The 115,343-nt window shown below is 51.3% G+C and carries 97 protein-coding genes (2 of these 97 cut by a window edge); 37 read left to right on the forward strand and 60 right to left on the reverse strand.

All coding sequences use genetic code 11. The annotated features are described in order from the left end of the window. From ACYVH9_RS06270 to ACYVH9_RS06315, 10 genes are all read right to left on the reverse strand, one after another. Positions 1-17: the beginning of a DUF983 domain-containing protein gene (locus ACYVH9_RS06270; protein ID WP_460635442.1), read on the reverse strand. It extends 391 nt beyond the left edge of the window; 17 of the gene's 408 nt are visible here — the first part of the coding sequence; the start codon lies at positions 15-17; its stop codon lies off the left edge, out of view. A 105-nt stretch (positions 18-122) separates the two neighbouring features. Next, complete coding sequence (locus tag ACYVH9_RS06275) at positions 123-992, reverse strand: helix-turn-helix domain-containing protein (protein WP_460635443.1); 870 nt, start codon at positions 990-992, stop codon at positions 123-125. Positions 993-1,083: 91 nt separating this feature from the next. After that, positions 1,084-2,208: a C40 family peptidase gene (locus ACYVH9_RS06280; protein ID WP_460635444.1), complete on the reverse strand. Its 1,125-nt coding sequence runs from the start codon at positions 2,206-2,208 to the stop codon at positions 1,084-1,086. A gap of 126 nt (positions 2,209-2,334) precedes the next feature. After that, positions 2,335-2,799, reverse strand: a complete 465-nt coding sequence (locus tag ACYVH9_RS06285) for a hypothetical protein (protein ID WP_460635445.1) — start codon at positions 2,797-2,799, stop codon at positions 2,335-2,337. 126 nt (positions 2,800-2,925) lie between these two features. Continuing rightward, positions 2,926-4,212 carry a serine hydrolase gene (locus ACYVH9_RS06290; protein WP_460635446.1) on the reverse strand — a complete coding sequence of 429 codons (1,287 nt, stop codon included), beginning with the start codon at positions 4,210-4,212 and terminating at the stop codon, positions 2,926-2,928. Beyond that, entirely contained in the window at positions 4,181-5,281 is a 1,101-nt protein-coding gene (locus ACYVH9_RS06295; RefSeq protein ID WP_460635447.1) for an aminotransferase class I/II-fold pyridoxal phosphate-dependent enzyme, read from the reverse strand. Before ACYVH9_RS06295 ends, ACYVH9_RS06290 begins: the two co-directional genes overlap by 32 nt. A 60-nt stretch (positions 5,282-5,341) precedes the next feature. Further along, positions 5,342-6,355: a dipeptide epimerase gene (locus tag ACYVH9_RS06300; protein WP_460636451.1), complete on the reverse strand. Its 1,014-nt coding sequence runs from the start codon at positions 6,353-6,355 to the stop codon at positions 5,342-5,344. Positions 6,356-6,465: 110 nt separating this feature from the next. Next, the gene (locus ACYVH9_RS06305) at positions 6,466-7,572 is read right to left on the reverse strand and encodes a hypothetical protein (RefSeq protein WP_460635448.1); all 1,107 of its coding nucleotides are present in this window, start codon (positions 7,570-7,572) and stop codon (positions 6,466-6,468) included. A gap of 95 nt (positions 7,573-7,667) precedes the next feature. Next, positions 7,668-8,864, reverse strand: coding sequence for a molybdopterin molybdotransferase MoeA (locus tag ACYVH9_RS06310; RefSeq protein WP_460635449.1), 1,197 nt, complete (start codon positions 8,862-8,864; stop codon positions 7,668-7,670). Between the two features lie 165 nt (positions 8,865-9,029). Then, positions 9,030-9,884 (reverse strand): pirin family protein, encoded by an 855-nt coding sequence (locus ACYVH9_RS06315; RefSeq protein ID WP_460635450.1) that lies wholly within the window; start codon positions 9,882-9,884, stop codon positions 9,030-9,032. A 233-nt stretch (positions 9,885-10,117) separates the two neighbouring features. Here ACYVH9_RS06315 and ACYVH9_RS06320 point away from each other — a divergent pair, with 233 nt between their 5' ends. Together ACYVH9_RS06320 and ACYVH9_RS06325 are read left to right on the forward strand one after the other, a co-directional pair. After that, on the forward strand, positions 10,118-11,671 hold the full coding sequence (locus ACYVH9_RS06320; RefSeq protein WP_460635451.1) for an alpha-amylase family glycosyl hydrolase: 1,554 nt from the start codon (positions 10,118-10,120) through the stop codon (positions 11,669-11,671). A 92-nt stretch (positions 11,672-11,763) separates the two neighbouring features. Further along, a complete protein-coding gene (locus ACYVH9_RS06325) occupies positions 11,764-12,312 on the forward strand; it encodes a hypothetical protein (RefSeq protein WP_460635452.1) in 549 nt (182 codons plus the stop codon). A gap of 304 nt (positions 12,313-12,616) precedes the next feature. On the opposite strand, the gene ACYVH9_RS06330 is transcribed toward ACYVH9_RS06325, so the two are convergent. Continuing rightward, positions 12,617-13,564 carry a hypothetical protein gene (locus ACYVH9_RS06330; protein WP_460635453.1) on the reverse strand — a complete coding sequence of 316 codons (948 nt, stop codon included), beginning with the start codon at positions 13,562-13,564 and terminating at the stop codon, positions 12,617-12,619. A gap of 223 nt (positions 13,565-13,787) precedes the next feature. Between ACYVH9_RS06330 and ACYVH9_RS06335 the strand changes: the two genes are divergently transcribed. Next, positions 13,788-14,717 carry an aspartate carbamoyltransferase catalytic subunit gene (locus ACYVH9_RS06335; protein WP_460635454.1) on the forward strand — a complete coding sequence of 310 codons (930 nt, stop codon included), beginning with the start codon at positions 13,788-13,790 and terminating at the stop codon, positions 14,715-14,717. A 74-nt stretch (positions 14,718-14,791) separates the two neighbouring features. On the opposite strand, the gene ACYVH9_RS06340 is transcribed toward ACYVH9_RS06335, so the two are convergent. Both ACYVH9_RS06340 and ACYVH9_RS06345 read right to left on the reverse strand, forming a co-directional pair. After that, a complete protein-coding gene (locus tag ACYVH9_RS06340; RefSeq protein ID WP_460635455.1) occupies positions 14,792-16,429 on the reverse strand; it encodes a carboxylesterase/lipase family protein in 1,638 nt (545 codons plus the stop codon). A gap of 48 nt (positions 16,430-16,477) precedes the next feature. Continuing rightward, positions 16,478-17,371, reverse strand: a complete 894-nt coding sequence (locus ACYVH9_RS06345) for an alpha/beta hydrolase (protein WP_460635456.1) — start codon at positions 17,369-17,371, stop codon at positions 16,478-16,480. 122 nt (positions 17,372-17,493) lie between these two features. Between ACYVH9_RS06345 and ACYVH9_RS06350 the strand changes: the two genes are divergently transcribed. Together ACYVH9_RS06350 and ACYVH9_RS06355 are read left to right on the forward strand one after the other, a co-directional pair. Further along, the gene (locus ACYVH9_RS06350; protein ID WP_460635457.1) at positions 17,494-18,237 is read left to right on the forward strand and encodes an NUDIX hydrolase; all 744 of its coding nucleotides are present in this window, start codon (positions 17,494-17,496) and stop codon (positions 18,235-18,237) included. Between the two features lie 74 nt (positions 18,238-18,311). Beyond that, entirely contained in the window at positions 18,312-19,580 is a 1,269-nt protein-coding gene (locus ACYVH9_RS06355; protein WP_460635458.1) for a serine hydrolase domain-containing protein, read from the forward strand. 62 nt (positions 19,581-19,642) lie between these two features. On the opposite strand, the gene ACYVH9_RS06360 is transcribed toward ACYVH9_RS06355, so the two are convergent. After that, entirely contained in the window at positions 19,643-20,848 is a 1,206-nt protein-coding gene (locus tag ACYVH9_RS06360) for an FAD-dependent monooxygenase (RefSeq protein WP_460635459.1), read from the reverse strand. A 171-nt stretch (positions 20,849-21,019) separates the two neighbouring features. On the opposite strand from ACYVH9_RS06360, the gene ACYVH9_RS06365 reads away from it, so the two are divergent. The 5 genes from ACYVH9_RS06365 (at position 21,020) to ACYVH9_RS06385 (ending at position 28,794) form a co-directional block, all read left to right on the forward strand. Further along, positions 21,020-21,661: a cysteine hydrolase family protein gene (locus ACYVH9_RS06365; protein ID WP_460635460.1), complete on the forward strand. Its 642-nt coding sequence runs from the start codon at positions 21,020-21,022 to the stop codon at positions 21,659-21,661. Between the two features lie 172 nt (positions 21,662-21,833). Beyond that, complete coding sequence (locus ACYVH9_RS06370) at positions 21,834-22,907, forward strand: alpha/beta hydrolase (RefSeq protein WP_460635461.1); 1,074 nt, start codon at positions 21,834-21,836, stop codon at positions 22,905-22,907. 26 nt (positions 22,908-22,933) lie between these two features. Continuing rightward, the gene (locus ACYVH9_RS06375) at positions 22,934-23,305 is read left to right on the forward strand and encodes a DUF1304 domain-containing protein (protein ID WP_460636452.1); all 372 of its coding nucleotides are present in this window, start codon (positions 22,934-22,936) and stop codon (positions 23,303-23,305) included. Between the two features lie 503 nt (positions 23,306-23,808). Then, on the forward strand, positions 23,809-28,272 hold the full coding sequence (locus ACYVH9_RS06380) for a putative Ig domain-containing protein (RefSeq protein ID WP_460635462.1): 4,464 nt from the start codon (positions 23,809-23,811) through the stop codon (positions 28,270-28,272). Positions 28,273-28,560: 288 nt separating this feature from the next. Then, a complete protein-coding gene (locus ACYVH9_RS06385; protein ID WP_460635463.1) occupies positions 28,561-28,794 on the forward strand; it encodes a hypothetical protein in 234 nt (77 codons plus the stop codon). Between the two features lie 117 nt (positions 28,795-28,911). Here ACYVH9_RS06385 and ACYVH9_RS06390 read toward each other — a convergent pair whose 3' ends face one another. The 3 genes from ACYVH9_RS06390 to ACYVH9_RS06400 all read right to left on the reverse strand — a co-directional run bounded on the left by ACYVH9_RS06390 (position 28,912) and on the right by ACYVH9_RS06400 (position 32,251). Next, positions 28,912-30,870 carry an alginate lyase family protein gene (locus ACYVH9_RS06390; RefSeq protein WP_460635464.1) on the reverse strand — a complete coding sequence of 653 codons (1,959 nt, stop codon included), beginning with the start codon at positions 30,868-30,870 and terminating at the stop codon, positions 28,912-28,914. A 248-nt stretch (positions 30,871-31,118) separates the two neighbouring features. Further along, the gene (locus ACYVH9_RS06395) at positions 31,119-31,475 is read right to left on the reverse strand and encodes a LytR/AlgR family response regulator transcription factor (RefSeq protein WP_460635465.1); all 357 of its coding nucleotides are present in this window, start codon (positions 31,473-31,475) and stop codon (positions 31,119-31,121) included. Between the two features lie 116 nt (positions 31,476-31,591). Then, positions 31,592-32,251 (reverse strand): sugar transferase, encoded by a 660-nt coding sequence (locus tag ACYVH9_RS06400; protein WP_460635466.1) that lies wholly within the window; start codon positions 32,249-32,251, stop codon positions 31,592-31,594. A gap of 445 nt (positions 32,252-32,696) precedes the next feature. Here ACYVH9_RS06400 and ACYVH9_RS06405 point away from each other — a divergent pair, with 445 nt between their 5' ends. After that, entirely contained in the window at positions 32,697-33,020 is a 324-nt protein-coding gene (locus ACYVH9_RS06405) for a hypothetical protein (protein ID WP_460635467.1), read from the forward strand. A 19-nt stretch (positions 33,021-33,039) separates the two neighbouring features. Here ACYVH9_RS06405 and ACYVH9_RS06410 read toward each other — a convergent pair whose 3' ends face one another. The 3 genes from ACYVH9_RS06410 to ACYVH9_RS06420 all read right to left on the reverse strand — a co-directional run bounded on the left by ACYVH9_RS06410 (position 33,040) and on the right by ACYVH9_RS06420 (position 37,264). After that, positions 33,040-34,053: a 3-hydroxyacyl-CoA dehydrogenase family protein gene (locus tag ACYVH9_RS06410; protein WP_460635468.1), complete on the reverse strand. Its 1,014-nt coding sequence runs from the start codon at positions 34,051-34,053 to the stop codon at positions 33,040-33,042. 146 nt (positions 34,054-34,199) lie between these two features. Further along, positions 34,200-36,935 (reverse strand): ABC transporter permease, encoded by a 2,736-nt coding sequence (locus tag ACYVH9_RS06415; protein WP_460635469.1) that lies wholly within the window; start codon positions 36,933-36,935, stop codon positions 34,200-34,202. A 2-nt stretch (positions 36,936-36,937) separates the two neighbouring features. Then, the gene (locus tag ACYVH9_RS06420) at positions 36,938-37,264 is read right to left on the reverse strand and encodes a PadR family transcriptional regulator (RefSeq protein ID WP_460635470.1); all 327 of its coding nucleotides are present in this window, start codon (positions 37,262-37,264) and stop codon (positions 36,938-36,940) included. Between the two features lie 220 nt (positions 37,265-37,484). Between ACYVH9_RS06420 and uvsE the strand changes: the two genes are divergently transcribed. After that, positions 37,485-38,426: a UV DNA damage repair endonuclease UvsE gene (uvsE, locus tag ACYVH9_RS06425; protein WP_460636453.1), complete on the forward strand. Its 942-nt coding sequence runs from the start codon at positions 37,485-37,487 to the stop codon at positions 38,424-38,426. Here uvsE and ACYVH9_RS06430 read toward each other — a convergent pair. The 7 genes from ACYVH9_RS06430 to ACYVH9_RS06460 form a co-directional block, all read right to left on the reverse strand. After that, entirely contained in the window at positions 38,423-39,235 is an 813-nt protein-coding gene (locus ACYVH9_RS06430; protein ID WP_460635471.1) for an HD domain-containing protein, read from the reverse strand. The genes uvsE and ACYVH9_RS06430 overlap by 4 nt on opposite strands. 84 nt (positions 39,236-39,319) lie before the next feature. Continuing rightward, positions 39,320-41,152, reverse strand: a complete 1,833-nt coding sequence (locus ACYVH9_RS06435; protein ID WP_460635472.1) for an alkaline phosphatase — start codon at positions 41,150-41,152, stop codon at positions 39,320-39,322. Between the two features lie 71 nt (positions 41,153-41,223). Continuing rightward, on the reverse strand, positions 41,224-42,741 hold the full coding sequence (locus ACYVH9_RS06440; RefSeq protein ID WP_460635473.1) for a RagB/SusD family nutrient uptake outer membrane protein: 1,518 nt from the start codon (positions 42,739-42,741) through the stop codon (positions 41,224-41,226). Positions 42,742-42,752: 11 nt separating this feature from the next. Further along, positions 42,753-46,121, reverse strand: a complete 3,369-nt coding sequence (locus ACYVH9_RS06445) for a TonB-dependent receptor (RefSeq protein WP_460635474.1) — start codon at positions 46,119-46,121, stop codon at positions 42,753-42,755. A gap of 34 nt (positions 46,122-46,155) precedes the next feature. Next, positions 46,156-47,169 carry a FecR family protein gene (locus ACYVH9_RS06450; protein ID WP_460635475.1) on the reverse strand — a complete coding sequence of 338 codons (1,014 nt, stop codon included), beginning with the start codon at positions 47,167-47,169 and terminating at the stop codon, positions 46,156-46,158. Between the two features lie 38 nt (positions 47,170-47,207). Beyond that, positions 47,208-47,834: an RNA polymerase sigma factor gene (locus tag ACYVH9_RS06455; RefSeq protein WP_460635476.1), complete on the reverse strand. Its 627-nt coding sequence runs from the start codon at positions 47,832-47,834 to the stop codon at positions 47,208-47,210. A 166-nt stretch (positions 47,835-48,000) separates the two neighbouring features. Beyond that, a complete protein-coding gene (locus ACYVH9_RS06460; RefSeq protein ID WP_460635477.1) occupies positions 48,001-48,669 on the reverse strand; it encodes a hypothetical protein in 669 nt (222 codons plus the stop codon). A 240-nt stretch (positions 48,670-48,909) separates the two neighbouring features. Here ACYVH9_RS06460 and ACYVH9_RS06465 point away from each other — a divergent pair, with 240 nt between their 5' ends. Further along, a complete protein-coding gene (locus tag ACYVH9_RS06465; RefSeq protein ID WP_460635478.1) occupies positions 48,910-50,106 on the forward strand; it encodes a fibronectin type III domain-containing protein in 1,197 nt (398 codons plus the stop codon). Between the two features lie 150 nt (positions 50,107-50,256). Here the strand turns inward: ACYVH9_RS06465 and ACYVH9_RS06470 are convergent, their stop codons facing one another. Further along, on the reverse strand, positions 50,257-50,496 hold the full coding sequence (locus ACYVH9_RS06470) for a hypothetical protein (RefSeq protein ID WP_460635479.1): 240 nt from the start codon (positions 50,494-50,496) through the stop codon (positions 50,257-50,259). A gap of 343 nt (positions 50,497-50,839) precedes the next feature. Between ACYVH9_RS06470 and ACYVH9_RS06475 the strand changes: the two genes are divergently transcribed. Beyond that, positions 50,840-51,721 carry an SMP-30/gluconolactonase/LRE family protein gene (locus ACYVH9_RS06475; RefSeq protein WP_460635480.1) on the forward strand — a complete coding sequence of 294 codons (882 nt, stop codon included), beginning with the start codon at positions 50,840-50,842 and terminating at the stop codon, positions 51,719-51,721. Positions 51,722-52,005: 284 nt separating this feature from the next. On the opposite strand, the gene ACYVH9_RS06480 is transcribed toward ACYVH9_RS06475, so the two are convergent. The 6 genes from ACYVH9_RS06480 to ACYVH9_RS06505 form a co-directional block, all read right to left on the reverse strand. Beyond that, a complete protein-coding gene (locus ACYVH9_RS06480) occupies positions 52,006-53,763 on the reverse strand; it encodes a sensor histidine kinase (protein ID WP_460635481.1) in 1,758 nt (585 codons plus the stop codon). Beyond that, positions 53,717-54,727, reverse strand: a complete 1,011-nt coding sequence (locus ACYVH9_RS06485) for an ATP-binding protein (protein WP_460635482.1) — start codon at positions 54,725-54,727, stop codon at positions 53,717-53,719. Before ACYVH9_RS06485 ends, ACYVH9_RS06480 begins: the two co-directional genes overlap by 47 nt. Beyond that, positions 54,720-55,133 carry an anti-sigma regulatory factor gene (locus tag ACYVH9_RS06490; RefSeq protein ID WP_460635483.1) on the reverse strand — a complete coding sequence of 138 codons (414 nt, stop codon included), beginning with the start codon at positions 55,131-55,133 and terminating at the stop codon, positions 54,720-54,722. Before ACYVH9_RS06490 ends, ACYVH9_RS06485 begins: the two co-directional genes overlap by 8 nt. After that, a complete protein-coding gene (locus ACYVH9_RS06495) occupies positions 55,114-55,509 on the reverse strand; it encodes an STAS domain-containing protein (protein ID WP_460635484.1) in 396 nt (131 codons plus the stop codon). Before ACYVH9_RS06495 ends, ACYVH9_RS06490 begins: the two co-directional genes overlap by 20 nt. A gap of 6 nt (positions 55,510-55,515) precedes the next feature. Then, positions 55,516-56,382, reverse strand: coding sequence for an STAS domain-containing protein (locus tag ACYVH9_RS06500; RefSeq protein ID WP_460635485.1), 867 nt, complete (start codon positions 56,380-56,382; stop codon positions 55,516-55,518). A 253-nt stretch (positions 56,383-56,635) separates the two neighbouring features. Beyond that, a complete protein-coding gene (locus ACYVH9_RS06505; protein WP_460635486.1) occupies positions 56,636-57,820 on the reverse strand; it encodes an acyloxyacyl hydrolase in 1,185 nt (394 codons plus the stop codon). A gap of 336 nt (positions 57,821-58,156) precedes the next feature. Here ACYVH9_RS06505 and ACYVH9_RS06510 point away from each other — a divergent pair, with 336 nt between their 5' ends. Continuing rightward, the gene (locus tag ACYVH9_RS06510) at positions 58,157-59,740 is read left to right on the forward strand and encodes an esterase/lipase family protein (protein WP_460635487.1); all 1,584 of its coding nucleotides are present in this window, start codon (positions 58,157-58,159) and stop codon (positions 59,738-59,740) included. 194 nt (positions 59,741-59,934) lie between these two features. On the opposite strand, the gene ACYVH9_RS06515 is transcribed toward ACYVH9_RS06510, so the two are convergent. The 5 genes from ACYVH9_RS06515 to ACYVH9_RS06535 all read right to left on the reverse strand — a co-directional run bounded on the left by ACYVH9_RS06515 (position 59,935) and on the right by ACYVH9_RS06535 (position 64,898). Continuing rightward, positions 59,935-60,279 carry a carboxymuconolactone decarboxylase family protein gene (locus ACYVH9_RS06515; protein ID WP_460635488.1) on the reverse strand — a complete coding sequence of 115 codons (345 nt, stop codon included), beginning with the start codon at positions 60,277-60,279 and terminating at the stop codon, positions 59,935-59,937. Between the two features lie 373 nt (positions 60,280-60,652). Beyond that, complete coding sequence (gene mnmE / locus ACYVH9_RS06520; protein ID WP_460635489.1) at positions 60,653-62,029, reverse strand: tRNA uridine-5-carboxymethylaminomethyl(34) synthesis GTPase MnmE; 1,377 nt, start codon at positions 62,027-62,029, stop codon at positions 60,653-60,655. A 33-nt stretch (positions 62,030-62,062) separates the two neighbouring features. Continuing rightward, on the reverse strand, positions 62,063-63,064 hold the full coding sequence (locus tag ACYVH9_RS06525) for an oxygenase MpaB family protein (RefSeq protein WP_460635490.1): 1,002 nt from the start codon (positions 63,062-63,064) through the stop codon (positions 62,063-62,065). A 49-nt stretch (positions 63,065-63,113) separates the two neighbouring features. Further along, the gene (locus ACYVH9_RS06530) at positions 63,114-63,587 is read right to left on the reverse strand and encodes a hypothetical protein (protein WP_460635491.1); all 474 of its coding nucleotides are present in this window, start codon (positions 63,585-63,587) and stop codon (positions 63,114-63,116) included. 66 nt (positions 63,588-63,653) lie between these two features. Continuing rightward, positions 63,654-64,898, reverse strand: a complete 1,245-nt coding sequence (locus ACYVH9_RS06535; protein WP_460635492.1) for an ABC transporter permease — start codon at positions 64,896-64,898, stop codon at positions 63,654-63,656. A gap of 133 nt (positions 64,899-65,031) precedes the next feature. Between ACYVH9_RS06535 and ggt the strand changes: the two genes are divergently transcribed. Both ggt and ACYVH9_RS06545 read left to right on the forward strand, forming a co-directional pair. After that, on the forward strand, positions 65,032-66,831 hold the full coding sequence (ggt, locus tag ACYVH9_RS06540) for a gamma-glutamyltransferase (protein ID WP_460635493.1): 1,800 nt from the start codon (positions 65,032-65,034) through the stop codon (positions 66,829-66,831). A gap of 142 nt (positions 66,832-66,973) precedes the next feature. Next, positions 66,974-67,585, forward strand: a complete 612-nt coding sequence (locus tag ACYVH9_RS06545) for a DUF6624 domain-containing protein (RefSeq protein WP_460635494.1) — start codon at positions 66,974-66,976, stop codon at positions 67,583-67,585. Between the two features lie 69 nt (positions 67,586-67,654). Here the strand turns inward: ACYVH9_RS06545 and ACYVH9_RS06550 are convergent, their stop codons facing one another. The 6 genes from ACYVH9_RS06550 to ACYVH9_RS06575 all read right to left on the reverse strand — a co-directional run bounded on the left by ACYVH9_RS06550 (position 67,655) and on the right by ACYVH9_RS06575 (position 73,094). Then, a complete protein-coding gene (locus ACYVH9_RS06550) occupies positions 67,655-68,017 on the reverse strand; it encodes a DUF1801 domain-containing protein (RefSeq protein ID WP_460635495.1) in 363 nt (120 codons plus the stop codon). Between the two features lie 162 nt (positions 68,018-68,179). Then, positions 68,180-69,361, reverse strand: coding sequence for a fumarylacetoacetase (fahA, locus tag ACYVH9_RS06555; protein ID WP_460635496.1), 1,182 nt, complete (start codon positions 69,359-69,361; stop codon positions 68,180-68,182). A gap of 77 nt (positions 69,362-69,438) precedes the next feature. After that, positions 69,439-69,876, reverse strand: coding sequence for a MarR family winged helix-turn-helix transcriptional regulator (locus ACYVH9_RS06560; protein ID WP_460635497.1), 438 nt, complete (start codon positions 69,874-69,876; stop codon positions 69,439-69,441). Positions 69,877-69,956: 80 nt separating this feature from the next. Next, positions 69,957-70,682 carry a phenylalanine 4-monooxygenase gene (gene phhA, locus ACYVH9_RS06565; protein WP_460635498.1) on the reverse strand — a complete coding sequence of 242 codons (726 nt, stop codon included), beginning with the start codon at positions 70,680-70,682 and terminating at the stop codon, positions 69,957-69,959. 83 nt (positions 70,683-70,765) lie between these two features. Beyond that, positions 70,766-71,902 carry a 4-hydroxyphenylpyruvate dioxygenase gene (gene hppD / locus ACYVH9_RS06570; RefSeq protein WP_460635499.1) on the reverse strand — a complete coding sequence of 379 codons (1,137 nt, stop codon included), beginning with the start codon at positions 71,900-71,902 and terminating at the stop codon, positions 70,766-70,768. A 13-nt stretch (positions 71,903-71,915) separates the two neighbouring features. Beyond that, a complete protein-coding gene (locus ACYVH9_RS06575) occupies positions 71,916-73,094 on the reverse strand; it encodes a homogentisate 1,2-dioxygenase (RefSeq protein WP_460635500.1) in 1,179 nt (392 codons plus the stop codon). Positions 73,095-73,331: 237 nt separating this feature from the next. Between ACYVH9_RS06575 and ACYVH9_RS06580 the strand changes: the two genes are divergently transcribed. After that, on the forward strand, positions 73,332-74,243 hold the full coding sequence (locus ACYVH9_RS06580; protein WP_460635501.1) for a nucleotidyltransferase family protein: 912 nt from the start codon (positions 73,332-73,334) through the stop codon (positions 74,241-74,243). A 441-nt stretch (positions 74,244-74,684) separates the two neighbouring features. Then, positions 74,685-75,086: a hypothetical protein gene (locus ACYVH9_RS06585; protein ID WP_460635502.1), complete on the forward strand. Its 402-nt coding sequence runs from the start codon at positions 74,685-74,687 to the stop codon at positions 75,084-75,086. Positions 75,087-75,218: 132 nt separating this feature from the next. Here ACYVH9_RS06585 and ACYVH9_RS06590 read toward each other — a convergent pair whose 3' ends face one another. Further along, the gene (locus ACYVH9_RS06590; protein ID WP_460635503.1) at positions 75,219-76,913 is read right to left on the reverse strand and encodes an AMP-binding protein; all 1,695 of its coding nucleotides are present in this window, start codon (positions 76,911-76,913) and stop codon (positions 75,219-75,221) included. A gap of 228 nt (positions 76,914-77,141) precedes the next feature. Here ACYVH9_RS06590 and ACYVH9_RS06595 point away from each other — a divergent pair, with 228 nt between their 5' ends. The 9 genes from ACYVH9_RS06595 to ACYVH9_RS06635 all read left to right on the forward strand — a co-directional run bounded on the left by ACYVH9_RS06595 (position 77,142) and on the right by ACYVH9_RS06635 (position 90,129). Continuing rightward, positions 77,142-78,575 (forward strand): T9SS type A sorting domain-containing protein, encoded by a 1,434-nt coding sequence (locus ACYVH9_RS06595; RefSeq protein ID WP_460635504.1) that lies wholly within the window; start codon positions 77,142-77,144, stop codon positions 78,573-78,575. A 208-nt stretch (positions 78,576-78,783) separates the two neighbouring features. Next, the gene (locus ACYVH9_RS06600; protein WP_460635505.1) at positions 78,784-79,641 is read left to right on the forward strand and encodes a CAP domain-containing protein; all 858 of its coding nucleotides are present in this window, start codon (positions 78,784-78,786) and stop codon (positions 79,639-79,641) included. Between the two features lie 236 nt (positions 79,642-79,877). Beyond that, positions 79,878-80,705: a FecR family protein gene (locus tag ACYVH9_RS06605; protein ID WP_460635506.1), complete on the forward strand. Its 828-nt coding sequence runs from the start codon at positions 79,878-79,880 to the stop codon at positions 80,703-80,705. Positions 80,706-80,777: 72 nt separating this feature from the next. Further along, positions 80,778-83,870, forward strand: a complete 3,093-nt coding sequence (locus ACYVH9_RS06610; protein WP_460635507.1) for a SusC/RagA family TonB-linked outer membrane protein — start codon at positions 80,778-80,780, stop codon at positions 83,868-83,870. A 12-nt stretch (positions 83,871-83,882) separates the two neighbouring features. Next, positions 83,883-85,589, forward strand: a complete 1,707-nt coding sequence (locus ACYVH9_RS06615; RefSeq protein WP_460635508.1) for a RagB/SusD family nutrient uptake outer membrane protein — start codon at positions 83,883-83,885, stop codon at positions 85,587-85,589. 166 nt (positions 85,590-85,755) lie between these two features. Next, on the forward strand, positions 85,756-86,679 hold the full coding sequence (locus ACYVH9_RS06620) for a sugar phosphate isomerase/epimerase family protein (protein WP_460635509.1): 924 nt from the start codon (positions 85,756-85,758) through the stop codon (positions 86,677-86,679). A 49-nt stretch (positions 86,680-86,728) separates the two neighbouring features. Continuing rightward, positions 86,729-87,472, forward strand: coding sequence for a 3-keto-disaccharide hydrolase (locus ACYVH9_RS06625; RefSeq protein ID WP_460635510.1), 744 nt, complete (start codon positions 86,729-86,731; stop codon positions 87,470-87,472). Positions 87,473-87,629: 157 nt separating this feature from the next. Continuing rightward, positions 87,630-88,976 carry a Gfo/Idh/MocA family protein gene (locus ACYVH9_RS06630; protein ID WP_460635511.1) on the forward strand — a complete coding sequence of 449 codons (1,347 nt, stop codon included), beginning with the start codon at positions 87,630-87,632 and terminating at the stop codon, positions 88,974-88,976. A 124-nt stretch (positions 88,977-89,100) separates the two neighbouring features. Continuing rightward, positions 89,101-90,129, forward strand: coding sequence for a DUF6807 domain-containing protein (locus ACYVH9_RS06635; protein WP_460635512.1), 1,029 nt, complete (start codon positions 89,101-89,103; stop codon positions 90,127-90,129). 65 nt (positions 90,130-90,194) lie between these two features. Here ACYVH9_RS06635 and ACYVH9_RS06640 read toward each other — a convergent pair whose 3' ends face one another. The 3 genes from ACYVH9_RS06640 to rfbC form a co-directional block, all read right to left on the reverse strand. Next, positions 90,195-90,596, reverse strand: coding sequence for a hypothetical protein (locus tag ACYVH9_RS06640; RefSeq protein WP_460635513.1), 402 nt, complete (start codon positions 90,594-90,596; stop codon positions 90,195-90,197). Positions 90,597-91,385: 789 nt separating this feature from the next. Continuing rightward, entirely contained in the window at positions 91,386-92,144 is a 759-nt protein-coding gene (locus ACYVH9_RS06645; protein ID WP_460635514.1) for a tyrosine-protein phosphatase, read from the reverse strand. A gap of 181 nt (positions 92,145-92,325) precedes the next feature. Then, positions 92,326-92,871 carry a dTDP-4-dehydrorhamnose 3,5-epimerase gene (rfbC, locus tag ACYVH9_RS06650; RefSeq protein ID WP_460636454.1) on the reverse strand — a complete coding sequence of 182 codons (546 nt, stop codon included), beginning with the start codon at positions 92,869-92,871 and terminating at the stop codon, positions 92,326-92,328. Between the two features lie 129 nt (positions 92,872-93,000). On the opposite strand from rfbC, the gene pyrF reads away from it, so the two are divergent. After that, entirely contained in the window at positions 93,001-93,831 is an 831-nt protein-coding gene (gene pyrF / locus ACYVH9_RS06655; RefSeq protein ID WP_460635515.1) for an orotidine-5'-phosphate decarboxylase, read from the forward strand. 135 nt (positions 93,832-93,966) lie between these two features. Beyond that, the gene (locus ACYVH9_RS06660; RefSeq protein WP_460635516.1) at positions 93,967-95,247 is read left to right on the forward strand and encodes a DUF2851 family protein; all 1,281 of its coding nucleotides are present in this window, start codon (positions 93,967-93,969) and stop codon (positions 95,245-95,247) included. 55 nt (positions 95,248-95,302) lie between these two features. On the opposite strand, the gene ACYVH9_RS06665 is transcribed toward ACYVH9_RS06660, so the two are convergent. The 4 genes from ACYVH9_RS06665 to ACYVH9_RS06680 all read right to left on the reverse strand — a co-directional run bounded on the left by ACYVH9_RS06665 (position 95,303) and on the right by ACYVH9_RS06680 (position 98,646). Continuing rightward, positions 95,303-96,133, reverse strand: coding sequence for a YciE/YciF ferroxidase family protein (locus tag ACYVH9_RS06665; RefSeq protein ID WP_460635517.1), 831 nt, complete (start codon positions 96,131-96,133; stop codon positions 95,303-95,305). Positions 96,134-96,319: 186 nt separating this feature from the next. Continuing rightward, entirely contained in the window at positions 96,320-96,523 is a 204-nt protein-coding gene (locus ACYVH9_RS06670; RefSeq protein ID WP_460635518.1) for a hypothetical protein, read from the reverse strand. A gap of 33 nt (positions 96,524-96,556) precedes the next feature. Beyond that, entirely contained in the window at positions 96,557-98,071 is a 1,515-nt protein-coding gene (locus ACYVH9_RS06675; protein WP_460635519.1) for a CCA tRNA nucleotidyltransferase, read from the reverse strand. Between the two features lie 56 nt (positions 98,072-98,127). Next, a complete protein-coding gene (locus ACYVH9_RS06680; RefSeq protein WP_460635520.1) occupies positions 98,128-98,646 on the reverse strand; it encodes an L-threonylcarbamoyladenylate synthase in 519 nt (172 codons plus the stop codon). Between the two features lie 213 nt (positions 98,647-98,859). On the opposite strand from ACYVH9_RS06680, the gene ACYVH9_RS06685 reads away from it, so the two are divergent. Further along, the gene (locus tag ACYVH9_RS06685; protein WP_460635521.1) at positions 98,860-100,266 is read left to right on the forward strand and encodes a glycoside hydrolase family 140 protein; all 1,407 of its coding nucleotides are present in this window, start codon (positions 98,860-98,862) and stop codon (positions 100,264-100,266) included. A 77-nt stretch (positions 100,267-100,343) separates the two neighbouring features. Then, on the forward strand, positions 100,344-100,571 hold the full coding sequence (locus tag ACYVH9_RS06690; protein ID WP_460635522.1) for a DUF2905 domain-containing protein: 228 nt from the start codon (positions 100,344-100,346) through the stop codon (positions 100,569-100,571). Here the strand turns inward: ACYVH9_RS06690 and ACYVH9_RS06695 are convergent. From ACYVH9_RS06695 to ACYVH9_RS06710, 4 genes are all read right to left on the reverse strand, one after another. Continuing rightward, entirely contained in the window at positions 100,540-102,150 is a 1,611-nt protein-coding gene (locus ACYVH9_RS06695; RefSeq protein WP_460635523.1) for a hypothetical protein, read from the reverse strand. The two genes, ACYVH9_RS06690 and ACYVH9_RS06695, sit on opposite strands and share 32 nt — an antisense overlap. A gap of 83 nt (positions 102,151-102,233) precedes the next feature. Beyond that, positions 102,234-103,430 carry a hypothetical protein gene (locus tag ACYVH9_RS06700; RefSeq protein WP_460635524.1) on the reverse strand — a complete coding sequence of 399 codons (1,197 nt, stop codon included), beginning with the start codon at positions 103,428-103,430 and terminating at the stop codon, positions 102,234-102,236. Next, complete coding sequence (locus ACYVH9_RS06705; protein WP_460635525.1) at positions 103,411-103,962, reverse strand: RNA polymerase sigma factor; 552 nt, start codon at positions 103,960-103,962, stop codon at positions 103,411-103,413. The genes ACYVH9_RS06700 and ACYVH9_RS06705 overlap by 20 nt, the downstream gene beginning before the upstream one ends. A 28-nt stretch (positions 103,963-103,990) precedes the next feature. Then, complete coding sequence (locus ACYVH9_RS06710; RefSeq protein ID WP_460635526.1) at positions 103,991-105,055, reverse strand: hypothetical protein; 1,065 nt, start codon at positions 105,053-105,055, stop codon at positions 103,991-103,993. Positions 105,056-105,285: 230 nt separating this feature from the next. On the opposite strand from ACYVH9_RS06710, the gene argS reads away from it, so the two are divergent. The 3 genes from argS to ACYVH9_RS06725 all read left to right on the forward strand — a co-directional run bounded on the left by argS (position 105,286) and on the right by ACYVH9_RS06725 (position 108,670). Then, a complete protein-coding gene (gene argS, locus ACYVH9_RS06715) occupies positions 105,286-107,064 on the forward strand; it encodes an arginine--tRNA ligase (RefSeq protein WP_460635527.1) in 1,779 nt (592 codons plus the stop codon). 13 nt (positions 107,065-107,077) lie between these two features. Further along, positions 107,078-107,695, forward strand: coding sequence for a glutathione peroxidase (locus ACYVH9_RS06720; RefSeq protein ID WP_460635528.1), 618 nt, complete (start codon positions 107,078-107,080; stop codon positions 107,693-107,695). A 78-nt stretch (positions 107,696-107,773) separates the two neighbouring features. Then, positions 107,774-108,670, forward strand: a complete 897-nt coding sequence (locus tag ACYVH9_RS06725) for a 1,4-dihydroxy-2-naphthoate polyprenyltransferase (RefSeq protein ID WP_460635529.1) — start codon at positions 107,774-107,776, stop codon at positions 108,668-108,670. A 580-nt stretch (positions 108,671-109,250) separates the two neighbouring features. Here the strand turns inward: ACYVH9_RS06725 and ileS are convergent. Then, the gene (gene ileS / locus ACYVH9_RS06730) at positions 109,251-112,679 is read right to left on the reverse strand and encodes an isoleucine--tRNA ligase (RefSeq protein WP_460635530.1); all 3,429 of its coding nucleotides are present in this window, start codon (positions 112,677-112,679) and stop codon (positions 109,251-109,253) included. A 303-nt stretch (positions 112,680-112,982) separates the two neighbouring features. Here ileS and ACYVH9_RS06735 point away from each other — a divergent pair, with 303 nt between their 5' ends. Together ACYVH9_RS06735 and ACYVH9_RS06740 are read left to right on the forward strand one after the other, a co-directional pair. Beyond that, the gene (locus tag ACYVH9_RS06735; protein WP_460635531.1) at positions 112,983-113,435 is read left to right on the forward strand and encodes a hypothetical protein; all 453 of its coding nucleotides are present in this window, start codon (positions 112,983-112,985) and stop codon (positions 113,433-113,435) included. 12 nt (positions 113,436-113,447) lie between these two features. Further along, positions 113,448-113,930, forward strand: a complete 483-nt coding sequence (locus tag ACYVH9_RS06740; RefSeq protein ID WP_460635532.1) for a hypothetical protein — start codon at positions 113,448-113,450, stop codon at positions 113,928-113,930. Between the two features lie 28 nt (positions 113,931-113,958). On the opposite strand, the gene ACYVH9_RS06745 is transcribed toward ACYVH9_RS06740, so the two are convergent. Then, positions 113,959-115,008 carry a sialidase family protein gene (locus tag ACYVH9_RS06745; RefSeq protein WP_460635533.1) on the reverse strand — a complete coding sequence of 350 codons (1,050 nt, stop codon included), beginning with the start codon at positions 115,006-115,008 and terminating at the stop codon, positions 113,959-113,961. 247 nt (positions 115,009-115,255) lie between these two features. After that, positions 115,256-115,343, reverse strand: partial view of a CocE/NonD family hydrolase gene (locus ACYVH9_RS06750; RefSeq protein WP_460635534.1) — the 3' portion only. The gene runs 1,823 nt beyond the window's last position; the window shows 88 of its 1,911 coding nt (coding positions 1,824-1,911); the start codon falls outside the window, past its right edge — the gene reads right to left on this strand; it ends in the stop codon at positions 115,256-115,258.

Genomic DNA, 115,343 nt, shown 5'->3' on the forward strand with positions numbered 1-115,343 from the left:
CGGTTATCTTTTAACATGGCTTTCGGACGGTTTGTACTCAAATGAAATAATTCAGTACCAACACAAAGGTACCGCCCACAGGCCTTTTTTGGAAAGACAAAACCGGATAGGTATGGTACAAATCAACGATTGGGTGACAAAGCCAACCGAAACTCGGCGGGTGTTTGCCGGGTATGTTTTTTGAAAAAGCGGACGAAATAGGAAGGATCTTCAAAACCGAGCTGAAAGCCAATCTCTTTTACGGATCGGGTCGTGTGCGTCAGCAAGCGCTGGGCTTCAATAATCTGTCGTTCATGCAACAACTGGCTGGCGGTTTTGTCCAGCACTTTCTTGCAAATGGAGTTGAGGTAATTCGGAGTGATGTTCATCTGGTCGGCGTAAGCGGCCACTTCCCGAACGGTTAGAAACTGCTGTTCCAGTAATTCCTCGTACTGCCGGATGCGGTCGTACCAATTGGTGTCGGTATTGGGCCTTTTTTCTGTATAAAGCCGGTTGGCGGTTTCCAGAATCAGGTGAACATACGACAGAAATACTTCGGCCCGGTTGAGCTGGCGGGCGCTGTACTCCTGCCAGGCATACCCAAACAAGTCCCGAAACAGCGCCGGATTGTTGCCGACTTCCAGCAGCGGCTGGTGCTGGTGAGAATGGTAAAAAGGGTACTGAAACAGGCGATTGCCAAAACGACTCCGGAAGAAATTGGCTTCAAAAAAGAGATTGAACCCTGTCACATCATCAGAAAGTTGCCAGCTATGTACCTGACCCGGCGTCAGAAAGTAAAGCTGATAGGGGGCAATGGGATGCGTTTTGAAATCGATGGTGTGCGTGCCGCTGCCGCTGGTGATCCACATCACCAGATAAAACGTGTGGGAGTGGGGGTTGTCGATGCCTTTGAATTCCTGTACCAGTTTTTCCAGGCGGGTCATGTAAAAGAGCGTGTCGGGCTCGTGACGGGGAAAGGCCTGAAGTTTGTAAACCGGTACGGATGCAGACATAGAAATACACAAGAGAAGACCGCTGGGAGAGGCTAGAAAAGATCGAATGACAGATTGCCTTTATTCTCTTGGCTAGCCTCGCCCAACCCAGTTATAAATTCGGTTTTACCATTCGTTTGGCGCGCAGAAAACGATTCAGTTCGAATACATCGAAATTGGGTGCTGAAGGGTCCATGCTGGAAATCCGGATTTGGCCCGACGCGTGGATGAATTCGTTGTTACCGATCCACATGGCAACGTGGATGACGCGTTCGGGCTGATCGGCGGTAGCGGGTACGCCGAAAAAGAGCAGGTCGCCGGGCCGGAGCTGGCTAAAGTTTTTACCGGGCGTTTCGACCAGTTCGCCTTCGTTGACCTGCTGGGAAGCATCGCGCGGCAACTGCTGACCGTTGAGCATATAAACGGTTTTGGTAAAACCGCTGCAATCCATGCCTTTGACGGATGTGCCGCCCCACAGGTACGGGATTCCCATCAGGCTTTTGGCCGTACTCACCAGCGCGTCTTCGGTGGGCTTGGCCGCAGCCAGCCAGTGGTTCAATCGCTGCGCATCCCGTTTGAGAATATAGCCGGTTCGGCCATCGGGATACCGCACCTGGAAGTATTTTCTGTTTTCACTGACCAGCACCAGCATGTTACCGGCAACGATATCCGATACGGTTTGAGCGCTTTTACTGGCCTCGCTGTACACAAAACCGAACGGGCTGGTGTAAATAACTTTTTCGGCGGCCTGCCATTGTTCAAAATCGGCTTTGGTCATGAGTTGCAACGCCCCGGCATCCGTCCAGGCAATGTATCGATCGGGCGTTTGTACCTGATACCAACTCCGGTCCTTATCCCAGACGTTCAGCGGCATACCCAGCAACGCCTGGGTCGATAGCTCGGCCGCGTTCCGGGCGTTTGTACGCAGGTTGGCCACTGAAATATTCACGATGGCAAAGGTCTTCTCCCCCAGCACCGGCGTGGGCAGCAGTTGAATCTGGTCGACCACCGTCCGATCGGTGACCCGGAGCTGCCGCAACAATGCCTGCTTGGCCTCGGGCAAATTCGTAAATCCCGTCAGGTTACCCAACGAATCCGCTTCCACATTGAAGATCGCCACGCGTTTGTCGGGTGCGTACTGATGCCGGACAGAATCGATGACCTGTTGGAGGGATTGGGTAAAGCCGTCGGCAGACGCCAGACAAAGCAAGGCAAAACCAAGAAGGATTTTTTTCATGATAGAACGTACAGCGCAGACAAACTACGCAAAAATACAAAAGCCAGAGACGAATACGAATCTGGCGTGAGAGTTATATGATTGAATTCGGTGTGGTTGTCGACCACAAAAACCGCTGGTCTACCGTTATTTCTTCCCGTTAAAAGCGAGTTTTAACTCGTCACCGCTGTCGGGGTCGGTGCCGGAAACGTTGAAAATAATGAAATCGCCGTCGGCATCACCAATCCGATCGCCATCGGCGTACAGCCCAAAATTTGAACCCGATTCTTTTATTTCGATATCAAGCCCTTCAACGAGTGAATGATTTCCTTCTCCTTCCAGGTACAAGCTCACGTTCAGGCTCGCTTTGTCGGCCGACTTTCTGGTGATTTTGACGGTTCCCGACGCAACGGTTTTTCCACTTTCCATCATTGGCAGCGTCGGCAGTTCAATTTCGTTGGCCCCCATGATGAAATGGAACGAACTCAATTTATACGTACCGGCCACGTTCGAAGCAGCATCGGCGGTTTCGTTGGGTCCGGGATTGGTATTATCTTTTTTGCAGGCACCGAAGGTAACCAGGACGAGCAGAAAAAAGACAATCGGGTTCATCAGTAGGAGGGCGTTGTTCGCTGCAAACGTAGCGTCGAACTCACCCATCGCCAACCGATGATGGTATGAAGCGTAATTTTAAGCACCTGAATCGTAGGCAACTGCTGTTGAAATCAACGGCCTCGTTCACGGCATGGAGTCGTAATTAACCCGAAAGCGGCTCAGATCGGGCCGATTAAGGCGTTTTCGTTTGACTTCATAATCGAAAAGGATGCGCCCCAGGTTGGCCATGAAGGGGTGGCCAATGGTTTGGTAATCGTACAGATTGTCGTTAAAAATGCCGTCGTCGTTGCACAGAATCACTGCCGACAGCAGAAATTCCACATTCTTCTCAAAATCAACAATGTACGCATTGTCGATCATGTAACCGTAAGCATCACCTACTTTATTAAAAATGCGTACCGAAGCCGGAATTGGGCTTTTGGCGTCGCCGAACACCAGAAATTTACAGTAGCTATCGTAATAACTGGAGTCGTAGCGGGGGTAGCGCGATTCGCGGGGGTATTGCGAGAGATAGCGGTACAAAAACCGGTAGTCGTCGGCGGTCAGATCGAATGTATGGCGGGCGGGCACATCGTCCGGAAACAGCACCGCCCGCAGCATAGTCTGCTGATCTTCGAGCGAGAAAAAGTTCTTTTCCGTAAAGTCAAACGGCTGGTTTACCCGCGTTCCATTGGTAAAATACCCCGTTCCCCGGAGAATGGGCCGGGTTGGCCGGGCTATTTTGTCGCAAACCTGCGCTGGTTGGTGGTACAAAACCGTGTCTCCCTGGACGAATCGGATGGCGTTGGTCCGGCGGTTTTGCTCCGGCGTCAGCGGAATGGAAAGCCGGTGCGTAATGCGCAGGTTTCGGTAGCCTTTCTCGCGCAGCCGCTCGTTTAGTTCACACTGCCCGACAAACTCATACAACCGGTTGAAAGCATCGTTGTCGCTGACCATCAGGATTTTCCGGGCGTAGTGCGCAACGGAAGGGAATCCGTTTTCGGCGGTCGAGTCCCGGATGACGGCGGTTTGGAAGCTCGTCGAGTCGGTCAGCATGGGGGTGTGAATAGACAGATCGGGATGCTTTTTACGGAGCTGGTTGATTTTTTCCAGCGCCATCAAAACCGTTGGGAGCTTAACCGTGCTGGCCGGGTAAAAATAACGGTCTTTATCGAGCCGGTAACGGTAGGTTTTAAACAAGGGCCGGTTTTTCTCGTCCCGATTGATCTGGGTGTACAGAATCTGAACGTCGTACCGGGCCGGGTCCTTCAGGATACGCCCAAACAGCTCCGGATTCTTCTTGAGCAGCTCTTCCAGAAACTTATCGGTTTGCTGGCCATGAGCAGCCCAACAAATCGTCAGGAATGCCGTCAGTCCGATTAAAAACCGGTCCAATCGTTTATTCCCACGGGAACTCGCTCGTTTTTCCATACAGGCAATTGCCTAGTTGTTCGATATCTTCCGGGCGGTGTAATGCGCTGATTACAATCCGCGTGTTGGGTTTATCGGTGGGGGTCGGGTAGGCAAACGAATAGACCAACATCCGATTTGCCAAGAGGTACGAATATACTTGATCCTGCTCAGTATAAAAGACCGGATAATCGGGAATGTGCTGAAACAGTGTCGATGCGCCCATCCGCTTTTCAAACCGGGCGATATTGTCGAGCAGTTGGGCAAAAGCCGAACGATAAAGAGCCCCGGCCTGGCAGAATGCATGCAGGTAAGCCGGCGGAATGGGGGAGCAGGCACCAAAAAAAGCCGTTCGCCGAATGGAATCCAGCGTGGCCGGGTCGCCGAAAATGACACCCCCCGGCAGCCCCATCGCTTTCGCCAGTGAAGCCGTAACGATCAGTCGAACATTGGGGCGCTGCGGAATCAATGGCCGAATACCGCTGCCTTCGGGACCAATCACCCCCAGGCCGTGGGAGTCGTCAACCAGCAGGGTAATGGCCTGGTTTTCGGGTAGTTCATTCACCCAGTCGAACGGGTAGCTGACCGAGTGCAAGGCGTCCAGCGAGTTGAGGGTCACCACAATGTTTGGGCTCACGGCGGCCGAAACCAGGTCGGGCAACTGCTTCGTCCAGGCATCAAAGGAAAGATTCGGCAAGCGGGTGTTGGCATCCTGCCAGATGGCCGGGTGAGCGTTGGGGCCGTAAATGAAACCGTAATCCTGCGCCTTCAGCCAGTTCACGACGGCCTGACCGGCCAGCATCCCCGACGACAACGTCAGTGCGGCTTCGGCGTGGGCAAAAGCGGCCAGTTGAGCTTCGGCTTCTTCGTAAATACGTAACCGAAGGTTTCCGTTGCGGGAGGAACCGAAAACCGTACCATACCGGGCCATCCCGTCTGCCAGCAGAGCCTGAAACGCCGGATTCTGTGCCAGGCCGAGGTAGGCTGTTCCGCTGAAAAACAAATATTCCTGCCCATCAACAAAAATAGTTCGATCCGGCAGGTGATCGATGGAATAATGAGGTGTCATTTTGGGAAAAGAAGAGGACATGCAGGAGCAGGGAGGGAAGCGTACCATCAACGGTTTAGCTTCCCTTGTGTCTCTCCGGCTCTATTGAATCAATTGGGCACCGGTTCCGTTTTCACTGGCGTAAATGACGCGCCCGAAATCGAAGGTGACACCCGTTGCGGGATCGTTGGTGATCAGGAGCGTACCGTCCATGTCCACATAATCGAGCAGCGGTAACAAGTGACCAATGGCCGAAATGCCGACGCTGGTTTCGTTCATACAACCGACCATCACCTTCAAACCCAGTTGGCGGGCCTGGGCAATCATGCGCCGGGCGGGCGTTAGTCCTCCGCACTTGGTGAGCTTGATGTTAATTCCGTGAAAATAGCCCGCGCAACGCTCTACATCGCTTTCCACAATGCAACTTTCGTCGGCAATTACCGGTAAAACACTTTCCTGTAGCACGCGCTTCATCCCGTCCCAGTCATCGGCTTTAAGGGGTTGTTCGATAAATTCAACACCCAGTTCTTTGAAGGCGCGGGCGTTGGCGATTGCGGTTTCGGCGGTCCAGGCACAATTGGCGTCGACCCGGAACACCGCATCGGTATGCTGGCGGAGCTCTTTCACAATCGCCAGATCGTCGGCGGTGCCGAGTTTGATTTTATACAATGGCCAGGGCAATTCCTGCATTTTCCGAACCATATTCTCCACGGTGTCGATGCCAATGGTGTAGTTCGTCAGCGGGTTATGATCTGGCTTCAGCTGCCAGTAGGCGTAGAGCGGTTTTCCGGCGCGTTTGGCCACAAGGTCGTGCGCAGCTTCGTCCAGGGCACATTGGGCAAATGGGTTATCGGCCAGGTGGGCGTGGGCCAGTTGCCAGAGTTCTTCGGCGGTGCTCCATTCGGCGGCTTCAATCAAACCCCGGATTCCCTCGAGTGCGTCGATCATTCGATCAATGGTAATCCCGTAGTATTTGTTGGAAGTAGCCTCGCCAAAACCGCGCAGTTCTCCATCCTGTAACTCCACCAGCAGCGTCGGCTGCACGTTGCGGGAGTCGTGGGCAATCGTAAAGGTATGTTTCAGTCGCAGATCGAAACGGTGGAAACGTAGTGAAATAGGCATGGTGCAAAGGTAATTTCAGTTTGCGGTTTTCTGGTTATAGTTTTCGGTTTTCAGGAATAGGAATGCGACAGTACCGTAAACCGTAAAGTATAACCAGAAACCCTTCACTGGCGCGTAGACAGCATGATGGAGGTCAGGTCTTCGGCGTTTTTCAGATCGTCGGCAATCTTCTGGTTCCAGCGGGCCTGCTCGGCGCGGTTGAGGCCGTGCTGGGTTTCCTGGTCGTATTGCTCCTGACAGCGGTTCATATCACGGTATGCGTCGAGGTACAGAAACTGCACCCGGCTGTTGTAATCCTCGAAGTCCATATCCGGATCGGCCATGATGCGCTGTTTAAACCGTTCGACGATCAGTTTGACAATATCGAAATGCTTTTGTTCGTGCAGCAGGCCATAGTCATCCTTGTTCCCTGGCCGTACCCATGACATGCTTTTTACCATGAACGTTTTGAACGTCAGCTCTATCTGGATATAACCGTTCACCCAGCGGCTGTGGCCTTCGTAAGAAAACGTAGGGAAGATGGAGGCCGCGTTCCGGCTGCCAATCCGGGGGGCAGCCTGGAAATCATCCCAAGTCAGGGGGCGAAGCTGGCTGTAAAAAACCGTATCGCCGGAAGCCTGCTGAATGGTGTGATCGGTGTAGAGGAATTTAATGCCTTTTACCAGAGCCGGGCTTTTGTCGCGGTTCACTTTAATCCAATCCGACAAATACTGGACCGCACTTTGGAGCGCTTTGCGGCCGACAAATTCCAGCCGATCCGTCTGCCCAAACGACCGTTTGTAAATGGTCCGGGCGGTATAGGTGGTCAACTGGATGGGCTTGCCGTCGCGCAGGACATCGAAGGCCAGTTCCAGCCGGCAAATACCGTCGGCCTGCACGTCGCTTTTGGCTTTTTCGGAAAAAACAAACTCCTTGATGCGGATGATGATGGGCACGCGCGAGGAGTCGGGGCGCAAATCCGGGCGCAGAAGGTCGGTAAAGACGTTGCTGATCTCTTCGTTGCTATGAACGGGAAGACTGCTTTTCGAGCTGGCCAAAATGGTGCCGAGGTGTGATTTGAGCGAACGTTCATCCCGCACCCGCAGAAGCGAGAACGTGGCTGCGCGGGCCGAAATCGGTTCTTTTTTAAACGTAATCCAGACCGGTTCCTGCCACGCCTGCGCAAGGTGTGGAACGACCAAAAAGAAGAAGACCCGAATCAGGTTTGCCATGCGTCCGCGGAATTTCCGTGAAAGATTATTTTTGAGGGTTGGAATACGCTCTAGAATAACGATTTTACGCTAACAAAAGTCTGATGGCTGAATGGTCACCGGAATGTAAAAACCGGAAATGCTTCTCCTGCGCCAAATTCGCTCCGATCCGGTGGCAATTCCATAAAACCGTTGCAGCGCAGCAGGTTGGCATAGTCGGCCGAGCCGCTGCCCGGCAATGGTTCGGCCTGCCAGACGCCCTCACCCGTCAGGGATAAACTCACGGGTACGAAATAAGTTAGCTTGGGGGCAAACGAAAGGCCACGGCTCAACTGCGCAACCGGCGGCTCGCCCACGGGTAAACCCAGCGAAGCCTGGAGCCAGGGCAGCAGATAACGATACGCGCACAAAAAGGTTGAAACCGGATTGCCGGGAAGGCCAAAGGCCACCTTGCCCTGGTCGGATGAGCCGAACCACAACGGTTTTCCCGGTCGCTGGGCAACCTGATGAAACCGTTGGCGAACGCCAAGTTGCTCCATGACGCCGGGCACAAAGTCGGCCTTCCCGGCCGAAACCCCGCCACTCAGCACCAGCGCATCGAAGTTGTCCAGAATGGGTTTCAGCTTGGTCAGCATCGTGTCTGCTTCGTCGGGGAGGTGCAACAGGACGGTTTCGGCTCCGGCGTTTTGCAAAACCGTTTGCAGCAAATAGGTATTGGAGCGACGAATCTGATAGGGTTTGGGCGTTTCGGCCACATCGACCAGCTCATCGCCGGTTGAGATCAAGGCGATGCGGGGCCGTTTGCTGACCAAAACCGTGGCTTTTCCGACGGATGCCGCCACGGCCATTTCTGCCGGTCCCAGACGCGTTCCGGCGGTTACCAACTCTTCGCTCTGCTTCCGGTCCGTTGCCTGGTGGTGCACGTTCTGCCCCTTCTCGACGGTATCAAGCAGAATCTGGGCCATGCCATCCGTGTTGCGCATGTCTTCGTAACGAATCACGGTGTCGGCTCCGGCGGGGAGCATCGCGCCCGTCATCACCTCCACACAGGCGGTTTTGTCCGTCAGCGTTTGCGCGGGTTGTCCGGCAAACTGCGCCCCAGCTACCCGAAATTGGCGTTGCCCACCCAACCAGGCCGCGTAAGCAATCGCGATACCGTCCATCGAAACCCGGTCGAAGGGAGGCAGGTCACGGTCGGCACGCAGTGGCTCGCGGAGCACTCGCCCGGCAGCCGCTGCCAGCGGTATGGCTTCTGTCGGTACCGAAAGTGGATGATTCAGAACAACGGAATATGCTTCAGAAACGGAAATCATGGCCCTGTTTTTTTGCAAAAGAACAAAAAGCGCCTGCGCAAAAAACGCGGATGATCGAGAATTTACTAAAAACTTACAGAAATGAAGCAGGCTGACCTTTTTTAACCCGAACAGGTCTGGAAGACCCGTTCGGGTTGTATAGGCAGGCCGTAACTAGTCACGGTTTCAGTCTTCAATCAGGACTCCCATTTTGCCCATCCGAAAATCGCGGTAGGCTTCCATCACTTCAATCTCGTTGTTCAGTACAAAAGGACCCTGTGCAAGGATTTTCTCCCCAATCGGTTCGCCCGACATCAGCAAAAGCCGGGTGTCTTCGAGGGCTTCAATCGTAATGCCTTCCCCGTCGTTGTCGGGCACAACCATATACCGGGCTTTTACGTCCGTTTGCTCCCCAACGCGCAGTTTGCCGTCCAGCAAATACAGAAATGCGTTGTGGCTGCTGGGCAGCGGCAGGTAAATTTTGCCACCGGTTTTGAACACCAGTGTTGCTGCGTTGATGGGCGTAAAGGTCGGAATGGGACCTTTCAATCCCAGCAAATTGCCGGAAACGACATGGACCGTCACCAAACCATTGTCGCTCACGAAAGAAGGCGTTTCTTCGTTCAGCAGCGGATAATACGAAGGCTGGTCTCTTTTGTGTGCCGTGGGCGTATTGACCCACATCTGAATAATTTCCAGCTCGTCGGTCAGAGGCCGTTCGCTGTGCATGATGCCCAATCCGGCGTTCATCCACTGCGTACCACCTTCGTAGACGCTCCGGTCGTTGCCCCGGCTGTCGCGGTGACGCACCCCGCCTTTGAACACAAACGTTACCGGCGAAAACCCACGGTGTGGATGCGGCCCGACGCCCGCGTGCCGGGGTTCTTCGTTCTCTTTCAGAAAACTGTGTCCATGATGCAGCAACACGAAAGGATCGTGGTAAGGCAACTGAGAAGAGGGCAGTGGTTGCCGAACCCTGCTTTCCCCCATGCTAACCAATGGGGCCGGTATCAATTGCTGGATGGTGCGTTCCGTTTTCATTGTTATTGAATTTATAGTCATTACATTTAATGTATATACATTTAAATTAATAAAGAAGTTCCATCGCTTTTTTGAACCGTATACTAGTAAAATAGGGCGCAGGGCTTGGGGTTCCGATTCCCGGATTTCTTAATTTATTGGGGAATTTCTTGTCGGATTTAGAGAAAAATGCGTCTTTACAAACTCCTGTTAAGGCTCAGTCGTTTAAATATACAGGATCTTTTTTCAATAGTATGGTTGCCGACGTATCCGCTCAATTGCCTGCATCAACACCGACCGAATCCGCTCAACCCGTTACGGGTCATACCGGCGTTCATTATGAAATTTTCGTACGCGCTTTCTGCGATTCCAACGGGGATGGCATCGGGGATTTGAATGGTGTGACCTCGAAACTGGATTATCTGAAAGAGTTGGGCGTTTCGGCTATCTGGCTCATGCCCATCAATCCGTCGCCCAGTTACCACATGTACGACGTGACGGATTATTACGGGATTGCGCCGGAATACGGTACGATGGACGATTTTCGGCGGTTGATCCGGGAAGCCCACGAGCGGGGCATCAAGGTTATTCTGGATTTTGTGATCAATCACACCAGCCGTCGGCATCCGTGGTTTCTGGAAGCCTGCAAGAGCAAGGATAATCCGTACCACGACTGGTATGTCTGGATGAGTCAGAAAGAGATCGATGCACTGAATATTGCTACCCGCGAGATCACGGCCGATTCGCAGGAGAAGAACCCGTGGCATCGCGTGCCGGGCGCGCCGTTTTCCGAAAAATACTACGCGCTGTTCTGGAGCGGTATGCCGGATCTGAATTACGATAATCCGAAGGTTCGGGAAGAGATTTACAAAGCCGGAAAATTCTGGCTGACCGATGTGGGCGTCGACGGTTTTCGGCTGGATGCTGCGCGGCATATTTACCCGGATTGGGAAGAGCCGAAAAACCACCAGTTCTGGGAGGAGTTTGGCCGGGAAATGGAATCCGTCAAACCCGGTGTGTATACCGTGGGGGAGGTCTGGACGCGGGCCGAGCGGATTGCTCCTTATTTTCGGGGACTGAAGGCTAATTTCAATTTTGACCTGAGCCTGGCCCTGCAGGAAATACCGTTCAAGGAACGGGATACGGCCGGAATCGTGTCAATGTTGCTGCATAACCACGCGGTTTTTGGGGAAGTTAATCCGAACTTTATCGATGCCATTATGCTCTCTAATCACGACCAGACGCGGATTGGCAGCTTTTTGAATGGCAACCAGAATCACCTGAAAGTAGCGGCTAATCTGCTGCTGACGTTGCCGGGTAATCCATACATCTATTACGGGGAAGAAATCGGGATGCTGGGAACTAAGCCCGACGAAAACATTCGAGAGCCGTTTCTGTGGAGCACCGACAAAAAAGATCCGCACCGTTCGCGCTGGCGTCGGGCCAAGTACTCGACCACCCAAACCGTAACGCCCCTGGCCCAGCAGCAGGCCAATCCGGCTTCGCTTTTCAATCATTACAAACGGCTGATTCATTTCCGCAACAGCCACCCGGTGCTGAACGATAACCTGAGCAAGCTGGAAGCCAGCGGAATTCAGCACAAAAACGTAATCGTCTTTACCCGTAAATCCGGTGATCGGTCGATCCTGATTATCCACAATCTGACCAAACGCGGGCTGGATGTCGTGATTTACCCATCCGAAGTGGCCGAAGGCAAAGAAATTATTCTGGATACCGTTGGGGACGCCAAGCTGATCGAAGGGGGGAAAGTGCGAGTGCCGGGATACGGGTGTGTCGTGCTGGAATGAACGTTTTTAAAGGCTTTTCTTTTGTAACCTCCTTTTTATCTGTATATTAACAGGTATTTTAGGCGACAAGCAAGGGCCTGAAAAACAGGATAATGGAAAAGATTTACCTGTCAAGACGCTACCTACGAAAGCCTTTCCGGGCTATTCCTATCCTGCTAGTCGTTCTTATCGGTATCGAGGTGGTCAGCTGGTTGGCAAACTATGATCAAAAGTGGGCTGCGATGCGTTCGTATAATGGAATCATTAGTTATGTATTTGTTTTTATACGGACCGGTATTCTCCCTGAAATCGTTACGCTGCTGCTCCTGACGACCCTGCTGAATGTTAGTCATCCGCTGTTTAGAATCAAGGAAATTGATAATTCGTTTTTGGCAATTCTTCGCTACGAGCTTCGTTTTTTGCCGGTTATTCTGGTCTCTTTTCTGTTCTTTTATCCTTTTACCCAAACCCTTCGCTACCTCTTGGTGCATTTTCCCGACTATGCTTTCGAGGTTTATTGGGAAGAATATATGCTTGGTACCTACTCGTGGCGGCTGTATGCACTTTACCTGATTCCTACCTTCCTGATCGGCTACGGCATTCTTACAGTGTCTTTATTCTCTGATCTGCTGAAAAATCGGCGGGAGCTTCATGTACAGTAAAGCAATTGCTCGCGTCGCCGGACAGCTCAGTTCGCTTTTTTCTGTATCCACCAATGGTAAAACCGCTTCATTGATAAAATTAAGCCCATGATCCCGGCTACTAGTGTACCGTTCCAGGCCAGCCGGGGGCTTCCCAAAAAGCAGAGGACTGAAGCAAAGAGACACAATAGGGCGCACCCCAACGCCCACCAATGGGAACGCACTCTCAGGAGATAACAGAGGTACGAAGCGGCCAGGGTGACAAAAAAAGCGATGTTTAAAGGGCTCATAGAGGTGGTAATAGTTGAGAGAAATCTACGTTAGGTCAGCGTTTTCGCTGCGCTTTGTAAATCAAATTCCAGAAGACCGCCAGGAACAGGAGCCAAATCAATACCGGGGCCGCAAACTGACCATAATCAAGTGAATACGTTGCCGACATGAGGTCGTCCAGCGTGGTATGGTACAAAACCCGAAGTTGGTCGTTGGGTTTTAATGTCTCGTAATCCGTTTCGGTAATCGGGAAGACGCGCTCCTGATGCTGATAGCGGCAGGTGGCATTGTACCGGTATTGTTTAAAAAGCGCGCGCCGGGTGCTCTTGCCAACCCGATCCCGGTCGGTCGCCAGGATGGTGACTTCCATCGGCTGACCACTCAATTTGACGCGCTGATAATACCGATAATGCTGGACCATGTCATACGTGAAAAATACCGCTACCAGCGCCAGCACCACCACCAGAACCGTCTGCGCGATGGTTTGCAGGAATGGCCAGCCGGTAAACGATACGAGGATTCCGCTGGCCAAAAAGAATAAAAAGGTGGCAACAACCAGAAACCCGCCCAATAATTTATACGCCCCGCTGAAGTCGTTGACCGAAGACCACTTGATGAGTCGGGATATCCGATGATCCGGTTTTTGCTCGGCATGTGGCTGACGAAACGCATCACGACCGGGGTGATAAAGTAGCCGAACCGCGCTACCGACGCTAATCCAGGCCGAATCCAGTACGTAGCGGGTTTCGTAGGTTTTTTGCTGGTACGAAAAGTGCAGGTAAACCGTGTTGCCAACCATATCGCGCCAGGAGCGCTGGGTATAATCGGCATCGGCCACGGCTACTTCGACGAGCTGTCCCTCTTTCAAAAACAGGTTTTGCAACCGTTCTTCCTCGTAAGCGTGCCATAAAAACCAGGCCGCAATCGTCAAAATAGCAATCAGAGCCAGCGACGCGATCAACTGATAAAGCCGTCCTAAAAAGGTAATCGCAGAACGTATCATGGCGTGGTTGGTCAATAAGGAGTAGTCTAGTAATAAGCGGGTTAAGGCGTGTTTTGCCGGAATCTACGGTTTTGAAACGAAAATGCTGCCACGGTTTTGTGTAAACGGTTTGCGGACTGGTTTCGGAAAAACCGGCCCTTAATCCGAAACTGAGTAGCGTCAGCTTTTGTAATCCGACCCAACGAAAGCTATCTTTGCCAAACTTTTCCTCCTGATTCGCGCCATGCAACAACTCAGCGTCCGACACCTGCTGGGCATTAAGAACCTGACCGAGAACGATATTCAACTCATTTTGGAAACGGCTCGGGAGTTCAAAGACGTTATTAACCGACCGATCAAAAAAGTGCCGTCGCTGCGCGACATCACGATAGCCAACGTTTTTTTCGAAAATTCGACCCGTACGCGCCTGTCCTTCGAACTGGCCGAGAAGCGGCTTTCGGCCGATGTGGTTAATTTTTCGGCGTCGGGTAGTTCGGTAAAAAAAGGGGAGACGCTGCTCGATACCGTCAACAACATTCTGGCCATGAAGGTCGATATGATCGTGATGCGGCACAGCAGCCCCGGCGCTCCGCATTACCTTTCAGACCGCATCGATGCCAATGTTGTGAACGCGGGCGATGGAACCCACGAACACCCCACCCAGGCCTTGCTTGATTCATTTTCCATTCAGGATAAATTAGGGGAGGTGGCCGGAAAACGGGTCGCTATCATTGGCGATATTCTGCACTCGCGCGTGGCCTTGTCGAATATTTTCTGTCTTCAGAAACAGGGCGCGGAAGTGATGGTTTGCGGGCCTACTACGCTTATTCCGAAGTACATCAACCAGCTGGGCGTAAAAGTGAGCCATGATGTGCGGGAAGCGCTCAACTGGTGCGACGTGGCCAACGTGCTCCGGATTCAGCTGGAGCGGCAGCAGATCAAGTATTTCCCGTCGCTGCGGGAATACTCGCTGTATTATGGAATCACCAAAAAGATGCTGGACGAACTGGACCGACCGATTGTGCTGATGCACCCGGGACCCATCAACCGGGGCGTTGAGCTAACCTCCGATGCCGCCGACTCGCATCATTCCATCATTCTTGATCAGGTAGAAAACGGTGTAGCGGTGCGAATGGCGGTTTTATACCTGCTGGCGCAGATGACCAAATTTTAACGAAATCATACACGAACAAACCCGTTGTTGCGGCTTTCTATCCACAACAACGGGTTTGTTATTTTTCGTCTTTTTTACAGCTTAATCTGCGGGCCAATCGCCATGACTTCCTTATCGTGGTGGTGTTTCTGCACGCACTGATTGTCAAACAACATCGTGGCTCCGTTGGCGGGGGTATAGGCTTGCCAGGTTGGTATTCCTTTGTGATTCGGGTTGCCGCTACGGGCAAAATTAATCCACGACTGACTCATTTTATCGGCCAAGGTGTATGCTTCTTTCGTTCCGCCGGTCATTTCCTCGCACCGGGCAATGTTGTTGAACACAAATGGAATTTCCATGCAGTGAACCGCTTTGTACCGACCGTCCAGCACCGGCGACTGCCAGGTAAACAGGTACAGGTAAACCGGCGCTGAAGCGGCTGCCTTCACATCGGCCATGGTAATCGCGCTCCGGCGGAACATGCCGTCGATATCGAGTAAATCCGACGGTCGGGTGTCGGCTGGATACGCTTTTTTCACAGCTGAGATGTACGCATCGGTTTGGTCACCGTACATTTTTTCCAGGGCACTCCTGGCTTCTGCTGGCGTTAGGGCATTGCCATCCGGCATTCGCAGGGACGCCATAAATTCGTTCTTGGTCGATCCAATCAGCAAAGGAATCGTGCTGGAAATCGACTTTGCCGCCGGGTCGGTAGGCTGATAAGGCAGAACGCTGCCGTCTTGCGTGGGGCCCCACATCCAGCCAAAAACCGTCAGCGGTTTGCCTTCTGCCTTGAGTTGTTCCTGCACTTTTCGTACGGCTTGTTTACCGGCAGCTGCCAGCTTCTCGAACGGAACTTTTTGAATGTCATCGATTTGGGCTGGTTGCAGGCCCAGCTCTTCGAGAACGGCGGCACTGATCCGCCTGGTAACCGCCTGTTCGTGGAAGCTAAGGCCCAGACCTCCGCTTTGGATAACGGCTTTGTGAAAAAGACCCTTGGCCGATGGCGTGTTCAGCAGGGTGTTGACTTTGCCTCCTCCGCCGGATTGCCCAAAAATCGTGACGTTGTTTGGGTCACCGCCGAAGCGGGCAATGTTGGCCTTAACCCATTGCAATGCTGCCACCATATCCAGGATACTCGTATTAGGTGACGCTTTATAGTTATCGCCGTAAGCTGATAAATCCAGAAACCCAAGGATATTGAGTCGGTGATTGATCGAAACCAGTACCACATCGCCCTTCCGGCTGATGCTTTCGCCATCGTACGAAGGCAGTTCCTGCGAGGAGCCAGCCACGTGACCACCACCGTGCAGCCAGACCATCACGGGCCGTTTTTTAGAATCGTTGATGCCAGACGACCAGATATTCAGCCGCAGGCAATCTTCGCTGGGATAACCCCAGTCGTGATGGTACACAAACTCCGACTCATCCTGCACCGACGTGGTGGGGTCCATCAGGGGGCAAACCGGGCCGTAGCTCATCGAACTCCGAACACCCGTCCAGGAATCCGGTTTGGTAGGGGCCATAAACCGTTCTGCCTTGGCGTAAGGAATTCCCTTGAAGGTGAACGTATTGTTGTGAATGTACCCGCGAACTTTTCCCGCTTCGGTTTGCACAACTGCCACATCTTTTCCGGTTACCAGCGGGGTGGTGGCTTTTGGGGTCACCTGCCCTACACTCCGAAGAGGTAGGGCCAGGATGGACGCGGCAAAAAGTAAAACACTGATTTTCATACTAGGTTAGTGTAAAGGTTTGTTAAAAAATGATGGATTTAAAGGTCTTTAGGGGATGAGTACGCCATTCGCTTTCAGGATCTTGCTGAAAAATAGGAGCTGGTACGGTAAGGCATTTTCCCAATATTCCCAGGTGTGCGCGCCGGGGCGCTCCGTATAATCGTGGGGGGTCTGGTTTTCAACCAGTTGTCGGTGCAAATCCCGGTTTCCTTCAATCAGAAAATCATCCACGCCGATGTCGAATATCAACGGCAACCCGTTGGCTTTCAGGCGATCGGCCAGGGTGACCAGGGTGTAGCCGGGATACGGCGCATTGCCTTCTTTGGGTGGACCCAGCAAGCGGGCCAGGTTCTCCGCGCGGGATTTGGCAAATTCTGCGGGCACTTTCCAGGTGGCGGTATTGATGTTCATCACTCCGCTCATGCTGCCCGCAGCCGCGTACAGTTCAGGATGGCGGGACGATAGGAACATAGCGCCGTGACCACCCATTGAGAGGCCCGCAATAATCCGGCCTTTGCGGTCGCGGACGGTTCGGTAGGTCTGGTCGATTTTTTCGATCAATTCTTTGGAAATAAATGTCTCAAACTGACTGGTTTCCACCAGCGGGCTGTCAAAATAATAACTGGTAGGATCACCATCGGGCGTTACAATGATCAGGTTATAGTGGTCAGCCAACCGGTGCAGCAGCGTTTTATCGGGCGTTTTGGTCAGCCAGTCGCGGTAGCTACCCGTGCCACCGTGGAGCAGGTACAGCACCGGAAAATCGGGCGCGTTCCGACGGTTTTTGTGCTTGCTATAGCGATCCGGCAAGACCACCGTGGCCCGCAACGTCCGTTTCATGCTGGCACTGGCTACTTCGAGCGTATCGACCCGGGCACCAAAAACCGCGTAGGTAATGGGTAGAAAAGTGAAAATAAGGACTGCTAGAAGAAATTGTTTCATAGAATAGCAAGCGGTAAAGGTGGGAGCAAGGGCAAGTATATCCAGGGCTATACGAGCTTTACGTCAAAAGTACGGAAAGAATCAATGCGTCAAAAATACGGAAAGAAAATTTGTAACATTTTATGAATAAGTATGACCATCCGGCTTTCCGGCACTACCAGGAAATATCGGAGCAGTGCATTCATTACCTGTCCATTGACGGTGTTGTTTTTGGTTTTCACCAGAATCAGCTGAAAGTGTTGCTGTTGCGGTGGAAAGAGACAGATGCCTGGAGTTTACCGGGGGGCTTTATCCGCAAAACCGAGTCGGTGGATGCGGCTGCGCAACGTATCATGCAGGAACGAACTGGTTTGGACGCACTTTTTCTCCAGCAGTTTCACGTTTTTGGGGAAACAAACCGGTACAATCAGGAAGAAACCTGGCGCCGGATCAATCTGCCTATCGAGGGCGTCAATTGGTCGGAGCGAACCATATCGATTGGGTATTACGCCCTGGTTGACTATTCAAAAGTCGTACCGGCCCCGGATTTTCTGACGGAAGAATGCGGCTGGTGGAATCTGGAAGAAATCCCGTCGCTGCTTTTCGATCACAATCAGATTATTGACGTAGCCATTGCGTCCTTGCGAAAACAATTGAACGATCAGCCCATCAGCCATTTATTACCCGAAGCCTTTACAATTCCGGAATTGCAGCGCCTGCACGAAACCATTCTGGGATATCCGCTCGATGCCCGGAATTTTTACAAAAAAATGATGGCATCAGGCCAGTTGGAACGGCTTTCGGAGCGCCGGTTGGGCACGCCCCACAAGTCGCCTTACTTGTACCGCTTTGCGGGGCCGGCCGAAAAAGAAAACGGTGATGGATGAATAGTTTACATGTTTCAGGCTTTTTCCCATTTTTACCGGAAAATCGTTTTCCGTACCCAAATCCGTTTCGTTTCATGAAAGCATTTCTCCGTATCGTTGTTTTCTTTTTTTGCGTTTCCACCTTCTCAGGCTTTGCCCAGCCGGCGGTTTTTACACCCGCCAAAACACCCGCCGAGGTTGGGTTTTCAGCGGATCGCCTGAAACGAATTGATGCGGTGATGCAGGGGTTTGTGGATCAGGGCATGGCACCCAACGCCGTTACGTTTGTGGCCCGAAACGGCAAAATCGTTCATTACAAAGCGTACGGTTTCAGCAATCTAGAAAAGAAAACACCCTTGAAACGCGATGCTATTTACCGAATTGCTTCTCAATCGAAAGCGTTGGTGACGGTGGTGCTGATGACCTTGTTTGAGGAAGGAAAGTTCATGCTCGATGAGCCGATTTCCAAGTACATCCCTGCCTTCAAGAATCCGAAAGTGCTGGTGAGCGTTGACAAGGAGAAAGGAACCTACGAAACCCGACCCGCCAAACGGGAGATTACCATTCGGCAACTGTTGAGCCACAACGCCGGTATTCCGTATGACCATCCGCTGGCCGACCGGCCAGAGTTCAACGTGCCGTTTTTCAATTCATTACAACCTGATAAGCTGGAGGATGTCGTTAACCGGATTGCTGCTCGCCCGCTGACCAAAGAGCCCGGCGAAGCGTTCGTGTACGGATTAAATACCGACATTATTGGCCGCCTGGTGGAAATTCTGGCCCAGAAACCGCTGGATGTTGCCTTGCGGGAGCGGCTGCTGGACCCCCTTGGTATGGTCGATACGTATTTTTATTTACCCGCCAATAAAGCCAACCGGTTGGTAGAACTGTATTCGAAAAGCAGCGCCGACAAACCGTTGACGGTGCACGAAAACACGGCGTATCGTTCGTTTGCGGTAGAAGGGGCCAAAACCTATTTTTCGGGCGGGGCCGGGCTGGTCAGTACCGTCGAAGATTACGCCCGATTCTGCCAGATGATGCTCAACGGCGGAACCTTCAATAACAAGCGCATCCTGGGCCGAAAAACCGTCGAGATGATGCTGCGAAACCAGATTGGCGAAGCCGAAACCAGTGCTTATAAAGATAAATTCGGGTTGGGCTTCCAGTTGGTTACTACGGCGAGTAGCTATGGCAACGAAGCGAGCCCGGGAACGTTTGGCTGGGGGGGCATGTATTGCTCCGAATATACCATTGACCCGAGCGAGAACCTGGTTTTGCTGGTTTTTACCAACGTGCAGCCCTACACGCATTCGGCCGAGTTTCGGCGGAAATTCCGGATCACGGTTTATCAGGCGCTGGAATAAACGACTGCATGAACCTGCTGGCTTTTCGTTTTGCAAATCCTGCCCAGCGTACGTCGAGCACATCAGGCCAATGGTTGGTCCCATGTAACCCGATACGAAAGCACCGGTGCCGACGCTTTAGTTCCCTGTTTAATAAAAAACGGTAACACCAGATCGCGGAACCAGACCGCCACGGGATTCGTCACCATTTTCTGATTGCCCGTGCGCCGGGCTTGCCGCACAATGGCCTCAACCCGCTCTTTGCGAAGCTGCTCAAACCGGGCAAAAGCCTGTTCTGCCGCCGGCGCGTCGCGAAGGCATTGGGCCAGAACGGCGGCATCTTCCAGCGCCAGCGAAGCACCCTGTCCGGAATGGGGGGAGGTCGCGTGGGCCGCGTCGCCGATCAGGCAAGCCGGTCCCTGGTGCCAGGTCGGGAGCGAAGGCAGGTCGTAAACCGGCCATTTGCCAATTTCGCCCGGGGTTGATCGAATGATGGTTGGAATAGGTTCGTGGTCGCTGGCATGATTGCTGAGCAATCGTTGCCGCCAGGCTTCGTCAGAAATGGAGCGTAGCTCGTTACGTTTCGGTTCCTTCGGCCAGGCGACGTTGCTAAACCAGTACACTTCACCATCCGGTTTGGCAATGGAGCCGAAAAACGCTTTTTGGCCGAATGTCATCTGCATGGTGCCAACGGCTGGAAGAAGGGCTGGATCGCAGTGGGCAAAACCGCCACAATCGACCAGGCCGGTATAGGCCGGTTGTGGGGCGTTGGGAAACAAAAGCTGGCGGGTGCGCGAATGAATTCCGTCGCAACCGATCAGAAAGCGCCCGGTGGCTTCGGTTCCGTCTTCAAACTGGGCGGTTATCGGCTGATAAGGGCGGCTCTGTATACCGCTCAGTTTCTTGCCGAAATAGACGGGAATACTCCGCCGTATGGCTTCATCACGCAGGATACGGTGCAACTGCCCCCGTTTGATCATCACGTTATGGCTGCCAAACCGTGCTTTTTCGTCTTGACTATCGATGTGGGCCAGCGGCTTTCCCTTGCCGTTGAAAAACGTCATGCCTGCCGAGTGAAATCCGCGTTCTTCCAGCAACGGATCCAGCGCGAGGAGTTTCAGGATGTTGACGCCGTTGGGAGCCAGGTTCAAAAAGGCCCCGGCATCGTCCAGTCCGGCGGGCTGTGCTTCGTAAATTTCAGCGTCGATCCCGACTTTCTGTAAAAAAATCGCCATGACTGGGCCGGCAATGCCGCACCCGATGAGAATTGCTTTTCGAGAAGTTGTCATGTGGTGTTTGTCCGATTCCGTGTGGCAAAGCTAGAAGGGCCTGGTCCGCGATGCGCGGGCTTTTTCGTGAACCGACGGTTTTGGGCGATAAACATACAATCCGGGCCGACCGACTGGCGTTGTTTTATCGATGCATTCCTTTTAACTTTCTCTCAAACAACGACTCAAGCCATGAATCCACAAAAAACCGCATTGGTGCTGATTGAGTACCAAAATGATTTTACGTCGCCGGGAGGCACCCTGCACGATGCCGTAAAAGGCGTAATGGAATCGACAAACATGCTGGCGAATACGCAGAAGGTTGTTCAGAAAGCCCGCGAAGCCGGTGTTACCATCATTCACTCGCCAATCAGTTTTCACGATGGATACTACGAAATCACGGCTCATCCCTACGGGATTCTGAAGGGGGTGGTTGATAGCCAATCGTTTCGAAAAGGCACCTGGGGAGTCGAAATCATTGAGGAACTGAAACCGCAACCGGGCGACATCGTGCTGGAAGGCAAGCGCGGACTCGATGCGTTCGCTAGTACGAACCTGGACTTTATTCTCCGTAGCAAAGGCATCGAAACCGTGGCGCTGGGCGGTTTTCTGACCAACTGCTGTGTGGAATCAACCATGCGCTCCGGCTACGAAAAAGGCTTCGAAGTCATTACTCTGACCGATTGCACGGCTACGCTGAGCGAGGAAGAACAGAAGTTTGCCTGTGCGAAAAACTTTCCGATGTTTTCCAAGCCTATGACTCACGAGCAACTGGTGGAAGAACTTTCCGGAGAGACGGTTTCAACCGTTGAGGGGCGTGGTTATACGGCTTGAAAAAATGTTCCTTACCCCGGTGCGCCTTTCAACCGCGCTGTGAGCAAACGGCCGATCCGCCCGGATCGGCCGTTTGCCTTGGAGTACGCTACAAATTGTAACCACCCATTTTCAATAACCGTTGATTTGTTTAGCTTTAGTTCAAATTCGTAGCCTTTATGCCAAACCCGTGATGAAACCGCTTTCCGTACTTCTTGCCGTTGCCACGCTTGGTCTTTTTGTTCTTATTCCTAGTTCTTCGGCCACCGCTCAGGCCCGGCGCGGCACCGCCGAGCGCATCAAGGTGCATGGCAAAGGGTTGGAGGGCAACCTTTCCGGCGATTCGCCCGACCGCGATGTGTCGGTTTATTTACCACCCAGTTATAAAACCGACAAAAACCGCCGGTATCCGGTGTTATACCTCTTGCACGGTTTTACTGACAGCGACGACAAATGGTACGGATTTACCAAACACTGGATCAATCTGCCGGACGTGATTGACAAAGCCTTTGCCAACCCCGCCGTGCGCGAAATGATCGTTGTCACGCCCAACGCCTACACCCGGTTTTTTGGTAGTTTCTATTCCAATTCGGTTACAACCGGCAATTGGGAGGATTTTGTGGCTACGGAACTGGTGAGTTACATCGATCGCCATTACCGCACCATTCCGACGGCTGCCAGCCGTGGACTGACCGGACACTCGATGGGTGGGTACGGAACAATGCGCATCGGGCAGAAGCACCCGGAGATTTTTTCGAGCCTCTACCTGCTGAGCCCCTGTTGCATGAACGCGAACCTGACTCCAAACCGGAACGATGCCGCTACGGCCCGAATCGAGGCTGTTCAGACCATCGAGGAGCTGGAAAAAGCCGATTTCGGCACCAAAGCAGCCTTTTCGACAGCGGCTGCCTGGGCTCCCAACCCAACCAAACCGCCTTTTTATCTTGACCTTCCCGTGAAGGACGGCCAGCCGCAGCCAGCCGTTCTGGCCAAAATAGCCGCCAACGCTCCGCTGGCGGTGATTGATCAGTACATTCCGAATTTGAAAAAGTTGCAGGCCATCGCTTTTGACGCCGGTTCGAAAGATGCGGGCATTGCCGCCAGCATTAAGGTGCTGGCCAGCGTATTGAACGATTATCAGATCAAGCATACTTACGAAGAATACGAAGGGGATCATGTCAACCGGGTGGCCGAGCGCATTGAAAAGAACGTGTTGCCTTTTTTCTCGCAACACCTGTCGTTCGAGCAGCCGAAAAAGAAAAAATAGAATTCATTGCTCACATCATATCGGTTATACCCATGCTAATTAACATTCTGGTTGCGCTGGTGGCTTTGCTGCATCTTTATATTCTCTGGTTCGAAATGTTTGCCTGGACAACCCGAGGGCCGCAGATTTTTAAGAACTTTCCCAAACACCTGTTTCCGGAAACCAAAGCGATGGCGGCCAATCAGGGGTTGTACAACGGTTTTCTGGCAGCCGGGCTGATTTGGTCGCTGCTGATCAGCAATTCGGTGTGGCATTACAACGTCGCGTTCTTTTTTCTGGCTTGTGTGGCTGTTGCCGGCATATACGGCGCACTCACCGCCGACCGTAAGGTATTCTTCACGCAGGCACTTCCGGCGCTGGTCGCTATGAGCCTCATCCTGATTGAATGGTATGGGTAATTCTGATAGAACGGTTTATAATGAGCTGGTGCAGACCCGTTTGTCTGGCTGCGTATAGGCAAACCGTTTGAGGAGCTGGCCCGGTGGATGGGTTTTTTGGGTTGATGAATTGGCTGTTTGAAAGCCTGCCAACGGCCGACTTACAGTTCGCCTGGTTACACCCAGGCGAGTGGTCAAAACCGTTCTTCTTTCTTCTTTTCTTCAGGCGGTTGATTCCTCAAAAACCGCTTACTCCTTTTTTGTGCCTTCGTGATCTTGTTTTTAAGCTCCTGATTATTAGATAGTTATACCATAGACTAACAAAAGGTTTTCGTTGGCACCTATTTTGTAGGCTTCAAATTGCAACCAAATGGTATTGTTGTCATAGGATATAGAACGGATTGCAGCAAGAGTTATAATCCGTTTGGGCACAGTGTCCGAAGGTTGTAACGATAGTAAAGTAAACGTAGAGCATCCACTTAGAACTCTACAAGTTAGTAGTATGTAAATCTCTCAACGTTATTATGTTTCGAAAATTACCTATCCACTCGTTGTGGCATGGCATCGCTATGTCCATGCTTCTTGCGCTCACTTTCCACGTTGGACAAGCTCATTCGGTCGACAAGGCATCGGTTATTTCTCCCAAAAAAGTTCGTGGTGCCTCGCCGACGCTCGACTCGAACCGTTACATCGGTCTGACAATTTTTAACTTTGAGACCGATCCGCGCGTCGATGATGAGCGGATTGAGCACTCCGCCCGGATTGGCTGCAATGCCGTTGAAATTACGATCAACTGGGACCAGGTTTATGCAAGCGTCAACAGTCAACCCAAATGGGATGTGGTCGATTCGCACGTTCATACCGCGCAGCGATTGGGGCTGATGATCGCGTTACGGGTTCATATCGGGCGTGAAGCGTACAAGCTCGGCGGTTTCTGGGGTGTTCACGAGACCATGCAGGCCGCCGACAGTTCGCGGAGTATCAGTCACGGAATCGTTCAGTTTTCGTACTCGCACCAGCCTACCATCGAACGCGCCGGGGAGTTTGTGCGGGAGGTCGCCAGCCGGTATCGCTATCTTCAGCAACAGAAGCGGCTGCTGTTTTTCTCGGTGGTTTCTTCTCCCGCCCTGGAATCGGAGTACTCACCGGTGTATGATCCCCCGACGTCAAGGGGGAAATACATCGTGCCGTATGACTACGGGTACTATGAATTGGAGGCTTTTCGGCAATTTCTACAGGGCCGCTTTACGTTATCGCAGCTCAATCAGCGCTGGGGAACCGACTTTAGCCAGTGGAGCCGAGTTAGGCCGCCCGCGAATAATGTCAACGATCCCTATGCCTCGCATACGGGCGTACGGGGCGAAGACTGGTACGTTTTCCGGCACGGTCAGTTGAAGAAGTTTATTGACCGGATCAACGGAATTATCAAGGGCGTGGATAACGATATTGTGGTGGTCAACCAACACGGTTGCACCTGGGATCGGCTATCGGGCCTGCGGGCAACGTACGCTTTTCGAGACCTGGCCCAATCGGCTGATGGGCTTAAATTTAACGACGGCCCCGACTACAATCACCGGTTTTCGATGGATGTGGTGCGGTCCAATCTCAAGCCGGGCGCTTTCATGATCAATGCTGTCGACGGGATGTTTTACAATACCGTTTCGACTGATCGATACTACGAGCAGGTGGTCCAGTGCTACGAACACGGTGCCAAGATGATTACAATGGCTAATTTCTTCGCGCAGGGAGCGCGCTGGAAGCTGGAGGACATCATCGCCAGGGTCAACAGAAATGGTCTGCTCAAGAAAAAGGTGACGAACGTTCAGACGGCCGGGAACCCCACCAGCTATAAATTGTCGGAAATCTTAAAATCGCCTAATGTGGCGTTGGAGCGCTGGAATCAACGGTATTACCAGAATGGAATAAAGCCGGTTTTGATTGAAATTGATGAAGATCTGCTGCGAAATGCACCGCCGGTCCTCAACAAGGTGCCGGAGTTGACGCAGCCCTTAACGGATCAGACAGCGGTGGTTGATCAACCGTTCAGCTATTCGGTTGGGCAGGCTTTTACGGATCCCGACGGTCAGGTGGTCAGTGTCGAAGCCAGCGGTTTGCCGGAAGGTATCCGGTGGAACAGCAGCACGGGCGAGTTTAGCGGGGTTCCGACCCGGGCGGGCGCAACGCTGGTAACGCTGACGGCTCGTGACGATAAGGGAGGTACGGGAACGGGTACGTTCCGGCTGACGATCACGGATCCGGCGGGCACTAACCTGCCGCCGGTGGCTCCGGTGCTGGCCGACCAAGCCGGGCAGGTTGGTAACCTGCTGACGTACACCTTGCCCTTGTTCAGCGATCCGGAAGGGCAACCACTCGTTCATTCATTGCAGGGTGTTCCGGCGGGGCTTAGTTATTCAGCCGAAACCAATATTTTGCGCGGGACACCGACTACGGCGGGTGTTTTTTCGCTGACTTATGCGGCCGCCGATCCGGCGGGATTAACGGCTAGTGTGACGTTTCAGGTGACCGTTAAAGAAGCGACTCCAGAACCGGGACCCGTTCGGACCGGCAGTTTCGAAGGCTATCTGGATACGTACAATTGTGAAGGCGATATCTGGGGCTGGGTCTGGGACCGCAATCTGCCCAATACACCGATACCCATTGAAATTCTTGATGGAACGAACGTTGTTGGAAAAATATCCGCCAATGTGTATCGAACCGATCTGGTGGCAGCTCAAAAGGGAAACGGTTTGCACGGGTATCAGTTCGTTATCCCGGCCAGCCTTAAAGACGGAAAGCCCCATACGATCCGGGTTCGGGTGGAACGCTCGGAGTTTTATCTGCAGGGATCACCCCAAACGTTGAATTGCCCGTCGCATACGGCCCAATCAACCAATCCGGCCAATAAGCCACCGGTTGCGGTTTCCATTCCGGTTCAGAATGCTTATCTGAATACGCCGTTCACCTACACCATTCCAGAATTTGTTCATGAGGATGGTAAAAAACTAATCTATGCCGTGTCGGGTGGCGTTGCCGGGCTGACCTACCACCAGCCGACCCGTACGTTCAGAGGAACACCGAACCAGTTAGGGACATTTACCGCTAGTTTGATCGTATCCAACGGTGAGGGCGGTTACACGCCCGCTACCGTGTCCGTCATCGTATCGGCGACTCCATCCAACCGCCCGCCCGTCGTTAATCGTCCGATTGCGAACCAAACCGCTACGGTGGGTCAGGAGTTTGCCTTCACCATTGCCGATAATACGTTCACCGATCCGGATAATAACCTGGCCAGCGTTCGGGTAAACGGTCTGCCGGAGGGGTTGTCGTATAACCAGACGAATCGGAAAATCAGTGGAAAACCGGTTCAGCCCGGTGTTGCCACCGTGACCGTAACCGCTACGGATGCGCTGGCGGCTTCGGTATCGACTAGCTTTACGTTGACCATTGAAGCGCAGCCGACTCAGGAGCCAAGTACGAACAAACCACCCGTTGTAGCTCAGCCTCCCGTTGATCAGACGGCGCTTGTGGGTCAGACGTTTACATTACAGATTCCGCTCGAAACCTTTTCGGACCCTGATGGAAGTATCGCTAGCATTGCGGTCAGTGGGTTGCCAGCGGGATTGGAATACCAGGCGGACACCCGAACGATTTCCGGCCAGTTGACCCAGCCCGGAACCACTACCATTGTTGTAACGGCAACTGATAATGAAGGAGCAACGGTCACGGCTCGTTTTGAGCTACTGGTGACGACGCCGGGGAATCAGCCTCCGCAGGTCAATAATACGATTCCCGACCAGACGGCCACCGTTGGGCAGGCGTTTATGTACGCAATTGCTGACAATATCTTTACGGATCCCGACGGTTCTATCGTCAAAGTGGAGGTAACAAGTATCCTGCCCGATGGATTGACCTACAGCCAGCCCGTTCGCGTGATCAGCGGTACACCAATTTCGCCGGTAGCCGTAGCCGGTCGGGGCTCGGACGAACCGACAACGACGACCGTTATTGTAAAAGCGACTGATAACCACGGCGACTGGGTCACCACGTCGTTCCGGTTGACCATAACCCCGGGTCAGTCTCCGAATCAGAATCGGCCACCCGTTGCGGCCCGGCCTATTCCCGACCAGACGGCCACGGTGGGCAAGGCGTTTACCTACACCTTTGGGCCGGATTTGTTTAACGACCCGGATGGGTATATCGCAAAAATCGAAGTCGCGGGGTTGCCAACCGGTCTGATTTTTAACAACAGTCCAAAATCTATTTCCGGTATATTGACGTCGGTTACGACGGCGACGATTGCCGTGACGGCTACCGATAATGAAGGAGCAACGGTGACGATTTATTTCCAGCTAACCGTACAACCGTCGGATTCACCCAAACCGGAAGTCGTAACCGGCGAGTTCGAAGGTTTTCTGGACAAAGTCGAGTGTGGGACAATCCGGGGCTGGGTCTGGGATCGAAAAAAGCCCAACACACCGATGACAGTTGAGTTTTATGCCGATGGCAATTCAATCGGCACAACCGAAGCTGGCATTTTCAGAATAGATTTGAAAGATGCCGGTAAGGGCGATGGACGCCATGCCTACAGTTTCGTAACGCCGGCTTTTTTGAAGGATAAAAAGCCCCATGTCATCAGCGCAAAAGTGTTGAACTCAACGTACACGTTGATGTGGGCACCCAAAACCCTGACCTGCTCGTCGCCCTCGGCACGGCTGTCGGCCGAATCGGCTGGTAACGGTTTAAACGTAACGGTTTTGGGCAATCCGGTTAGTGACCAGGTTGTTGTTGAAGTTCGGGGCGCTGAAGACCGGGCGGTTCAGTTCCAGATCACGGATTTGAAAGGGCAATTGGTCGGAGAGCGGCAGATCGAAAAGGCCAGTCTCGTGGAAACGCAATCATTTCAACTGAAAACCGTACCGACCGGAATCCTGATCTTGCGGGTGAGCAGCGAAGGGCAAGCCGCTACGGTGAAGCTGTTAAAACACTAGGCTCAAAAAGTTATTCGATGAAGCGGTACCGGAATTTTTCGGTACCGCTTTTTTTGCAGTTATGGAACCAAAAACGGGGTGAACTTGGTAGGAATTGAATTGGTAAATTAGTCTGGCAAAATGGGAAAATTTATTTGCTGTTTTGGTATTTAAGGTCAATTTGGTTTATTTTGAGCCGTTGTGAAGCGGTTATATGCATACCGTTTAATCATATTTTTGAGTATTAGTACTTAATTTTATTGTAAATAATTACCTTTGAACTGTCTTACCTACCGTAACTGTACTTGAATGAATGCAATCAAGGAAATGCCAAAGCTCATGGTTGATAATCTGACATACGCGAATCTATCTTCCTATTTTTTTACGAGTTTGCCACAGGCAATCAGCTGTGCAAATAAGTTTTTTATGGAAGGGCTCAACGCTCAGATTGTTGCTCAAGGCAACAGCTCGTTCCTGGTTGTTACGCCTGATATTGCCCGTCAGATGCACGAAAAGGGGTTCCGGTTGCTATATGGAAATTGATGCATTTATTGGATAGAATATCAGGTTAGTTAGCAAGAAAAAACCAGTCAATTGACTGGTTTTTTTCTGAAATACTCTATCCATGTTACTACTAATAAATCCGTTATTAACTGAAGTTTACGACTGGACCATTATTTGGTGCTTCAGTTCTACTTTTTGTTGGGGCCCCAGCGTCAGGTAGGCCCTGAAAACGCAGGTTGCTTTCTTTTGGTATAAGCGGGGGGAATACCAACCCAGAATGGTGGGATACGTCTGCCCATTCACAACTTCTACCCGCAAGGAGGTGTCAATTTGGAGGTTGACCAGACGCTTGGTTTGGGGGTGCGATAGCACAAAATGGTGCGGCCCTTTGGCCCGGAACCGAATGTCGGGATGGGCGTGAAAAAGGACTTCAACGGTATGCGTGTCCCGGCGTTTGTTGACCACCCGGTCTTCAATACTCAGCCAGTTTCTCGGCTTGTCAAAGATCATTCTCCGCTGGTGCCAACAGCCGATTCGGCGATACCCATTGTGAGAAGCAACCACCTCATCGGTCTGGTCTCTCGATTCGGCTTTCTGAACAGTGATGGAATACGGTTTTAACCACCGTAAATTAGGATCCAGCAGGGCCTGATCCTGCTGGTCGAGGCAAACCGTGTTGTGGGCGCGGGTGCCGACAAAATACCGTCGCCATTCCGAATTGTCGGCTGGGCAATACGTACCGGAATCCACAAAAAAAGGCTGCCCGTCGATGTGGAGCGTAAACGATAGCGCATCGGCATGACCGTGCAGGGCGGCTGCCGGATGGTGCAGTGACGTCGCGTTGAAATGAACGTAGATTTCGCTGGATTTACTCTCCCGTTTGCGCAGGATAAAGTGACCTTCTTCCGGGTAAAAATGACTGTTCAAACCACTTTCGGTTTCTGGAATAGCCGCGAATCGCTGTTGCCCTTCGATTCCAAAAAGTAAGCTGTTTTTGAGGTCAAATCCGTGCGATTGCTGCTTGAAAACCGGATTGCCGAATAGAATGGCGCCCGACGTGAGCAGCGATTGAGCATTTGTAAAAGGTGTATGGTCATCGACATTCCACAGCCGACCGCTTCCCTCATCGCCGAAATGAGGAGCCAATCCCTGTTCGCTGAGCAGATGAGCCAGGTACTGGAAGAGGTTTTGCAACTCTTGGGTATATACGCTCGAAAATGGATTACGGGTTTGCTGCCCGGTGCGATAAGCAATTAGGAACGCATCGGTGGTCAATTGCAGGTAATCGGCGGTTGTGTGCCGCGTAAGGTTTTTAAAACGCTGTTGGTGCATCATTTCCCGTTCCAGGCCGTTTCGGGCAAATGCCTGCCAGGCAGACGACTCCGGGAAAGGCCAGAACGAGCTGGCAATGAATAGCCCCGCATAACCAGCGATACGCTGATGGATAGCAGCGGTGTAGAAGGAAAGGTGCTGACGGCAATAAAGGCAGTGCTGATAAATGGCCGGAAGCCAGGTCGATTCTACAAACGCCTGAAACACCGGGCTGGTTTTTACCAGGACAGAAGCATCCAGTATATTCCAGCATACAAACCAGTTGATCAGTCGAATCGATACGTCCAGGTTGCTGATCCAGTTGATGCCAAGCAGATACGGGTTAGCCCTGATCCAGGAAGAAAGCGTAGTGATCAGGCGGTTTAGCTCGCCAGGATCATCCGTAATCCGGTAGCGCATGGCCAGGGTCGGCAGGAAAGAGAGCCGGTTGAGTTCCCAGACATACCCGGCGCTTACCAGATCAGCATCACGGAGGGTGATTTCTGGTGCGTAAGTTAATGGGAAACGCTTGTTGGCACTGATATCGAGGTGCCAGTCAATGGGGTAATTGTAATGGATGACATGCTCGAATAGCTTCTGTTGGAGTGGGAAGAATATAGTCGGAAAGGTGTCGATTGGTGGATAGAACAGGGTGGCTGGCCACGAGGCAAGGGTGATAGAGGGCGTCCAGCCGATCTGTTTTTTATGGATTCTTTTCCAGAAATACCGCTGAAGACGAGAAACGAGGTCTGTCGTCGTTGAAGATTGCAGCCGGTCATATAACCTGTGGTACCGATTCAACATAGTCGTTGCACGTTGGATAAGTCAACAAGGCCAGCGCACTGAAGACAGAATGGCCATCTGTCGCACCAGCTCCGTAGGGCCGGATGGCAAATGCGTTGAAGCGGCTTCGGAAGATACTTGCAGTGACTGGGAGCGTTGTTTCAACGAATGCCGAAACAACGCCCCAGCCATGCTTTTTTCATAAACCGTTGAGTAAATAGAATAATCGGATTGATAACGGGCCGCGCCGGTTCGTTATCGGTAATGCGTTAGGAAAGAGCCTGATTCAGGTGTTTGGCCAAGGAAAGGATTGACTTCACTCTTCGGCGGCTTACGGATAGACGTGTCTCGTCTGATAATTCAACCCAGCTATTGTGCATATCGTGCAAGTCCATCTGCACGATATGCTCCGGGTTGACCAGATGTGAACGCGAAATGCGCCAGAACGTTGGGTGATATTCCTGCTGCTCCTTCAAAGTATAGCTGGAAACAAAGCCATGCTGCTTACTAAGAAAAATACGACTGTAGTTGCTCCAGCCCTCAAAAAAGAGGATTTGCTTAGCGGGTATCGTAATGGCTCGCCCCCTGCGATCTCTGACTTTAATGCTGGTACGTGTGCTATTCATAGAAAGTAACGTTGAGTGCATCGCTTTCCTAACCGAGAGCAAACTCTATGCCATTGTGTTACTTTATTGTGTTCAGTGGTTACATTTATTGTCTGTTAATTCTAGTGGGTTGAAAATCAGCCTTTGGATTTCATAGAACCGCTAATGGCCCACCAGCAGATTTTTAGATCCAGCAGGAAGGAATACCGGTTCAGGTACCAGCCATCATACCGGATGGTATTCAGATGTTGCCTTACGTCCGATTCGCTGGGCTGACCGATGCGGGTCTCAGCCAGGCTGAAAATTCCCGGGGACATGATGTGACGGTTTCGATACCCGGGAGTGTTCCAGAATTGGGCATCGTGCTGAATGGATTGGGGGCGGGGACCAACGATGCTCATGTCACCCGTCAATACATAGGCAAACTGAGGAAGTCTGTCCAGCCGTGAAGCGCGCAGCCAATGACCAACGGGAGTTTCACGCAACCGGCTGTCGGGTACCGATCGCAGTCCTGAAGGAATCAGATGCCTGGTGGTCCGGAATTTCAGGCAGCGGAATGGGCGACCGTTTCGCCCTGTACGAACTTGTACGAAAAAAGCAGGCCCCGGCGACGTAAGCACGATGGCCAGCGCAATAAGGGGCACGAGCCAGATGAGGACAAGAAGCGTAATCAGAATCGTTAGGAAGAGATCAACGAAACGTTTGCCAACCAGGGCGTAAACACCCGCTAGTTTTCTGGGAGGCTGTTCCAGTTGGGAAGGAAGCACATAAGCTCCGGGGTCCATACTGCTTATCATACACGTTGAGTTTAAAGGAGTTGTATCGTATTTCGCTGGGCAAACGGAATGATGAATAAAATATATTTAACAGACAGTATTTGTGTTGCTGTCAGCAGGCAGGGGCGGTAAGTTCTATAATAGGGTCGGTGGCCAAAAATGACTTTTTCCCGTTTTGGGCGGGTTATGAACGGCAACAGAAACTAGTTGCGTCTTCAGCGGCTTGGGTGTTAGGGTATTTATCAGACAATGATAGTCCTCGTTTTTTCGATTTTCAACTTCTCATGGTAAAAGTGAGCAAGTGGTTGACGCGGAAGAGCCTCTTGTTCATTTGTAACCAATCTTTATTAATTGCAACCTTTAGATAAAAATATCCTAAGAATGTTAAAAGGTTTAAGCGGTTTTTAATGCGTATAAATACTTACTTTCGTAGTATTGCACAGACACTTTTGATGCTACCATCTCTATGAAAGATTTTATCGCTGTTCACCATGACGGCAAAAACACAACTCTGACCTACACCGATACTGAAAAAGATGCCCGTGCTTACCTTGCAGCCCTGATTACTACCAATCAGGTTGCCCGGGAAGATACTTTATCCATCATTCGTGTATATGACGATTCGGTGATTTATTTTAAACGAAGAAATAGTACTCTCAAAAGCGTGCTGGCCGAAAAAAAACAAAAAGCAGCTATACCGTCGCGTTCTACCGGCGGGTTTTTCCAGGAAATACTCACTAAGTTGTCTAGAAAATTGACCAGTTTAGGAATTGCTTTCAGTAGCCGTTAATAAAGGCAAGCCCGAGGCTTTAATCGGGTTCGTTCAATTTCTTCTTTACGACATCAACCGGATACTTTAGCGCCAGCCGCCGAATCTCGTAACTGAACTCCTCAAAGGTTTCGCGCCACAAGCGCGCTTCCTCCGGTGTGTAGTCATAAAAACCGTGTGCGTTCTGTACGCCTTTGGCTCCCTCCCTGACCAGATCGTCAATTAGTTTGGGCACTTCTGTGCTGGTGTTCAGGGTCGGAAAGAGGTCTTTCATCACGGCATGGTAGGCCGGTACGCCGGTGAGGTCCATCCACCGGAACACACCAACCAGCGTCATCCAGTAACCGGCATTGTTGCGACAGGCCCGATCGACGTCATCAATGGAAGCATAGCCATTTTCCACCAGATAGAACGCTTCGCGGTACATGGCATACATCAGCCGGTTGGTGATAAATCCCCGAATATCTTTCCGGACCAGCGTCGGTTCCTTGCCCCAGTGGTGAGAGAGTTGATAGAGCCATTCGGCAGGCCGCTGGTCGCTGGCATCACCACAGATGATTTCGAGGAAACGTGTTACGTGCGATGGTTCGGCCCAGTGTAAGCCCAAAAACCGTTCGGGGTGCAATGTGTCCTGCTGCAAGATACTGATCGGAATGGCCGAGGTGTTGCTGGTAATTACCGTGTTGCTGGCCACAACGGCTTCAATTTTCTGGTACACCTGCCGCTTGATCGCCAGCTCTTCCAGGGTGCACTCAATGACCAGCAAAGAATCTTTCAGAAAACCGTACGCTTCCGAAACCGTCAGATTTCTCAAATAATGCTCCGGTTGTTGCGGGCATAGTCCTTCGGTGAACGATTTGGTCAGGTGCTCCCGGATGCGGGGTTCGGCGGTGTCTACATCGGACGGAATCGGTGCAATGGCTACCACCGGATGGCCCGCCATCAGCAGGCAGGTGGCAATGCTGCATCCCATGAGCCCCAGCCCCACAACACCCACGGTGACCTCGGATGGGTTGGTCGAAAAAACAAACGACCGGTTTTCTTCTTTTTCCATGCTGATCGGTTTTGCTTCTGCGTACAAGAGAAGCAACGGGTTAGGACCTAAACCTACTTCTAAAACCGTAAGAAGTCAATGGATTCAGTTAAAACCGTTCGGCGTTTGAAGAAACTGGAGGTCCTGAGCGAAAGCATCGCTGACAGCTACTCGCTGCGCAGGCTTCTGACCGGATTCACCAAGGCGGCTCTGACGGTTTGAAAACCAACCGTGAGAAGAGCGATCAGCAGGGCTGCCAGGCCAACACCAAGGAATACCCAGATGCTTACCTCGATGCGTTGCCGGTAATTGCTCAACCACGTAGTCATCAGAAACCAGGCGATGGGGGAGGCAATTAGCAGGGCAATGATTACCAGTTTGACAAAATCCCGCGAAAGCACCAGAACGATGCTTGGAATGCTGGCCCCCATCACTTTCCGGATGCCAATTTCTTTGGTTCGCTGCTCGATCACCATCAGGGCCACGGCAAACAGGCCCAGGCACGACAGCAGAATAGCAATGCCCGACGCCAGGCTACAGATCTGGGCCATTTTTTCTTCGTTCTGGTACCAGGCGTCAACATTTTTATCCAGAAACGTAGCCATAAATTCCGACTGCGGAGCCACCTCCTGCCAGACGGTTTTTAACTTGTCCATCGATCCGGCCAGGCTCTGCGGAGTAACCCGCACAAAAATATAGTGAACCGGCTCCGAATTCGACAGGTGCAGGGTAATGGGGCGAGCTTCGTCGGCGAGGGAGTAAAGGTGAAAATCGGGAATCACCCCAATGATTTGCATTTTATTCTCGGTGGAGTCGGCATCGTCACCCAAAAGGCTGCCAATGGGGTTCTTTTCGCCCATCTGCCGGGCCAGGCTTGCCGTAATTACCACCCGGTTGACCGAATCCGTTGCGTAAGCCCGGTCGAAATCACGTCCGGCTACGGTTTTCATATTCAACGTTTTCAGGTAATCGTAGTCAACCAGGAGCCAGTCTGTGGAAACATCTTTGCCTTTGTACGTGAAGCCTATGGTAGACCTGGAACTGACGCGGTCCAGCCCCCGGCCAATATTGATGCCAGAACCGGTAATGGACAGTATCGACGGATCGGTGGCCAGTTTGTTACGCAGCCGTTGCAGGGCCTGCCGCCCATTCACCTGCGTGCCGACCGGGATACTGATGACCTGTTCTTTCTGAAAGCCCAGCGGTCTGGAACGTAGGAAATTCACTTGCTGGGTTGCAATGATGGTGCAGCAGGCCAATAGGCAGGAAAGGGCAAACTGCGTTACGATCAACGAATTGCGGAGAATGCCGGGCCGTTTTAAGGAAACTTTGCCTTTCAGCACTTCCACGGTATTGAACTTGGTCATTTGCCAGGCCGGGTAGCCGCCCGCAACCAGGGTTACCACCAGAAAGACGCCCAGAATCCAACCAACAAAACCGGGCGTAAGCAGGTGACTGAACTGAAGTCTGGCATCGAAGGTGGCATTGAACTGGGGCAGCAACCCGTAGGTGAGGGCAATTCCCAGCAAAAAACCGATCAGGCAAATCAGGGTGGTTTCGCCCCAGATCTGACCAAAAAGCTGGCTTTTCAGGGCGCCCAGCGACTTGCGAACGCCCACCTCCCGGGCGCGGGTGAACGAACGGGCCACGCTCAGGTTAATGAAGTTGATGCAGGCAATCAGCAGAATAAAAAAGGCAATCCCCAGCAGGGTGTAAACAATGGCAATTGGCGCTCCTTTGCCGCTGGCAATGTCGCGGTCAAAATGAACATTGGCGAGTGGTTGGAGCCTCAGGGCAAACACATCCCCCCGCTGATCCGGCTGGGCCCCTTTTTTTTTCAGGTCGCGCAGCACGCCGGGGAAATACGTCTGGGCAAACGGTTTCAGCCGGTTTTCAAACGTAGCCTGACTGACCTGCGGAGCCAGTTTGATGAAAACCGTGTGCGTGTTGTTGGTCCAGTTGTCTTTGTTGGCCTGGTAGGTGGGCGAGCTCTCAATCCGAATCAGGGCGTCGTACTGAATGGAGGAATTGTGGGGGGCGTCGCCGATGACGCCACTCACTACGTACTGTTTCTGGTTGCCCTCACTGCCAACCAGCACGGTTTTCCCGATCGGATTATCGGCACCAAAAACCGTTCGGGCCATGTTTTCGCTGATCACAAGGCTGCTCAGATCGCGGAGAGCCAGTTCGCGGTCACCGTGGACGAGCGGAAACGAAAAGAGGTTTAGAAAATCGGCATCGGTTTCGACGAGCAGTTTGTCAAAGTACTTCCCGTTGACTTCCACCAGGCTCTTTCGCCCGGCCTGAATGCGGGCAGCCGCTTCAACTTCCGGAAACGTCGCCTTTAAAGCGGGCCGGAATGGCAGGGGCATGGAGCCGCTCCGAACGGCTTTTTCGGGGTCATTGAAAAAGAAATACGTCTGAAAAATCCGGTCGCCATCCCGATGAAACGAATCATACGTCAGTTGCAGATAGGAGGTCAGGAAAAGGAAAACGCAGATGCAGAAAGCCACCGACAGCCCCACCACATTGATGGCGGCATAACCTTTGCTTTTCCAGAGGGTGCGCAAGGCAATTTTTACGTAGTTACGAAGCATAGCGGGATGGAGAAAAAAAGAGTTTGTGTCAGTGGACGAAAACCGTTGCGGAACAGCAGGCTCCGGATCGGTTAGCGCCCGGGCGCGTTGTTTCAGAAAATACGGCCGGCAGAATTTGACCACCTCCAGCCAGTACAGGCGACGGGCCTGCTGAACGCCCACTTCGTCGACCTGATCGGCAAACTGCTCGTGCAGATCACCCAGCAATTCTTCCAGCAGGTGGGAAGGGCAGACTGCCTTCAGGAAGCGGTCTGCCCAGGCGGGCGGCATGGCTTTATTCGGTTCGTTGGAATTGGCGGGGTGCATGGTTACGATAAAGAAGGGTTAGGAATGGCGTTCCAAAGGTCGTTGCGTACGTGCCGCATTTCGTTCAGGGTTTGCTGGCCGGTGGCGGTAATCCGAAATAACCGTTTTCGCCGACCACCCCGCGCGGCCGTAGCACCGCCCAGTTCCGACCGAACGAATCCTTTTTCTTCCAGTCGGTAGAGCGCAATGTGTACGCCACTGAGGCTGATCGTCCGGTCCGTCCGGTGTTTCAGTTCAGCCGCAATCGTTACGCCGTAGGCTCCGCCGTCCAGCACCGCAACGGCCAGTAAAACCAATTCTTCAAACTCGCCCAAATACGGTCTGCCCATGTCAAGTAGTATTTCCTTGTTATTTGCTAAACAAATGCCTTGCCAGACTCAAAAAAAGCCCTTGGCGAGCAAATAACGCGGGTTTGAGTTTGGCCCATGTCCAGAAACGGACAAGCGGCTGTACCATTATGGACAGCGGAAACCGCTGACGATGGGTTGGCTGACTAGGGCTTTGCTGGGAGCTTCAAAACCGTACGGAGCAATTGACGGTTACGGTAGTATGACGATGACACCGCTGAACATGGGGTATGCCTGTATCAACCTGAGCTTACAGGCCCGTAAGATCACCACCACACGGGGGATGATCAAGAAAACGTTTACGGAGCGGGGAATCGCCTACGCTTCGGAACTGGCGCTGAAAAATACGCTGGATTTGCTAACCATCGTCGACTGGAACATCGAACACGGTTTTGGGCTATTCCGGATTTCTTCCGAGCTTTTTCCGTGGGCGTCGGAATACCGGATTGCGGACTTGCCGGATTTTCCAGCCATTCGGGCTACGCTGGAAGAAATTGGCCGACGGCCCATCCGGCTCACCACTCATCCGGGTCCGTTCAATCATTTGGCTGGTCAGGAAAAGGTGCTGGCCAATACCATCAAAGACCTGGAATACCAGTCGGAGCTGTTTGATCTAATGGGTCTGAAACCGTCGCACTGGAACAAAATCAATATTCATGTCGGTGGAACCTACGGCGATAAAGCCGCAACGATGGGGCGGTTTGCCCAGAATTTTCAGCTGCTATCGAAAAACCTGCGCGCCCGTCTGACCGTGGAAAACGACGATCGGCCCAGTTTGTATACGGTGGCGGATCTGGTGTCACTTCACGAAGTTACGGGCATTCCGATTGTGTTTGATTATTTTCATCATTCCCTGAATCCCGGGGAGCAAACCGAAGAGGAGGCTTTTCTGGCCGCCTACGCAACCTGGGATGTGCGCCCGGTTTTTCACTACTCCGATTCGCGGCAAAACCGCGAAGACCCCCGGGCCCGCCGGGAAGCCCATGCCGACTGGCTGTATTCGACCGTAAAGACCTACGGCAAAGAGGTCGATATTGTCTTTGAGTCGAAAATGAAGGAGTTGGCCGTCATGCGTTTGCGGGGTGATGAAGTTGAACTTCCGGCCAGCGTAAAAAAAGTAGCTGTGGCGCTCAAAACAGATTAAAGAGCGTAGTCTAACAGGGTAACCGGATACGAAAAACCGTTCCTAAAATCGGCCGACAGCTCTTCGATCCAGACTATCTGGTGGAAGCTCAGTTCGGGTGGGAGCCTGACGGTTTTTTCCGGATCATTAACAATGCCAATAATAACCTTATCAAACGTGTCTTCGACCTTTCGAATCACGCGCAAATGGTCGGTCGGCATCGAGTTGGCCGAAAAAACGGCCAGCGCAATGCGGGGTTGCCAGGTTTGGTTATGCTCGATAACGGCCTGTACCAGCGTGGGGTTCACCAGCGAATTCGTGCTGAGCCGGGTCAACACCCGGATGCGCCCCTGCTGGTACGCCTGCCAGTCGTACAGCTGGTATTCTTTGAAAATCAGGAAGTCGTCCTGCAGAAGCTGGCTAACCGGGCCGTAAATGTACGCCCAGAGGTCCCATTCGCAGAGTGCTCTCTCCAAAACCGTTGTGGGCTTGGTTGTATGATCCGTTATCCGGATCAGGTCGGTTACCTGCTTTCGAAAACGGTCATTGTCTCCTGTATAAAGCTGATTGAAGAGCCGGGCACTGTCGGCTTCGTTCTGCATGCTTCGGGGGTCATAGCAAATGTCGTGAAATACGATAGCCATCCCGAGTGCATCGGTTGAGACCAAGGGAGAATGGTGCCACCGCGCCAGCATCGAATTAATGTGGTGAAGGGTGTGATAATACCGCTGCGGCTCGGCATAAGCAGCAAAAACGGGGGCAGGATCGATGCCGTAGCGCTCCGCTATCTCCCTGATGTAGTGGCTCATATCAGAATAACACTTTGGCATATGGCCGGGTTTTCGACGCAATCAGCCTGATGCTCAGTACGACAAATGGAACACCTGATTTTACCCTGTTTCCGCCCTCGGTTTTCAGTGGTACTTTTTCAGGATTGCCATAATTCTGTGATGAATTTCGGTGTTTTCGTAAACTCCCCGGAAATCCAGCGAATGAGGGCCGTAGGCAAAAACCGGTACCATAACGCCGGAGTGATCGTTGGTACTGAAATGGCCGTCAACGTAGCCCCGTTTCAGATCACCGTCCAGCAGGCTAAGGCCGCCCGTTTCGTGGTCGGCGGTGACAATCACGAGGGTTTCGCCGTTCGAATCCGCAAAACGGATGGCGTCGCCGATGGCCTGATCAAAGTCCAGCATTTCCTGCACCACGTAGCGGACATCATTGACGTGGCCGCCGTAATCGATCTGCGCCCCTTCGGCCATGAGAAAAAAACCGGCTTTGTTGGATTGCAATTCCTTGAAGGCTTTACGGAGACTTTTCTGCAAAAAATCCGTCCGGCCCTTGCTCATGGCCAGCACCGATTGGTCGTCGAGCAGCACGAAAGGGGGTTTGAGGGCATCGAGTTGCTGAAAAGCCGTGCCGATCTGATAACCGCGTTGGCGGAGGGTATCCAGCACTTTTTCTTCCTGAAAATACCGATGACCGCCACCAATCAGGATTTGGACCGGGCTGCGGAGAAAGTCGGCGGCAATTTCTCGCTCGAACATCCGGTCGGGCTGGTGGGCGTAGAAAGCCGCTGGCGTGGCATCGGTGACGCCCCCCGCCGTAATCAGGCCACTGACCATGTGCCACGGTTTGATCAGGGTGGGGATGGCCGTGACGGTTTTTCCCGCCGAATCGACGCCAATGGCACGGTTGTTGGTTTTATGACCGGTTGCCATCGCCGTGGCTCCGGCGGCCGAATCCGTGATGTACGTGTCGGCTGCACTGGTTTTGGAAAATCCAATGTTGAGGAATTTCGCCAGGTTCAAATCACCCCGGTTGGCCGTCAGCCCGGCGTAAATCTGGGCCAGTCCCATGCCGTCGCCAATCAGCAAAATCACGTTTTTGACGCGGCTACGGTTGTCGTTGTTGCGGTAGGTGGGTTGGTAAAGCGAGTGCGGGGTTGGGTGCTGGTATTCGGCGGTCTGGCGCAAACGCAGAAATTCGCCCAGGGGCGCAATCCGGTCGGTATTGATGAAATCGACGCCGAGGTTCATGAGCGTTTTCCAGGTGTTGATGTTGTCGGGCGTGGCCCAGAACCGTATTTTTTTATTTTGCAGATGCACCTGCCGGATGACGTCCTGGATGGTTTCGCGCTCTTTCTTCACGATTAATCCCTTGCCGTTCCAGCGCGTATACCGCTTAAAATCCTGGCTGATGAGACCGATGTGCGCCAACTGCTCGGGCGTATACGCAACACCCGGTCGCCCGTCAAACTGGAGCCAGATGGGATACTGCGCAAACTGATCAGGTGGGGGAATTGCCCCGCTGACAACGACGGTCACCGGGCCTTTCTCCCCAAAAACGTCGGGGTAAGCGCTCAGCGATTGAACAAGCAGGGGCAGCGCCAGCCGGGCGGGCGATTTCAGATCGATCAGCCATTGTAATTTGTACGGCGCATCGGCGTAGATTTTGCCTTGGTTGGCCCGTGTCTTCTCAACCATCGGTTTGATGTACAGGGCTTCCAGCGTTCGTTCGGGCATAACGTCAGCCGAATCGTGGGCTACGTAGAGCTTGCCATTCCGGGCGTACACGTCGGCTTCAATGGAGCCGAACTGCTGATCATACGCCTGCCAGAACGGAATGGTTTGTTCGTAATCGTTGTGTGAATGAGCCTGTGCTGGCGAGTAGGTGGCATTGGTTTGCGCGTAGGCGACGCCCGTTATCAGCCAGCTGCCCATAACCAGCAAAAAGAACTGTTTCATTGATGGAGTTGCTTAAACGCCCCGCCAAACGTGATCGTTGGCGGGGCGTTTGCGAATGGAGCGGGTTGGTTTTACCAGCCCTGGTTTTGGGTCAGCGACCCTTTACTGTTCTGGATTTCCGTGGGCGGAATCGGCCATACGTGCATCACCTGCGGATTGAAGTTTCGGGCCGGGTAAATCACCCGTCCGTCGGCGTGGTGCAGGGGCTGCGCATACACGCGCTGGGCATCGCCCCAACGTACCAGGTCGAAATGGCGGTCGGTCCATTCGCCACCGAATTCACAACGGCGTTCGCGCTTGAGGTCGGTCATGCTGGCACCGGTGATGGCCGCCAGCCCCGCGCGGGTGCGAATCTGATTAATTTCCACATCGGCATTTTTGTTCTGCATCAGCTTGGCTTCGGCTTTCATCAGCACGACGTCGGCGTAACGAAGCAGCGGCACGTTGAGCGAAGTCGATGGTTTGTCACCATTCGGATTAACCGTTGTGCCGATGGGGTTGGCGTAACTGTACGGCTCCATGTACTTGCGAAACTGGTAGCCCGTGCGGTTGCTGGAGCTAACCGTAAAGGCCCCAACGTTGAAGGTTCGTTCCTGTCCGAAATACATAAACTTATCGCCCGTTTTAAGGATGGTAGCCTCCCGGCGTTTGTCGCCCGGTTGAAACGCTTCGTAGAGTTCTCTGGTTGGATAGAAGTTGCCCCAGCCGTTGTACAGACCCCAACCTTTATCTTCCAGACAAACGCCCGGGAAAATGCAGCCTACGCGGGTGTCTTTTGCGCTGGAGGTGACGGACCAAATGTATTCCCGTGACCAGTTGTTGGCGGTTTTAAACACGTCTTCGTAGTTGGGCAGCAGGCTGTGCTTGCCGCTGTTGATCACCAGGTCCGCGTATCGCTCGGCGTTTGCCCAGTCTTTGGCGTACAGATACGTCCGGGCCAGGTACGCCCAGGCCGCCGTTTTGTGCGCCCGCCCGTAGTTTTCCGCCGAGTACTCCGAAAAGTGGGGTAGCAGATCCGCAGCTTTTTTGAGATCCTCCACGATGTACGCATAATTTTCGGCGATGTTTTTCGCCCGCGAAACGTAAATGTTCTCCGGATTTTCCCGATCCTGAATCGGAATTCCCGCCCGGTCATCGCCATAGCGGTAGGCCAGCTCCAGGTGCATGACGGCGTGGTTGAAATACGCTTCGCCCAGCATCCGGTTTTTGGCCGCTTCCGGCATGCTGATACCCGGTACGTTGCGGAGCACGTCGTTGCTGCGTTTCATGACCTGGTAATGTTTTCCCCAGATGGCCCGCGTGTCGGACTCGTTGCCGTCGACCTGAAAATTTTTGATGTTTTCGGCATTCGCTCGGGGCTTGGTACCGATGTCGTCACTGGCATTGTTCAGCCAGAAGAAGCCCCGCCCGTACATATCGTCGTCGCTGTAAAGCTCGTAGATGCTGTTGACGCCCGCGAGCGCGTCGCTTTCCGTTTTCCAGAAGTTGCCCGTGGTGGGGGCGCCCTGCGGTTCCAGGTCCAGCTGGCTGTTGCAGCCGAACGTCAGGCCACCGAGGGCGATCAGAAAGAATTTGTTTATCTTGTTCATGATAGCCGTCGTTAGAAAGAAATGTTTGCACCAATCATATACACGCGGGCCAGCGGGTATTTGGCTACGTCCAGCCCAAAGCTGCTGATGCCGACTTCGGGGTCCATGCCCGAGTATTTGGTGATGGTAAATAAATTCTGACCGGTCAGGTAAATCCGCGCTCCGACGCTCTTGGTGAACGTGCGTGGCAGGTTATAGCCTAGGGTCAGGCTCTTCAGCCGTAGGTAGCTACCGTCTTCCAGGTAGAAATCCGAGATCCGGCCAAAGTTGTTGTTGGGGTCCGAACCGGCGCGCAGCCGGGGAATGGTTCCACCGGGATTGGTGGGGCTCCAGGCATCTTTTACTTCGTCGAGCATGTTATAACCCGGATAGGCACCGGGGTTCAGGCCCAGATTCTTCAGCGAGTTGAATACTTTATTGCCCGCCGAGCCCTGGAAGAACACGTTCAGATCAAACCCTTTGTAGCCCACGTTGCTGTTCAGACTGAACGTTTTTGTCGGCAGGATGCTGCCCAGAATGACGCGGTCGTTGTCGTCGATTCTTCCGTCACCATTGTGATCCACGAACCGGAAGTCGCCCGCTTTGGCATTGGGCTGATAGCGTGTACCGTTGGCGTTGACATACCCGGCGGCTTCGTCATCCGATTGAAACAAACCGTTGGTCTGGTAGCCGAAGAACGCGCCAAACGGCTGACCGACAATGTGGAAATTGGAGTTTGGCAGGCTTCGAACCGTTGAGCCAGTGGGTTGCAGATCCTGGCCGGGGGGGAGGGCGGTTACTTCATTTTTCAGGAACGATACGTTGGCGGTAACGTCAAATTTCACACTGCCGAAGTTTCGCTGATAGGTCAACCCCAGTTCAATACCCCGGTTTTCGGTCGATCCGGCATTGATGGTCCGTCCGCCCGGTGCTCCTGCGACACCCGGTAATAGCTCCTGAAACAGCATGTTACGGTTTTGCTTCGAAAATACGTCGATGGTACCGACGAGTTGGTTGCGCAGCAAGCCAAAATCAAGCCCAATGTTCGTTTGCGTGGAGGTTTCCCAGCGGAGGTTGGAGTTGGAGAGCGATCGTTCGGCATAACCCAGATTGATCGCCGGGTCGGAGCCGATGAGCGCCAGCGTTTGGGTAAGTGGCACCGAGTACGCGTAATCACCCAGTCCGGCCAGGTTTCCGATCCGGCCCCAGCTGGCACGTAGTTTCAGGTTGGTTAGCCAGTGGATGTTTTTCAGGAAAGGCTCATCGCCCAGCTGCCAGCCCCCGGAGATGGATGGGTACCATTCCCACCGGTTTGCGCTCAACAACTTGGAGGAACCATCGCGCCGGACAATAACCGACAGCAAATATTTATCGTTGAAGCTGTAATTCAACCGGCCAACGTACGATTCCAGCCCGCGCTCAATGACGTACGTATTGTCGGCGTCGTAGAAAATCTCCTTGGCATTGGCCAGATACCGCTGCGACGGGTCCTCATTGTCGAAGCCCGTTCCGCGGATACCGAACGATTCGATTTTGGTTTTCTGGAAGGTGTATCCCAGTAAGGCATCGAAGTTGTGTTTGCTGCCAAACGCCCGTTTGTAGGTAAGCGTTTGTTCGTTCAGCAGGTCATTCGATTGGTAGCTGCTCTGAAACAATTCGTTGAAGTCGAATATTTTGCCGGGTTCGGTAATGCGGACGTTGAACTGCTTCCGGTTGTTCTTGATCTGCGTGATTCCCCAGTTGCTCCGAAACGTTAGCCCATCAATGATTTGCCATTCCAGATAAGGATTGACAAACAGGTTGCTGACCGGATTGCGGTTGTCGAGCCGTTTCAGGTAGGCAACGGGGTTGATCAGGTCACCGTAGGAACCGGCAAAATTCGCTGGCACCCCGCCAAACCGTCCTGAGCCGTCTTCGCGGTAAATCGTGGCGTTGGGTGGGTAGAAAATAGCGGTCAGGATGGCACCGGTATAAGCACTGGAGGTATTCCCGGTTTGGCCGTTATTGACGTTGTATGCCAGGTTTTCGCCGATTTTTACCCGTTTAGAAAGCTGATGCGAGGAGTTCAGACGGAACGTATACCGATCCGAAAAGGTATTCAGCATGATCCCTTCGTTCTTGCGGTAACCGCCGGACAGAAAGAAGGTCGATTTTTCGGTGCCACCGCTCACCGATGCATCAACGTTGTAGATGCTTCCGGTCTGGAAAATTTCGTTCATCCAGTCGGTTTTGGTGGTGCGGGCCGTTGGGTTTCTTGCGGGGTCAAAGGCCGCAATCCGCGGCAAACCGGCGTTGTCGGTGGCCGTGTTCATGGCGTCTGCAAAACCGGCAGCGTCGAGCGGTTTCAACGTTCGCGCTACCTGCTGAAGCCCGTGCTGGTAGTTAATATTTGTCCGAATCTGGCCGCTGGTTCCTTTCTTGGTCGTAACCAGAATCACACCCGCCGACGCCCGGGCACCGTAGATAGCTGCCGAGGCATCTTTCAGGACGCTGATTGACTGAATATCGTTCGGATTGATGGAACTCAGCGTTCCCGGAAAGATGACGCCGTCGACAACCAGCAGGGGACTTTCGTCATTGAGCGAGCCGATTCCCCGGATTTTGATGGTGGGGTTCGCTGTTGGATCACCGCCTTCATTGACGACGGTAACGCCCGGCAAAGTACCCTGCAAAACTTCGGCGGCCGTGTTGTAGTTCCGGCTACCAATCTCCTTGGTTGGTACGGTTGCTACCGCACCCAATACATCGCGTTTCTGCTGCGTGCCATACCCCACCACAACCATTTCATTGAGTTGTTGAGCCGATTGGGAGAGGGTAATAGCCAGCTGCGTACGGTTGCCCACTTTTACTTCAACGGGTTCATAACCAATGAAAGAAACGACCAAAACCGTATTCTCATCGGGAACATTAATGGAGAATTGGCCTTCTGCATTGGTAACGCTCCCCATGTTTTGACCTTTTACCACCACACTGGCTCCGGGTAGAACATCACCCGACTGCTGATCGGTTACGGTTCCCGTCACGGTAATCTGTTTTTGGGCGGATGGTGTAGTTGGCGTTGCAGGAGCATTGCGGAGCACAATATGATTGTTGACCAACTCGTAGCTGATTCCGTACGGACGCAGTAGATCAGTCAGGACGCTGCTTAACTTTTGTTTGCTGGCCTTTACCGTAACAAGCTGGTTAAGAGGGATCGACGGGCCATAGACAAACTGTTTGCTGGTCTGGGTCTCGAGTTGTTGAAGGGCCTGTTGAAGGGTGACGTTGACGAGTTGTACCGTGACGATCTGTTCGGGTCGGGTAGGACCCGCCTGTGACGACGTGGGCCACTGGGCCATCAGGAAGCCTGCCAGGAGCAGACGTTGACCGAGTTGTCGGGGTGAGAGATACAGTTTGTTCATAAAGAGGATTACATAAGTAACTGAATTGAAAATACTAGCAACCTTTTCCGGTAATGGTAATGATGGACCCTCGCTGCTGATAAGTTGCGTTGAGGTATGAACAGAGCACGGTTAAGACGTCCGGCAACGACGGTTTGATAAAGCGGGTTGTTACCTGACAATGCCGCAGTTTTTCCTGCGGAACCTGTATTTGCACCGCAAACCGGCGGTTCAGTAAGCGGGCGGTTTCGGCAATGGTCAGGTTGTTCAGAATGAGTTGATCGGTTGTCCAGGCCCGGTAGTCGTTGGCATTGGTAATGGTCTGGTGTTTTAGCGTACGCGTATGCCGATCGAAGTGGCTTTTTTGGTTCGGCAGCAGATGAACCGAATGGCGCTGGGCGTCTGACACCCGTACTTTGCCGCTCAGAACAGCCACTTCAATGGCGGGATCGTCGGCGTAAGCCCGGACGTTGAATTGGGTGCCGAGCACGCGCGTTGCGAGGGTTCCGCTCTGAACAATGAACGGATGTTGTTGATCGTGTGCAACGTCAAAATAGGCTTCTCCGTCCAGTTCAACGAGTCGTTGACCGGTTTGGCCGAAAACACTGGCGTACCGCAGACGGCTCTGGGCGTTCAGCCAGACCTGCGTTCCGTCGGGCAGCTTTACGTGGGCCTTCTGACCTGCAGGAGCCACAATCTGCCGGAAAGCAACCGGTTCCGAACTTGGTTTAGGTGTTTGCCAAAACCACAACAGGCAAAGAGCCCCCAGCGCAGCCGCAACCGCATACGTCCAGTACCGGCGAAACGGACGGATCGCTGGGGCTGATGGCTGAGTTTCATCAACAGATTGCTTCAGGCGGTTCCAGACGCGATGGTGCAGGGCGCGTTCCGACTCGGTTTCGGCTCCAAGCTCGGTATGGATGGGCCACGTAGTTTCGTTGACCAGCTCCTGCAGAAGGGCTATTCCTTCCTGCGTAGCCAGCAACGCTTCGGCCTGCTTGCGTTCGGGGGGCGTGCATTGATCGGCCAGGTAGCGCCGGAGTAATTCTTTGGTTTGTGAAGAGGCCAATGTACTGCTGTTTGCCTACAATACAGTTGGCAGCAGCGTTAGGGTAGTTCGCCCAGAAAAAATTTTAGAAGGCTCGTACCGAGGGGCATCCCCAGCAACGTCAGGTCGGCGTATCGGCGGAGAAAATGGCTCAAAAACCGTCGGGCGCGCACCATATGATCTTTCACGGCATTGCGGGAGATGCCGAGTTGCTCGCCCACTTCGTCGTAGCTTTTGCCTTCTACTGAGCAGAGCTGAAAAACTTCCTGGCGACGGGGTGGGAGCTGGGCAATGGCCTGGTCGGCCAAGCGTTCGTATTCGCGGGCAATGTACTGGTCTTCCGTTGTATGGCTGTGTGCATCGGTCCGGCGGCCCCATTCCTGGTTCAGTTTTCGGGCGGTTGCGTTTTGTTTTAGCTGATTCAGAACCTGATTTCGGGCCAGTGTATGGAGGTAGCCACCGATGCCCAGAGCCGGATCAAGCTGCTCGCGGTGATGCCAGACTTTTAAAAAAACGTCGTGAAGAATTTCCTCCGCTTCAGTGTCGGAGGGGAGAAACTTCTGAATAAAAAAGAGCACAGGTCGTTTGTAGCCATTGAACAACTGCTCAAAAGCGTCAGTGTCGCCTTGCTGTAGACATTGTATGAAGTCCGCTTCCTGCTTTTTGCTAAATGGTCCTGTATACACGTGTCGACTTGGATAACCCGTTTTCCCGTGTAAAAGTAATCAGCCTTGGCTGAGTGAACCAGCCTTCGGGGTATTTTTAATGGATTGATAATGTTCGTACCTGGCGTACTTATTTAATTACTAAATCCTATAGATTTACCGGAAAACCCGTCAGCAAGCCAGCGTTTTATTGGGCCAGCGGATACTGTTGCAGGTTAACCGAAGCGTTGTTGTAAAACAAAACGCCTTTCCATTTTCCTTTCATCGAATACCGTTGGCCGGTCGATTTGTTTACCAAAATACCGTCGAACGAACAAGCCAGGTGGTATGCATTGATTTGTCGGTCGACTACGATAGTCGATTTGGGCGGGATGTTAATTTTCATCACATCCTTTTGGTAGGCACCGTACGGTTTTTGCTGTTCTTCGGGACTCAGGGTGAAGGTTTCGGGAAAATAGCTGTGTGAATCCTTCCCGTACCACCGCTCGGGAACTTTGACTTCCAGTTGAGCCAGTTGTACATCTTCCGGTAAGGTGCTCTTGTTTACTTCAAACTGGGAAGTCTTAACCAGTTCCGCAAAGTCGTCTTCAACTTGCTGCACCGCTACCACGCTGGCCGAATTCCGAAGGGTGACTCCTTTCAGCTTCACGGTTACGGTGTCCAGATGGTCACCGGCATCCATAAAATAACGGACATCCTTCAGTTCGTACTCCGCCGGAACCACCACCTCGGGCTCAACTTTCGACGGTTTGGAACAGGAAAAAAACAGGATCGATGCGGTTAATCCCAGAACCACAAACTTGGGAAGACGATTTTTGAGCAGTTGAGCAAGCATATCGACAGCTTTGGTGATCATTCAAAGCTATTGTTTACTGGTCATAATCGCAATAGCTATCGGAAATATGAACATAATTGGAGAAATTTCAAACGAGGAAGCAGGGTATTAGCTACTGGGTGAGCACTACCTTTGGTGGTTACCTATTTTGACCTTATCCTCGGCTAATTTGAGCAATAGTGTCCCATCCATCCTTCCCACAAGATCCGGCTTTATTTACTTTATGGATTTGTATATATTGAACAATTTTATCTAAAAATTATGAAAAAATATACAGCACTTTTGGGGTTCTTTCTCGTAATGCTCATCAGTTGCCGGAAAAATGATCCAACACCGGATGGATATATCAAAGATCTGATGCTCGGGCTTGAACCATTATCCACCGGTGTCAAACTCACCTGGAATCCAGTCATTATTTTTGAAGAAGGCATGTACGGCGGACCTCCACCTGTGCCCCCTACACAGTATGAAATTTATATTTCTGAAACTGGCGAAAACAACCTCAAAAAACTAGCTGTGGTTGATGGAACAACGAAAGAGTTTTTGGTGCAAAACGTAGCCTCCGGTCAACCGGTATATGCGAAAGTAATAGCCAGACACCCGAAATTGAATTCTGGCCCATCGAATGTAGCAACAACAAATGCGGGACAATTAAAGACGACAACGTTAGTGTTTCCTTCCAATCCGCCTTACATAACCTATGGGGCCTGGGGTGGAACTAACCTGGTGTATAAGGGGCAAGCCGGTACGGAAATTCGATTGGCTGATGGCACTACCCGAAAATTAAACAACTCGGCTTCGACGCCTGTCTTATCGCCTGACGGCAAATATGTTGCTTATACGGGAGGGAGGAACCATAACACGTCCTATACTACCCAACTCTTTATTGAAGAAATTGAAACTGGCCTTGTGCGTTTAGTCGACACGGACTCACAGATGATGGCTGCTGAATGGTCGAATGATGGCAAACGATTGGCCTACGTAACGGGTAGGGGCCTGAGCGTGTTTTCGCTGGCAGACGGTAGAATACGGTGGTTAACAGGTAGCACGAGTATTTCTTTTCCACAAATTGACTGGTCGCATGATAACAGCTATATTGTCTTTGTGCAACCCCTCGAAACGGCTCATTCAGAACGGTACGTTACGAATTTGATGCGTGTTCCGGCTAATGGTGGGCAAATAGAACCTGTTACTTCCTCGCTCTATAGCGACCAACAGCCTGCTTTCTCTCCCAATGGCGAACAGTTGGCTTTCATCAGTACCCGATCAGGTTATCAGGCAGTTTGGGTGTTGACCCTCAAGACGAATAGATTAGAGCAACTGACGAATGGAAAAGAGTCGTTTGCTTATACAAGTCGGTTAGACTGGAACGCGACCAATCAGATTACGTTCTCGGGACTTGTTTCGCTACCGGGTAGTGGCACTGACACATCATTGAAAAAAATCGTAATGCCTTAAGTGGATTGATGGACGAGTCGAGGCCACAAACAGCTGCTTTAATCATGAAACAACAGGGGACTCATCATTCGGTGAAATGCCTGTTCTTGCACCGGAATGAGTAGTCCCCTGTCTTGTGTATTAACTAAAACCGTTGTTTAACGGGCTGGATTAGAGGATACCTAATCCCAGCAGTCCACCCCGGTTGCCACGGCTAGACTCGTAGCTTTGAGAATGCGATTCTTTTTCGTAGGACAAACCAAAGTCCAGGCTCAAGCCCGTTCCGAACGACGTTTTGCTGCCGTTGTTTTCGTAGCTAAAGCTGTTGCCATAACCACCGCCTACATTCTCAGTCATTTCTGCATGGGTCAGCTCCTCAACGTGGAGGTCGGCCAGATTCATCGTTTTCATAACGTTAAATAAGTTGCGTGATGCGCCTACTCTGTTATAGCTTTTCGGCTTCCGCTGGGCTTGTGGCATTGCTGCCGTTTGCTTGATACAAAGGTGGGGAATTGTGGGGCACGGACTGATAACCAGCCTTTATAGCTTCATAGCCAGCGGTTATTTTTTGATAACTGAATGGAGATGGTCGCGTAAAAAGCCGTTGAAACAGCTGTTGTAAGTCAGCAAGGGAGCGGTCCTGAACCGTTGGCCTATTGTTATTTACGATTTTACGGCGTCCTGTCATTTTTACCAAAGACATGCTTTATGTACCTTTAGCACCGGTCAACACAATTACAAAAACGACAACCCTATGGAAACTAGCAATGCCAAACCGTTCATGAAACCCTCTTTTCTGATTACCTTGCTCAGCTTGTGTGGTTTTCTGGTAGCCTCTTTTTGCGCTCAGAGCCAGGCTGTTGAGCTAAAACCTGTTTGGGAAACCGATACGACGTTGCGCACGCCCGAATCGGTGTTGTTCGATCCGGCCCAAAAAATTCTTTATGTGGCCTGTATCAATGGCGGCCCATCGCTGGACAATAAGAACAGTTACATTGCCAAGCTCGGTTTGGATGGAAAAGTCATCAAGCTAAAATTTGCGGAGAACCTCAACTCGACCAAAGGAATGGGGATTTTGGGCGATAAACTGTATGTGACAGAAATGAATCAGGTCGCCGAAATCGCGTTGTCGAGCGGTAAGATTACGAACCGGTATCCAATTCAGGGGGCTAAGTTTTTGAACGATATCAGCATTGACCCCCGGAAAAAGATCATTTATATCTCGGATTCGGGCGAAAGTAAAATATGGGCCCTGACGGGTGGGAAAATAAGCCTGGTTCTGGAAGGTGCTCCGCTGAAAGGAACCAATGGCCTGTTGGTCGATAACAATCAGTTGCTCATTGGCAACGGAGACGGTTCGCTTCTGGTCCTGGACCCAGCTACCAAAAATATCAAAACCATTGGTAAAGCTTCGGGCGGGATTGACGGTATTGTAGCCCTGGGCAACCAGCGTTACATCGTTACGGAGTGGGGCGGTAAGATCTGGTCCGTTCAGGCGGATGGAAAAACCGAGTTGAAGCTGGATACATCAAAAGAAAAAATCAATTCCGCTGATGTTGGTTATGACCCAACGACCCAAATGTTGTTTGTACCGACCTTTTTCCACAACACGGTGAAGGCCTATTCACTGAAGTAAATTCAAGGAAGGGAGCAGCTTCGGGTCAAATGCCATCCGATGTTTAGCAGAACACCCAAGCCCGGTCGGGCTTGGGTGTTCTGCTAATGGAGCTGCAGTGCGTAGGCAAGGGCTAACTAAAACGGTGAGAATCAAGACCCGGCACAACTTTGCCGGGTATGACTTCCTTCTTATCTGTAAAAAACGAATGTAGCAGACCAACGCGCTACGGTTTTAAGGCAGGGGGCCAATTGATGAAAAAAGACGTTGAATTGATTATAAAGGATGAGGACGGAAACAGGTTGTTAACTCTCAACCGGGCTCAGCGAGCCTGCATTTAATTCGGTAGGAAGATAAACCATAAACGTACTACCCTGATCCATCTGGCTGCGAACAGCCAGATGCCCCTGGTGATTATCCGTTACTTTCTTGCAGATTGCCAATCCCATTCCTGTGCCTTCGTACTGGCTATGACCGTGCAGGCGCTGAAACAGCCGGAAGATGCGATCCTCAAATTTCTGATCGAAACCGATCCCGTTGTCTGTGATTGAAATGTACGCGTAGGCAGCCGAATCGCCTTTGCCGGTATTGGAATTATCCGGAATTTGATCGGCGGTTACTATCGAAGCCGAAATGTGAACGACGGGGTGTTGGTTGGGTTTGGAGAATTTTAGGGCATTGGACAGGATATTTTGAAAAAGCTGGCGAATCTGCAAGGAATCTCCCTGAATACCGGGAAGTTCGTCAATGGTTATTTCCGCGCGTTTTTCCAAAATGCTGGTTTCGAGATCATTCAACACCTCGTTGACCAGATGATTCAGATTTAATTGGACAAAAGGCTGTTTTTTGGTAGAAAGCCGGGAGTACGAAAGCAGGTCTTTCACCAGGACTTTCATGCGGCCTGCAGCGGCCTGCATGCGGTTGATCATGTCAACGCCCGAATTATCAAGTTGCAGAGCATACTGATTGACCAGAATTTCGCCAAAAGCCTGGATCTTGCGAAGCGGCTCCTGAAGATCGTGGGACGCGATGTAGGCAAATTGGCTTAGTTCGGCATTGCTCCGATTCAGTTCGTTGACCGTGGCCTGCAAATCTCGCTCAGACTGTTCCAGTTTAATTTTCGCCTGGGTCAATTCTTTTTTTTCCTGGAGCGTCTGGCCCATCACCTTCTGGGCGTGAATATCCACCAGAAAACCCGTCCAGGCGGAGACTTTCGTCTGCTCATTCAGTACCGGCGTGGCCGAGAACAAATGCCATTGGTATTCCTGCGTCATTTGCTTTCGCAAACGGCATTCGTAATGAAACGGTTGCGTGCCGGAAGAACGGTTATTCCACTGCCGCCAGAAGTTGGTATAATCGTCCGGGTGAATAATTTTTGACCATTTAGACTGATTGAGCGCCTGAATGGATTGCCCCGTATACGTGGTGAACCAGGCATTGGCGTATAAAAGCTGTCCCGCCAGATTGGCCGTAAAGATCATCAACGGAAGCGAGTCGGTTACCCGTTTGTAGTGTTGTTCGCTGTCCTGAAGTCGGCCAGCCAACTCCTGCAACTGGTCATTTTTTCGTTTGATTTCGTCATAGGCCGACAGCGGCTGATCGGAGCTAAACTGGACGCGCCAGTTCGCAAATCGTTCCAGACTGATTTTTCGCGCCACGGGCAAACCAAAATACAAAGAAATCCGGCTTCCTTTCCCGGTACTGGCTATTTCCAGCGTATCGACCAGCCGTTGGGCATACAGCAAGGCTTGATTAACCGGATTGGCAACGGGTAGGTTTTCATCCTCAATGGTGGCCACCAGGTATTGTTTGGGCGCTGTCAATACTGCGCTTAACGTAAGCCGGGGTCGGGTGCCAAATTCGATGGCGTACCGGGCGACTTCCGAAACGGCCGTTGCAAACGTTGTCTGGGCTGCCAGGGATAAGCTCGCCAGTTCGGCGAGCTTCATCGTTCGCTTATGCGCCAGAATCAGATCCATCTCGTTGTCGAGCGATACTTTCGCGAGTTCCTCCATTTTAAATGCGCCCGATAAATAATGAGGTGTCGTCCGTTTGGCGGGCATAATCTTTATACAAAGCTGCCGCTAATATTGTTAGATCATACCGATGAATCTGCGGATATTTAGCATGATCCCAACGCGATTGCAAACCGTCTGAACACATGATCAGCAATTGGCCCCGTTCAAACGGAAGCACATGGTTGTTCATGGTATTGGGGAGGTTCAGGCCGATTATACCGTTGTAAGACAACACGTTTTTGGCAGCTACCGGGCCAACAACCCGGGTGGTGATGTTACCAACTCCACACCAGGTCCATTGCTGGCTTTTGGTATCAAAAACCACGACGGAGCCAACGATTCCCCGGGTTTTTTTGATGGCCTGATGAATATGCCGGATGATATCCACGGGGCTATGGAACGGGCAGAGCCGGAAGGCTTTAATCGCTTCCTGTACAGCCCAGTTTGCTTCGGGGCCGTGTCCTAGTCCATCGCCCAGAAAGAGCTTGGTGTAGTCGGAGGTTCGCTTTACGTGGCATCCGTCTCCGCAGACGATTTCGCCGGGTTTGGGCACGAGTAAGGACCGCGATTCAAAATTCCCCGGCGAGGAAGTGGATGGTACCGGATTTTTGAGGATTCGGGCTAACAGGATAGTTCCCCAGCCTTTTAGGGAGTATAATTGAAAATGGTCAGCTAACCGTTTGATGGCTCCCAGCCCGCTTCCCAAAGTTCCGGTTGTGGAGATGCCATCCTGCATCATCCGGGCCGGGTCGGCAATTCCCGGTCCGCTATCAATACTGATGATTTCCAGTCCGGCATTGTCCGAAGTGGCAAAATGACGAACCAGAATAGAGCCACCACCGCCGTGTTTAACCAGGTTAGAAGCTATTTCGGCTACAATCAGGTCAATTTCGCCCAGCCGTTGCGGCCGAAATCCTACCTGTCCTGCCAGCTGACTAATCCCTTTCTTGGTAAGCGCCAGATAACTCCGATCGGTAACCTGAAACCGTGTATGCGGGGAGTTATCCATTTTTCCATTTTAAAATAGTGACGGTTGTTCCTTGACCAACCGTACTCTTGATTGCAAAATCATTGACCAGGCGTTTTGTTCCCGGTAAGCCCAGACCCAGGCTTTTTCCGGTCGAAAATCCATCCTGCATGGCCAGATTGATATCCGGAATACCCGGTCCCTGATCGGCAAACGTCAGCCGAACGCCTGAATCGCGCCCCCGACTAACGACTTCAATCAACACATTTCCACCGCCTGCATACCGTAACATATTACGAACCAGCTCACTGGCGGCTGTGATAAGTTTGGTTTGGTTGACAATTCCCATCCCAATCTTGACGGCAACTTCCTTGACACGGTTTCGAAAAAGAATAACATCCTGTTCGCGGGTGATGGACATGCTATCCTTACTCAGTGTCGTCAACATCATCGGCCATCTCGTTATCCAGATCAATCTTGGTTTGCAACAGGGCCATACCTCGCTCCACATCGAGAGCCGTATGCACGCCCTTCAAAGATAAGCCAAGCTCAATCAGCGTAATGGCCACCGCGGGCTGCATGCCAACTACGACCGTTTCGGCATCCAGCACCCGGGTCATGCTGGCGATATTGCCCAGAATCCGACCCATAAAAGAATCTACAATGGAGACCGCCGAAATATCGATCAGGACGCCCCGGGCTCCGGTTTGGTGTACTTTCTGAACCAGATCGGCTTCCAGATTGATGGCCAACCGGTCATATAAGTCGATTTGAATGGTGACCAACAGAAAAGGCCCCATTCGCAGGATAGGTATTTTATCCATACGATATTAGAGTGACTTTTTTTCTGCTTCTGTACGTTTAACCACCAGTCGGTTCATGGCGAAAGCATGTTTGAGCGCACTCGCTAATGATGCTTTGGTGATGATATTCGACAAATCAATTCCCAGGTGAACAACCGTCTGGGCAATTTCAGGTCGGATACCACTGATGATGCATTCGGCCCCCATGAGCCGGGTTGCACTCACGGTTTTGATCAAGTGTTGCGCAACTAATGAGTCAACGGCCGGCACACCGGAGATGTCCAGAATGGCAATGCTGCTACCGGTATCAACAATCCGCTGAAGTAAACTTTCCATCACCACCTGAGTCCGCGAACTATCCAGTGTACCAATGATGGGCAGGGCCAAAATGCCTTCCCAAATCTGAATGACAGGTGTGGATATATCCGCGATTTCCTCGGTTTGGCGAAGGATCACCTCTTCCCGGCCTTTGATGAACGTTTCAAAGGTCATCACGCCCCAGCTGTCCAGCAACCGGTTGACTTTTAGACTCTCCTCAAATAGGATATTTGTGTCCTCAATTTCCTGGCGGAGCAGATCTATGATTGCATCCTTCAGACTGAAAATGTATAAACCCGTCTCGCGGGGTGAAAAACCCTGCTGGGCGCGGGAGATTGAGATGCCTGATAGAATCTCGAATACTTCATCAAACTGATCTGATTCGACCTGGCTGATATTTCCGTCGTTCAGATTTTTGGCTATGGCATTGATTAAATCCTCCGACTGGGCACGCAACTCATCATTAGTCATCAGATCATCCCGGAGGCTTTCACTGGCTAATTGTTTCTGGATCCATGAATCAAGAAGTCGTGCTTTGTTTGATTTGATCAACTGGGTAACGCTTGTATTAGCCATAACAAAAAGTCAAGGTGAAACGGATAAGCGCAATATTAATGGAATATTTTAAATTAGGTGGATTACTTACCTTTTGGTGGGTGTTAAAATATGTTTTGGTACCTAAGCGTTTAGGCCATTACGAAAAAGTAGAATAACCGAGTGGTTAAAAACGCATTTCGACTATTTGGCATCGCGACGGATTGGGATTGAACTGTAAAAAGGAAGCATTACGGATCGGTCTGATTCCTGTGATGCTGCGGGAAGTGACCGGTTATTTCCGTCGTACCTGGTTGGCATCACGGTGGAACGTGTACCCCATGCCCCATTCAAAATAATCAGCCGTTCCCCGGTGGGCTTTAATCGTCAGCCCCAACCACAGGTTGTTGGTTACACCAAACCGTAAACCCACCCGTTGATAAAGCCAGGTTCGCTCCCCGTTTTGACCATTCCGGTTGAGGTATACGCCCAACCCGATGGGAACGTAAATCCGGGGGCGAAACATCCATTCCCAACTACCCACCAACGCACTGCTGATGGAGTGTCTCCAGGAGCCTGACGCACCGGGGTAGCGTACCTGGTAGCCTTGGGCATACATGATATCAACACCACCCCCGACGCGGTATTTGTAGGAAATTTGGCGCAGAACATTCATACTGAGGGTTGCTTTTAAAAAGTGGTCTCCGTCTCGCTCGTATTGTTTTTGACCAATCGCAAGACCAACATTTAGCCGGGTGTGTTTCTGATAAGTTGGAAGTGGCTCCGGGTCGAACATCTCAGGCTTTTGTTCATCGATCAGGTAGCGGGCCGAAACCGATAAAGGCAGCATGTTGATCCCGTAGTTGGGAAGGGTCGAGCCGCCGTTGGAATAATGTTTGAAGCCAACCGATGCCCCCAATTCAAAACGGGAAGTTAGCCGGTAAAAAGTGGAGAAAGACAGATCGACGAAACAGTTTTGGGCTGAGCCAATGAAATTGTTAAACGGGTTGGTATCCTCGTCGTAAGGAACAAAATCGACTGCAATGCCAAAGGCACCCCGGTAGCTGAAATACCACTTTTGACCGGCTTTGGGATACTTCAGGGGCGCTTCCAGCCAGAAAAAATAAGAGCGGGGAAAGCCAATGTTCATATTTCGGAAATTCGAGAAGTCGGTTCCGACGCCAAAGCGGGAAAACCGGTAGAGCCGCGTGTAAACATCGGACTTGGCAAACTGCCAGCCCAGCCAAACCGAGTGCGCCCGGTAATCGGACTGTGAAATGAGCGCCCGGCCTTCTTCCGTGCCGTTGCTAAGCATTGGGCCGGCTTCTTCCGAAAACATCAGGTAATGAAATGCTTTTTCGCGTCCATTCCGATTGAGTCGGGGAGATGTCAGCGAGTCTGTTTGCACCTGTGCGTACAAAGAAAAGGCACTCGTCAGGATTGTAAGTAAGGAGCAGAGCGTTCCAGAAAATACGTTCATTTTATTTTTAAGCCGGTGGGACATTCACTTGAATTCAAACTGAAAAGTACGCTAAAAGCAGGCCTGATCCTGAAATAAGGAGATTTCTTTTAGTAAATCAGTTCAGAAAGTTGGCTGACTGACGCCAGCCAACTTTCTGACTCAATGAAGGATAAAAGGAGAGTCTTTATCTTCTTTTGCCAAACCGTCTGTAAGGTTGATTTACCACGTATTTGTGCAGATACCTGCAACACTTACTTCGCATGTCTATTTCCGGAACGGTTTTTAAATACCAGATATTTCCCCTTGCTTATCAACCCTCAAACGTCTTCATTGACCCGCTAAACCTCTTCAATCATGGCAGACAAAGACTGGTCAGAACCCCTTCAGTCGCCCTTACCCTTAATTTTGATTCGAGGCTTTGGCGGGCTGGGTGTCGAAGATGAAAAACGGATTGCTTATCAGGGCTTTAACGACGGCACGGTATATCCCCAGAAGCTGGGAGAAAATTACATCTACGAAGGCCTCATCCTGCGCTTTATGAAGTCGAATTGGCAGTATCAGGATGCGACCAATGTGGTGGGATACTACGGGAATGATTTAAAAGCCAATAGCCGCGTCACGGATTACCCCGAATTACAAGGTCTGGATGAGAAATTTTTCTCCGGCTCCCGAATTGTCATTGATCCGGCGATGGCCGTTCATTTGTTAAAGACCACTCAAGATCCACTCCGTACAATCTGGGTATTTCGCTACTACGACTTAGATGATCGGGCTTTTGAAAACTACGGAAAGGCCCTGGTTCGGCTTATTGACTTTATCCAGGCCCTGGCCACGGTAAAGGTGCCGAACGGTTCCAAACCCAAAGTCAATATTATTGCCCACTCGATGGGGGGCCTGATTGCGCGCGAAGCGGTGCAGCGTACCTATCCAAAGCTGGGGAAACAGGCCGACGCCTACATCAATAAAATCGTTACGTTGGGGACGCCCCACCAGGGCATTTCCTTTCAGGTGTTGAAAAACTGGATCCGAATCGATGCTGAAAATGAGCTGGAACATTTTAATCCGGATTTTCAGGCCAATTCCAACAACCAGGAAGCGTTTACAAACTTTCATCGCTTTTTTCCCCTCGAGCGGCTGCTGACGGTGGTGGGCACCAATTACCGAACTTACTCAATTGGACCTTCCTCCTGGTTAAATCGAGTCTTCTCCGTCCGGGATGAATTTGGGGCCAATTATAACCGGAGCGATGGGTTGGTAAAGCAAACCTTTGCCCAGATTCCCGGTGCTCCCCGCACGTTTGTACACAAATGCCACGGGGGATTTGACTCGTTGGTAACCTCCCGGGAGGCTTTCGAAATCGCTACGCGCTTCTTCTTCGGCAATGTTCGGGCGCGTCTGCGAATGATCGATGCGACGATCACGCGCGGGATGGACCTCATTGGCAAAAGCGAATTTTACTTTGGTGTGTCAATCAAGCCCCGGAAAGTAGATTTTGACTTGTTTCATCAAAGTGCTGAAGCAGAGAATTGTTACGGCCCTTTTTCGACCAATGACCTGCGTGATACGGATAGTGCCTTTGACTGGGCCGGGCCTAACCGGCTTATCTGGGAGGGCTACCTCAATACTACGTCAATCCTGGAAGATCAGAGCATTACAGTCAAGGATATGGTGATCCGGTTAGACTTTTACGTCGGTGAGCGGGATTTGTTTGGAATCGGTTTTTCCGACAATGTAATTTTTCGAAAGCAGTATTACATCCGGGCCATGTTGGAGGACGCTTTGAAGTTTTACCTGTACACCAGCGAGGAGTTTGCTGATAAAAACTCCTCATTTGATAAGGCCACGCCTATGGACAAAACAGATGATGGCTGGACGTTTAACGTAAGTGGATCAGGCTTTGCCGGAGTATTTCAAATAGAAATAGACCAGATGCATTGACAGACAACGGTTTTAAGTCCGGATTTCTGCACCCAAAAAGACATCATCCTGGATCGGTACACTTGCGTAAAACGTACGCGCTCCGCCATTGGCCGGACTTTTCAAAACCGCGAGTTAGAGAAAAGTTATCGATACTTCTGAGGGCTTCTCAGAGAAGAGCGATTTTAGCACGAAACAAGTAGAAGTTGAAACGCTCAGGGGGCCTCCGTGCTTGCTTCTTCAAACAGACGCATGGCCATGAGACCCGTTCCAACCGCTCCGCCGGCCCGGAGTGCGGCTGCGATGAACACGGTTTCAGCAATCTCTTCCCGGGTTGCGCCTGCCTTCACGGCATTATTGATGTGCGATTCAATGCAATAAGCGCATTGAGTGGTTAGTGCTACTGCCACCGACATCAGTTCGCGGTACTTGACAGGAATCACGCCGTCCGCACGTTCGGCCGTGTGTTTGAGTTTCATGAACGCGGCTGATTCTTTGGGCGCCGAGTTCAGCAGGGTATCCGTATAAGCACGGTCTTTCGGGTTTTGGTACTCGGGCATCGGAGTTTTAATAAGGAGAAGAGGTTCGGAAAGTACTATCAACGATAGCGCTGATAAAAGACAAGATAGAAAAAGGAAAGCAATATCCCGCTCTTTTTGTCGCCGGCCACAACAAGAGCGGTCAATAGACCGGCTTTTTTACCGTCAAGCTGTCATGGCTCATCTTTGCTGGAATTTATACGAAAACCCCGGAAGCTTACTCCGGGGTTTTATCAGAAGTTTGGTTTATTGCTTGTTTCTCCAACCAGACCAGATTAGTACAGCCACTATTCATTCGTTTAACACGGTTTTGTAGTTTTCAGGGTTGAATAGGAGAGCATGTACTCCTTTTTGGGGTAATACGAGGAAACCCGTCCGGCGGTATTCAGTGCGGTTATTTTCCGATACAGAATTTACTAAAAATAGTCGCCAATAAATCATCCGTGGTGATTTCACCCGTCAGCTCACCCAGGTGCCGGAGTGCGTCACGGAGGTCAATCGCCAGCCAGTCCTGGGTGGTGCTGGCATCAAGCCCGTCGAGAACGCGGGTCAGAGCCGCATCGGTTTGGCTCAAGTGCTGGTAATGCCGCAGATTCGTAACAACCGTACTGCCTGGAACGGCATTCGCCTTAACAAAACCGGTCAGCCGCTGGGTCATTTCGGATAAATTTGTACCTGTATTGGCCTGAATGAAAATCAGGTTTTTACCAAAAGTAAGCTGCCATTCGTCCATTCTTTCGGTCGACAGTTTATCCATTTTGTTGGCCACCAGCAGGTAAGGGACAGTTCGTTGTTTCAGCTCCACTTCAACATCCGTAATTTCGCTCAGGGTAGCCTCCGCTGCATCAAAGAGGTAGACAATGATAGCGGCTTTGTCGAGCTGCTGACGGGTACGCTCAACACCGATGGCTTCGATTGTATCGGTGGCTTCACGAAGACCGGCGGTGTCGATCAGCCGAAACCGTATCCCGTCGATGAACAATTCGTCTTCGATAACATCGCGGGTGGTACCTGGAATATCAGACACGATGGCTTTTTCTTCATTCAGCAAAGCATTCAACAACGTCGATTTGCCAGCATTGGGCTTACCCGCCAAAACCGTTGCCACGCCGTGCTTGATGGCATTGCCAACCGAGAACGATTCAATCAAGGGACGCAATACGCGCTGAATTGACCCAACCAGCTGCCGAAGATCGTCACGTTGCGCAAATTCAACATCTTCTTCGCCGAAATCCAGCTCTAGTTCGATCAGGGCGGCAAATTCGATCAACTGCTGCCGTAACGCCTTGAGTTGTTTGGAGAAACCGCCCCGGAGCTGCGTGAGGGCGGCCCGGTGTGTTGCTTCCGAATCGGCAGCGATCAGGTCGGCCACGGCTTCGGCTTGCACTAGATCAAACTGGCCGTTTAGAAAAGCCCGTTGGGTGAATTCGCCCGGCTGGGCCATTCGAACACCTTCTTTGAGAAGCAGCCGCAGGATTTGCCGGATCACGTATTCAGAACCGTGGCACGAAATCTCGACCACATCTTCTTTTGTAAACGACGCCGGGCTGCGAAAAATCGACACCAGCACCTCGTCAATAATAACGTTGGCGGCATCGCGAACCGTACCGAAGTGGACGGTGTGGGAAGCTTGCTGGGTGAGGTCTTTACCGCGAAAGAGCCGGTTGGTAATTTCAATGGCCTGCGCGCCGGAAACACGAATTACCGCAATGGCTCCGATGCCCGGCGCGGTTGCCAAAGCCGCAATGGGCTCCTGTTGTAAAATATCCATTCAATGCGCTGATTAGCCCGAGGGAATCAGTGTTCAAAGGTTGTAACTCAGTAATTTGGGGAAAATCGGTAACGCGTTGGCTAGTCCAATCAGTCGCTTTTCCAACGCAACATCCGGAATGGCAAGTAAGTCGGCCAATGCATCGCCGAGGAAAAAACGCATTTGGGCCGCCGGGAGGTTCCGTAGTGTCGGAGAAGATAACGATTCCAGGGCATTCAACAGCGAACGTGTTAGCCCTTTGCCCTGCTCCGAGTCCCGAAATTGGCGGTGGGCAACCGCGCGGTCCAGGTGATAAGCCTCACGCCGGTTGTGGGGCAATAGCTCCTCGGCAACACCCAGCAAATACCCCGTAACGTTGATCTGGTGTAGGTAGGCTTCTTCCTCTTCTGCTGTCATGGCAACGCCCGTTTTCCGCAAACCACGAATGACGATGTAGGAAAAGGCAAGGTTCGTAGCAGCCATATCTTCCTGATTGATAGGGTATCCCCAGGTCCTATCCCATTGGCCGCTTTGGAGGGTAAACCAGCGAACAGCCGCGTGCAGTAGGCGGGTTTTAAGCGTATGGAGAACGGCTTTTCCGGTTTCCCAGTTGCGTTGTTTCATGACGCCAAAAAGCCATTCCCCGGTTTCTTCCAGCCGTTTTTGGGTGTCGTTATGAATGCGCTGCGAGAGCCAGAGCACGCGGGCACCATCCGCGCCGGCGTAGCAGTACGGCAGCGAATAACAGCCCAGAATCAACCCTATTATAGCCCCGTTCTTTTGAAAAAAACGCATGGCCGTTTCCATCTGGCGGCCATTGGCCCAGGGTGGAATAGGGGCCTGGAGCTGCATAAATTCCTGCACCGTCGGGTGTTGGCCAGTGGCCGCCAGATGGACGGGATCGCTCAACCAACTCATAAGCGAACGCAGACCGGCATGGCCACCGTGAGCGGCTACCGAAGTAATCACCGTGTCGGCGGGGACGTCGCCCCGCTGACGGTATTCATTCAGCTGCACATCCGAAAAAATACGACTGGCGTTTACGGTTTTTAGCATGGGGGTGACGGCCTGAGGTCCGTTTTATAATCAGAACGGACACAACCGGTTATAAGGTATCCCGCTGAAGTGTATCAACCGGAGCGGGTGAAGTTTGTTGCGCCGGTGGAGCGGGTTGATTGGGGTAATACCGCTGACCGGGAACGCCGTACTGGTATTCGGGTTCAACGATTTCAGCATCTGTTACAAAGTACTTGGTTTCGCCGTTCCAGGGGAGTTTGACGAGCTTTTCCTCGTAATGCAGCGTGACGCGTTGACCGGTTCTGACCGCCTTGTTGATGAGCGCGGCCACCGAATCATCTTTCACGGAGAAATCAAAATACTGCGGAGTCAGCGAGCCAGTTTCGCCCGAAAAACCGCCGACATTCAGGACGCCTTCCCAGGTTTTGAAAACATATCCCCGGCGGCTGTACCTGGAAATGGTTCCCGCTCGTTCGCCATCGCTGTAGCTCCAGGCGGTGAGGTAGTAAAATACGCCAAAAACAATCAGGAGAAATACAAAAAGCAGTAGATAAAGTCGCATGGATGATAATGGTTTGGTGTGTTCGACATACAAATGAACACGTTCTCGGATGGAATTGCAATCGTTTTACTTGGAACGAATGGCAATTACCGGGTCCAGACGGGCGGCAATCAACGCCGGAAGAATCCCGGAAACCGATCCGATTATAGTAGAAACTCCCAAACCCAGCAGGATGTTAGCCGGTGACAAAATGATTTCCAAACTTCCTAACTGGATGAAGGACAAGAAATAGACGAGCAGAATGCCGACAATGCCCCCAATCAGGCTGAGAAAAACCGATTCAAACAGGAATTGAAACAGAATGACGTAGTTTTTGGCGCCCAATGATTTCTGAATTCCAATCAGGTTGGTGCGCTCTTTGACCGATACGAACATAATATTGGCAATACCAAAACCACCGACCAGAATCGAGAAACTGCCAATGACCCAGCCTGCTACCGTCAGAACGGCAAAGAGACTGGAGATCGCCTGAGCGGCTGCATCAGGGCGGTTGAGCGCAAAATTGTCGTCCTGCAACGGTTTCAAACCCCGCCGGGCCCGCATTAGTCCCCGGACTTCACTTTCCAGCTCGAGCAATCCTTCATCCTGCTCATATCCTTTTACGGCAATGTCGATGCTGGGGTAAACGGAGTGGTACATTTTTGCGAAAGCGCCAATCGGAATAAGGCATTTGGTATCGGGATTCCCACCAAAATTGACCAGGCTTTCGCCTTTATGTTCCTGAACGCCAATGACAATGTATTTGAGGCCATTCAGTTTAAATTCTTTACCCACCGCGTCCTGACCGGGAAACAGCGTTTCGGCAACATCGGAACCAATGATAGACACGTTGCGGGCGGCATCAATTTCCTGCTGAGAAAAATAGCGTCCGCGCTCGATGGGAACGTCGGAGATTTTGTTGTAGTCGATGGAAGTACCCTGAATGAGCGCCTGAATGCTGTTATTCCCGTTTTTGACCGTCACCTGACCTTTAAAATCCATCGCCACAACGGCTTCGGCGTTTTCGAGTTTTTCGGCTAAAAATTTGAATTCATCCAGGGATGGTTCGGGGCGTTGAAAATATTTCCACCACTGGTATTCTTCGTTTCCAAAGCCCCAGGGCCACTTTTGAATGTACATTACCTTATCGCCGATGCCCGACAGGCTGTCTCTGATGTTCCGTTCCAGCGAATCAACAATGGTAAAAACGGCAATAATGGCAAAGATACCAATCGTCACGCCCAGCAGTGAGAGAGTGGTTCGGAGCAGGTTCGAGCGCAGAGCCTGCCACGCGAACCGGAAACTTTCGTACGTCTGACGGAGAAACTTCAAAGGGCGACGAATTAATGTGGAATTAAAGGTATCAGGCTGCCGTTGATCTTCCAAATGATTTTGAAAGCGAAGGTGATTTTGGAGGATGTTTGGTTAGATTTTGTAGATTAGTGGTTTACGACCTGCGTTTAGTATGAAAAAGAAAACTCTATCGGCCAATAATGCAATAATCCTGCTTTTCGCTTTGTTAAGTGCCTGTCGAACAGGACAACAGGCGCCGGGCGTGCGTCAGGGGACCGGTGTTTACCAGTACGATAACGAACAAAAAAACACAACCGCGCGCAAGACTGGACCGTACTTTTCGGACCGACAGGCGGTGATGGGCAAGAAGGGAATGGTGGCCTCGGCCCACCCCGATGCTTCGCGGGTTGGCGTTGAAATCCTGAAGGCGGGGGGCAACGCGGTGGATGCGGCTGTGGCCGTACAGTTTGCACTGGCGGTTGTTTATCCGGGTGCGGGCAATGTGGGCGGTGGCGGTTTTATGGTGTACCGGGACAAAACCGGGCAGGCATTTACACTTGATTTTCGGGAAAAAGGGCCGGAAAAAGCGCACAAGGACATGTACCTGGATTCGGCCGGGAACGTCATTCCTCGGCTGAGTATTACCGGGCATCTGGCCAGCGGAGTGCCTGGTTCGGTAGACGGGATGGTGGAAGCCCACCGGCGGTTTGGGAAATTGCCGTGGTCGCAGGTACTGCAACCGGCGATTGAGCTGGCTGAAAAAGGCGTGGTGCTGACCGAACGTGAAGCCCTGGGATTAAACCGGACCAGAACATCCTTCCTGGCGGTGAATCCCGACAAACGGTATTTCATGAAGCCCGATACCACGGATTGGAAAACGGGGGAGTTATTGGTTCAGAAAGACCTGGGACAAACCTTGCGCCGGATCCAGGCACAGGGGCGGAGCGGTTTTTACGAAGGAGAAACCGCTCGTCTGCTGGTAGCGGAAATGCAGAAAGGGGGCGGAATCATTTCCGAAAACGATCTGAAAAACTACCATTCGGTCTGGCGTGATCCACTAGTGGGAAACTACCGGAATTACAAAATTATCACCATGCCACCTACTTCCAGCGGGGGGGTGGCCCTGCTGCAATTACTGCGGTTGGTGGAGCCCTACCCGTTGCGGAAATGGGGCTGGAACAGCGATTCAACGGTACAGGTAATGATTGAAGCTGAGCGCCGGGTGTATGCTGACCGTGCCAAATTTCTGGGCGATCCGGATTTTGTGAAAGTGCCCGTGGCACAACTGACTGATAAAGGGTATCTCCAAAACCGTTGGTCGGACTTTAGCTGGGCGAAAGCAACCGATAGCCGGAATGTAAAAGGAGGTGTTCTGCCGGGTTATGAGAGTCTGGAAACCACGCATTTTTCGGTGGTTGATCAGGATGGAAATGCGGTTTCCATTACGACTACCCTGAACGGCGGCTATGGTAGCCGGGTTGTGGTGGGCGGTGCCGGTTTTTTGATGAACAACGAGATGGATGATTTCAGCATCAAACCGGGGGTGCCCAACATGTTTGGGTTGATTGGTAATCAGGCGAATGCGATTATGCCGGGTAAACGCATGTTGTCGTCGATGACCCCAACTATTGTGGAACAGGACGGAAAGTTGTACATGGTGGTGGGAACGCCGGGTGGCTCGACCATCATTACCTCGGTGTACCAAACCATCCTGAATGTGTTGGATCACGGCATGACGATGCAACAATCGGTAAACGCCCTGAAGTTTCACCACCAGTGGTTGCCCGATAAGACGATTTTCGAGAACGGTGCTTTTTCCGACGAAACCATTCAGAAGCTACAGGCGCGGGGCTACATCCTCGAACAACTGACCAATACATTGGGCCGCATGGATTGCATTCTGCTCCGGCCCGACGGAACGCTTGAAGGCGCTTCGGACCCGCGGGCGGATAATACGTCGGTTGGCTACTAAACAACAGGCTGGCTTTCAATTGTCGACATTGACGAAGCAGAATTTTAGGTCCTAGAGACGGTGGTTTGTCGAAATTTTTAAACTTTGCGGCAAAAAACCGGTTTTTATCTAATACCTGTTAGCAAGCTACTGATTTACAATCATGAAAACGAAGTTTCTTTCTTTGCTGCTATTGTGCCTGATTAGCGTAAGTGGATGGGCACAGGCAACGAAAAGTACCGCTAACCTGGCTGATGTTCGTAAGCGACTAACGCAGCTTTACGAAAAGGATCAGAAAGAACGGGCGGCCTATGATGCTGTTGAACGCCAGTATGGCTGGGGAGCGAAAGAATCGCAGGATGCCCGCCAGAAAATCAAAGACATGGATAAAGAGCACCTGGTCGAAGTGGAAAAAATCATCGAACAGGTAGGAGGGTATCCGGGAAAAAGCATGGTTGGCCAACCGCTGGATCAGGTAGCTTTTCTGATTATTCAGCACAGCACCGACCGGGCCATCCACGAAAAATACCTGCCCATGGTGACCGAGGCTGCTCAGAAGGGCGAGCTGGACAAAGCAGGCGTGGCGTTTCTGACCGATCAGGTAAAGGTTCAGAAAAAAGAGAAGCAGATTTACGGCACCCAGATTCATATCAACAACCAGGGTAAAAAAGATGTGTACCCTATTGAAGACGAAGCGAATCTGGAGCAACGTCGCAAACAGATGGATCTGGAACCCATGGCCGCTTACCGCGCTCGGATGGGTGTCAATAAATAAGGCATTAAAATAGATCAAAAAAGGAAACTGAGCTACTCAGTTTCCTTTTTTGCGTTTATCGGAAATCGGTTAAAACGTGCCGTGGTTTTTGGCAATCTCCAGCAGTTCGGCAATGCCGGGCGTACCTACTTCTTCAACGGCTTCGAACTTGATGTGCCGCAGAAGCTTGCCTGTTCCTTTCAGCAAACCGTTGGGGTCCGGCAACTGAGTTCCGTAATGAAAACCGAGATTGACACTCGAGGAGAGCGGGGCAATGTAACAGATTTCGTCCGACATGCGGGGACCGATGCCGTACGTAATGGTTTTGTAACCGGTACGGACAGATTCGTGAGCTTCCGGAAATATTTGCTGGACTAACGCTCTGACTTTGAGGGCAAGCTCACGAACCTCCGGTTTGTAGTCGGCTAAAAAAGTTTCTACGGTTTTGATCATATGCGGGTTTAGTTTGGGGAAAGGTAAAATTTGTCGCGGAAAAATACAATAAAATTATTTCCCCAAGCGCTAAACGGCAATAAGGAAATGGCAGACACGACCGAATGAGCCCAAAAGTGATTTTTTGGTATTCGAATCTGATCAAGAAGAACTTTTTGGTGATTAGCCTTGAATGGTTCCCCGAACTTCGCCGAAACGAATTTGTCCATTTCCGGTCCAGCCGCGGAGTGTCAGCGTATCGCCATCCTGGAGGAACGTTCGGGAAAAACCGTTGGGTAATGCAACGGGCCGGGTGCCATTCCAGCTTAATTCGAGCAAAGAACCACAGCTATCGGGTGTGGGGCCGGAGATAGTGCCGGTGGCCAGCAAATCGCCCACATTCAGGTTGCAGCCGTTGCTGGTGTGGTGCGCAATTAGTTGGGCAATGCTCCAGTACAAAAACCGGGTATTGGTGCGACTTACGACGGTTTCAGTGGGGCTACCGGCGGGTTGTAGAATTACTTCCAGCGTAATATCATAATGAGATTGGCCGGTCGGTTGCAGATAAGGCAGGGGCGTTGGGATTTGCTGCGGGCCATCCACCCGAAAGGGCTCGAGGGCGTCGATGGGAACAACCCAGGGTGAAATGGACGAAGCAAAGTTTTTGCCCAGAAATGGGCCAAGGGGCTGGTATTCCCAGCGTTGAATATCCCGCGCCGACCAGTCGTTGAACAACACCAGACCGAATACGTGTGATTCGGCCTCCCGGATCGGAATGGCTTCGCCCCGTTTCGACGATTTTCCGATCACGATGCCCAGCTCCAGTTCAAAATCAAGTGCCTGGGAAGGGCCAAAGATAGGTTGCTGGTCGGGGCCGAGGTACTGTCCGTGGGGCCGATGAATGGGTGTGTCGGACACCACAATGGAAGACGATCGGCCGTGGTAAGCCACCGGCAAGTGCTTCCAGTTGGGCAACAACGGATCGGCCTGTGGTCGAAACATCCGACCTACGTTGCTGGCGTGTTCTTCGCTGGCATAAAAATCCGTGTAATCACCGATGCGGATGGGCAGGTGCAGAGTCGCTTCCGAAAGGGGGCAGAAAACCAGCTCGGCAAATTCTTCAAGCGGTTTTGTGGGGTCCGTTACTACGGTTAGCAATCGCTGACGAACGGCTTGCCAGACAGGTTGTCCCTCTTCCATAAAATCATTCAGCACGGGTTTTGAAAAAACCGCCTGATCGACGTCCAGGTCATCCAGAAAACCGAGCCGACCGACCATCGCCAGATCGAGAATCGATTCACCCAGCCAAACGCCTACGCGCGGGCCGGAGCTTTCGGTGCTGAATATGCCGTAGGGAAGGGTCATGCTCGGAGAAGGAATAAGCTACACGGGAAGACAAGACATCGGAGAGCAGTGTGTCGTTTGGCTCCCTGTTTTGCGTCTTACTCGTTAAAATTTTGGTAAATCGAGTCCATGATGCGGACAAAATGCTGATAGTCTTCTTCACTCAGGTCGCCCCAGCCTTTTCGCCGGATGTCCACTACGCAGGGCAGTACGTCCTCGTATTTATACTGACCTTCGGGCGTGAGAAAAACCAGGAATTTTCGGCGGTCGTCTTCGGCCAAACGTCGTTCAGTCAGGCCTTTTTTGCAGAGCAGATCAATCATCCGGGTAACCGTTGGCGCATCCTTGGTGGTTAGTTCCGAGAGCCTATTCTGACTGATGCCGGGGTTGCGGTGCAGGTGGTCGATGAGCACCCATTGGTCAACCGTCAGATCAAAACCGGCTTCGTTGAACTGCTTCTGGAGCACATTCCGAATTTTTTTGATGGTGGTGTCTATCTTAAAAAAATAAGCCCGGTGATCGGAGGGGTGCGTCATGCGTCAGTTAGCGGTTAACGGTTTGTTCATCATATTTACGGAATAACATGACAAAAATTCAACCACAAAAGTAGTCCAAACTAGGTGACTAACAATTCCTCCAACTTTTCTTCAATTTCTGGAATGGAATGGTACAACTGCTCGTACGAATCAATAACGAAGTATCGGTTCTGGTAATGGTCGATTACATACGGCGTTTGCAACAACTTTTCAACATTGTACGGAATCCGTTCGGGAAGCTGGCTTGACAGGCTGTAGATGGTCTCGCCCGGCGACGACAGAATACCGCCCCCGTAAATCCGGAGGCCCTGCGGTTCCTGAATCAGTCCGAATTCGACGGTGTACCAGTAAAGCCGCGAGATCATTTCGATGGCTTCCGGGTGATCGACGTGCGCCAGGGCTATGCGGCTTAAAGCCGCCAGAAAATCGCAAAATGCCTGATTCGACAGCATCGGCACGTGCCCGAACGTATCATGAAACATGTCCGGTTCCTGCAAATAATCCAGCTGTTGGCGCTTCCGCAGCCAGGTCGTAGCCGGAAAATTGCGGTTGGCCATCAGTTCAAAAAAATCCCGGTTGGAAATCAGGCCCGGTACTGCCGACACCCGCCAGTGCGTAAGCCGCTGCAACCGCGGATTCAGGTCGCGCTCAAAATCCGGAATCCGATCCGCCACAAAACCAACTTTGTCAATACCGGCAAGGTATTCCTGGCTGGCCTTTCCCGGCAGTTGTTTCATCTGGCGCTCAAACAGTAACCGCCAGACGGCCTGGTCGTCGGAGGTGTAAGTGTGATAGGTCTGGAGCATGGTTCAAGAGGTGAAAGAATAAACGAGTGAATTGCTCCGCAGAATGCAACTTTGAACAGTGCGTTTCACTCATTTACAGTTGGTTAAAGTGTTCCGCGTAACTCCTGCTCGTGTTCGATGGCTTCGAAGAGGGCTTTGAAATTTCCTTTTCCGAACGATTTGGCTCCTTTTCGCTGAATGATTTCAAAAAACAGGGTTGGTCGCGGTCCAATGGGTTTGGTGAAAATCTGGAGCAGGTAGCCTTCGTCATCGCGGTCGACTAGGATGCCCAGCGAACGCAGGGCGTTGATCTCCTCGTCGATCTGCCCCACGCGGTCGAGCAGATCGTCATAATACGAATCCGGAACCTTCAGAAACTCCACGTTGCGGTTGCGCAGATCCGCCACGGTTTTTACAATATCGTCGGTAGCTACGGCAATGTGCTGAATACCGGGTCCGCCGTAAAAATCGAGATACTCTTCCACCTGCGATTTCTTTTTTCCTTCCGCCGGTTCATTGATCGGAAATTTGATGCGCCCGTTGCCGTTACTCATTACCTTGCTCATCAGGGCCGTATAATCGGTGGAAATGTCTTTGTCGTCGAAGGAAACCAACTGCCGGAAGCCCATGACGTTGGCGTAGAAGTTTACCCAGGTGTTCATCTCGTTCCAGCCAACATTGCCAACCATATGATCGACGTAGTGCAGGCCGACTTCGTCCGGGCGGTGTTCGGGTTCCCAGGCTTGATAACCAGGTAGGAAAATGCCGGTATACTGGCTTCGTTCGACAAAAATATGAACGGTATCGCCGTAGGTATGAATACCCGACCGAACCACAAAACCGTTGGAGTCTTCTTCGCGCATAGGGGCCAGGAACGGTTTGGCCCCCCGGAGGGTGGTTTCCTCGTACGCTTTCGTGGCATCATCGACCCAAAGAGCTACCACCCGCACGCCATCGCCGTGTTTGTCGATGTGCTTGCCAATGTCGGTGCCGCCGTGCAGGGGCGAAGTTAGCACGAGCCGGATTTTCCCCTGCACCACCACGTAGGATTCGCGGTCGCGCCAGCCCGTTTCCAGGCCCGCGTGGGCAAGTGGCTGAAAACCGAAGGCGGTCTGAAAATAATGCGCCGATTGCAGGGCGTTGGCGACGTACAGTTCGATATAATCCGTGCCGTTGAGTGGCAAAAAGTCGGTGTCTGAATGGATAATCGATTGTGTTCGGGTTGCTGCGAATGTCTCCATAGTTGCTGATGATTTATTCAATCCAGGATTTATAATAGTGGCCGTCATCGATTTGCAGGGCCGCTTCGGTCAGCATGAGCGGTCGAAACGTATCAATCATCACGGCGTATTCCTGCGTCTCCTTTTTTCCGATGCTGCGTTCCATGGCTCCGGGATGCGGACCGTGCGGAATCCCGCCCGGATGCAGTGTAATGTGGCCCGGGGCAATGTCGTTTCGGCTCATGAAGTCGCCATCCACGTAATAAATCACTTCATCAGAGTCTATGTTGGAGTGATTATACGGGGCCGGAATGGCTTTTGGGTGGTAATCATATAACCGCGGACAGAACGAGCAGACCACAAAGGCATCGGTCTGGAAGGTCTGATGAACCGGGGGTGGCTGGTGGACCCGGCCCGTAATGGGTTCGAAATTAAAAATTGAAAAACCGTACGGAAAATTGTAGCCGTCCCAGCCCACCACGTCAAACGGATGAGTGGCATATACCAGCGAATGCAAGGCGCCCTGCTTCTTGATTTTGATCAGAAAATCGCCGGCTTCGTCGTGGGTTTCCAGGTCTTGCGGACGTTTAATATCCCGTTCGCAAAACGGCGAATGTTCGAGCAATTGACCAAACTGGTTACGATACCGTTTGGGTGTATAAATTGGTGAATGCGATTCTACATAGAGTAACCGGGGCTGTGTTTCCGGGTCAAACTCAATCTGGTAAATCATGCCGCGCGGAATAATCAGGTAGTCGCCATATTCAAACGGTATGGTTCCTACCAAAGTCCGCAAACGCCCGGAACCGCGGTGGATAAACAGCAACTCGTCGGCATCGGCGTTTTTGTAAAAAGAATCCGTGGTGGATTGTGTCGGAGCGGCCAGGCCCACGATGATATCTTTATTGACCAGGAGTGGAATGCGGCTTTCGAGCAAATCGCCGGACGAAGGCACCAGCTGAAATCCCAGTAGTTTACGCGAAAGAATGTTTTTTTCCACGGCAACTGTGGGAGTTGCATCCACTGTCTCCAGCACGGTTTTTACCATCGTTGGCCGGTGGATGTGGTACAGCAGCGATGACATTCCTTCAAAACCGATCGTACCAAACAGTTGCTCGTAATACAAGTTTGACTTGCCACCGTTACCCGGCGGTTTCTCGAACTGGGTGTGCCGTTTCGGTGGTATATGGCCTAGGGTATGATAGAATGGCATGGTGGCAGTAAGAATTTAATTATTGTTATACTAATTATTGCTTTGCACATAATTATAACGAATCTTCTCTCTTATATTGAACAATTTCATGAATAAATTTTCTTATAAATTGATTTTATGGAATTTTGGGCCGTAAAAGTCATTTAATCCTTAGTCTGCTAAAGACCAATCATCATTTCCTTATTTTTGCCCGCGCTTACGCCTTCTATTATTTGAATTTTCAACCGAAATAACCTGATGCAACCCACGCTCCTCATTCTGGCCGCCGGTATTGGCAGCCGCTACGGTGGAATCAAACAACTGGATCAATTTGGTCCAAACGGCGAGACAATCATCGATTATTCGTTATATGATGCCATAAGGGCCGGCTTTGGCAAAGTCGTTTTTATCATTCGCGAAGAACTGCGAAAAGATTTTGAAGAGACTTTCCTGCCCAAACTAGCGGGAAAACTGGAGGTCGATTTTGCCATTCAGGCCCTCGATTCTTACGTGCCGGAGGAATTGGGCCCAATCCAGCGGACCAAACCCTGGGGAACGGGACATGCCATGCTTTGTGCCTGGGAGCAAACCGATACGCCTTTTGCCATCATCAACGCCGATGATTTTTACGGACAGGAAGCGTTTGAGATACTAGCCAACTTTCTGGTGAGCGATACCAACGCCGATCTGCACGCGCTGGTAGGGTACGAAATTCAGAATACGTTGTCAGATCACGGTTCGGTATCGCGGGGGGTTTGTGAACTGAACCCAGATGAAACCCTGGAATCAGTCATTGAGCGGACCAAAATTTACCGACTCACTGAAGGAGAGGACGCGGGACAAATTGTGTTCGAAGAAGCCGACGGGTTAAATCCGCTAGCGCCCGAAACGCCGGTTTCCATGAACTTCTGGGGGTTCAAACCGGAGGTTTTTCCAATGGTTAAGGAGCAATTTGAGCTGTATGCCCGCGCTAATTACAAAGCCCCGAAAGCGGAGTTTTATATTCCAACCATCATGACCAATCTGATTGAGAACAATCAGGGAAAATGCAAGGTATTCCGGAGTCGGTCAGAATGGTTTGGTGTAACATACCCCGAAGATAAACCGTTGGTTCAGGCTTCGCTGAAACGTCTGCACGATGCAGGAAGCTACCCTGATAAATTGTGGTAATTTTCTAAGTTAATGCTACGATTCTCTTAAAACACCCTCATTTTCTCATTCAGAATCCTCGAAATTAGTCTGAGATTTAGCTATTCAAGTCAATTTTTGAGGCTAAATCCGCAAAACAAAGAAAGTCCGGGCCGAGCTGGTCCCGGACTTTTTTCATTCCAAGGGGATTGAATTGTACTATTTTATATAACGTGGTATTTATCCCATAAAAATAGCATTTCACTTTTTAAAGTATTAGTAGCAATCAACCGTAAACTATTGTATTTTGGTAAGTTTAACCTTGAAATTATAAACAACTTTTTGACAATTAACAATTTGATAATTGACTTGTATTCAAGGATGTATAAATTTGTATCAACAAAGCAGTCGACAAGAGTTTGGTAGGGTAAGCATTTTGTTTATTGTACTATAACGAGTCTGAATACAACCTTAAGAAAGAATATGAAAACGAATTTCGTCAATAACGTAAAAATAGGTTTAGCCTTTTTGGCCGCTACTTCACTGCTGGCCGTAGCTCCTTCTGCAAATGCTCGTGTGCTGGATGGCCCGAAAGCAGAAACGAAAGCCACTCCGGTATCAATCCGCGAAGTTGGTAACCTGAAATTTAAAGTATCTGTCAATCAGCCGGTAGATGATAAAGTAATCGTTTCGATTGCGGATGATTCTAACACCCGTCTGTATAATGGCTCGCTGAGCAAAAAAGACCACGCTGGTCGCGTATTTGACCTGTCACAACTGGCCGATGGCCGGTACGTGATCGAGGTATCGTACGGCAAAGAGCGTGTTTCTCAGTCTTTTACTATTCAAACGCAAGTTAGTCGTGTGGTTCTGGCGCGGAACTAATCCGTTGGGTTATTCCGCTTTAACCCGCTAATTCTCGTCCACTTTGTCAATAAAACCGTAAAGGGAGGATTTAAATCCTCCCTTTACGGTTTTATTGGAATAATCGATGGTCTACATGCAGCCTACCTACGCTTATTTTTCCCAGATCACCGTTTCATCCCGTTCCAGCCAGGGAGACAGATGGGATCGGTAGCGGGATTCAATAATTTTCCGTTTAATTTTTAGCGACGGTGTCATCATGTTGTTGGCAACGGTCCACGGTTCTTTGACGATAACGGCTTTTTTGACCCGCTGATACGTGTGTAAATCCGGATTCAGGGTGTTCAAAGTATGCTCCAAACTTTGCGCAACTTCATTTTTATCGGCTTGCAGGCCTGTTTCGGACAATACAATCAGGGCAATGGGTTGGGGTAATTCCTGCACGGCCACGCAAATTTGCTCAACATAGGTGTTTTCGGACAGTCGGGTTTCAATCTGCGCGGGCGATACGAATTCACCTTTGGTTGTTTTGTAAATTTCTTTGACCCGGCCCGTGATCGTTAGAAAACCGTCTTCGTCCAGCTGTCCCACGTCGCCGGTATGGAGCCAGCCGTCGGTGTCCAGGGTGGCTGCTGTCAGGTCGGGTTCCCGAAAATACCCCCGCATTGTCCAGTCGGAATGGGTTAATAACTCGCCGGTTACTGCGTCAAACTTCAGGCGAATGCCGGGATACGGTTTTCCGACGGTGCCATCCTGAATAAAGTCGCTAGGCATCAGCGAGACCACGCCCAGGTTTTCCGTCATTCCGTAAGCTTCCTGAATGGTAATTCCCAGCTGTCGAAACCAGCGAACGAGGGACACGGGCGTTGGGGCTGCCCCGGTCAGAATCAACCGGGCGTTGTTCAACCCGAGCGATCGTCGGATTTGCCGTTTTACCAGATCGGCCACCAGCGGAATCCGTAGCAGCCGTTCAAGCCTGGAGGGTGAAATCCGGGCGAAGAGCTGTTGTTGAAATTTCAACCAGATTCGGGGCACCCCCAAAAAATGAGTGGGCTGCGCCGTCGCCAGGTTTTGGGCAAACGTAGCCATCGACTCAACGAAATAAACGGTTCCGCCCGTAATCAGGCTGAGCGCTTCCACGAGGTTACGTTCGGCGACGTGGCAAAGCGGCAGATACGAAAAAAAACGCGGATTGGGCACCTCAACCTCCATGAACGGTTTGGTAGCATCGATGGCACTGATCATGGCTTTGTATGGCATCATGACGCCTTTCGGATTTCCCGTAGTTCCTGACGTATAGATGATGGTAAACAAATCCTCCGAATGCGGCTGCGGGTTGTCTGTTATGGGGGCGTAGTGGGCCAGAATGTCATTCCACTGGGCGTGGTTGGCGTCGGGTGCAACCGATGACGCGGGTTGGGGCGGAAAATCAATGCAGTGGATTTGGGGCGGTATTCCGGCTTTCATCGCCGGCCATTGGTCGAGTTTTCCCACAAACAAAACCGGGCATTGGCTGTGGTCGAGGATTTGCTGGAGCTGGCTGGCAGTCAGGGTTGGGTAAAACGGTACCGATACGTGACCACTGAGCAGGATCGCCAGGTCGGCAATAATCCAGTGCGCGCAGTTTTTTGACAAAAGACCAATGTTGCTTTTGGGCGGTAAGCCGAGCGAATTAAGGTAGGTGGCCAGCGTGCGGGCCTGTTTTCCAACTTCGCGCCAGGTAAAGTTTCGGTATTGGTTGCCCTGCGGTTGGCGCAGATAGACCTTATTGGGTTGTTGACGCTCCCAATAGTAAAAATAATCAAGTAACGTCTGTCCTTTCCGGAAGTCAGAGCGCAGCGTATTCATAACGTAAGGGGCTGGAATAGTCTTTCTGTAAAGTAGCACTTGTTTTTTAAATAATTGTAAAAAATTTAGAGATTGTTAGTGTGTGTATGGACGCATGCACGGACAGGAAAAGGCAGGCAAGTGACAGAAGACAGAAAGTTTTTTGGCGCATTAGGTTACCAAATTATAGCGTAAGCGTCATAACGTAAACCTGTTTGCTCTATGGGTTTAACTTAACCTGGCCTGCCGATGAGGAAGATTTACCTTTCCTTAAAAACAATTGGATTGATTCTGTACTGTTGCATAATATCGGCAGCAGTTTATTCACAATCACCTACTAACCTGACAGCCGATGTCGCTTTATCTGCTCCAGCCCAAACGAATTTTGCTCCATTAGCATCATTCTCAACCACATCCCAATTGGTTGCGGCTTTCAATGCCGGGCGTCGAGCTGAAGAGGTTCAATTAGGGTTGCCAGCCAATAGCCTCGGGAATTTACTATTGCCGGCTAACTACGCCACGTATTCGCCAGATGACCGAGCCCTTTTTATTATTAATCAGGAGCGAATCGCCCGAGCAGGAATAGTGTATCCCGGAACGACTGCGGTACTCGGATTGCCTCTGGAAGGGCTTGAAGGGGCCCTGGACCAGACCGCGCAGGGCCATGCTAATTACCTGGTTGCCAACAATACCTTTTCTCATACCGGCTCCGGTGGGTCATCTTCGTTTGATCGAGTCAACAACACCTATTCGGCTGCTTGCCAGAGACCAATGGGCTACTCGGAGAATCTTTACGTTGCTTGTACTTCCACTGAGGCAACTCCTACTTTTTTGGTTGAGCAGGCCTTATTCAGCTGGCTTTATCGTGATGCCGGTTCATCGTGGGGACATCGAAAAGCCATTCTGATTCAAAACGATGACATCTATTTAGCTCCTCCTCCCAACACACGTCGTGGGTATGTGAACGACCATGGAAGCGCTTCTACTGAAGGTTTTCTGGGAATTGGTATTGCTTCGACACCCATCGGTGCTTATAATGCGACATGTCCGGGTTTTGCCGGACATGTTGTAGTAATGAACATTGCAGATCCAACAGCGGATGCTAACTGTGTGTATACTACTACTGATGCATTACCTGTCCAGCTTCTTTATTTTACGGGTGCATCCCGGCAGGGAAGAGCCGTATTAGGCTGGGCTACCAGTTGGGAGCGGAACAGTATGGGATTCAGTATTTTGAAAAGCTATGATGCCTTGTCATTCGAAAAAGTTGGCTATGTGTTGAGTGAGGGAAACGATTCCGAAACAAAGACCTATGGATGGACGGATGAAGCTGTTGTTCCAGGGCGAACCTATTATTATCGGTTACAACAAATCGATGCAAATGGTCAAACCGAATTATCAAAAATAGTCGCCGTGAATATGGAGTCGGCTGATAGGGATTTATATGTATACCCAAATCCCAGTATGGACGGTCGGTTTTTCCTGGCCGTTTCAGACAATCAACCGATCCATGTAAAACTTTTCAGCGCAACAGGCGTTGAATTACCAGTCCGGATACTAAGTGAAGGGGGAGTAAAGCGTATTGTACCCGTTCATTCATTGCCCTCTGGAATGTATTGGGGGAAAGTAACAGATTCAAAAGGACAGGTGCTAAAAATGCTACGTCTTCTGGTGAGCCGTTGAGGAATGGTTTACCATTTGAGGAGACTGGTACTTGATCAAGTTAGGTATGTTCTTTTTCTGGGGTCAATTCGCTGGATAAGAAGTTTTATTGGTTAATTGTCCTGCAGATTTAAATCGATCATGCTCTAGCCTAAAAATTCATAGTAACAATTGTGGCTAGTTGGCAGAGATTGTTAAAAGTTTATACTTGTTGATTTCGAGCTATTTGATGCGTCAACTTATCTTTCTTCTGCTTGTAACTTCCTGTTTTGCCCGGGGCCAGGCGCCGAAAAACCTAAACGCCGATATTAAATTACCGAAAGACCCCACCTACACGAGTGCACCGAACGGGTTTCCGGTTTTTGATAAAGCCGAACAAGTTGTAGCGGCCTTTAATTACGCCCGGCGTCAGGAAGAAAAGCAGATGAAGCTCCCCGCCAACCGTCTCGGCACATTGACATTACCGGAAAATTACAAACAGCACTCACCAGCTGAACGGGCGTTGTGGCTTGTCAATCAGGAGCGTACGGCCCGTTCCGGCGTTGATTACGGCACCGGGAAAGCCTTGGGTTTGCCGCTCGAAGCACTGGAAACTCACCTGAACAGTGTAGCGCAGGGACACGCAGCGGATATGGTCAACCATCATTTCTTCGGACATACCAGCCACGACGGACGGACGGCTTTGCAACGGATCAATGCGCAGGCGGTTTTTAGTGACAAATGCTACGAATTCATGGCGCGGGCTGAAAATATTTACATGTTTTGCTACTACTCAAGTGATAAGCCTGTACTGGACCTGCCAGCGTTTCTTACCGAACAGGCAATTTTTTCCTGGTTGTACCAGGATGCTGTCGTGAAATGGGGGCACCGCGAAACGCTGCTGATTCAGGATAAAGATGCGTCGGGCGGGCAGGGATTCCACAACAACCGGGGGGCCATGAATAACGAAGGGCTGCTGGGTGTTGGCGTAGCTACGAAAGCCGATTACGGCCCTTGTTCAAAAATTTCAGGGTTTCAACGGGTTGGCTATGTGGTAGTTATGAACCTTGTAGACCCCGCTCCGGATTGCTCGTATTCGCTCCCGTAATTCTTCACAGCTAACCACATTTCAGTTGGTTAAATTCTTTCTCGGTTTCTGAAAAAATACTTAAGTAAAAATTTGAAAAGCGTTTCTGGGCGCTACGATTTGGCCTTACCATACTGGAAACGTCCTAAAATAGAGAGGTAAAAAAGTCTTCTTGGCAAAATTCAGATTCCGGTAAGTAGAACGCTTACCGGCGCTTCTTTTACAGTATAGTAAACTTTATCTCCAAAAAATACTAAATGAAGCACTTCTCCGCCTATACTGCCGAGGAGTTAGCCGCTGATGAGTTGTTCATTCGGTGGGTTCAACATCCCGATGACGCCGAAGTTGCGGCTTATTGGGCGGGTTGGCTGACTCACCATCCATACAAAGCGGAAGAGGTTGAACTAGCCCGCGAGCTGGTGCAGCTGGCTTCCAACCCGTCTTCGCGGGCCATGGAAGGCGAGGAAGTGATTTCGTTGTGGGGGCGTATTCGGTCATCCATTCAGGAAATGCCGGAGCTGCAACCGTTGCAGCCCGACATCCAGAGCTGGGTAACCAACTGGTACATCTTTCGCTGGGTGAGTGCCGTTGCCGGGATTGTGCTGTTCATTGGCTGGGTCCTTTGGATGCAGTGGTCACACGCGATGGAAACCGTTCGAACATCGGTGGGCGTGGACAAAACCGTGAAGCTGCCCGACGGAACGTTGGTGAAACTAACCGGCAATAGTCAGATTCGGTACGCCCGCGTCTGGTCGGAAGAAGTGCCGCGTGCCGTCTGGCTGGAAGGAGAAGCCTTCTTTACGGTTTCCGAACGGCCGGGTTCCGGTGACGCCAGCAAATTCCGGGTGCACACCAGCGCGTTGACGGTGGAGGTGCAGGGAACGCGATTCAATGTGTCGGAACGAAAGAAAGGCACCCGGGTTGTGCTTTCAGCCGGAAAAATAAAACTTATGATCAATGATAGACCTCAGGTCATCGAAATGAAACCCGGCGAATCCGTAGAAATCCCGGCTCCCATCACCGTGCAGCAAAAAACCTCATTCAATCATACCTACACCAGCATGCAGCAATCCCCCATTAGTTAATCCCCAAGTAACTAGTATACCGTACTTTGTAATCTCTATTAATTAACATATAAACAACCAATCTCTACATGTATGAAATGCAGAATTACCAATGCTCATTTTCCGTGGTCTAGCCGATCGACGCTGGTCATCAGTTTGGGTGCTTGTGGGCTGGCCAGCCTTCTGGCTGGTAGCCCACAAGCCCTCGCGGCCACAAATCCGACCGGTGGGTTTGGTGCCTCCCGTTCGTTCGTCATCGAATCACCCGCCGTTCAGGAGCGGACCGTCGACGGGCAGGTTCTAACCGCCGAAGACAACACGCCCTTGCCCGGGGTAAACATCGCGGTGAAAGGCTCAACGCGCGGAACAACCACCGATGCGGAAGGGAAATTCCGGATTGCCGTTCCCAACAATACTTCCGTGCTGGTGTTTTCATCCGTGGGCTTTATGACCCAGGAAGTTACCGTGGGGAATCAATCAAACATTTCGTTGAAACTGGCCGTTGACCAGCGCACCCTGAACGAAGTAGTGGTTGTTGGATACGGGGTACAAAAGAAAAGTCAGGTGACGGGGGCAATTTCATCCGTAGGCTCCAAAGAGATTGCTGAATTACCCATTACCAACGCCCGGCAGGCGCTTCAGGGCCGGGCTGCGGGGGTTGACGTTGTGCAGAGCAGTAGTAAACCGGGTACGGGACCGGTTGTCCGGATTCGGGGGCGTCGTTCCATCAATGCCTCCAATGATCCGCTTTACGTAGTGGACGGTATTCCGCTGGCGGGCAACATTGATGATATCAACCCCAACGATATTCAGTCGATGGAGGTCTTGAAAGATGCCTCAGCTACAGCTATTTATGGCTCGCGGGGATCGAACGGGGTCGTTTTGATTACCACAAAACGCGGTAAACCGGGTAAGACGGTGGTTAGTTACGACGGCTACTACGGTCTTTCGGATCGGCTTGGACAGATCGATGTTTTCAACGGAGCGGAGTTTGCGGAATACAAACGGGAATCGCGTCGGGCGGTTAATCAGTATACCACGGACGATAAGCTTTTTGAGCCGATTGAAATGGACGGTATCGCTAACAACCGGAGCACCGATTACCAGTCGTATCTGATGCGGCAGGGAAATATCCAAAGCCACCAGGTTGGTGTTCAGGGCGGAAGTGAAAAAACGCAGTTTGCCATTTCAGGTAACTTTTTCAAGGACGTGGGCGTTGTCAAAAATCAGGATTTTACGCGTTACACGTTTCGCATCAACCTCGATCATCAGATCTCCCCCAAAATTAAAATCGGGACTTCGACACTAGGCGTATATAGTACGCGTAATGGCGAAAATTTTAACCCGCTGGGTGGAGCTTATGCGGAAAACCCCCTCGGAAAACCGTATGACGACAACGGCAAGCTGATCTTTCTGCCCACCTCCGACGGTTTACGGACAAACCCCATTGCGGAGATCATTCCCGGTGCGCAAGTCGATCTCACCAAGCGCATTCGGCTTTTCAACAGTATCTATGGGGAGTGGAACATCCTGAACGGGTTGAAATACCGCGTGAATTTTGGCCCTGACCTGGCCAATCGGCGAATTGGCCGGTTTGTCGGTAGCCAGACCAATGCCCGCCGGGGGGCTGATCCAACGGCCTATTCGTTCAACGAATACCAGTTTAACTGGACGCTGGAAAACATTTTGACCTATAACAAAACCCTGAAAGATGCACATAGCATCAATATTACGGCGTTGCAGTCCGTTCAAAAAGACGACTATGAAACCAATCAGATTGATGTAACGGGGGTACCGGCCGAAAGCCAGCAGTTTTATAACTTAGGACAGGCTTCACTGATCAATAGCGTGGGCAGTAACGTTCGGCGGTGGGTGCTTAACTCTTATATGGCTCGGATTAATTACGACTACAAAGAGCGGTATCAAATGACACTGACGGCTCGTTATGACGGTTCGTCGCGTTTCGGGGAGAATACAAAATACGGTTTCTTTCCTTCGTTCGCCGTGGGCTGGAATATTGATAAAGAGGGCTTTATCAAGCGACAGACCTGGATTGATCTGTTAAGACTGCGGGCCAGTTACGGAACCATTGGTAGTACGGCCATTGACCCGTACCAGACCCAGGCTCAGTTAGGCCGTACAACTTACGCCTTTGGCTCAACGGGTGCGTTCGGGTATCGACCGTTCACCATTAGCAACCCGGATTTGAAATGGGAAACCACCACCACCGGCAATATCGGCTTGGATTACAGCTTCTTTCAGGGACGCCTGACCGGGGCACTGGAATACTACCGGGCCGACACCCGCGACCTGCTGCTGTTTGATCAGCTGCCGTTGACGAGTGGTTTTGATCGGGTGTTGCGCAACGTGGGTAAGACGCGGAACCAGGGTATTGAGTTGACACTATCGACGGTCAATATGGATGCCCCCAGTGGATTCCGCTGGACGACTGATTTGCAGGTTACCCGCAACCGGGAATCTATTCTGGAGCTGTTTAATGGTAAAGTAGATGATGTGGGCAATTCCCGGTTTATCGGTCAGCCGCTGACGGCTTACTTTGATTACAAAAAAATCGGTATCTGGCAGACCAACGAGGCTGATGAAGCCAAACGGTACCAGAGTACAGTAGGCCAGATCAAGATTCAGGATACCAATGGAGATGGCCGAATCGACCCAGCTGATCGGGTTATCCTGGGGTCGCAGGTGCCGAAGTTTAGTCTCGGTATCACCAACCGCTTTGAGTACAAAGGCTTCGATTTGTCCTTCTTTGTATTCGCGCGGGTTGGCTACATGTTCCGCAGTATTTTCCATCAGGACTTCCTGACGCTGGCTGGTCGCTACAATACGCTGGATGTTGATTACTGGACGGCCAACAACCCGACCAACGAATTCCCGCAGCCGAACGTAAACCAGGAGTTCCCGCCTTTCCGGTCGACCCTGCTGTACTTCGACGGTTCATTCGTGAAAATCCGGAACATCAATTTTGGGTATAATGTCCCGGCCAGACTGACGGAGAAGCTGCGTATCAGCTCGTTGCGTTTATTTGCCAGTGTTCAACAACCTTTCATTTTCTCGGAGTACCGGACGAAGTATAAAGGAATTGACAGCGAAACCGATGGCGATGTAAACGCCAATCAGTCTCCGGCGATACGGCAAACAACTTTTGGCCTCAACCTGAAATTTTAATCTCTATTATTGATGAATGCGATGAAATCTTATAAAACATTAGTTGTTGCGGGGGCATTGTTGCTCAGCAACACCAGTTGTAAAGACTTGCTGAACGAAGTCCCAGTTTCGCAGGTTGGTAGCCAATATGCCAATTCGCCCAACGGTTTTGAATCGGTTGTGAAGGCGGCCTATGCCTCACTGCGGGAATATTACGGTCGGGAAGATGCCATGACCCTGAGTGTTTTCGGAACGGATACGTATACGATGGGGGCGGATGGTAGTTTCAAATTTGTGAATCAATATACTTCGCAGATTGATGGCCGTCTGGGCCCAACGAACAACATCTGGAACGCGTTCTATGGGGCGATCAATACCATCAATGTGGCACTCGATGCGGCCGACGGTATTGCTGGCCTGGACGCAACCATTAAAAAGCGCCGGGTGGCAGAGCTGAAATTTTTGCGGGGGCATCATTACTTCATTCTGGTGCAGATGTTTGGCCCGGTGTCCTTGTTGACCAAAGGCAACCTGACGCCCACCAAAGAATTTAGCCGTGCTCCGGTAAAGGACATTTACGCGCAGATTATTTCGGATCTGGAAGGCTCACTGACCGACCTGGCTACGCCAACCACTGATTATGGCCGGGCTACCAAGGGCGCTGCCGAACACCTGCTTTCGAAGGTCTATTTGACCAAAGCAACGGACAAAGATGCCGCAGCGGCCGATGATTTTGCCAAGGCGGCTACGTACGCGCAAAACGTCATTAAAAACTATACGTATAGCCTGCTGCCGGATTTTTCGAGTGTTTTTGCACAGGGTGGAGGTGAGGTTAACAGTGAGGTTATTTTTTCAACCCAGTATACCTCCGAACCCATCACCAATATTGGCTCGGGTTACAACACGACAACCACCAATACGGTCACAATCAATGGCAACCAAACGCACTTGTATTTCGTGATGGAATACGACAACCAGGCGGGAATGCAGCGCGATGTGTTGAACGGACGACCGTTCCGACGGTTTATGCCGACCAATTACATGCTAAATGTGGTTTTTGCCGAAAAAGACCGCACGATTGATTCGCGGTATAAAAAGTCGTTCAAAGACACGTATTATGTAAACAACCCCAGCAAAACGACGCCAATTTTTGACAATTCGAAAACCTCACTGAAGTTTGTGGCTGGCGATACGGCCATTTTTCTTCCGGGTTACGAAATGCCGCTGGCGGAAAGAGCCAAACGACGCTATCAGGTATTGGTGCCTAGTCTCTACAGACCGAACCTGTTCCCAGGGTTGCAAAAGTTTCTGGATCCGCTGCGTCCGGACCGGACCTACGAGCCCGGTAGCCGTGACTTCATTATGTTCCGCCTGGCCGAAACGTACCTGATTGCGGCCGAGGCTTTGATCAAGCAGGGTAAAGCTGCTGACGCCGTGCCGTTCATCAACGCGGTTCGCCGGCGGGCTGCCTGGCCGGGAAAACAGGCTGAGATGGAAATTACGGCTGCGCAGGCAACGATGGATTTTATCATGGAAGAGCGTGAGCGGGAGCTGGCGGGCGAGATGCACCGCTGGTTCGATCTCAAGCGCTGGGGCGTGCTGGTAGCGCGTGTGAAAGCGTATAACCCTGATGGGGCTCCTAACATTAAAGATTTCCACGTTCTGCGTCCAATTCCGCAGGATCAGATCGACCGCACGGCGGGTGGTGCCGCGAAGTATCCTCAAAATCCCGGATACTAAGAGCGGTTAGAAACCCGAGAGAAGCCTGGGCCCTGGACCGATCGTGTTCAGGGCTCATTTGTTGGCAGGCCATTGAGTAGATTCCGGATTGGTGTTGCTTCCTGACGTAGATTCTCCGAACGACTTTTTCTCTTTAACTTTTCCCGTTACAAGAATCGAATGGATTATGCAGGATATTGTTAATCGACGCCAGTTTCTGGCTACAGCCGGTTTATCGGCCCTTTTTCTGGCCACCAAAACCGATCTGCTGGCCGATATTACTAAAAAATCGGGACTGAAAATTGCCTACTCCGGTATTACCTGGGGTGGAAAAGACGAACAGGCTATCCGGGAACTCTCCTCCCTGGGCTACAAAGGAATTCAGCTGCGGGCCAATACCTTCGCGCCTTACAAAACAAAACCGTCGGAACTGAAGGCGTTGCTGGATCAGCACCGGCTGAAATTGGCCATGTTCTCGAGCGGCAACGTGGAAATTGATCCGGCCAAATTTCAGAGTACGGTTGATGTTCACGTGGCTCACGCCAGCTTTGTCAAAGCGTTGGGCGGATCGGCTTTTCAGATGACCAATAGCCTGCGCAAAAAAGGCCAGGCACCCACCACCGAAGAACTGAAGAAACTGGCACAGGTAATGAACGAAGTGGGCAAGCAAACCGCTGATATGGGTGTGCAGGCAACGTATCACAACCATATGGATCAGTGGGGTGAAACACCGGAGGAAGTGGATGTGCTGGTGCAGGAAATGAACCCCAAATACGTGAAACTGCTGCTGGATATTGCGCACTATAAACAGGGTGGGGGCGACCCGGCCAAGGCGGTTTTGCAGTACAAAGACGTGTTGCATTCGCTGCACCTGAAGGATACGAAAAGTCCGCTACCAGAAAAGCCCGACAATCCGAAAGCGTACAAATTCGTTGAGTTAGGGCAGGGAAATGTGGATGTGCCGGCGGTTTTTGCGGCTCTGGACAAAATCAAGTTCAAAGGCTGGGGCGTTGTTGAGCTTGATCGGGTTCCTGATGCCAACAAAACACCTTTGGAATGCGCGCAGATCAACAAAGAGTACATTACCAAAACGCTAAACTTTCCGCTTTAACGGTTATTGAGTGTTGTTTATTCACTCAATGCCTCATTCACCTAATTAAATGAAAATACTACTGATGACGGCGGCTTTGCTGGTGGGTCTGATTGCGGCCGAAAAACCGCAGGCACCCAACACCCTGACTGCCAAGGAAAAGAAAGAAGGCTGGCAACTGCTGTTCGATGGGAAAACATCGAAAGGCTGGCGGGGCGCTTACAAGGATAAGTTTCCCGAAAAAGGCTGGTCGGTGAAAGACGGTTTGCTGACCATTACCAAATCGGATGGGTCGGAGTCGACAAACTACGGTGACATTGTTACGGAGAACGAGTATGGCGATTTTGATCTGGTTTTCGACTTTAAACTCACCGAAGGAGCCAACAGCGGGTTGAAGTACTTCGTGGTTGAACACCAGCCCAAACCGGCGGGTTCGGCGTATGGCCTGGAGTTCCAGGTGCTGGATGACGACAAACACCCGGATGCTAAAAAAGGGCGCGATGGAAACCGGACCGTCGGTTCACTGTATGATCTAATTCCGGCCAAAGACAAAAATGCCAATCCGATCGGTCAGTGGAATCAGGGCAGGGTTGTATCGAAAGGGAAGCACGTTGAGCACTGGCTGAACGGCAAAAAAGTGGTTGAGTACGAACGGGGCAGCGAAGAATTTCGGAAGCTGGTAGCGCAAAGTAAATACAGTGCCGCTTCGTACAATTCGCACGGACGGTTTGGTGAAGCACCCAGGGGGCACATCCTGCTTCAGGATCACGGCGATCAGGTTTCGTTCCGAAATATGAAAATCAGGCCGTTGTAGTCGGTTTGTGGTTTTCAGAGTAGGTTCATTGGCATCAGCCACCGTATACCGAAAACCGTAAATCAGAATAGTAGACTTTTTGCAAATAAGTCTTTCAGTCATAGTCTCTTGTCAGCCATCAGACGTATACCTTTTTAACCACTAAACGACATACCGTATGGAAAATCGTCGCGACTTTATAAAGAAATCTGCTCTGGCCGGTCTGGGCATGAGCTTTTCTGCTGCCAGTTATGCCCGTATTCTGGGCTCTGCCGACCGGGTTCGGGTTGGCGTTGTTGGTTTTTCCGATCGTTTTCGGGGCGCTTTGGCACCTAGTTTTGCCATGCACTCCAAAGATCTCAATTTCGAATTTGTAGCGGTTTCCGACATCTGGAGCCGCCGACGCGATGAAGCCGAAGCGCATTTGAAAAAGAACGGCTGGATTAGCAACAATTTCGTTAAGTGTCGTAACAACGAAGAGCTGTACGACCGCAAGGATGTGGATGCAGTCATCATCAGTACGGCGGACTTCCAGCACGCTCTGCACTGCGCAGAAGCGGTGGAAGCGGGCCGGGATGTTTACGTGGAAAAACCGTTTGCCGAATCGCTGGACGATGCCCGCAAGGCACTGAAAGCCGTCGAAAAAAGCAAGAAGATTGTACAGGTTGGTTCGCAGCGCCGGAGCACACCGAATTATTGGGCCGCGAACGAATTCATCAAATCGGGCAAGTTCGGTGATATTACCATGGTGGAAATGACCTGGAATGTAAATCAGCCGGGCCGCTGGCGCCGGGCCAAACTCGTTTCCGAAATCAAGAAGGAAGAAACCGACTGGAAACGGTATTTGATGAACCGTCCGATGGTGGAGTGGGATCCACGCAAGTATTTGGAATTCCGTTTGTTCTACCCCTATTCGTCCGGTATCCCGGGACAGTGGATGTCGCACCAGATTGATACCGTACACTGGTTCAGTGGCTTGGATCACCCCCGTAGCGTGGTGGCCAACGGCGGTATTTACGTTTGGAAAGATGGTCGCGTGAACCCCGATACATTCACCGCCGTATTCGATTACGGCCCGGACGACGACAAAAGCAAGGGCTTCCAGGTGCTGTATAGCTCGCGGATGAACAACGAAGCGGGCGGTACCAAAGAATTGTACTATTCAAACGGTGGGATGATCAACCTGGACACCAATAAGATTAGTTCAGAAGGCGGTTTGCAGGAAAGAGCCGCGAAAGAAATGGGCATGAAGGCCAATCTGCTGGCTGATCAAACGTTGGCGACAACCGGCGAAAAGCAGGAGACATCGGCCAATACCGGTGCTGATCCGATGACATCGCGGCACATGCGGAACTGGATGGAGTGTGTGCGTAGCCGCAAAGAGCCCAATGCACCCGCCAAAGCTGGATACAACCACTCCGTTGCCAGCATTATGTCAACCATTGCTTACCAGACGGGCGAGCGGGTTACGTACGATAGCGGCAAGCAGGAAATCCTGGCAGGCGGTAAAATGGTAAAGGTTTAACGTTAACTGAATTGAAGCGAAACGCGGATTAGGCGGTTTCAACGGAGGGAACGGATCGGGGCATTCTGTATGATCCGTTTCCATCTGTTCAATCCACTTGGTCCGCGTTTTCATTGATACGACGATGAAAAAAGTAAGTTTATTGCTTCTCCTGATTGCATCGAGCGCTATGGCCCAGAAGCAGCGCGTAGAACTGGCCAACAACGAAGCCCAGAAACGGGTCGAAGTAACGGTTGATGGAAAACCGTTTACGGCGTACATTTATCCGGGGCCGGATGTCTTGAAAAAACCGGTTCTTTACCCGATCCGGACGGCGGGCGGCAACTTTATTACGCGCGGCTGGCCGATGGACCCGCGACCGGGCGAGCGCGTTGATCACCCGCACCATGTGGGCATGTGGCTCAATTATGGCGATGTCAATGGACATGACTTCTGGAACAATTCCAACGATGTAAAAGGCCACGGCGGGCCGTTCGGGACAATCGTTCACACGGGAGTTAAGTCGATGAAAAGTGGTAAGGATAAAGGCGAACTGACCGTAACGGCTGACTGGCTCGACAAAGACGGAAAACCGATGCTGCAGGAAACGACAACGTTTGTTTTCAGCGGAACGGCCAAAGAACGTACCATCGACCGGACAACGACGCTTAAGGCCTTGGATAAAGACGTTACTTTCAAAGACAACAAAGAAGGGATGGTGGCCATTCGGCTGGCGCGGCAACTGGAACACCCGTCAAACAAGCCCGAAGTGTTTACAGACGCTAGTGGTGTTGCTACCAAAGTTTCCCAAATGGACAATACCGGTGTGACGGGGAAATACAAGAGCAGCGAAGGAGCGGAAGGCGAGAAGGTATGGGGAACCCGCGCGAAGTGGATGAACCTAACCGGCGTAATCAACGGTGAAAATGTTTCCGTTGCGATCATCGATAACCCCAAAAATGTTGGCTACCCTACGTACTGGCACTCACGGGGCTATGGCTTATACGCAGCAAATCCGTTGGCACCCAGCGTCATGAGCGAAGGAAAAGATAAAGCCATGAACTATGTATTGCCTGCTGGTAAATCGGTAACATTCCGGTATCAGGTTCTGATTACATCCGGCACCGTTTCTGACGATGCGTTGAGCCAAAAAGTAGCTCAGGGTGCGAAATAAACCGCTCAAAGACGAGCGTAAAAAAAGCCAGCTGACACGTCAGCTGGCTTTTTTTACGTATAGAGTCAATTTAAAAACAAACTTGAAGGGGCTTTGCAGGAAAATCCACCTTGTCTGGCAAGCAGCCACGAGCGAAATCCGGGACTGTTTACACCCATGTTATCCAACTCGTGGTCAATCTGGCGTAATAGAAAGTTTAGCTGGTGTACCAGCAACCACTGGCGTTTGACGTGCTGTTTCTGATGCGAAGCATTCGGGACGGCGCAGGCTTCATCCATGAGCTGACGAACCGTTGCCCGTATATGATACTGAATGATCACCAGGCGCCCCGCCATAGCATAGTCTTTGGGGTGTTTTTCCAGAAACGAGACCCCTTCTGCTAAAAGTTTATTTCGGCTTTGCAGAAGTTGCGTTACGGCAATCCAGGCCTGATCAGCCTTGATTGACTCGTAGGATACGGTTTTCATGATTAGGTTATTTACAAGTTTATAGTACGGTTATCTCAAAAATAATAAAATAATCCAAATTAAATAGCTGTATTATACGCAATACGAAGAATTTTAATTGGAAGTGTTGCTTTAGGAATTATTGTTGGCGAGTGATTTTAAGAAGGAAGTCAATGAATGGAACTGGGCGACAAATTACCGATACCGGGAGCAGATGCGCTAAAGAATGCGGTCAGCTAGCTTTACAAGGTAAGTATCCCATCAGCATCAAGCCTTTTTGGTTTAATTATCAGACAAAAAAATAGGCAAAATCGCGTGTTTTATTTTTTTATTTATGCATTCGTTTAAAGCGTAAAAGCACTAAGAAAGTGAAGCATCTTATGAGTTGTTTCGTCCCTAAAATGAGCCACTTAAATTAGTCAAGATCGCTTTAGTAACCTTATTGTTGATGAACAGTTACAAGCTAGTTTCCGGATTATAAATTAAGGAACGTTATAGTGTGTACGTGTGGCATTTCGGTTACATGATGGACTTTATAGGGCTTGTCATAAAGCTACGTCAGGCGTTAACAGATGCTCGATGGAGGGGCTGTAGGAGCGGTTTTAGAGCGGCTTCCGGATTAGATACCTGGTCAGCAATGAGTAAGCCAATCCTCTTGATAGGTCGCTTGTAGAACAGCAATCGAACTGATCAAAAATAAGTAAGTGTACTGGTTGAGGGAAGCGTTAATCAATAAAAAGTACAATAAATCAGTACAAGGAGAGAAGGAGAATGTTCCGAGGCATTATAAATAACTGGGAAAGGGCAGGGCTAAAGCAAGCTGTTATTTAACAAGCCGCTATCGATGGCTTTTTGGTAATAAGGAGTTTTTCGGGCTTGCTGAATGGCTGAAAGCTGGGTTTCGTGGCAAATATCGGTTCCAATAAAGGAAACCAGGCGCTGGTCGATCATCCATTCGGCAAGATTGCGCGCTTCCCGGGAAGGCTGTCCTGACAAGGAGAGTAAATTCAATTGGAATTTAACCCCTTGATAATGAAGTTCTCTAAGCGCTTCCGGGTTTTTTTGCAGGTAGAGATATTGCTCGGGATGAGCCATTACCGGTATTAAATTCCGTTGCTGAATAGCTGCAATAACTTTGTCGAGTTCAAATGGGCGTTTAACCAGGCTGGTATCAAAAAGCAGGTAGCGATCGGTCGTTTGACCAAAGGTCAATAACTCGGCGTTAGAATATAAAATTCGCAAAAGATTAATGTCTACAAAGTACTCGGCGGCCACTTCGACGTCAATCTTAATCTTTAATTTGTTCAATTCATATTTCAGCAGTGTAGCGGCTGCAAAGATGCTGTCGTGGGTATTATGGTAGAACCCATCCATGATATGGAGGGTGGCAATAACCTTCTGGTAACCCAGCGCGGCCAGCTCCCGAAGCAGGCTGATGCTGTGCTCAACCGAGTCAGTACCGTCCTGATTTCCGGGCAGCAATTGAGCATGTACGTCGACACGAACAACCGAAGCTGGTGTTGCATCAGGTTTCGCTTTTTTGGTGCGGGTCAGAAATCCGAAAGGCATTGTGCTGTATACCGATGAAGTTACGTGGGCCGAGCCGCCAGACTGGACTTTGGCATGACGTACTCAGATGTCATGAATTAAATGACATGAATCGTGCCAGAATGGTCGGCTCGGGCTTTAATGTAGTAAACGGAATATACAGCCTGAAAACAGAATATACAGCCTTAAAAAAGGATACGATTTACGCAATTGACTGGGGGTATAGCTCGCGAAAACGAACGAGTTGCTGGTCTTTATCAGACACGATTGGGTCTTTGATGCCCCAGTCGATGTTTAGATCAGGATCGTTCCAGATGATACCTGACTCACTGGCTTTGTTGTAAATGTTGGTGCATTTGTAACTAAAAACGCTGTCCTCCAGCGCAACGAAACCGTGGGCAAAGCCTTCCGGAATGTAAGCCATGTTGCTGCTTTCGGCATCCAGAAGAAATGACTCGTATTGGCCAAACGTTGGCGAGCCTTCGCGCAGGTCGACAGCAATATCCAAGACTTTCCCGACAATGACCCGGACAAGTTTGCCTTGTGCGTAAGGGTCATTCTGAAAATGCAATCCGCGCAGTACGCCTTTTACCGAAAAGGACTGATTGTCCTGAACAAAATGAGTAGGTAGTCCTAAGTCGCTGAATACTTGTTGATTATAAGTTTCCAGGAAACTACCACGGGAGTCTTTAAATGTCTGGGGGCGTAATTCGATCAACCCTTCAATCGACGTTTTGATGACCTGCATGAAAAACGAATTGAGCATAAAAGGCCGGTTTATCCGGCATCAGGTGACAAATTTAGGAAACTCTGTCTACTTCCAGTAATTTTGGGGTTCACCTTTTTTACGGGCCTTCAACCTCCTCTAAGCAATCCTATGACGGCTAACGAGTTGTATACGAATATTTTAGCGAAAGAATCTTATTTATGCGTCGGTCTGGATACTGATATTCGGCGAATTCCGGCTCATCTTCAGCGGGAGCCGGATCCAGTAGCTGCCTTTAATCGGCAGATTATTGAAGCAACGGCGGAGTATGCGGTTGCTTACAAACCGAACATCGCTTTTTACGAAGCGCAGGGGCCGCGTGGTTGGGAAAGCCTGCAACGAACGTTGGAATATATTCCGGATGATTGCTTCACGATTGCCGACGCCAAAAGAGGAGATATTGGAAATACGTCGACCTTGTACGCCCGGACGTTTTTCGATCCGGCTTCGTCGGGCCTGGATTTTGATTCCGTGACGGTGGCACCCTATATGGGCCGGGATTCGGTTGAGCCATTTCTGGAGTTCGAAAATAAATGGGTGATTCTGCTGGCGTTAACGTCCAACGGGGGGAGCGCTGATTTTCAACAGTTATCGCTTCAGGACGAAAAATTATACGAAAAAGTAATCCGGACCTCCCAAACCTGGGCCGGGGCCGACCGCATGATGTATGTAGTGGGAGCTACGCAGGCCGATCAGCTTGCCCACATCCGGACGTTGATTCCAGACCATTTTCTGCTGGTTCCGGGCGTAGGTGCTCAGGGGGGCAGCCTAGCGGACGTGTCACGCTATGGATTAAATAAACAGGGCGGTCTGCTGGTCAATGCTTCGCGCAGCATCCTGTATGCCTCCAGCGGTACTGATTTCGCCCAGAAAGCAGCTACCGAGGCCCGCGCTTTGCAGCAGGAGATGGCGGGGTATCTCAAGTTAAGAGTTGAGAGTTAAGATAGAAACCGGTAAAGGCAAGAATTTCAGTTGGGAGTGTGACTTTTTACGGGTTTCTTCTTCAAAGATGTAGTCGACGATCCGTTGGCGAATACCTGAGTCATCTCTTATACCTCTTAATTCTTACCTCATTTGGTGGCCGAAGACTTCATTTATTTTGTCTGGCAGTTTCAGTATTTTCAAAATACTGAGCTGCGGACAACGGATGGCGAAGCGATCCGGGTGATTCATCCGGGTTATCGAAACCTGGATGCCGGACCCGATTTTACCCAGGCGCGGCTGGTGATCGGGGCGGTTGAATGGGTTGGAACGGTCGAAGCACACGTCCGGGCTGCTGATTGGCTGCTCCACCGCCATCAACATGATCGGGCGTACGACAATGTGATCCTGCATCTGGTCTGGGAAAAAGAAATCATTGTCCTTGAGCGTTCTGACGGTTCGGTGATCCCGACTCTTTGCCTGAGCGACCGCGTGGATTTTCAACTGATAGATCGTTATCGAGCTTTGATCGCGGATTCGGAGCTGATTCCATGTGCCGGACAGATTGCGGAGGTCGAGCCGTTGCACCGGATGGCCATGTTTGATAAAGTGCTGTTGCACCGCATGGAGCGAAAAGCCGATGATGTGATGCAGGTATTCCATCGAGCTGGGCAGGACTGGGAAGAAACCACGTATCAAGTATTGGCAACGGCTTTTGGATTTCAAATCAATGCCGAGCCATTTGGCCAGTTGAGTCGGCAGTTACCGTTAAAATTGTTGCTAAAACACCGCGATAATCTTTTCCAGCTGGAAGCGCTGTTGTTCGGAACGGGCGGTTTTTTGAACAATAATGAACCGGATGAGTACGAAGTAGCCTTGCAACGGGAATATCGTTTTCTGGCGGCCAAGTACCAGTTGATGGAGAAGCAGCTACCTTTTCACAGCTGGAAATGGGCTAAGCTGCGTCCGGCCAACTTTCCGACACTTCGGCTGGCGCAATTGGCCAAACTATTGACATTTAAAGGAAGTCTGTTTTCACTGTTGATAGGAGCCGACCAAAGCGAAACCTTATTTCAGCATTTCCTGCTGACTCCATCTTCATATTGGGAAGGACACTATCGGTTCGGAAAACCGTCGGATCAGGCGTTGGCCACGATGGGACAGGGAGCCGCCGAAACATTGATCATCAACGCTGTTTTACCGCTGCAAATAGCTTATGCTCACTACAAAGACCGCCTGGAATACCGGGAGCAAGCCGTGGCCATACTGGAGCAATTGCCCGCCGAAAATAACCGTATAACCCGGATCTGGCGGCAATTGAGGGTGCCAATTCGGACGGCTTTTGACTCGCAGGCTTCTATTGAATTGTATAAGCAGTACTGCTTGACTAAAAAGTGCCTGTCTTGTCAGATTGGGGTAAGTCTACTGAAAAAGTAAAAACGGACACACCCAAAAAGAGGCATGCCCGTTATAACCGATTGAACTTTCTTTGTTAGATTCCACTGGGGCCGCCCGCAGTTGGGTCGGTTGTTCCCCGGTACGGGTTGTTCGTAGAGCGGGGCTGATCGTCATCATCCGACCGCCAGTTGCGGTTTGTCTGATTGGCTTCTTCGCTTCGCCAGGCATCAGCACCTACGTTTTCCTCCGTGCCGGTTCCGGTAACCCCGGAATAGCTACTGCCGCTTTGGAATGACTCCCTGGTTTGGCCGTAATCGCCGTCCCGAACGGTATCCCTCATTTGATTTCGGATGCTGTTGCGATCCGTATCATCGTCGTTGTCCGATTCCATTTTTGAACGTTCATTGATGAACGATTCCGCAATTTCGGTTAGCTTTTTATCGGTATTTTTCTCTTCGTCGAGCGTTTGTTCGATCAACCGGGCCGCTTCGTGATAACCCAGTAACCGGGCCAGTGAATGCAACGAGCCATAGGCCGCTATTTCGTGGTGCTCTACCTTTTGTCCGGCAATGATCAGACCGGCATCGCGGGTGAGTGACCCCGAGTCGGTATCACTAATTACAACTTCGCCGTCGTCGACCAGACCATCAACGGCATGACAGATCTTTTCATCGGCTTCTACACCAATGTGTTGGAAAATCTGCTCCAGTCGGTTGATTTGATTTTGTGTTTCGGCGAGGTGTTGCCGAAATGCGTCCCTGACAACATCCGTAGTGGCCGCATCGGCCATATCGGGTAACGCGTTCTCAATTTGCTTTTCGGCGTAATATATACCTTTCAATTCGCTGATGAATAATTCACGCAGTGAGGTATCCGTGTCCTTCGTCCCAAAAAATTTCGCTAACTGATCCGTGAACGATGCCATACAGGTATTTGATTAATGGTTAAACATCAAGTTTACATTTTACCATTTACCAAATGCTGTACCAGTATGTAACTATTTGAATTCTAGCAATTTATTGCTCAATTGTTGTGGATGGATTGCCCCATTTCGGGGTATGTTGTCCTCGTAAAATAGGGCTATACGTTAAAACGTTTATTGCGGTTGCGGCTAGGAATTGTTGATCAGGCTAACACCCGAGCCTAAAAAAACCAGCCCAACAATAAAGGGAGCCAGTGATTCCCATTTCGTAATGCTCATTCCTAAAATTGGTTTTGCATCCGATAGAAAGCCCACACAGGAAAATAGAATGACGATGATGCCCAGAATGGTCAGGGTGGCACCAAAAAAGCGCCGGAAGTTGTTCTTGTCCATTGAAATCTGAAGTATAGATGGTTTTATAGGTTGTCAATGCAGTGATTCGGACGATGGTTCTCCCGGGGTTTCCGGCTGCGGTTCGCGATAAATTTCGGGTTCTTTAACGGGTGTCAGGCCCATTTTTCGGCCTTCTTCAATCATGAACGGAATACCGGCTTCAAGTGTATTGACGACGGTCCCTTCCAGGATGGCCTCACGAACAGCGGTTTTGATCAGGCCAACTTCCTTCGACGGTTTTAAGCCAAAAGTTTCCATAATCAACTCACCGGTAATAACAGGCTGGAAGTTACGGAGTTTATCCCGCTCGTCGAGCTCGCGCAGTTTCCGTTCCACCTTATCAAAATTGGTCAGGTGTTTCCGGACCCGGTCGTAATTTTTCGACGTAATATCGGCGCGGCACAGCTGCATTAAAGCCTCCAGATCATCGCCCGCTTCAATCAGCAGCCGCCGGAGGGCCGAGTCCGTAATCTGTTCTTTGACCAGCGCAATAGGACGCAGGTGCAACCGAACCAGTTTCTTGACAAACCGCATCTTTTCGTTCAGGGGCAGCTTCATCTGGCGGAAAATACCCGGAACCTGCTTGGCCCCCAAATCTTCGTGGCCGTGAAACGTCCAGCCGACGCGGGGATCGAAGCGTTTGGTGGCTGGTTTGGCAATATCGTGTAGCAAGGCCGCCCACCGGAGCCAGAGATCATCGGAACGCTCGGCCACATTGTCGAGGACCTGTAAGGTGTGGTAAAAATTATCCTTATGTCCCTTTCCTTCAATGGTTTCAACGCCTTTCAGAGCCACCAGTTCCGGAAAAATCAGATCGAGTAAACCCGCGTGGAAGAGGAGCTTAAAACCGTAAGACGGTTTTTGGGAAAGAACGATTTTATTGAGCTCATCGGTAATCCGTTCCCGCGAAACAATCGAAATCCGGTCTTTCATGTCGGCAATGGCATTGAACGTATCCGGTTCAATATCAAAGCCCAGTTGCGAAGCAAACCGGATGGCCCGCATCATGCGAAGCGGATCGTCGGAAAAGGTAATCGTTGGATCAAGTGGTGTCCGAATGGTTTTGCGCCGTAGATCATCCAGACCACCAAACGGATCGAGAATCTGCCCGAAATCGACTTTATTCAGACTGATACCCATCGCGTTGATGGTGAAATCCCGGCGGTTCTGATCGTCTTCGAGGGTGCCGTCTTCCACAATCGGTTTTCGGGATTCGGAGCGGTAGGATTCTTTCCGGGCGCCCACAAACTCAACTTCCCAGCTTTCGGCGTCGTCGGTTTCGGCCAGGGGCGTTGCGGTTCCGGAGCGAAGCATGGCGGTACCAAAACTCTTGAAGACCGTAACCGGGACCTTCAATTCCCGACCAACGGCTTCGGCCAGTTCGATGCCACTGCCAATGCAGACAATGTCAATGTCTTTGGACGGACGTTTCAGAATCAAATCCCGTACAAAACCGCCGATGACGTAGGCGCTCACGTTCAGCGCAGCCGCCTGCCGGGCGATCACTTCAAAAATGGGATTGGTATGTAAGGTTTCAGTAAAATTCATAGAACGAACGGATAACGAATCGTGCCCGGGATGGTCGGCGACTGCGATACGGTTCATTACTTTCTTAAAAAGGCAACTTCTCCTTTGGAACCCAGTTCCATAACGCGGGGAAGTTGGATGGTTGCGGGCAATTCGCCCCACGAGACCAACGGTTTGGATAGCCCCACCGGCCAATCGACCGTTTCGAACGGTAGCGTCAGGATGCCCCGGCCAAACGCTCCGATGAGCTTCCGAACGGATTCACTCAACGTTTTGCGCACCGGAACCTGGGCGCGGAAGGCATCGGGCAGATTGACGCCGTTGGAGAGCAAAACCGTCAGGGGCTTTTCCGCAAAATCAATCAAATCCCAGGCCACATCCGGAATAGGCCGGACATACAGGTTTAATTGCCCGCTGTCGGCAATCAGAATCGTGGGCAACGGGGTTGGAACCAGGTCTTTCCGGACATCCAGCAAGTGCTGAACGGCTTCCCCGTGGTTGGGATCACAGGCCAGCGAAACCCCCGTTTCGTCGGCCAGTCGAATCAGTTTTCCCTGCCGAAGTTCGGCAACAATATCGCGCGGAGTCGGTGTCATAGTCTTAACAAGCCGCAAAAGTACGGCAAGTTTTTGGAAAGGTGTTTGAATTATAAGCAAACCGTCTTAGATTTCATTCAAATGTTAGTTTGTATGGGATCTCAGTTCATGACAATGAAGGTAGTTATTGACCACGGAATAAATTTGGTAAAAAAGAGGTGGACCCTTTTAAAATGGCCACTGATTAGCTTATTGCTACCTCCCAAGCGGAAGTTGGCGCTTATCATTTGGGTCGCCCTTCTGCTGCTTGCTCCGTTTGCCCATGCCCAGAAACCCGCTCCCGTATCCAAAGAAACTGTTGCGCTTTCCAAACTTTACATTATCCCCGACAAGCGGTACATCATGCGGGGCGATGGAAAACCGTTTTTCTGGCTGGGTGATACCGCCTGGGAGTTGTTCCACCGCCTGACAAAAGAAGAAGCCGAGCTGTACCTGAAAAACCGGGCCGCCAAGGGTTTTACGGTGATTCAGGCCGTTGTGCTGGCAGAGCTGGACGGTCTGACGCAGCCGAATCAGTATGGACAGGTTCCCCTGGTCAATAACGACCCGACCAAGCCCAATGAAGCCTATTTTCAGCACGTCGACTGGGTGGTAAACCGGGCCGCTGCACTGGGGCTTGTGGTGGGGTTGCTGCCCACCTGGGGCGACAAATTCAATAAGAAATGGGGCAAAGGGCCGGAAATTTTCAATACTGCCAACGCCCGGACCTACGGCGAGTACATCGGGAAACGGTACCGGGGCAAACCGGTTATCTGGATTCTGGGGGGCGACCGCAATCCGGAGGGCGAACAACGCCTGGCGGTGATTCGGGCAATGGCCGAAGGCATAAAAAAAGGCGATGGCGGCACCAAGCTGATGACGTATCACCCGCAGGGCGATAGCAATTCGGCGGGGTTCTTTCACAGCGACAAGTGGTTAAATATCAATATGTACCAGTCGGGGCACTCGGTGAAGGACGGAAAGAATTACGTCATGCAACGGCAAAATTATGCCATGTTTCCGCCGAAACCGACGCTGGATGGCGAACCGCGTTACGAAGATCATCCGATAGACTGGAAGCCAGAAAAGGGGTATTTTGGTGATTTCGACGTTCGGCAGGCCGCCTGGTGGGCTATGCTGTCGGGTGGCTGCGGGCATACGTATGGCAACCACAACATCTGGCAGTTTTACGATCTGGATCGCAATCCGCCGATTTCGGCCGCGCGTACCCATTGGAAAATAGCGCTTGATCACCCGGGAGCAACGCAGATGGGTCTTATGCGTCGGTTGTATGAATCCCACCCCTGGACGCGCCTGATGCCCGACGAGCGCTTGATTCAGGGGACTAATCCCGATAATGGCAACCACCAGGTAGCCGCTATTTCGGAAGACGACAACTTCCTGTTTGCCTACACGCCCAACGGAACTCCCTTAAAAGTTGACCTGGTCCGGCTGACGGCTGCACCCAAAATTCTGGCCTATTGGTATAATCCCCGCGATGGGAAAAGCCAGAAAATCGGAGAGTTTCCAAATACGGCACCTCAGGAGTTCAGACCGCCCGTCGCTGGGCCAACAACGGATTGGGTCTTGGTGCTCGATGATGCCAAAGCACCCTTTGCCGGGTTTGGGTTAAAAAAATAAGCGTCCAGACAACGGTCAATCCGGTACCGGATTGACCGTTGCTGCGTTATACACTAGAAGCATTAGGGTTGTTGCGTATGAATCCAGGTATCGGAAAATATTTGATGGGAATAGGCGCCGTGGTGCTGCTGGCCGGTATTGTCGTTTATTTCTTCGGTGACAAGCTAACCTGGCTGGGCCGGTTGCCGGGCGATATTCGTATCGAAGGCAAAAACGGCGGTTTTTACTTTCCGGTAGTAACGTGCATCGTGGTCAGTATTTTGCTCAACCTCATCATTGTTTTGATCCGGAAGTTTTTCGGGTAGATCGCTCCGGGAGGTCCGACCGACTTGATGGATTGCTGGGGGTTGGGTTGAGGTTACAGGTGACTTTATTCATGTAAAATACCTCGCGCGGTGGGGCCAGGGTGCCCGAAGAAATTTTCTGAAAACCGCAGGCCAGAAAATGGCCGTCGAACCAGGCTTCCAATTGGTCGTTTTCCGAGTAAACTACTTTTTCGTTACCACCCAGTTCTTTTAGCGAATATTTCTCCCGTTCGCGCACTACTTTACCGCCTTCAATTACTTCAGCGTTGATTTCGCCATCGTGCGGATAGGCCAGTACCGTTGCGTTGCCGTAGCGCAATACCTGCACCATCTGATGCAGGTCGTAGCTGGTCAGGTCGGTGATCGGGAGTGAGTTATCCCACAGGAGTTTCCCGTTTTTGTCAAAACCGCACAGGAAAGCGTGCGTGTAGCGGTACCCTTCCTGATTCCGGTCGAAGGAGCGGGTGCCGCCCGGATACGGATAGGCACTGCCCCGGTACTGGGGGTAGTACACTTCGGCAACCATCATCAGCCCGTCGTCCGTTGGCACCAGTTCATGCACCAGCAGGCGGTACCGAAACTTGGTGTCTTTCCCCTGGTCTTTCCGGCGGGCAAGCCGTTCCAGCATTTTCTGCTGACGTCGGGGTTTCATGTATTTGAAAAAATTCTGAAGCTCCGAAAAGTCAATGTAGCGGGTTTCTTCCACGGGCGTGATGGCCATGTTGTTGCCTTCCTGATCGGTTCCAACCGGGGCCGCTGTATTTCGGATGCGCGTGATGTATACGCCTTGGGAGTATGGAGTACAGTCGTTGGAATAGTTACCGACCAGCAGTGATTCGTCGTCGTTGAGGGGCAGCAGTTTGCCCGAAATGAGACTGTGCTCGTTGCCGTCCATACTAACGGTCCGCAGGAGTTTCCCATCGTAAGAATACGTGCGAACCGTAAATTCACAATTGCGTTGGTGCGTTGCGTCGGTCATGACATGAACGAGCCGCCGTTGCTCGTCCACTTCGATGTTATTGAGCTGAATGTGGTTGGTATACAAACCGGGTAGTACCTTGGATGTCTGGTCGAAAAAAGAAAACGAGACAACCACCGGGCGGGAGCGGTAATAGCCGCCGAAATAAGCAATGTTGTCGAGCACGCGGAAGTAGAAAATGTCCATCGGAGTGACCAGGTTGCCCTTGTACGTTTCCGTAGCACCATCTTCCAGATTTACCCGCAAAACCGCCACTTTTTCGTTACCGCTTTCCTTCATCAGCCAGTAGAGGTAATGCTCCGTCCGGAAGGAGTGCACCGGCTCGTAATAAGCTTCAATCCGATACTCCGTCGACCAGAGTAGTTTGAGGTCGGTATCGTACCGTTTGAATGTAAATCGGTTGGGGGCCGATGAGTAGTAATCGTTTTGCCGAACGTTCACCAGAATGCCCCGTTCGCCGAGTGTTGTCACGTCGAAAAACTCCTCCGAATTATGGCTAATGGGTAATTCCACCCGGACAGAAGGTTCAAACTGTGCCCAGGCAGGAACGAATGCGAGGAGTAGGCAACTCCAAATCCCGATCGCGAGACGTTTGATCATCAACATTGTGCTTAAGTACTGATTAAAGGTACACAATCCCTTGAGAATGTGCAATGCCGAAGGGGTTTACTTATCCATCAGAATCAGTGCCGTACCCGCCCGGGTCGCTGGCGGGAACGGTTGAGCACAAATCGTCCTTTTCCGCGGTGGTAGCGGTACTGGTACGGCCCTATCCGAAGCCGGGTGCCGGGCTGTAAATGGGCGAGGTCGATATCGTCTTTGAGGGTATGAATGGTGCCGTTGGTTCGGCGGGCTATGGTATAGTAATCGGGGTGAAAAGCCTGGGTGCTATCCCAGTCGCGGCCACAAAGAATAATGTGGACCGGTTTCTGCACCTGATCGAGTCGGTACATATCTTTTACCGGATTATCCATATCGGCCAGCAGAATGAGGTGCTGCGCCGTCGGGAAGCGTTTTTGGGCTATTAACAGAGCTTCAACGTCGTTTTCGGCTTCGTCGGAGTTGTTGGCGGTGTTTTGGGCGGCATCGAGCAAAACCGGCAGGGCGTTGATCGGCTCACGCTCGGACGTAATAAACATCCGACCCGCTGGACCACCCGCGCGGGTTTCCTGGCCCAGACTATCGCAGTCGGTGAAGAAAACCATACCCTGGAGCGCCGGCGAATGCGCATGTTGCTGCATCCAGGCGAAAACCTGCGTGCTGTAGGGATGCATGCTGGACGTAAAATCGCAGACCAGCACCGAATGGGGCCAGCGCGTTATGTTTCGGGTCAGGGTTTGGTACGATGTAGAATCGGGGCCAAATGCCTGATCCAGCAGTTGCCGGCGAAGGACGGTTTCCTGCGGTGAGAAAACCCGAATTGGTGGAATAACCGGCGGCTGCAACCGCGCGCCGGTTTGCCGGGAAAATCGCAACGGGATTGTGGCCGCTTCAAAAGCGGGGGAAGAAAGCCCGTCGGGGCTGGCGTCAACGGTTTGGTGGAGCCGACGGATGGCTTTTTTAAATGGATTGGAGCTACTGGTTTTCAACGGTTCTTCTAAAGAAATCGTCTGTTTTTCAGGTTGTGCTCCAATGGTCTGAGAAGGAAGGTTTTTGACCGCCAACGGCCGGGTTTTGTTTGCCCTGGAAGGCCACAACCACCAGGCCGCCACCCCCCCGACCAGCAAAAAGAGGAGCAATGCACGGGTCCACCTCTTAAAACGCTGCCGTCGCAGCGTCTGGCGCAGGCGGTTCCAATCATCCGGATCATAAGCCGGGCGGTAGGGGTCCAGTGTTTGCCGGACCCACGTGTGCAGCAAGTCATCGTTTGGATCGTTCACGGCGGGTGGTGGTTTGGGTGTTCAGGGCCAGACGAAGCAGGCGGTTGGCTTCGGCCAGGTGGGCGCGCGATGTGCTTTCTGCCAGATTGAGTTGGTCGGCAATTTCGCGGTGGGAGTAGCCTTCCAGCACATACAAACTAAAAATGATGCGGTAAGCCGCCGGTAATCGGTGCAGAACGGCCAGAATATGCTCAGCCGACAATTGCGCCAGGATGGCTTCGTCGTTCTGGTAGGGTTCTTCCAGTTGGTTCGCAACGGTTTCGGCCGAAATTTCGATTCCTTTTTTGGTCTTTTTTCGGTAGTAATCAATGGCCGTATTGACCATAATCCGGCGAAGCCAGGGCAGGACCGCTTCCGGGTTTTTCAACTCATTCAGGCTGCGAAAAACTTTCAGAAAACCGTCATTCAGCATTTCGCGGGCGTCTTCGCGGTCATCCGCATAGGCCAGGCATACCGACAAAGCATAGCCATAAAACCGTTCATAAAACGCCTTTAGAGCTGCTTCTTTTCCGCGTCGACAGCCTTCAATCAACTCGACTAATCCGTGCTTTGTCAGGGAGTTATTGACAGTTGGTATACGTATAGCTTTCCGTGAGTGTGCTTCGTTGCGGCACCGCACTCGGAAGCAGATTCCGGTGTTCGCCGGTTGCGCTCTCAATGAGTCCCTGCGCATTCAACTTGGGTACGCGGGTACTACTTGACGTGTGCTGAACAGCGTTCGTTTGGGCGTTGATGGCGTAGGGGTCGTACTGGGTCATTACGCCTTCCGCGCCAAATTCAGGCTGCACAACCGGGTGGCCTTTAAAAACCGGAAGCGTGCTGGTGGCAGGTTTGGCATCGCTCCAGGCCCGCGTAAAATAACCGGTTTGTTTGTCGTTGAAGTATTCCTCCGTTTTGGTCTGCCTTCTTTGGCTATCGTAGGTATTTTGCTGCCTGTAACGGCCCGAAAGAATCATTTTGGTAACCAAACCGTCTTGCAGCGTTAGGGGTCGGGTCTCCGTTCCGCCGGATTTTTCAACGTAATCCACTAGCAACTGATTTTTATACGTCCAGATCCGTTGATCGCCCCCGGAACCGCTCGGATTTTGGGGTGGATTCTGACCAAACTCGTACGTGTTTGTCTGGGTTTTGGTCGCCAGCTCTCCCTTGTCGTCATAAGTCAAAACCGTGGCGCTGAGTGTGGTTGTGCCATACCCGCTCTGGTCTCTGGTCTGGTAGCTTGTCAACCGGTTGCTGGTATACACGTAGGTGGTTGTTGAGGAGCGTTCCACGGTATTGACGACATTACTCGGCAGGGTGGTACGTTCCACGGCCGTCATTTTCGAATTGGTCAGAAAACCGTCTGTGTTGTAAGTATAGGTGTCGGTGACCGTATAGTGCTGATTACCGGCTCCCGTGTCATACGTCTGGGTTTTGACGTACGATTTCTGCGTCAGGTCGCCGTTGGAATTGTATTGGAAATTGGTTTCTTGGTTCGTATTAGAAGTCGTCGATTGAGTGGTCATAACAATCTTCTGAATACGGCAATCGGTTTGTTGCTTGACTTCTTCGGTGCGTTTAGAGTTGCAGCCGTTGAGGAGCCCGTAGAAGATTACGAGCAGCAGAGGTCGGGTAAAGGGTCGCATAGGATCACGGATTTAGTGAAATTTACGGATATGCTTTGATACTATCACCGATGCCATAGACGAAAGTTTAGGCGAAAACGCTGGCGCTGCACCAAAGTTTTTTGTCATCCCGTAGAGAAGATGCGAAAACCGCACCGGAATACGGTTCGGAAAGTAATTTTTTGCCGTAGTTTTGTAGCCAGATCAGCAAGGTATTTTACGCCGATCCGGGGAACTTACCGTCATATTGAATGGATATTCAGGCACAACTCAAACAGGCCATTGGGCAAGCCATCAGCTCGCTTTACGATGTGTCCGTTGAAACCGTTTTACTACAACCGACCAAGAAAGAATTTGAGGGATTGTATACCTTCGTTACTTTCCCGTTAACCAAAACAACCCGAAAACCGCCGGTCGAAATCGGGCGGGCGATTGGGACGTATCTACAGGAAAATACCCAGCTAATCAGCAAATTCAACGTGGTTCAGGGGTTTCTGAATCTGAGCATTGCCGATTCGGTCTGGCTGGATCAATTAAAGGGTATTCTGACCAATCCGAACTGGGGTCAATTGCCCGCCCGCCATGAATCGGTAATGGTCGAATTTTCGTCGCCCAATACGAACAAACCGTTGCACCTGGGCCACTTGCGCAATAATTTTCTGGGCGATTCGGTCAGCCGGATTTTGCAGGCTAACGGCTACGATGTCGTAAAAGCCTGTCTGGTCAACGACCGGGGTATTCACATCTGTAAGTCGATGCTGGCGTACCAGGAGTTTGGCAACAGTGAAACGCCCGAGTCGACAGGAATGAAGGGCGACCACCTGATCGGTAAATACTACGTCTGGTTTGACAAAGCCTACAAGCAGCAAATCGAAGAACTGATTGAGGAGGGACTGCCGAAGGAGGAAGCCGAGAAAAAAGCGCCCCTGTTGCTGAAAGTGCAGGAAATGCTGCGGAAATGGGAGCAGGGTGATCCCGAAACCGTGGCGCTCTGGGAGAAGATGAATGCCTGGGTGTACGAAGGCTTTGCCGACACCTATTTTCAGATTGGCGTTCGGTTCGATAAAACTTATTACGAGTCTGAGACGTATGTATTGGGCAAGGATGTGATCGACGACGGTTTGCAGAAAAACGTTTTCTACCGGAAGGAAGACGGCTCCGTTTGGATCGATCTGGCCGACGAAGGACTTGATCAGAAGCTGGTGCTGCGGTCGGACGGAACGTCGGTGTACATCACGCAGGACCTGGGAACCACGGATTTGAAGTTTCAGGACTTTCCGATTCAGCGCGCGATCTGGGTCGTGGGCAACGAGCAGGATTACCATTTTGCGGTTTTGTTTGCCATTTTGCGCCGGTTGGGCCGCTCGTACGCCGACGGGTTGTTTCACCTTTCGTACGGGATGGTGGACTTACCGAGCGGGAAGATGAAGTCGCGGGAAGGCACGGTTGTGGATGCTGACGATCTGATTGCCGAAATGGTAGAAACGGCCCGAAACCGTACGCGGGAGCTGGGCAAAATCGACGATTTCGAAAGCGAGGAAGCGACTCATCTGTACCACGTCCTGGCGATGGGCGCGTTGAAATATTACCTGCTGAAAGTGGACCCGAAAAAACGGATGACGTTTAATCCGGAAGAGTCGATCGACTTTCAGGGACATACCGGTCCGTTCATTCAGTACACCCACGCCCGGATCTGTTCCATCTTGCGCAAAGCCGAGCAGTTGGGAGTGAATCCGGCGGGCGAATTAGTTTCGGTCGAACTGGCTGATAGCGAGCAACAACTTGTATATTTGCTGACGGAGTTTACGCAGCGGCTTTCCGAAGCAGGCACCGATTATGCACCCTCGTACCTGGCCCAGTATGCGTTCGAACTGGCCAAGGCGTATAACCAGTTTTACGGGGAGTTGTCGATCCTGTCGGAACCCAATGCGGATACGTTAAAATTCCGGGTTGCGTTGTCAAAAGCCGTTGCTGAAACCATCCGAAAAGCAATGGCGTTATTAGGAATCGAAGTGCCAACAAAAATGTAAACCGTCAACTCACATGAAAAAGCTACTGCTTGTAGTAACCGTTGGTATTGTGGCTGTAACCTTATCCAGCTTTATGTCTGTAAAAACCGTTATCAATTTTCTGCTGAGCGACAAAAGCGAGGTGGCCGTTCGTCCGGCTTCCGCTGCTGCGCCGACAAAATCGCTGTACGATTTTACCGTTAATTCCATCGAAGGAAAAACCGTTCCCCTGAAACAATACCGGGGCAAAAAAGTCGTGATCCTGAACACGGCGTCCAAATGTGGCTTTACGAAGCAGTTTGCCGACTGGGAAACGTTCTACAAGGAACACGGCGATAAAGTCGTTGTGTTGGGTTTTCCATCCAACAATTTCAAAAGCCAGGACCCCGGCTCGAACGCCGAGATTGCCGAGTTCTGCAAAAAGAACTACGGTGTTTCTTTTCCGATGTTTGAAAAGGTTGATGTAATCGGCGAAAGCCAGGCTCCGTTGTACAAATGGCTGTCTGACAAGTCTGCCAACGGCTGGAACGACAAAGTACCAACCTGGAACTTCTGCAAGTACGTGATCAACGAAAAAGGCGAACTAACGCACTTTTTCGCTTCTAAAGTGTTGCCTACCGACGAAGAATTCAAAAAAGCTGTCGGCATTTAAGAGGTAAGAATTATGAGTTAAGGGGTAAGGGTTTAATGCGTTAGTGAACTCTTGGCTCTTAACTCATCACTCATCACTATGAAAAGTTGGCTTGCGGCTGCCCGGCCGCGTACATTACCGCTGGCGCTGGCCAGCATTATTCTGGGAAGCTTTCTGGCTTCATCAGTGGGTCAGTTTAGCTGGAAGATCGCTGTTCTGGCGTCGCTCACCACCATTTTTCTGCAAATTCTCTCCAATTTTGCCAATGACTACGGTGATGCGGTGTCGGGCAAGGACACCGCCGAGCGGGTTGGGCCGCGTCGGGCGGTTGCTACGGGGATGATCACCAAAGAAGCCATGTTTCGCGGGATCGTCGTCACGGCCGTGCTGTCGCTTATTTCGGGCATTTGGCTGCTGGTCGAAGCGCTGAAAAGCGCATCAGCACAGGTTTTCTGGATTTTTCTGGGCCTGGGTTTCCTGTGTATCGGAGCTGCCATTGCCTACACAAACGGCAAGCGCCCTTACGGTTACAGCGGTTTTGGCGACATTGCCGTGCTGCTTTTCTTCGGTTGGGTAGGTGTTCTGGGGACTTACTTTCTGCATACTTTGTCGTTTGATCCCAGCCTGCTCCTGCCAGCCACCAGTGTTGGTTTGCTGGCTACGGGAGTCCTGAATATCAACAATATTCGCGACATTGAAACCGATGCCAAAACCGGTAAAAACTCCATTCCGGTGCGGCTCGGACGTCAGCGGGCCATTCGTTACCATTGGCTGCTGCTACTGGGAGGCATGTTGTGCGCAGTTGTATACACGCTGGCCACCGGTTTCAGCTGGTTGAGCTGGCTGTATTTGCTGGCTTTTCCGCTGTTTGTACTGAATGGCCGGGCGGTGGCGAATCATCAAAAACCCGGGGAACTCAACCCACGGCTGGGCCAGTTGGCTCTATCAACGCTGCTCTTTGTGGTGTTGTGGGGATTTGCCCTGATCAATCACTGACTGATAAAAGAAGCAGTATGAAAACCGTTGGCATCATCGGGGGATGATGTAGGAAACGATTCGGTTGATTAGTACCGGGGTCACAACCAAAGAGTTGAAAAGGGCGAAGCGTAGTTGTTTGCCAACGATGATCCTGGTGAAGTCCGGAGCCGGTATTGAGCATCTGACCAGCTGAAGCGAATGGTGTATTCTGGGTTGTACCGAAATACCGTTGCTGGTACGGCCCGGATACAAAACCGTCCCGCTGTTCGACACGATTATTCTTCACGCGCTGGCCTGGCGGCTTTATTCTGTCAATATATTAATTGCCAGATAAACATATTTTAAACAATACGATTTAGTTTCTGTTAGAATTACAAGATGGTGAATGAAGGGGTGAATGGACTGTGCGAAGGACATTCACCATCTTTTTTACAGCGTTTTCTTGTCTGGACGTTCGGCGGTGAATTTCGCTGAAAGCTAGCAGAATAAGGAGCTACGGATTCGCTTTCTGAACGCCATTAAGTCGCTGGTTTATTGCAGTTTGTCAAAAACGTATTGATAAAAGAAAAAGCCCCGGACGAAATCCGGGGCTTTTTCTTTAAGCGACGGCCACTTTCAGACGAAGTCGGAACTCGTCCATCTCGATTTCGGTGGCGTTGCCGTTGAGGTCCTTAACCAGCTCGAGCGAGAGCGCCTGTACTTCCTGGCAGATGTAGTCCTTGTGGGTTTCGATCGCGCTGGTCAGTACTTCGTTCGAGGTGTCGTTGCTGCCTTGTTCCAGTTCGATCCGGATTTTATCCGTTACGCCGAAGTCCTGGTCTTTGCGCAGGTTCTGGATGCGGTTGATGAAATCGCGGGCGATACCTTCCTGCCGCAACTCGGGCGTGATGGTAACATCCAACGCCACGGTTAACCCATTCTGACTAGCAACAATCCAGCCCGGTACGTCTTCGGTTCGGATTTCAACGTCAGCCAGCGTAATCTCGCCAATGGCCAATTGCAGACTTCCGGCAGCTTCCAACTTCCGGATATCCTCCTCGTTCATGGTGTTGATCGTGGTGGCTACATCCTTCATCATCGGACCGAATTTTGGGCCCAGCGTTTTGAAATTTGGCTTGATTTTTTTCTTCAAAATGCCGGACGCATCGTCGATAAACTCAACGGTTTTTACGTTTACTTCCGACTGAATGATGGGCGAAACGTGTTCGATCTGGCGCCGGGTCGTTTCGTTCAGAACCGGAATCAGCACCTTTGTCAGGGGCTGACGAACTTTAATTTTATGCCCTTTCCGCAGCGAGTGGACCAGCGAAGAAATTTCTTGCCCGAGTTGCATGGACGTTTCCAGATCGCTGTCGATCAGCCGCTGTTCCGCTTGCGGGAACGACACCAGGTGCACCGACAATTCCTTTTCTTTTGTCAGGTTGCGGTACAGCCAGTCGGCAAAGAAGGGTGCGATCGGTGACATCAGTTTTGAAACCGTTGTCAAACATTCGTGCAGTGTTTCGTAAGCCGCCCGTTTATCGTCTATCGAACTGCCCTGGGCCGAACCGGTCCAGAACCGGCGACGCGAAAGACGAACGTACCAGTTTGATAATTGGTCGTTGACAAAATCCTGAATGGCCCGACCGGCTTTGGTTGGATTATAGTTTTCAAACTGTTGTTCCACCTCCAATACCAGCGATTGTAATTTCGACAGAATCCAGCGGTCCAGTTCCGGGCGTTGCTCAACCGGAATGGTTCGCACCCCGTCGAAATCGAACTGATCGAGGTTGGCGTACAGCGCGAAGAACGAGTATGTATTGTAGAGCGTTCCGAAAAACCGTCGCTGCACCTCGGCAATACCGTCAATGTTAAATTTCAGGTTATCCCAGGGCTCGGCGTTGGTAATCATGTACCAGCGGGTGGCATCGGCACCGTACGTTTCCAGCGTTGTAAACGGATCAACGGCGTTGCCCAGCCGCTTCGACATTTTATTGCCGTTTTTATCGAGTACCAGACCCGTCGAAACGACATTTTTAAAGGCAATCGACGAATCGGTTTTACCATCCAGCGTGCCCAGCATACCCGAAATCGCGTGGAGTGTGAAGAACCAACCCCGTGTCTGGTCAACGCCTTCGGAGATGAAGTCCGCCGGGTAAGCTTGGTCAAAAACCGCTTTGTTCTCGAACGGATAATGCCATTGTGCGTACGGCATGGCACCGGAATCGAACCACACATCAATCAGGTCCGGTTCGCGTTGCAGCACCTTGCCAGACTCAGAAACCAGGTACAATTCATCGACGAAAGGCCGGTGCAGATCGTAGTTTTCCGACGCCAGTTTTTGCAGGTACGCTTCGTTTTTGGCTTTTTGCTCGTCGGACAGTATGCCGCTTTCGAGGGCTTTTTCAACACCTGCCTGCAGTTCAGCAACAGAACCGATGCAAACTTCTTCGCCCGCGTCATTCCGCCAGATCGGCAGGGGCGTACCCCAGAACCGGCTGCGGCTGAGGTTCCAGTCGACCAGGTTTTCGAGCCAGTTGCCAAACCGTCCGGTTCCCGTGCTTTCGGGGTTCCAGTTGATGGTTTTGTTCAACTCAACCAGTTTGTCCTTCACGGCGGTGGTGCGGATAAACCAGCTATCGAGCGGGTAATACAGCACCGGTTTGTCGGTTCGCCAGCAGTGTGGGTAAGGGTGCTCGTATTTTTCAACGTGAAACGCCTTGCCTTCGCTTTTCAATTTGATAGCAATCAGCACGTCAGTGGGCTTGAACTCGGGAGCCTCCTGCTCTTCATCCGAATAGTATTGCTCCTTCACGTACCGGCCACCGAACTCACCAATCTCTTTGACAAACCGTCCTTGTTTATCAACAATCGGCACTTCTTTCCCATTTTCGTCCTTCACCATGATGGGCGGAATTCCGTTCTGCTGGGCAACCCGAAAGTCATCAGCCCCGAACGTTGGTGCAGTATGCACCACGCCCGTACCGTCTTCGGTCGTAACGAAATCGCCCAGGATCACGCGGAACGCCGGGGCGTCGGGCTGGATGTAGGGGAGAAGCTGCTCGTATTCGATTCCGGCCAGTTCTGCACCTTTGAACTCACTCACGATTGACCAGGGCAGAAGCTTTTTGTCCGATGCGGCATAGCCTTCAAAATCACCGTCTTTGCCTTTTTCATTGAACCAGCGGCCCACCAGGGCTTTGGCCAGAACCACGTGCACGGGTTCGTAGGTATACGGGTTGAAGGTCTGCACCAGCACATACTCAATGTCTTTCCCGACGGTCAGCGCCGAGTTGGCGGGTAGGGTCCAGGGCGTAGTCGTCCAGGCCAGAATGTAAGGTTGTGACCCTGACAAGTCGCCAAATACCTGTAAAGTTTTGTCCGAGGACTTGGTCTTGAACATCGCCACGATGGTCGTGTCCTTCACGTCCTTGTACGTTCCGGGCATGTTCAACTCGTGCGACGACAAGCCCGTTCCGGCCTTGGGCGAGTAGGGCTGAATCGTGTATCCTTTATAAAGCAAATCCTTCTTGTAAAGCTCTTTCAGCAGGTACCAGATGGATTCGATGTATTCATTTTGATAGGTGATATACGGATTGTCGAGATCGACCCAGTAGCCCATTTTTTCGGTGAGCTCGTTCCAGAGGTCCGTGAATTTCATCACGGCTTCGCGGCATTTCTGGTTGTAGTCTTCAATGCTGATTCCGCCCTCTGATTCGGGTTTGCCGATGTGGTCTTTGGTGATGCCCAATTCTTTTTCGACCTGTAGTTCGATGGGCAAACCGTGCGTATCCCATCCTCCTTTCCGTTTGACCTGAAACCCCTGCAGGGTTTTATACCGGCAGAAAATATCCTTGATAGCCCGAGCCATCACGTGGTGAATACCCGGTTTTCCGTTTGCTGAAGGTGGCCCTTCGTAAAAAGTAAAGGTTGGTTTGCCCTCGCGCGTGTCGACCGATTGCTCAAAAACGCGATTAGCTTTCCAGAAGACTAATACGTCATCCGCAACCTTGGCATAATTCAGGTTCTTGTATTCTTTGTAACTCACGGCATTGCTGGATTTGAAATCAAGCGCAAAGATACGGAAAATTGAGCGGAACGCACGGGTTACAACCGAAGTCGAAATGGTGTGGGGTATTTTTTCAAGAAACGGTCCGGGCGGTTTTATTTTTACCGTTCGGTAATTCTGTGCGGAATTGTAGAATTTTAATATATTTACTAACCATTTGGCATAGACATTGTCACTTAGTTGGAAACGAAAAGCGAACGCTATATGGGATCCTGGTGATGTTATATAGGTTTGTTTTAGCCCATAAGGTTAACACAAATAGTTTCACTAATTTAGTATGGCATGAATGAATTGGAACGATCGGCAGGGAATGCTTCCCACTGGAACCTTCGCACCCCTTCTGATCAACGGGCTTTGTACGACCGTTTCGGAGCAATGGCTTACGGGATTATTTTGCAGATTTTACCCCAGACGCAGCTGGCACAGGAAGCCCTGCTGGACGTTTTTACGTCTGCTCAATTACCTTCTTCGGCAAATTCGTCGATCAGCCCCGCTATTGTCATAATTCGGCTGGCCCGTGCCAAAGCGCTTGAACTCAAGCGGAAAACGAACGATCGGGGAGCCGCCATTGCGGAACCCGTTTCGTCGGCAGGTGGTTATTCTCCTGAGTTTCTATTTGACTTATCCTTTCGTCAGGGATATTCATTTGACGCAATTTCGGAACAGTTCGGGATTGCCAAACCGGAGATACTGAAAGCCGTTCGGGAGTTCATTCATTTATTTCGTCGATCGTAATCATTTATTAAGTTGGATATTCGTCAATACATTAACAGTGGAGTTTTAGAATCCTATTTGTTGGGCCTGTCCTCCGAAGAAGAGGAGCAGGAGGTGCAACAAATGAAGATTCTTTATCCAGAGGTTTCTTCGGCGCTGGATGACCTTGAAATTGTAATTGAACAATATTGCCTGGACAGTGCCGTGCCGCCACCGCCGGGTACCTGGGATTTGATTCAGGCGCGGACGACTGGAAAAGATCTACTAAAACGCGATAAAAAAGATAAAAACCACACCAAAAAAGAAGCGAAAAACGATAAATCGGATTACCTCGAAGTTGAAGTCAGCGATTCATTTATTCGGGTTCATAAACTCTGGCGGATTGCTTTCTTTGTTGTCTTTGTGCTATCCAAAATCTTTTTAATAGCAGGGCTGTATTATTACTTCAAGTCTGATAGTCAGAATCAGGAAATTGAACGCCTTAAAATGGAGATCCAGCAGCAAAGAATGCGCTGAGGACCTCCATTTTGCTTTGTGGAACGGGTTATGGGTTAGGCCATTGCCCGTTTTTTATTTCCGTCAGTTTCAGTTTAGCCGGATCAACCACGACGTATTTAATTTTTTTCCGGTGATGCGTGTACGTAAAGTGCACCAATCCGTCGCGGGTCTGAATCACGGCCGGATAAGAGAACTCTCCACCGGGTTCGTTTTCGAGGACTACAGCCGCCTGCCAGTTCTTTCCGTCGGGCGAGAAGGCCACGTTGAGCGGAGAACGTCCTTTTGGCGTGTGGTTGTATACCAGCACCTGCCGCCCGTCGCGGAGCGTCACCGCGTCGGTGCCAGAATTGGGATTGGGCAACTCCGTTGCTTTTAAGGCCGACCAGGTCTTACCCTGATCATCCGACCAGGCTTCCAGAACATATTTATTTTTGCTCCGGCAAAGCAATTGCAGCCGTCCGTCTGGGTGGAACAATACGCTGGGCTGGATTGCGCTAAACGCTTTGCCATCGTTGAGTGCCGGGGTTTTCTGCCAGGTTTTGCCACCATCCGCACTGCTTTCCATGTGCAACCGCCAGCCATTGTCTTCGCTGCTCGACGGGCTGAGCAGGGTTCCCGATGCCAGAAGAACGGGTTTGTTTTTGATTGGGCCCACTATGTCGTTGGGCAGCCGTTCGGGCTTTGACCAGGTTTTCCCGCCGTCGGACGACGTCATTTTCATTCCCCACCAGGTCGATGGACTCGGACCCACTTTATAAAACAACAGCAGCGGCCCTTTGGGCATCTGAAACAGAACCGGATTCCAGGTTGGGTGGCGGCTACCATCGGACTGAAGCCCGTTGGCCACTTCGACGGGTGTTGTCCAGCCCTTTTTATCCCGTCGACTGACCCAGATGCCAACGTCAGGATGGTTTTCGTGGGTGCCGCCAAACCAGGCCGCTACAATACCGTTGGGGGTTTCGGCCAGGGTGGAAGCATGGCAGGAGGGGAATGGAGCCTGTTCGTAAATAAACTCGGATTTGACGATGCCGGCGCTTTGCTGAGCGGCTAACAAGCCCGGGAGCATGCAGAGAAGGGCAATGAACGCATGTTTCATAGAAAATGCTAACGGTTTTTAGGGTTAGGATTAAAAACGCAAATATAGGCCTTGAATACTCAAAAGAAAGGCCAGTTGGGGTTTATCGCCTACGGTTTTAGAAGTCAATTCGGCCTGCAAAACCGGTTAAACGGTTGGCTGCAGAGCCGGTTAAACGATTGGTCAGTCTACTCTTTTATTGACCAATGAAAAAGCCGGTCGCCGGGATTCCATTTCCCCGACGACCGGCGTACGGTTTGAACGTCGACTAAATCCCTTTGTTCAACACCCGTACCTTGATGTGCGACGGTTTTTTGGTTGAGAAATAAACCCGGTGAGTGGCTTTCTGGTAATCG

Source organism: Larkinella harenae (assembly GCF_054780515.1).

Coding starts and splice junctions, on each gene's coding strand:
- ACYVH9_RS06275 (WP_460635443.1), bottom strand. CDS start 992: ATGTCTGCATCCGTACCGGTTTACAAACTTCAGGCCTTTCCCCGTCAC.
- ACYVH9_RS06280 (WP_460635444.1), bottom strand. CDS start 2,208: ATGAAAAAAATCCTTCTTGGTTTTGCCTTGCTTTGTCTGGCGTCTGCC.
- ACYVH9_RS06285 (WP_460635445.1), bottom strand. CDS start 2,799: ATGAACCCGATTGTCTTTTTTCTGCTCGTCCTGGTTACCTTCGGTGCC.
- ACYVH9_RS06290 (WP_460635446.1), bottom strand. CDS start 4,212: ATGGAAAAACGAGCGAGTTCCCGTGGGAATAAACGATTGGACCGGTTT.
- ACYVH9_RS06295 (WP_460635447.1), bottom strand. CDS start 5,281: ATGTCCTCTTCTTTTCCCAAAATGACACCTCATTATTCCATCGATCAC.
- ACYVH9_RS06305 (WP_460635448.1), bottom strand. CDS start 7,572: ATGGCAAACCTGATTCGGGTCTTCTTCTTTTTGGTCGTTCCACACCTT.
- ACYVH9_RS06310 (WP_460635449.1), bottom strand. CDS start 8,864: ATGATTTCCGTTTCTGAAGCATATTCCGTTGTTCTGAATCATCCACTT.
- ACYVH9_RS06315 (WP_460635450.1), bottom strand. CDS start 9,884: ATGAAAACGGAACGCACCATCCAGCAATTGATACCGGCCCCATTGGTT.
- ACYVH9_RS06320 (WP_460635451.1), top strand. CDS start 10,118: ATGGTTGCCGACGTATCCGCTCAATTGCCTGCATCAACACCGACCGAA.
- ACYVH9_RS06325 (WP_460635452.1), top strand. CDS start 11,764: ATGGAAAAGATTTACCTGTCAAGACGCTACCTACGAAAGCCTTTCCGG.
- ACYVH9_RS06330 (WP_460635453.1), bottom strand. CDS start 13,564: ATGATACGTTCTGCGATTACCTTTTTAGGACGGCTTTATCAGTTGATC.
- ACYVH9_RS06335 (WP_460635454.1), top strand. CDS start 13,788: ATGCAACAACTCAGCGTCCGACACCTGCTGGGCATTAAGAACCTGACC.
- ACYVH9_RS06340 (WP_460635455.1), bottom strand. CDS start 16,429: ATGAAAATCAGTGTTTTACTTTTTGCCGCGTCCATCCTGGCCCTACCT.
- ACYVH9_RS06345 (WP_460635456.1), bottom strand. CDS start 17,371: ATGAAACAATTTCTTCTAGCAGTCCTTATTTTCACTTTTCTACCCATT.
- ACYVH9_RS06350 (WP_460635457.1), top strand. CDS start 17,494: ATGAATAAGTATGACCATCCGGCTTTCCGGCACTACCAGGAAATATCG.
- ACYVH9_RS06355 (WP_460635458.1), top strand. CDS start 18,312: ATGAAAGCATTTCTCCGTATCGTTGTTTTCTTTTTTTGCGTTTCCACC.
- ACYVH9_RS06360 (WP_460635459.1), bottom strand. CDS start 20,848: ATGACAACTTCTCGAAAAGCAATTCTCATCGGGTGCGGCATTGCCGGC.
- ACYVH9_RS06365 (WP_460635460.1), top strand. CDS start 21,020: ATGAATCCACAAAAAACCGCATTGGTGCTGATTGAGTACCAAAATGAT.
- ACYVH9_RS06370 (WP_460635461.1), top strand. CDS start 21,834: ATGAAACCGCTTTCCGTACTTCTTGCCGTTGCCACGCTTGGTCTTTTT.
- ACYVH9_RS06380 (WP_460635462.1), top strand. CDS start 23,809: ATGTTTCGAAAATTACCTATCCACTCGTTGTGGCATGGCATCGCTATG.
- ACYVH9_RS06385 (WP_460635463.1), top strand. CDS start 28,561: ATGAATGCAATCAAGGAAATGCCAAAGCTCATGGTTGATAATCTGACA.
- ACYVH9_RS06390 (WP_460635464.1), bottom strand. CDS start 30,870: ATGTTGAATCGGTACCACAGGTTATATGACCGGCTGCAATCTTCAACG.
- ACYVH9_RS06395 (WP_460635465.1), bottom strand. CDS start 31,475: ATGAATAGCACACGTACCAGCATTAAAGTCAGAGATCGCAGGGGGCGA.
- ACYVH9_RS06400 (WP_460635466.1), bottom strand. CDS start 32,251: ATGATAAGCAGTATGGACCCCGGAGCTTATGTGCTTCCTTCCCAACTG.
- ACYVH9_RS06405 (WP_460635467.1), top strand. CDS start 32,697: ATGAAAGATTTTATCGCTGTTCACCATGACGGCAAAAACACAACTCTG.
- ACYVH9_RS06410 (WP_460635468.1), bottom strand. CDS start 34,053: ATGGAAAAAGAAGAAAACCGGTCGTTTGTTTTTTCGACCAACCCATCC.
- ACYVH9_RS06415 (WP_460635469.1), bottom strand. CDS start 36,935: ATGCACCCCGCCAATTCCAACGAACCGAATAAAGCCATGCCGCCCGCC.
- ACYVH9_RS06420 (WP_460635470.1), bottom strand. CDS start 37,264: ATGGGCAGACCGTATTTGGGCGAGTTTGAAGAATTGGTTTTACTGGCC.
- uvsE (WP_460636453.1), top strand. CDS start 37,485: ATGACGATGACACCGCTGAACATGGGGTATGCCTGTATCAACCTGAGC.
- ACYVH9_RS06430 (WP_460635471.1), bottom strand. CDS start 39,235: ATGCCAAAGTGTTATTCTGATATGAGCCACTACATCAGGGAGATAGCG.
- ACYVH9_RS06435 (WP_460635472.1), bottom strand. CDS start 41,152: ATGAAACAGTTCTTTTTGCTGGTTATGGGCAGCTGGCTGATAACGGGC.
- ACYVH9_RS06440 (WP_460635473.1), bottom strand. CDS start 42,741: ATGAACAAGATAAACAAATTCTTTCTGATCGCCCTCGGTGGCCTGACG.
- ACYVH9_RS06445 (WP_460635474.1), bottom strand. CDS start 46,121: ATGAACAAACTGTATCTCTCACCCCGACAACTCGGTCAACGTCTGCTC.
- ACYVH9_RS06460 (WP_460635477.1), bottom strand. CDS start 48,669: ATGATCACCAAAGCTGTCGATATGCTTGCTCAACTGCTCAAAAATCGT.
- ACYVH9_RS06465 (WP_460635478.1), top strand. CDS start 48,910: ATGAAAAAATATACAGCACTTTTGGGGTTCTTTCTCGTAATGCTCATC.
- ACYVH9_RS06470 (WP_460635479.1), bottom strand. CDS start 50,496: ATGAAAACGATGAATCTGGCCGACCTCCACGTTGAGGAGCTGACCCAT.
- ACYVH9_RS06475 (WP_460635480.1), top strand. CDS start 50,840: ATGGAAACTAGCAATGCCAAACCGTTCATGAAACCCTCTTTTCTGATT.
- ACYVH9_RS06480 (WP_460635481.1), bottom strand. CDS start 53,763: ATGCCCGCCAAACGGACGACACCTCATTATTTATCGGGCGCATTTAAA.
- ACYVH9_RS06485 (WP_460635482.1), bottom strand. CDS start 54,727: ATGGATAACTCCCCGCATACACGGTTTCAGGTTACCGATCGGAGTTAT.
- ACYVH9_RS06490 (WP_460635483.1), bottom strand. CDS start 55,133: ATGTTGACGACACTGAGTAAGGATAGCATGTCCATCACCCGCGAACAG.
- ACYVH9_RS06495 (WP_460635484.1), bottom strand. CDS start 55,509: ATGGATAAAATACCTATCCTGCGAATGGGGCCTTTTCTGTTGGTCACC.
- ACYVH9_RS06500 (WP_460635485.1), bottom strand. CDS start 56,382: ATGGCTAATACAAGCGTTACCCAGTTGATCAAATCAAACAAAGCACGA.
- ACYVH9_RS06505 (WP_460635486.1), bottom strand. CDS start 57,820: ATGAACGTATTTTCTGGAACGCTCTGCTCCTTACTTACAATCCTGACG.
- ACYVH9_RS06510 (WP_460635487.1), top strand. CDS start 58,157: ATGGCAGACAAAGACTGGTCAGAACCCCTTCAGTCGCCCTTACCCTTA.
- ACYVH9_RS06515 (WP_460635488.1), bottom strand. CDS start 60,279: ATGCCCGAGTACCAAAACCCGAAAGACCGTGCTTATACGGATACCCTG.
- mnmE (WP_460635489.1), bottom strand. CDS start 62,029: ATGGATATTTTACAACAGGAGCCCATTGCGGCTTTGGCAACCGCGCCG.
- ACYVH9_RS06525 (WP_460635490.1), bottom strand. CDS start 63,064: ATGCTAAAAACCGTAAACGCCAGTCGTATTTTTTCGGATGTGCAGCTG.
- ACYVH9_RS06530 (WP_460635491.1), bottom strand. CDS start 63,587: ATGCGACTTTATCTACTGCTTTTTGTATTTCTCCTGATTGTTTTTGGC.
- ggt (WP_460635493.1), top strand. CDS start 65,032: ATGAAAAAGAAAACTCTATCGGCCAATAATGCAATAATCCTGCTTTTC.
- ACYVH9_RS06545 (WP_460635494.1), top strand. CDS start 66,974: ATGAAAACGAAGTTTCTTTCTTTGCTGCTATTGTGCCTGATTAGCGTA.
- ACYVH9_RS06550 (WP_460635495.1), bottom strand. CDS start 68,017: ATGATCAAAACCGTAGAAACTTTTTTAGCCGACTACAAACCGGAGGTT.
- fahA (WP_460635496.1), bottom strand. CDS start 69,361: ATGACCCTTCCCTACGGCATATTCAGCACCGAAAGCTCCGGCCCGCGC.
- ACYVH9_RS06560 (WP_460635497.1), bottom strand. CDS start 69,876: ATGACGCACCCCTCCGATCACCGGGCTTATTTTTTTAAGATAGACACC.
- phhA (WP_460635498.1), bottom strand. CDS start 70,682: ATGCTCCAGACCTATCACACTTACACCTCCGACGACCAGGCCGTCTGG.
- hppD (WP_460635499.1), bottom strand. CDS start 71,902: ATGGAGACATTCGCAGCAACCCGAACACAATCGATTATCCATTCAGAC.
- ACYVH9_RS06575 (WP_460635500.1), bottom strand. CDS start 73,094: ATGCCATTCTATCATACCCTAGGCCATATACCACCGAAACGGCACACC.
- ACYVH9_RS06580 (WP_460635501.1), top strand. CDS start 73,332: ATGCAACCCACGCTCCTCATTCTGGCCGCCGGTATTGGCAGCCGCTAC.
- ACYVH9_RS06585 (WP_460635502.1), top strand. CDS start 74,685: ATGAAAACGAATTTCGTCAATAACGTAAAAATAGGTTTAGCCTTTTTG.
- ACYVH9_RS06590 (WP_460635503.1), bottom strand. CDS start 76,913: ATGAATACGCTGCGCTCTGACTTCCGGAAAGGACAGACGTTACTTGAT.
- ACYVH9_RS06595 (WP_460635504.1), top strand. CDS start 77,142: ATGAGGAAGATTTACCTTTCCTTAAAAACAATTGGATTGATTCTGTAC.
- ACYVH9_RS06600 (WP_460635505.1), top strand. CDS start 78,784: ATGCGTCAACTTATCTTTCTTCTGCTTGTAACTTCCTGTTTTGCCCGG.
- ACYVH9_RS06605 (WP_460635506.1), top strand. CDS start 79,878: ATGAAGCACTTCTCCGCCTATACTGCCGAGGAGTTAGCCGCTGATGAG.
- ACYVH9_RS06610 (WP_460635507.1), top strand. CDS start 80,778: ATGAAATGCAGAATTACCAATGCTCATTTTCCGTGGTCTAGCCGATCG.
- ACYVH9_RS06615 (WP_460635508.1), top strand. CDS start 83,883: ATGAATGCGATGAAATCTTATAAAACATTAGTTGTTGCGGGGGCATTG.
- ACYVH9_RS06620 (WP_460635509.1), top strand. CDS start 85,756: ATGCAGGATATTGTTAATCGACGCCAGTTTCTGGCTACAGCCGGTTTA.
- ACYVH9_RS06625 (WP_460635510.1), top strand. CDS start 86,729: ATGAAAATACTACTGATGACGGCGGCTTTGCTGGTGGGTCTGATTGCG.
- ACYVH9_RS06630 (WP_460635511.1), top strand. CDS start 87,630: ATGGAAAATCGTCGCGACTTTATAAAGAAATCTGCTCTGGCCGGTCTG.
- ACYVH9_RS06635 (WP_460635512.1), top strand. CDS start 89,101: ATGAAAAAAGTAAGTTTATTGCTTCTCCTGATTGCATCGAGCGCTATG.
- ACYVH9_RS06640 (WP_460635513.1), bottom strand. CDS start 90,596: ATGAAAACCGTATCCTACGAGTCAATCAAGGCTGATCAGGCCTGGATT.
- ACYVH9_RS06645 (WP_460635514.1), bottom strand. CDS start 92,144: ATGCCTTTCGGATTTCTGACCCGCACCAAAAAAGCGAAACCTGATGCA.
- rfbC (WP_460636454.1), bottom strand. CDS start 92,871: ATGCAGGTCATCAAAACGTCGATTGAAGGGTTGATCGAATTACGCCCC.
- pyrF (WP_460635515.1), top strand. CDS start 93,001: ATGACGGCTAACGAGTTGTATACGAATATTTTAGCGAAAGAATCTTAT.
- ACYVH9_RS06665 (WP_460635517.1), bottom strand. CDS start 96,133: ATGGCATCGTTCACGGATCAGTTAGCGAAATTTTTTGGGACGAAGGAC.
- ACYVH9_RS06670 (WP_460635518.1), bottom strand. CDS start 96,523: ATGGACAAGAACAACTTCCGGCGCTTTTTTGGTGCCACCCTGACCATT.
- ACYVH9_RS06675 (WP_460635519.1), bottom strand. CDS start 98,071: ATGAATTTTACTGAAACCTTACATACCAATCCCATTTTTGAAGTGATC.
- ACYVH9_RS06680 (WP_460635520.1), bottom strand. CDS start 98,646: ATGACACCGACTCCGCGCGATATTGTTGCCGAACTTCGGCAGGGAAAA.
- ACYVH9_RS06690 (WP_460635522.1), top strand. CDS start 100,344: ATGAATCCAGGTATCGGAAAATATTTGATGGGAATAGGCGCCGTGGTG.
- ACYVH9_RS06695 (WP_460635523.1), bottom strand. CDS start 102,150: ATGATCAAACGTCTCGCGATCGGGATTTGGAGTTGCCTACTCCTCGCA.
- ACYVH9_RS06710 (WP_460635526.1), bottom strand. CDS start 105,055: ATGCGACCCTTTACCCGACCTCTGCTGCTCGTAATCTTCTACGGGCTC.
- argS (WP_460635527.1), top strand. CDS start 105,286: ATGGATATTCAGGCACAACTCAAACAGGCCATTGGGCAAGCCATCAGC.
- ACYVH9_RS06720 (WP_460635528.1), top strand. CDS start 107,078: ATGAAAAAGCTACTGCTTGTAGTAACCGTTGGTATTGTGGCTGTAACC.
- ACYVH9_RS06725 (WP_460635529.1), top strand. CDS start 107,774: ATGAAAAGTTGGCTTGCGGCTGCCCGGCCGCGTACATTACCGCTGGCG.
- ACYVH9_RS06735 (WP_460635531.1), top strand. CDS start 112,983: ATGAATGAATTGGAACGATCGGCAGGGAATGCTTCCCACTGGAACCTT.
- ACYVH9_RS06745 (WP_460635533.1), bottom strand. CDS start 115,008: ATGAAACATGCGTTCATTGCCCTTCTCTGCATGCTCCCGGGCTTGTTA.